The organism is Mycolicibacterium gadium (genome assembly GCF_010728925.1).
Lineage (GTDB): Bacteria > Actinomycetota > Actinomycetes > Mycobacteriales > Mycobacteriaceae > Mycobacterium > Mycobacterium gadium.
The window spans coordinates 1,027,307-1,141,107 of the sequence record NZ_AP022608.1 but is presented as its reverse complement, the minus strand read 5'-3'; the positions used below and the strand labels follow the sequence as shown (position 1 = coordinate 1,141,107).

Annotated in this window: 115 protein-coding genes and 1 tRNA gene (2 of these 116 running past the window's edge); 78 read left to right on the top strand and 38 right to left on the bottom strand. The window is 66.4% G+C overall.

The features are described from left to right. Both G6N36_RS05550 and G6N36_RS05545 read right to left on the bottom strand, forming a co-directional pair. Positions 1–627, bottom strand: partial view of a lipase family protein gene (locus G6N36_RS05550; protein ID WP_163685582.1) — the 5' end (the start) only. 711 nt of this gene lie to the left of the window's left edge; only the first 627 of its 1,338 coding nucleotides appear in the window; its start codon is at positions 625–627; its stop codon lies off the left edge, out of view. A 42-nt stretch (positions 628–669) separates the two neighbouring features. Beyond that, positions 670–1,362, bottom strand: coding sequence for an NUDIX hydrolase (locus tag G6N36_RS05545; RefSeq protein ID WP_163685581.1), 693 nt, complete (start codon positions 1,360–1,362; stop codon positions 670–672). Positions 1,363–1,409: 47 nt separating this feature from the next. Here G6N36_RS05545 and nadA point away from each other — a divergent pair, with 47 nt between their 5' ends. From nadA to G6N36_RS05525, 4 genes are read left to right on the top strand one after another with little or no spacing between them, the layout of a single operon-like run. After that, a complete protein-coding gene (nadA, locus tag G6N36_RS05540; protein ID WP_163685580.1) occupies positions 1,410–2,453 on the top strand; it encodes a quinolinate synthase NadA in 1,044 nt (347 codons plus the stop codon). Continuing rightward, entirely contained in the window at positions 2,450–4,018 is a 1,569-nt protein-coding gene (locus G6N36_RS05535) for an L-aspartate oxidase (RefSeq protein ID WP_163685579.1), read from the top strand. The genes nadA and G6N36_RS05535 overlap by 4 nt, the downstream gene beginning before the upstream one ends. Next, a complete protein-coding gene (gene nadC, locus G6N36_RS05530) occupies positions 4,018–4,884 on the top strand; it encodes a carboxylating nicotinate-nucleotide diphosphorylase (RefSeq protein WP_163685578.1) in 867 nt (288 codons plus the stop codon). The genes G6N36_RS05535 and nadC overlap by 1 nt, the downstream gene beginning before the upstream one ends. 28 nt (positions 4,885–4,912) lie before the next feature. Beyond that, positions 4,913–5,392, top strand: coding sequence for a hypothetical protein (locus tag G6N36_RS05525; protein ID WP_163685577.1), 480 nt, complete (start codon positions 4,913–4,915; stop codon positions 5,390–5,392). Here G6N36_RS05525 and G6N36_RS05520 read toward each other — a convergent pair whose 3' ends face one another. Beyond that, the gene (locus tag G6N36_RS05520) at positions 5,393–5,959 is read right to left on the bottom strand and encodes a TetR/AcrR family transcriptional regulator (protein ID WP_163685576.1); all 567 of its coding nucleotides are present in this window, start codon (positions 5,957–5,959) and stop codon (positions 5,393–5,395) included. Positions 5,960–6,022: 63 nt separating this feature from the next. Between G6N36_RS05520 and G6N36_RS05515 the strand changes: the two genes are divergently transcribed. Then, positions 6,023–7,048: an alcohol dehydrogenase catalytic domain-containing protein gene (locus G6N36_RS05515; protein ID WP_163685575.1), complete on the top strand. Its 1,026-nt coding sequence runs from the start codon at positions 6,023–6,025 to the stop codon at positions 7,046–7,048. A 1-nt stretch (position 7,049) separates the two neighbouring features. Here G6N36_RS05515 and G6N36_RS05510 read toward each other — a convergent pair whose 3' ends face one another. Beyond that, the gene (locus tag G6N36_RS05510) at positions 7,050–7,463 is read right to left on the bottom strand and encodes a nitroreductase family deazaflavin-dependent oxidoreductase (RefSeq protein ID WP_163685574.1); all 414 of its coding nucleotides are present in this window, start codon (positions 7,461–7,463) and stop codon (positions 7,050–7,052) included. A gap of 104 nt (positions 7,464–7,567) precedes the next feature. Here G6N36_RS05510 and G6N36_RS05505 point away from each other — a divergent pair, with 104 nt between their 5' ends. The 12 genes from G6N36_RS05505 to G6N36_RS05450 all read left to right on the top strand — a co-directional run bounded on the left by G6N36_RS05505 (position 7,568) and on the right by G6N36_RS05450 (position 16,869). After that, the gene (locus G6N36_RS05505) at positions 7,568–8,044 is read left to right on the top strand and encodes a hypothetical protein (RefSeq protein WP_308205918.1); all 477 of its coding nucleotides are present in this window, start codon (positions 7,568–7,570) and stop codon (positions 8,042–8,044) included. 66 nt (positions 8,045–8,110) lie between these two features. Then, positions 8,111–9,454, top strand: coding sequence for a histidinol dehydrogenase (hisD, locus tag G6N36_RS05500; protein WP_163685572.1), 1,344 nt, complete (start codon positions 8,111–8,113; stop codon positions 9,452–9,454). Continuing rightward, positions 9,451–10,581, top strand: coding sequence for a histidinol-phosphate transaminase (locus G6N36_RS05495; protein ID WP_163685571.1), 1,131 nt, complete (start codon positions 9,451–9,453; stop codon positions 10,579–10,581). Before hisD ends, G6N36_RS05495 begins: the two co-directional genes overlap by 4 nt. Beyond that, on the top strand, positions 10,578–11,192 hold the full coding sequence (gene hisB, locus G6N36_RS05490; protein ID WP_163685570.1) for an imidazoleglycerol-phosphate dehydratase HisB: 615 nt from the start codon (positions 10,578–10,580) through the stop codon (positions 11,190–11,192). The genes G6N36_RS05495 and hisB overlap by 4 nt, the downstream gene beginning before the upstream one ends. Then, positions 11,189–11,806, top strand: a complete 618-nt coding sequence (gene hisH / locus G6N36_RS05485; RefSeq protein WP_163685569.1) for an imidazole glycerol phosphate synthase subunit HisH — start codon at positions 11,189–11,191, stop codon at positions 11,804–11,806. Before hisB ends, hisH begins: the two co-directional genes overlap by 4 nt. A 1-nt stretch (position 11,807) precedes the next feature. Further along, on the top strand, positions 11,808–12,551 hold the full coding sequence (priA, locus tag G6N36_RS05480; protein ID WP_163685568.1) for a bifunctional 1-(5-phosphoribosyl)-5-((5-phosphoribosylamino)methylideneamino)imidazole-4-carboxamide isomerase/phosphoribosylanthranilate isomerase PriA: 744 nt from the start codon (positions 11,808–11,810) through the stop codon (positions 12,549–12,551). Further along, entirely contained in the window at positions 12,552–13,367 is an 816-nt protein-coding gene (locus tag G6N36_RS05475) for an inositol monophosphatase family protein (RefSeq protein WP_163685567.1), read from the top strand. It begins immediately after the preceding gene. Next, on the top strand, positions 13,368–14,141 hold the full coding sequence (gene hisF, locus G6N36_RS05470; protein WP_163685566.1) for an imidazole glycerol phosphate synthase subunit HisF: 774 nt from the start codon (positions 13,368–13,370) through the stop codon (positions 14,139–14,141). Beyond that, complete coding sequence (gene hisI, locus G6N36_RS05465; protein WP_163685565.1) at positions 14,138–14,488, top strand: phosphoribosyl-AMP cyclohydrolase; 351 nt, start codon at positions 14,138–14,140, stop codon at positions 14,486–14,488. Before hisF ends, hisI begins: the two co-directional genes overlap by 4 nt. A gap of 9 nt (positions 14,489–14,497) precedes the next feature. Next, complete coding sequence (locus G6N36_RS05460; protein WP_235689975.1) at positions 14,498–15,505, top strand: alpha/beta hydrolase; 1,008 nt, start codon at positions 14,498–14,500, stop codon at positions 15,503–15,505. Further along, a complete protein-coding gene (locus G6N36_RS05455) occupies positions 15,502–16,500 on the top strand; it encodes an alpha/beta hydrolase (protein WP_163685564.1) in 999 nt (332 codons plus the stop codon). The genes G6N36_RS05460 and G6N36_RS05455 overlap by 4 nt, the downstream gene beginning before the upstream one ends. Next, positions 16,501–16,869 (top strand): hypothetical protein, encoded by a 369-nt coding sequence (locus tag G6N36_RS05450; protein WP_163685563.1) that lies wholly within the window; start codon positions 16,501–16,503, stop codon positions 16,867–16,869. 21 nt (positions 16,870–16,890) lie between these two features. Here the strand turns inward: G6N36_RS05450 and G6N36_RS05445 are convergent, their stop codons facing one another. Further along, the gene (locus G6N36_RS05445; RefSeq protein ID WP_163685562.1) at positions 16,891–17,691 is read right to left on the bottom strand and encodes an ABC transporter ATP-binding protein; all 801 of its coding nucleotides are present in this window, start codon (positions 17,689–17,691) and stop codon (positions 16,891–16,893) included. Further along, the gene (locus tag G6N36_RS05440; RefSeq protein ID WP_163685561.1) at positions 17,688–18,152 is read right to left on the bottom strand and encodes a peroxiredoxin; all 465 of its coding nucleotides are present in this window, start codon (positions 18,150–18,152) and stop codon (positions 17,688–17,690) included. Before G6N36_RS05440 ends, G6N36_RS05445 begins: the two co-directional genes overlap by 4 nt. Before the next feature lie 67 nt (positions 18,153–18,219). Here G6N36_RS05440 and G6N36_RS05435 point away from each other — a divergent pair, with 67 nt between their 5' ends. From G6N36_RS05435 to lgt, 7 genes are all read left to right on the top strand, one after another. After that, a complete protein-coding gene (locus G6N36_RS05435) occupies positions 18,220–18,939 on the top strand; it encodes a phytanoyl-CoA dioxygenase family protein (protein ID WP_163685560.1) in 720 nt (239 codons plus the stop codon). Between the two features lie 3 nt (positions 18,940–18,942). After that, the gene (locus tag G6N36_RS05430) at positions 18,943–20,469 is read left to right on the top strand and encodes an anthranilate synthase component I (RefSeq protein ID WP_163685559.1); all 1,527 of its coding nucleotides are present in this window, start codon (positions 18,943–18,945) and stop codon (positions 20,467–20,469) included. After that, on the top strand, positions 20,466–21,044 hold the full coding sequence (locus G6N36_RS05425; protein WP_163685558.1) for a TIGR02234 family membrane protein: 579 nt from the start codon (positions 20,466–20,468) through the stop codon (positions 21,042–21,044). The genes G6N36_RS05430 and G6N36_RS05425 overlap by 4 nt, the downstream gene beginning before the upstream one ends. A 71-nt stretch (positions 21,045–21,115) precedes the next feature. Continuing rightward, positions 21,116–21,934 carry an indole-3-glycerol phosphate synthase TrpC gene (gene trpC, locus G6N36_RS05420; protein WP_083123320.1) on the top strand — a complete coding sequence of 273 codons (819 nt, stop codon included), beginning with the start codon at positions 21,116–21,118 and terminating at the stop codon, positions 21,932–21,934. Positions 21,935–21,970: 36 nt separating this feature from the next. Next, positions 21,971–23,230: a tryptophan synthase subunit beta gene (gene trpB / locus G6N36_RS05415; RefSeq protein WP_163685557.1), complete on the top strand. Its 1,260-nt coding sequence runs from the start codon at positions 21,971–21,973 to the stop codon at positions 23,228–23,230. Then, positions 23,227–24,015, top strand: a complete 789-nt coding sequence (trpA, locus tag G6N36_RS05410) for a tryptophan synthase subunit alpha (RefSeq protein ID WP_163685556.1) — start codon at positions 23,227–23,229, stop codon at positions 24,013–24,015. Before trpB ends, trpA begins: the two co-directional genes overlap by 4 nt. Beyond that, on the top strand, positions 24,012–26,153 hold the full coding sequence (lgt, locus tag G6N36_RS05405; RefSeq protein WP_163685555.1) for a prolipoprotein diacylglyceryl transferase: 2,142 nt from the start codon (positions 24,012–24,014) through the stop codon (positions 26,151–26,153). Before trpA ends, lgt begins: the two co-directional genes overlap by 4 nt. 178 nt (positions 26,154–26,331) lie before the next feature. On the opposite strand, the gene G6N36_RS05400 is transcribed toward lgt, so the two are convergent. Then, a complete protein-coding gene (locus tag G6N36_RS05400; RefSeq protein WP_235689974.1) occupies positions 26,332–27,414 on the bottom strand; it encodes a transposase in 1,083 nt (360 codons plus the stop codon). Positions 27,415–27,708: 294 nt separating this feature from the next. On the opposite strand from G6N36_RS05400, the gene G6N36_RS05395 reads away from it, so the two are divergent. Then, positions 27,709–28,995, top strand: a complete 1,287-nt coding sequence (locus G6N36_RS05395) for an HNH endonuclease (protein WP_163685554.1) — start codon at positions 27,709–27,711, stop codon at positions 28,993–28,995. Here G6N36_RS05395 and G6N36_RS05390 read toward each other — a convergent pair. Beyond that, positions 28,981–29,646, bottom strand: a complete 666-nt coding sequence (locus G6N36_RS05390; RefSeq protein ID WP_163685553.1) for a response regulator — start codon at positions 29,644–29,646, stop codon at positions 28,981–28,983. The genes G6N36_RS05395 and G6N36_RS05390 overlap by 15 nt on opposite strands. Then, a complete protein-coding gene (locus tag G6N36_RS05385; protein ID WP_163685552.1) occupies positions 29,639–31,294 on the bottom strand; it encodes a sensor histidine kinase in 1,656 nt (551 codons plus the stop codon). The genes G6N36_RS05390 and G6N36_RS05385 overlap by 8 nt, the downstream gene beginning before the upstream one ends. A gap of 89 nt (positions 31,295–31,383) precedes the next feature. Between G6N36_RS05385 and G6N36_RS05380 the strand changes: the two genes are divergently transcribed. The 6 genes from G6N36_RS05380 (at position 31,384) to G6N36_RS05355 (ending at position 40,184) form a co-directional block, all read left to right on the top strand. Further along, positions 31,384–32,343 carry a Bug family tripartite tricarboxylate transporter substrate binding protein gene (locus G6N36_RS05380; RefSeq protein ID WP_163690461.1) on the top strand — a complete coding sequence of 320 codons (960 nt, stop codon included), beginning with the start codon at positions 31,384–31,386 and terminating at the stop codon, positions 32,341–32,343. After that, positions 32,340–32,864 carry a tripartite tricarboxylate transporter TctB family protein gene (locus G6N36_RS05375; RefSeq protein WP_163685551.1) on the top strand — a complete coding sequence of 175 codons (525 nt, stop codon included), beginning with the start codon at positions 32,340–32,342 and terminating at the stop codon, positions 32,862–32,864. The genes G6N36_RS05380 and G6N36_RS05375 overlap by 4 nt, the downstream gene beginning before the upstream one ends. A gap of 1 nt (position 32,865) precedes the next feature. Then, entirely contained in the window at positions 32,866–34,407 is a 1,542-nt protein-coding gene (locus G6N36_RS05370; RefSeq protein WP_163690459.1) for a tripartite tricarboxylate transporter permease, read from the top strand. Continuing rightward, complete coding sequence (locus G6N36_RS05365) at positions 34,404–34,796, top strand: universal stress protein (RefSeq protein ID WP_163685550.1); 393 nt, start codon at positions 34,404–34,406, stop codon at positions 34,794–34,796. The genes G6N36_RS05370 and G6N36_RS05365 overlap by 4 nt, the downstream gene beginning before the upstream one ends. Positions 34,797–35,005: 209 nt before the next feature. Continuing rightward, positions 35,006–36,394 carry a NarK family nitrate/nitrite MFS transporter gene (locus G6N36_RS05360; RefSeq protein WP_163685549.1) on the top strand — a complete coding sequence of 463 codons (1,389 nt, stop codon included), beginning with the start codon at positions 35,006–35,008 and terminating at the stop codon, positions 36,392–36,394. Positions 36,395–36,419: 25 nt separating this feature from the next. Further along, the gene (locus G6N36_RS05355; protein WP_163685548.1) at positions 36,420–40,184 is read left to right on the top strand and encodes a bifunctional nitrate reductase/sulfite reductase flavoprotein subunit alpha; all 3,765 of its coding nucleotides are present in this window, start codon (positions 36,420–36,422) and stop codon (positions 40,182–40,184) included. Here the strand turns inward: G6N36_RS05355 and G6N36_RS05350 are convergent. Next, a complete protein-coding gene (locus G6N36_RS05350; RefSeq protein ID WP_163685547.1) occupies positions 40,181–40,801 on the bottom strand; it encodes an FMN-binding negative transcriptional regulator in 621 nt (206 codons plus the stop codon). The genes G6N36_RS05355 and G6N36_RS05350 overlap by 4 nt on opposite strands. Positions 40,802–40,805: 4 nt before the next feature. Beyond that, positions 40,806–40,891, bottom strand: a tRNA-Leu gene (locus G6N36_RS05345). 107 nt (positions 40,892–40,998) lie between these two features. Here G6N36_RS05345 and G6N36_RS05340 point away from each other — a divergent pair. Both G6N36_RS05340 and G6N36_RS05335 read left to right on the top strand, forming a co-directional pair. Then, positions 40,999–42,342, top strand: coding sequence for a M20/M25/M40 family metallo-hydrolase (locus tag G6N36_RS05340; RefSeq protein WP_163685546.1), 1,344 nt, complete (start codon positions 40,999–41,001; stop codon positions 42,340–42,342). Positions 42,343–42,383: 41 nt separating this feature from the next. Beyond that, on the top strand, positions 42,384–42,914 hold the full coding sequence (locus G6N36_RS05335; protein ID WP_163685545.1) for a YbhB/YbcL family Raf kinase inhibitor-like protein: 531 nt from the start codon (positions 42,384–42,386) through the stop codon (positions 42,912–42,914). On the opposite strand, the gene G6N36_RS05330 is transcribed toward G6N36_RS05335, so the two are convergent. The 3 genes from G6N36_RS05330 to G6N36_RS05320 are packed head-to-tail and all read right to left on the bottom strand — an operon-like array spanning position 42,911 to position 45,274. Next, a complete protein-coding gene (locus G6N36_RS05330; protein ID WP_179964901.1) occupies positions 42,911–43,978 on the bottom strand; it encodes a quinone-dependent dihydroorotate dehydrogenase in 1,068 nt (355 codons plus the stop codon). The two genes, G6N36_RS05335 and G6N36_RS05330, sit on opposite strands and share 4 nt — an antisense overlap. Before the next feature lie 7 nt (positions 43,979–43,985). Further along, positions 43,986–44,234, bottom strand: a complete 249-nt coding sequence (locus G6N36_RS05325; protein WP_179964902.1) for a DUF5703 family protein — start codon at positions 44,232–44,234, stop codon at positions 43,986–43,988. A gap of 5 nt (positions 44,235–44,239) precedes the next feature. Continuing rightward, positions 44,240–45,274, bottom strand: a complete 1,035-nt coding sequence (locus tag G6N36_RS05320; RefSeq protein WP_163685542.1) for a YncE family protein — start codon at positions 45,272–45,274, stop codon at positions 44,240–44,242. Positions 45,275–45,406: 132 nt separating this feature from the next. Here G6N36_RS05320 and G6N36_RS05315 point away from each other — a divergent pair, with 132 nt between their 5' ends. Genes G6N36_RS05315 through G6N36_RS05275 form a run of 9 tightly spaced genes read left to right on the top strand, consistent with a single transcriptional unit; the run spans position 45,407 to position 53,219 of the window. Continuing rightward, positions 45,407–45,715, top strand: coding sequence for a hypothetical protein (locus G6N36_RS05315; RefSeq protein WP_179964724.1), 309 nt, complete (start codon positions 45,407–45,409; stop codon positions 45,713–45,715). A 44-nt stretch (positions 45,716–45,759) separates the two neighbouring features. Then, entirely contained in the window at positions 45,760–46,590 is an 831-nt protein-coding gene (locus G6N36_RS05310) for an undecaprenyl-diphosphate phosphatase (RefSeq protein ID WP_163690456.1), read from the top strand. After that, positions 46,587–47,303 carry a histidine phosphatase family protein gene (locus G6N36_RS05305; RefSeq protein ID WP_163685541.1) on the top strand — a complete coding sequence of 239 codons (717 nt, stop codon included), beginning with the start codon at positions 46,587–46,589 and terminating at the stop codon, positions 47,301–47,303. Before G6N36_RS05310 ends, G6N36_RS05305 begins: the two co-directional genes overlap by 4 nt. 57 nt (positions 47,304–47,360) lie before the next feature. Further along, on the top strand, positions 47,361–47,948 hold the full coding sequence (locus G6N36_RS05300; RefSeq protein ID WP_083123296.1) for an Rv2134c family protein: 588 nt from the start codon (positions 47,361–47,363) through the stop codon (positions 47,946–47,948). Beyond that, positions 47,932–48,777 (top strand): Rv2133c family protein, encoded by an 846-nt coding sequence (locus tag G6N36_RS05295; protein WP_179964723.1) that lies wholly within the window; start codon positions 47,932–47,934, stop codon positions 48,775–48,777. The genes G6N36_RS05300 and G6N36_RS05295 overlap by 17 nt, the downstream gene beginning before the upstream one ends. Before the next feature lie 14 nt (positions 48,778–48,791). Beyond that, positions 48,792–49,565, top strand: coding sequence for a 3'(2'),5'-bisphosphate nucleotidase CysQ (locus G6N36_RS05290; RefSeq protein WP_163685540.1), 774 nt, complete (start codon positions 48,792–48,794; stop codon positions 49,563–49,565). 58 nt (positions 49,566–49,623) lie between these two features. After that, a complete protein-coding gene (mshC, locus tag G6N36_RS05285; protein ID WP_163685539.1) occupies positions 49,624–50,862 on the top strand; it encodes a cysteine--1-D-myo-inosityl 2-amino-2-deoxy-alpha-D-glucopyranoside ligase in 1,239 nt (412 codons plus the stop codon). Positions 50,863–50,904: 42 nt separating this feature from the next. Continuing rightward, positions 50,905–51,783, top strand: a complete 879-nt coding sequence (locus G6N36_RS05280; RefSeq protein WP_163685538.1) for an SDR family oxidoreductase — start codon at positions 50,905–50,907, stop codon at positions 51,781–51,783. Then, complete coding sequence (locus G6N36_RS05275; RefSeq protein WP_163685537.1) at positions 51,783–53,219, top strand: DUF1254 domain-containing protein; 1,437 nt, start codon at positions 51,783–51,785, stop codon at positions 53,217–53,219. The genes G6N36_RS05280 and G6N36_RS05275 overlap by 1 nt, the downstream gene beginning before the upstream one ends. Before the next feature lie 13 nt (positions 53,220–53,232). Here the strand turns inward: G6N36_RS05275 and G6N36_RS05270 are convergent, their stop codons facing one another. Continuing rightward, positions 53,233–54,096 (bottom strand): PAC2 family protein, encoded by an 864-nt coding sequence (locus G6N36_RS05270; RefSeq protein ID WP_179964722.1) that lies wholly within the window; start codon positions 54,094–54,096, stop codon positions 53,233–53,235. 395 nt (positions 54,097–54,491) lie between these two features. Here G6N36_RS05270 and metH point away from each other — a divergent pair, with 395 nt between their 5' ends. The 3 genes from metH (at position 54,492) to G6N36_RS05255 (ending at position 60,447) form a co-directional block, all read left to right on the top strand. Then, positions 54,492–58,160 carry a methionine synthase gene (metH, locus tag G6N36_RS05265; RefSeq protein ID WP_235690236.1) on the top strand — a complete coding sequence of 1,223 codons (3,669 nt, stop codon included), beginning with the start codon at positions 54,492–54,494 and terminating at the stop codon, positions 58,158–58,160. A gap of 45 nt (positions 58,161–58,205) precedes the next feature. Continuing rightward, a complete protein-coding gene (locus G6N36_RS05260) occupies positions 58,206–58,889 on the top strand; it encodes an HAD family hydrolase (RefSeq protein ID WP_163685535.1) in 684 nt (227 codons plus the stop codon). Positions 58,890–58,971: 82 nt separating this feature from the next. Further along, positions 58,972–60,447 (top strand): sugar porter family MFS transporter, encoded by a 1,476-nt coding sequence (locus tag G6N36_RS05255; protein WP_163685534.1) that lies wholly within the window; start codon positions 58,972–58,974, stop codon positions 60,445–60,447. A gap of 103 nt (positions 60,448–60,550) precedes the next feature. Here the strand turns inward: G6N36_RS05255 and G6N36_RS05250 are convergent, their stop codons facing one another. Next, positions 60,551–60,922: a hypothetical protein gene (locus G6N36_RS05250; protein WP_163685533.1), complete on the bottom strand. Its 372-nt coding sequence runs from the start codon at positions 60,920–60,922 to the stop codon at positions 60,551–60,553. A 74-nt stretch (positions 60,923–60,996) separates the two neighbouring features. Here G6N36_RS05250 and G6N36_RS05245 point away from each other — a divergent pair, with 74 nt between their 5' ends. The 4 genes from G6N36_RS05245 to G6N36_RS05230 all read left to right on the top strand — a co-directional run bounded on the left by G6N36_RS05245 (position 60,997) and on the right by G6N36_RS05230 (position 64,061). Beyond that, on the top strand, positions 60,997–61,278 hold the full coding sequence (locus G6N36_RS05245) for a phosphoribosyl-ATP diphosphatase (RefSeq protein WP_163690449.1): 282 nt from the start codon (positions 60,997–60,999) through the stop codon (positions 61,276–61,278). Positions 61,279–61,283: 5 nt separating this feature from the next. After that, on the top strand, positions 61,284–62,129 hold the full coding sequence (hisG, locus tag G6N36_RS05240) for an ATP phosphoribosyltransferase (protein WP_163690447.1): 846 nt from the start codon (positions 61,284–61,286) through the stop codon (positions 62,127–62,129). A gap of 68 nt (positions 62,130–62,197) precedes the next feature. Further along, positions 62,198–62,680, top strand: a complete 483-nt coding sequence (locus G6N36_RS05235) for a DUF4126 family protein (RefSeq protein ID WP_163685532.1) — start codon at positions 62,198–62,200, stop codon at positions 62,678–62,680. Positions 62,681–62,690: 10 nt separating this feature from the next. Continuing rightward, positions 62,691–64,061 carry an FAD-containing oxidoreductase gene (locus G6N36_RS05230; protein ID WP_163685531.1) on the top strand — a complete coding sequence of 457 codons (1,371 nt, stop codon included), beginning with the start codon at positions 62,691–62,693 and terminating at the stop codon, positions 64,059–64,061. Here G6N36_RS05230 and G6N36_RS05225 read toward each other — a convergent pair. The 5 genes from G6N36_RS05225 to G6N36_RS05205 all read right to left on the bottom strand — a co-directional run bounded on the left by G6N36_RS05225 (position 64,012) and on the right by G6N36_RS05205 (position 67,241). After that, positions 64,012–64,659, bottom strand: a complete 648-nt coding sequence (locus tag G6N36_RS05225; RefSeq protein WP_179964721.1) for a flavodoxin family protein — start codon at positions 64,657–64,659, stop codon at positions 64,012–64,014. The two genes, G6N36_RS05230 and G6N36_RS05225, sit on opposite strands and share 50 nt — an antisense overlap. 2 nt (positions 64,660–64,661) lie before the next feature. Further along, the gene (locus tag G6N36_RS05220; protein WP_163685530.1) at positions 64,662–65,159 is read right to left on the bottom strand and encodes an SRPBCC family protein; all 498 of its coding nucleotides are present in this window, start codon (positions 65,157–65,159) and stop codon (positions 64,662–64,664) included. Next, positions 65,156–65,473, bottom strand: a complete 318-nt coding sequence (locus G6N36_RS05215) for an ArsR/SmtB family transcription factor (protein ID WP_163685529.1) — start codon at positions 65,471–65,473, stop codon at positions 65,156–65,158. Before G6N36_RS05215 ends, G6N36_RS05220 begins: the two co-directional genes overlap by 4 nt. Positions 65,474–65,565: 92 nt before the next feature. Further along, the gene (locus tag G6N36_RS05210) at positions 65,566–66,363 is read right to left on the bottom strand and encodes a thioesterase family protein (protein ID WP_163685528.1); all 798 of its coding nucleotides are present in this window, start codon (positions 66,361–66,363) and stop codon (positions 65,566–65,568) included. Continuing rightward, positions 66,360–67,241 carry a RecB family exonuclease gene (locus G6N36_RS05205; RefSeq protein ID WP_163685527.1) on the bottom strand — a complete coding sequence of 294 codons (882 nt, stop codon included), beginning with the start codon at positions 67,239–67,241 and terminating at the stop codon, positions 66,360–66,362. Before G6N36_RS05205 ends, G6N36_RS05210 begins: the two co-directional genes overlap by 4 nt. 84 nt (positions 67,242–67,325) lie before the next feature. On the opposite strand from G6N36_RS05205, the gene G6N36_RS05200 reads away from it, so the two are divergent. Further along, positions 67,326–68,165 carry a tRNA (adenine-N1)-methyltransferase gene (locus G6N36_RS05200; RefSeq protein WP_179964720.1) on the top strand — a complete coding sequence of 280 codons (840 nt, stop codon included), beginning with the start codon at positions 67,326–67,328 and terminating at the stop codon, positions 68,163–68,165. 20 nt (positions 68,166–68,185) lie between these two features. On the opposite strand, the gene G6N36_RS05195 is transcribed toward G6N36_RS05200, so the two are convergent. From G6N36_RS05195 to G6N36_RS05185, 3 genes are read right to left on the bottom strand one after another with little or no spacing between them, the layout of a single operon-like run. Then, the gene (locus G6N36_RS05195) at positions 68,186–68,482 is read right to left on the bottom strand and encodes a DUF503 domain-containing protein (protein ID WP_163685526.1); all 297 of its coding nucleotides are present in this window, start codon (positions 68,480–68,482) and stop codon (positions 68,186–68,188) included. 10 nt (positions 68,483–68,492) lie between these two features. Beyond that, on the bottom strand, positions 68,493–69,035 hold the full coding sequence (locus G6N36_RS05190) for a lipoprotein LppK (protein WP_163685525.1): 543 nt from the start codon (positions 69,033–69,035) through the stop codon (positions 68,493–68,495). 28 nt (positions 69,036–69,063) lie between these two features. Beyond that, positions 69,064–69,555: an MTB12 family secreted protein gene (locus tag G6N36_RS05185; protein ID WP_163685524.1), complete on the bottom strand. Its 492-nt coding sequence runs from the start codon at positions 69,553–69,555 to the stop codon at positions 69,064–69,066. A 145-nt stretch (positions 69,556–69,700) separates the two neighbouring features. Here G6N36_RS05185 and arc point away from each other — a divergent pair, with 145 nt between their 5' ends. Next, a complete protein-coding gene (gene arc / locus G6N36_RS05180; RefSeq protein WP_163685523.1) occupies positions 69,701–71,533 on the top strand; it encodes a proteasome ATPase in 1,833 nt (610 codons plus the stop codon). 29 nt (positions 71,534–71,562) lie between these two features. Here arc and G6N36_RS05175 read toward each other — a convergent pair whose 3' ends face one another. Continuing rightward, positions 71,563–71,847, bottom strand: coding sequence for a DUF732 domain-containing protein (locus G6N36_RS05175; protein ID WP_163685522.1), 285 nt, complete (start codon positions 71,845–71,847; stop codon positions 71,563–71,565). Between the two features lie 199 nt (positions 71,848–72,046). On the opposite strand from G6N36_RS05175, the gene G6N36_RS05170 reads away from it, so the two are divergent. Next, positions 72,047–72,679: a hypothetical protein gene (locus tag G6N36_RS05170; protein ID WP_163685521.1), complete on the top strand. Its 633-nt coding sequence runs from the start codon at positions 72,047–72,049 to the stop codon at positions 72,677–72,679. Here G6N36_RS05170 and G6N36_RS05165 read toward each other — a convergent pair. Further along, complete coding sequence (locus tag G6N36_RS05165) at positions 72,676–73,830, bottom strand: hypothetical protein (RefSeq protein WP_163685520.1); 1,155 nt, start codon at positions 73,828–73,830, stop codon at positions 72,676–72,678. The two genes, G6N36_RS05170 and G6N36_RS05165, sit on opposite strands and share 4 nt — an antisense overlap. A gap of 30 nt (positions 73,831–73,860) precedes the next feature. Continuing rightward, the gene (locus tag G6N36_RS05160; protein WP_163685519.1) at positions 73,861–75,006 is read right to left on the bottom strand and encodes a hypothetical protein; all 1,146 of its coding nucleotides are present in this window, start codon (positions 75,004–75,006) and stop codon (positions 73,861–73,863) included. Between the two features lie 144 nt (positions 75,007–75,150). Here G6N36_RS05160 and dop point away from each other — a divergent pair, with 144 nt between their 5' ends. The 4 genes from dop (at position 75,151) to prcA (ending at position 78,567) form a co-directional block, all read left to right on the top strand. Next, a complete protein-coding gene (gene dop / locus G6N36_RS05155) occupies positions 75,151–76,647 on the top strand; it encodes a pup deamidase/depupylase (protein WP_163685518.1) in 1,497 nt (498 codons plus the stop codon). Between the two features lie 104 nt (positions 76,648–76,751). Then, entirely contained in the window at positions 76,752–76,946 is a 195-nt protein-coding gene (locus G6N36_RS05150) for a ubiquitin-like protein Pup (protein WP_014213325.1), read from the top strand. Beyond that, a complete protein-coding gene (gene prcB, locus G6N36_RS05145; RefSeq protein WP_163685517.1) occupies positions 76,943–77,839 on the top strand; it encodes a proteasome subunit beta in 897 nt (298 codons plus the stop codon). The genes G6N36_RS05150 and prcB overlap by 4 nt, the downstream gene beginning before the upstream one ends. Then, entirely contained in the window at positions 77,836–78,567 is a 732-nt protein-coding gene (gene prcA / locus G6N36_RS05140) for a proteasome subunit alpha (protein WP_163685516.1), read from the top strand. The genes prcB and prcA overlap by 4 nt, the downstream gene beginning before the upstream one ends. A 4-nt stretch (positions 78,568–78,571) precedes the next feature. On the opposite strand, the gene G6N36_RS05135 is transcribed toward prcA, so the two are convergent. Both G6N36_RS05135 and G6N36_RS05130 read right to left on the bottom strand, forming a co-directional pair. Beyond that, a complete protein-coding gene (locus G6N36_RS05135; RefSeq protein ID WP_163685515.1) occupies positions 78,572–79,456 on the bottom strand; it encodes an alpha/beta fold hydrolase in 885 nt (294 codons plus the stop codon). 48 nt (positions 79,457–79,504) lie between these two features. After that, positions 79,505–81,106: an alpha/beta hydrolase gene (locus G6N36_RS05130; protein WP_163685512.1), complete on the bottom strand. Its 1,602-nt coding sequence runs from the start codon at positions 81,104–81,106 to the stop codon at positions 79,505–79,507. A gap of 152 nt (positions 81,107–81,258) precedes the next feature. Here G6N36_RS05130 and pafA point away from each other — a divergent pair, with 152 nt between their 5' ends. Continuing rightward, entirely contained in the window at positions 81,259–82,617 is a 1,359-nt protein-coding gene (gene pafA, locus G6N36_RS05125) for a Pup--protein ligase (RefSeq protein WP_179964719.1), read from the top strand. Here pafA and G6N36_RS05120 read toward each other — a convergent pair. After that, on the bottom strand, positions 82,610–83,200 hold the full coding sequence (locus G6N36_RS05120; protein WP_163685510.1) for a class I SAM-dependent DNA methyltransferase: 591 nt from the start codon (positions 83,198–83,200) through the stop codon (positions 82,610–82,612). The genes pafA and G6N36_RS05120 overlap by 8 nt on opposite strands. A 22-nt stretch (positions 83,201–83,222) precedes the next feature. On the opposite strand from G6N36_RS05120, the gene G6N36_RS05115 reads away from it, so the two are divergent. The 6 genes from G6N36_RS05115 to G6N36_RS05090 are packed head-to-tail and all read left to right on the top strand — an operon-like array spanning position 83,223 to position 90,141. After that, complete coding sequence (locus G6N36_RS05115) at positions 83,223–84,227, top strand: helix-turn-helix transcriptional regulator (RefSeq protein WP_179964718.1); 1,005 nt, start codon at positions 83,223–83,225, stop codon at positions 84,225–84,227. After that, a complete protein-coding gene (locus tag G6N36_RS05110; protein WP_163685508.1) occupies positions 84,224–85,192 on the top strand; it encodes a helix-turn-helix transcriptional regulator in 969 nt (322 codons plus the stop codon). The genes G6N36_RS05115 and G6N36_RS05110 overlap by 4 nt, the downstream gene beginning before the upstream one ends. Positions 85,193–85,222: 30 nt before the next feature. Further along, the gene (tatA, locus tag G6N36_RS05105; RefSeq protein ID WP_163690437.1) at positions 85,223–85,501 is read left to right on the top strand and encodes a Sec-independent protein translocase subunit TatA; all 279 of its coding nucleotides are present in this window, start codon (positions 85,223–85,225) and stop codon (positions 85,499–85,501) included. A 50-nt stretch (positions 85,502–85,551) separates the two neighbouring features. Then, complete coding sequence (gene tatC / locus G6N36_RS05100; RefSeq protein ID WP_163685506.1) at positions 85,552–86,502, top strand: twin-arginine translocase subunit TatC; 951 nt, start codon at positions 85,552–85,554, stop codon at positions 86,500–86,502. Then, a complete protein-coding gene (locus G6N36_RS05095; RefSeq protein ID WP_163685503.1) occupies positions 86,486–89,275 on the top strand; it encodes a DEAD/DEAH box helicase in 2,790 nt (929 codons plus the stop codon). Before tatC ends, G6N36_RS05095 begins: the two co-directional genes overlap by 17 nt. 38 nt (positions 89,276–89,313) lie before the next feature. Next, positions 89,314–90,141 carry a DUF4333 domain-containing protein gene (locus G6N36_RS05090; protein ID WP_163685501.1) on the top strand — a complete coding sequence of 276 codons (828 nt, stop codon included), beginning with the start codon at positions 89,314–89,316 and terminating at the stop codon, positions 90,139–90,141. On the opposite strand, the gene G6N36_RS05085 is transcribed toward G6N36_RS05090, so the two are convergent. Further along, a complete protein-coding gene (locus G6N36_RS05085) occupies positions 90,142–91,113 on the bottom strand; it encodes a 5'-3' exonuclease (protein ID WP_163685499.1) in 972 nt (323 codons plus the stop codon). Positions 91,114–91,203: 90 nt separating this feature from the next. Here G6N36_RS05085 and G6N36_RS05080 point away from each other — a divergent pair, with 90 nt between their 5' ends. Further along, entirely contained in the window at positions 91,204–92,379 is a 1,176-nt protein-coding gene (locus G6N36_RS05080; protein ID WP_163685497.1) for a M24 family metallopeptidase, read from the top strand. On the opposite strand, the gene G6N36_RS05075 is transcribed toward G6N36_RS05080, so the two are convergent. After that, the gene (locus G6N36_RS05075; RefSeq protein ID WP_163685494.1) at positions 92,376–92,801 is read right to left on the bottom strand and encodes a F420-dependent biliverdin reductase; all 426 of its coding nucleotides are present in this window, start codon (positions 92,799–92,801) and stop codon (positions 92,376–92,378) included. The genes G6N36_RS05080 and G6N36_RS05075 overlap by 4 nt on opposite strands. Before the next feature lie 35 nt (positions 92,802–92,836). Between G6N36_RS05075 and G6N36_RS05070 the strand changes: the two genes are divergently transcribed. The 4 genes from G6N36_RS05070 to G6N36_RS05055 are packed head-to-tail and all read left to right on the top strand — an operon-like array spanning position 92,837 to position 96,247. Beyond that, positions 92,837–93,589 carry a decaprenylphospho-beta-D-erythro-pentofuranosid-2-ulose 2-reductase gene (locus G6N36_RS05070; RefSeq protein WP_163685492.1) on the top strand — a complete coding sequence of 251 codons (753 nt, stop codon included), beginning with the start codon at positions 92,837–92,839 and terminating at the stop codon, positions 93,587–93,589. Further along, a complete protein-coding gene (gene cbiE, locus G6N36_RS05065) occupies positions 93,586–94,764 on the top strand; it encodes a precorrin-6y C5,15-methyltransferase (decarboxylating) subunit CbiE (RefSeq protein WP_163685490.1) in 1,179 nt (392 codons plus the stop codon). The genes G6N36_RS05070 and cbiE overlap by 4 nt, the downstream gene beginning before the upstream one ends. After that, a complete protein-coding gene (gene cobM / locus G6N36_RS05060) occupies positions 94,761–95,516 on the top strand; it encodes a precorrin-4 C(11)-methyltransferase (RefSeq protein WP_163685488.1) in 756 nt (251 codons plus the stop codon). Before cbiE ends, cobM begins: the two co-directional genes overlap by 4 nt. Continuing rightward, a complete protein-coding gene (locus tag G6N36_RS05055; RefSeq protein ID WP_163685486.1) occupies positions 95,516–96,247 on the top strand; it encodes a cobalt-precorrin-6A reductase in 732 nt (243 codons plus the stop codon). The genes cobM and G6N36_RS05055 overlap by 1 nt, the downstream gene beginning before the upstream one ends. Here the strand turns inward: G6N36_RS05055 and G6N36_RS05050 are convergent. From G6N36_RS05050 to cobG, 4 genes are read right to left on the bottom strand one after another with little or no spacing between them, the layout of a single operon-like run. Beyond that, on the bottom strand, positions 96,225–97,292 hold the full coding sequence (locus tag G6N36_RS05050) for a phosphotransferase family protein (protein WP_163685484.1): 1,068 nt from the start codon (positions 97,290–97,292) through the stop codon (positions 96,225–96,227). The two genes, G6N36_RS05055 and G6N36_RS05050, sit on opposite strands and share 23 nt — an antisense overlap. Positions 97,293–97,304: 12 nt before the next feature. Continuing rightward, entirely contained in the window at positions 97,305–98,780 is a 1,476-nt protein-coding gene (locus tag G6N36_RS05045) for a precorrin-2 C(20)-methyltransferase (RefSeq protein WP_163685482.1), read from the bottom strand. Then, a complete protein-coding gene (locus G6N36_RS05040; RefSeq protein WP_163685480.1) occupies positions 98,777–99,403 on the bottom strand; it encodes a precorrin-8X methylmutase in 627 nt (208 codons plus the stop codon). Before G6N36_RS05040 ends, G6N36_RS05045 begins: the two co-directional genes overlap by 4 nt. 9 nt (positions 99,404–99,412) lie before the next feature. After that, a complete protein-coding gene (cobG, locus tag G6N36_RS05035) occupies positions 99,413–100,534 on the bottom strand; it encodes a precorrin-3B synthase (RefSeq protein WP_163685478.1) in 1,122 nt (373 codons plus the stop codon). 138 nt (positions 100,535–100,672) lie between these two features. Here cobG and G6N36_RS05030 point away from each other — a divergent pair, with 138 nt between their 5' ends. After that, entirely contained in the window at positions 100,673–100,966 is a 294-nt protein-coding gene (locus G6N36_RS05030) for a hypothetical protein (RefSeq protein ID WP_163685476.1), read from the top strand. A 122-nt stretch (positions 100,967–101,088) separates the two neighbouring features. After that, on the top strand, positions 101,089–102,546 hold the full coding sequence (locus G6N36_RS05025) for a flavin-containing monooxygenase (protein WP_163685474.1): 1,458 nt from the start codon (positions 101,089–101,091) through the stop codon (positions 102,544–102,546). Between the two features lie 230 nt (positions 102,547–102,776). Here the strand turns inward: G6N36_RS05025 and G6N36_RS05020 are convergent, their stop codons facing one another. Both G6N36_RS05020 and G6N36_RS05015 read right to left on the bottom strand, forming a co-directional pair. Next, entirely contained in the window at positions 102,777–103,178 is a 402-nt protein-coding gene (locus G6N36_RS05020) for a VOC family protein (protein ID WP_163685473.1), read from the bottom strand. Between the two features lie 10 nt (positions 103,179–103,188). Further along, on the bottom strand, positions 103,189–104,007 hold the full coding sequence (locus tag G6N36_RS05015) for a helix-turn-helix domain-containing protein (protein ID WP_235690235.1): 819 nt from the start codon (positions 104,005–104,007) through the stop codon (positions 103,189–103,191). Between the two features lie 60 nt (positions 104,008–104,067). On the opposite strand from G6N36_RS05015, the gene cobN reads away from it, so the two are divergent. The 8 genes from cobN to G6N36_RS04975 form a co-directional block, all read left to right on the top strand. Further along, positions 104,068–107,652 carry a cobaltochelatase subunit CobN gene (gene cobN / locus G6N36_RS05010; protein WP_163685469.1) on the top strand — a complete coding sequence of 1,195 codons (3,585 nt, stop codon included), beginning with the start codon at positions 104,068–104,070 and terminating at the stop codon, positions 107,650–107,652. Positions 107,653–107,669: 17 nt separating this feature from the next. Further along, positions 107,670–108,050: a PPOX class F420-dependent oxidoreductase gene (locus G6N36_RS05005; RefSeq protein WP_163685467.1), complete on the top strand. Its 381-nt coding sequence runs from the start codon at positions 107,670–107,672 to the stop codon at positions 108,048–108,050. Between the two features lie 72 nt (positions 108,051–108,122). Continuing rightward, positions 108,123–108,509 carry a PPOX class F420-dependent oxidoreductase gene (locus G6N36_RS05000; RefSeq protein ID WP_163685465.1) on the top strand — a complete coding sequence of 129 codons (387 nt, stop codon included), beginning with the start codon at positions 108,123–108,125 and terminating at the stop codon, positions 108,507–108,509. Between the two features lie 40 nt (positions 108,510–108,549). Beyond that, positions 108,550–109,017, top strand: coding sequence for an FxsA family protein (locus G6N36_RS04995; protein WP_163685464.1), 468 nt, complete (start codon positions 108,550–108,552; stop codon positions 109,015–109,017). Then, positions 109,018–110,604 carry an amidohydrolase gene (locus G6N36_RS04990; RefSeq protein WP_163685462.1) on the top strand — a complete coding sequence of 529 codons (1,587 nt, stop codon included), beginning with the start codon at positions 109,018–109,020 and terminating at the stop codon, positions 110,602–110,604. Continuing rightward, positions 110,597–112,294, top strand: a complete 1,698-nt coding sequence (gene lnt / locus G6N36_RS04985; protein ID WP_163685459.1) for an apolipoprotein N-acyltransferase — start codon at positions 110,597–110,599, stop codon at positions 112,292–112,294. Before G6N36_RS04990 ends, lnt begins: the two co-directional genes overlap by 8 nt. After that, positions 112,291–113,067, top strand: a complete 777-nt coding sequence (locus G6N36_RS04980; protein ID WP_163685457.1) for a polyprenol monophosphomannose synthase — start codon at positions 112,291–112,293, stop codon at positions 113,065–113,067. Before lnt ends, G6N36_RS04980 begins: the two co-directional genes overlap by 4 nt. A gap of 125 nt (positions 113,068–113,192) precedes the next feature. Further along, positions 113,193–113,801 carry the 5' portion of an IS481 family transposase gene (locus G6N36_RS04975; RefSeq protein WP_163685455.1) on the top strand. Its footprint extends 384 nt past the window's final position, so 609 of the gene's 993 nt are visible here — the first part of the coding sequence; the start codon lies at positions 113,193–113,195; its stop codon lies off the right edge, out of view.

Sequence of the window (113,801 nt, the reverse complement as noted above, 5' to 3'; positions counted from 1 at the left end):
GGCCAGTCCGCCGCCGGAGTAGCCCCACAGGCCGATCGGCGCATCGGCTGACAGCCCCAGCCGTTTGGAGCTGACGGCGGCGCGCACGCCGTCGAGCACGTGATAGCCGGGTTCGTACGGGGCGCCCCACATGCCCAGGCGGCCCTCGTGGTCCGGCACCGACACCGCCCAGCCCTCAGCGAGGCAGGCGGCGACCAGGAGGAACTCGAATTGTGCGACGGCCCCGGTGGCGTGCGCGTGGCGCCGCAGCGCGTACGACGGGAAGCAGCGTGAGGTCACGGCGTCGATGGCGCACTGGTAGGAGATCACCGGCGTGACGGCCGACGGCGCGCGCTCTGCCGGCACGATCACGGTGGTCGCGGCCGCGTCGGCGTTGCCGTGCATGTCAGTGGTGCGATACAGCAGCTGGGTGGCCCGTGCGCGCTGCGGAATCAGGCCCATGAACGCCAACTCGACGTCCCTGCTGCGCAGGACGGTGCCCGGAGTGGCGTGCTGGAAACCTGTGGGCGGTTCGTAGAAAGGGTCATCGGACGGCAATTGCGGCCGGGCACCGCCTACCAGCTCCTCGTGGGGGACGTGCCCGATCCACTCTGCACCAGCTGCTGGCGCGACGCTGCCCAGATCCATCCGGCCATTCTTGCTTAAGAGAGCACTAAGAAGCCAGCCGACTCACCCGGGCGGGCGTAATGCAGCGAATTCGTCGGTCACTCGGTAGCGCGAGTCGGTGAACCGGTACAGCGCGGCGGGACGACCGCCGCTGCGGCCCGATCGAGCCGTCGTACCGGTGCGGGTGATCACGTTGCGTCGTTCCAGCACGCGTTGCAGATTGGTCGCGTCTACTGGGTGGCCCAGCGCAGCGCTGTAGATGTCGCGCAGTGTCGACACGGCGAATTCAGTTGGCGCCAAGGCGAACCCGATGTTGGTATACGACAGCTTGGCGACCAGGCGCGCAACGGCGTGCTCGACCATCGGGCCGTGGTCGAACGCCATCGGCGGGAGATTGTCGACCGGGTGCCATCGAGTGTCCGGCGGCAATTCCGGGGTAGCGGGGGAGGGCACCAACCCGAGGAATGTCGATGCGATGGTGCGGGTGGCCGGCACGCGGCTCGGATCGGAGAAAACCGCGAGCTGTTCGAGGTGGGCAACCTCACGCAGGTCGACTTTTTCGGCCAGCTGGCGCCGAACGGAGCTGGTCAGATCCTCGTCGTGACGCAGGCTGCCGCCCGGCAGAGCCCATTTTCCGGCCTCCGGCTCCAGTGCACGCTGCCACAACAGCACGTGAAGTGCGGGTTTCGGGGAACCGACAGCTCGAACCTGGAACACGGCGGCCAGCACCTCATGCTCGGTGCTACTATGGGACATGTTTTCGATTGTAAGTCGAAAACCTCGACGGAGGTAAGGAGGCGGCTATGACGGTTTTGGATCGCATGCCCGCTAACGATCTGGTGGACCACATAGTCGCAGGTCCCAACGGATATTCTGGCGTCGACGGCGATCAGGAATGGGCCGCCGAGGTGCGCCGCCTGGCCGGTCTACGCGGTGCGACGCTGCTGGCGCACAACTATCAGCTGCCGGCGATCCAGGACGTCGCAGACCACGTCGGCGACTCCCTGGCGTTGTCGCGCATCGCCGCCGAAGTCCCCGAGGACACCATCGTGTTCTGCGGCGTGCACTTCATGGCCGAGACCGCGAAGATCCTGTCTCCGGGCAAGACGGTGCTGATACCCGATCAGCGGGCGGGATGCTCCCTGGCCGACTCGATCACCGCGGACGAACTGCGCGCCTGGAAAGCCGAACACCCGGGTGCTGTGGTCGTGTCCTACGTCAACACCACCGCCGCGGTGAAAGCCGAGACCGACATCTGCTGCACGTCGTCGAACGCGGTCGAGGTCGTTGCCTCGATCCCCGCCGACCGCGAGGTGCTGTTCTGCCCGGACCAGTTCCTCGGCGCTCACGTGCGCCGCGTCACCGGCCGCGAGAACCTGCATGTGTGGGCTGGTGAATGCCACGTGCACGCAGGGATCAACGGCGACGAACTCGCCGCCCAGGCCCGCGCGCATCCGGACGCCGAACTGTACGTACATCCCGAATGTGGTTGCGCCACTTCGGCTCTGTACTTGGCCGGGGAGGGCGCGTTCCCTGAGGACAGGGTCAAGATCTTGTCGACCGGCGGCATGCTGGACGCGGCCCGCGACACCCGGGCACGCCAGGTGCTGGTCGCGACCGAGGTCGGGATGCTGCACCAGTTGCGCCGCGCCGCACCGGAAGTCGACTTCCAAGCGGTCAATGACCGGGCGTCGTGCAAATTCATGAAGATGATCACCCCGGCCGCGCTGTTGCGCTGCCTCGTGGAAGGCAAGGACGAAGTCGACGTCGATCCCGAGACCGCCCGTCTGGCCCGTGCCAGCGTGCTGCGGATGATCGAGATCGGACAACCCGGCGGCGGCGAGTGACGCGCCAGGCCGCTTGCGGCGGCTCAGGCCGCTTAGCCGGCTACTGGCAACTGCGTGCCGACGTCGTCGTCATCGGCACCGGCGTGGCGGGTCTGTGCGCGGCGCTCGCCGCACACCGTCGGGGCCAGAAGGTGATGGTCCTGAGCAAGGCCGGCGACACCGCCACGTTCTACGCGCAGGGTGGCATCGCTGTCGTGTTACCGGAAGTCCTTCGGGAAGAAGGCGATTCGGTCGACGCCCATGTCGCCGACACGTTGGCGGCGGGGGCCGGATTGTGTGACCCGGAAGCGGTGCGTTCGATCGTCGCCGATGGCTACCGCGCGGTGCGTGATCTGGTCGAAGACGGTGCGCGCTTCGACGAAGCGGGACCCGGACAGTGGTCCCTGACCCGCGAGGGTGGTCATTCGCGCAGGCGGATCATCCACGCTGGAGGTGATGCGACCGGTGCGGAAGTGCAGCGTGCCCTCGACGTCGCCGCGGCTCGGTTGGACATCCGTCGCAACCACGTCGCGCTGGAGATCCTGCACGACGACGGCGCGGTCACCGGTGTCCTGACGCTCAACGACGATGGTCCAGGAATCATCCACACCCGATCCGTGATCTTGGCGACCGGCGGATTGGGGCACCTGTACTCGGCGACCACGAATCCCGACGGTTCGACCGGTGACGGCGTGGCGCTGGCGATGTGGGCCGGCCTGCCGGTGTCCGACCTCGAGTTCATCCAGTTCCACCCGACGATGCTGTTCGACGGGCATGCGGGCGGGAGACGGCCGCTGATCACCGAGGCGGTACGTGGCGAAGGTGCGGTTCTGGTTGACTCCCAGGGCCGTTCGGTGACCGAGGGAGTGCACCCGATGGGCGACCTCGCGCCGCGCGATATCGTCGCTGCCGCCATCGACGCCCGGATGACCGAGACCGGCGATCCCTGTGTCTACCTCGACGCACGCGGCATCAAGAGCTTCAGGAAGCGCTTTCCCACCGTCACGGCGGCGTGCCGCGAGGCGGGTATCGATCCGACGCGTCAAGCCATCCCCGTCGTCCCGGGTGCGCACTACAGCTGCGGCGGAGTGGTGACGGATGTGCATGGGCGCACCGAAGTGGCGGGTCTGTTCGCGGCGGGGGAGGTGGCCCGCACCGGGATGCACGGCGCGAACCGGTTGGCCTCCAACAGCCTGCTCGAAGGCCTCGTCGTCGGCCGCCGGGCCGGAACGGCGGCAGCGGCCCACGCTTCGGATGCCGGAATCGCCACCGCGGCAGCGCCGGAGTCCACGACTCGGCGCGCACTGCCGAGGGCCGAGCTGCAGCGGGCGATGACGCGGTACGCGGCGGTGGTCAGAGACGATGCCGGCCTGCGCTCGCTGGGGCAGGTCTTGGAGACCGCGGCCTCACGGAAGCTCAACTCGCGCAGGGATTTCGAAGATGTGGCGCTGACATGCGCGGCGGGTGCGGTGATGACGGCCGCGTTGGAGCGCACCGAATCGCGGGGTTGTCACCACCGCGCCGACTATCCGACTGCCGACCCGACGATGGCCCGCAGCCTGGTGCCCGCGGTGGTGTGCGTCTGATGGAACTGACTGCCGATGAGCTGACCGAGGCTCGCCGGGTGATCGCCCGCGGACTCGAGGAGGACCTGCGGTACGGCCCCGATGTCACCACGCTGGCGACAGTCAGCGCGGATGCCACGACGACCGCGTCGATGGTCGCCAGGCAACCCGGCGTCATCGCCGGTGTGGACATCGCGCTGCTGGTACTCGACGAGGTGATCGGTGCCGGCGGGTACGTCGTCAAGCATCGTGTCGACGACGGTGAGCGGCTCGACGCCGGCGGGGTGGTGCTGGCCGTCGAAGCGCCGACGCAGGGCTTGCTGACTGCCGAACGGACCACGCTGAACCTGGTGTGTCACCTGTCGGGTATCGCCACCACGACCGCGGACTGGGTGGCCGCCGTTGCGGGTACCGAAGCCAAGATCCGGGACACCCGCAAGACGTTGCCCGGACTGCGGGCTCTGCAGAAGTACGCGGTCCGGGTCGGAGGCGGTGTGAACCACCGGATGGGGCTGGGTGACGCCACGCTGATCAAGGACAACCACGTCGCGGCCGCCGGCTCGGTGGTGGCCGCGCTGCGTGCCGTGCGGGCGGCCGCGCCGGATCTGCCGTGCGAGGTGGAGGTCGACTCGCTGGAGCAACTCGACGAGGTTTTCGCCGAGAACCTGGGGGATCAGGCACTCGTGCTGCTCGACAATTTTCCGGTGTGGCAGACGCAGATTGCGGTGCAGCGCCGTGATGCGCGCTCGCCTGCAACCGAGCTGGAGTCCTCGGGCGGCCTGTCACTCGAGACGGCGGCGGAGTACGCCGGAACGGGTGTGGACTACCTGGCAGTCGGTGCGCTCACCCACTCGGTGACGGTGCTCGACATCGGCCTGGATCTCTAAACAGCACAGGTCATTACGATGGCGCATCGTGAACGCCGTTTCGCGCCGCCTCGTGGTGCTGACCGTCATCAGTCTGGTTGTCGCGGTCGCCGCGCTCGGACTGGCCGCCTTTTCGCTGTATCGGTCGGACCCCGCTAACAGGGACTATGACGCGGCACAGGTCGCCGATGCCAAGGCCAGGGCCTGCGCTTCCGTCGACATCGTGCGACGGGGGGTTTCGCTCAATACCAACCTGATGCCGGCGGGCGGGGCGGGTGACGTCACCGGCGCGCAGGCGGTGGCTGCCAATGCGCGGGTTTCGCTGTACGACGGCGGCCAGTACCTCCTCGCGCGGCTGGACCCCGCGACTCCGGAGGATCTGGCTGCCAAGGTCCGCGAGTTCGCCGAGAACCTGATGGACATCGGCGCCAACGCGACGGCCGGCGTCACGAACGACGATCCCGCGCAGGCGCAGCGACTGAAGAACGCGGACGACGTGAACGCCAGCCTCGAAGAGCTGTGCAAATAGCTATCTGGTGAGCAGCGTGCGCGCGCCCACCTTCGCCGCGTCGAGCGCGGCACTGTCACCCGCGATACGCGACAGGATGAGGGCCCCTTCGAGCAGCGCGATGACGGCGAGCGCCGTCTCATTCGCGTCGGGCTCGGCCCACCCGTCGTCGCGCAGCCGGTCCGCGATGGCCATGCGCCACGCGCGGAATGCCCGAGACGATGCTTCACGAACGAGCGGGCTCGCGTTCACTGATTCGGTCGCGATCGGTTCGATGGGGCAGCCGTCGCGCCGGTCGATCGCCAGCCCCGAGGACATCAGATCGATCCAGCCGTCCACGATGTCGGACACCGGCAACCCGCTGCTGAGGAACTGCCGCAGTCGCGTCTCGATGTCGGTTCCTGCGCTGTCCACCACGGCGGCGGCCAGTTGCTGTTTGCCGTCGGGAAAGTGGTGGTACAGCGATCCGGCCTTGACGTCAGCGGTCTCCAGAATCTGGTTCACACCGGTTGCCGCATAGCCCTGCCTGCGAAAGAGCAGGGCGGCGGCGTCGACGAGTGCGGCGCGGCTCCGATCGGGGCGGGGCATCCCTTGACTTTACTTGAAAGGTCACTCAAGAATACTTGAACGGTCGCTAAAGAAGGGACGCCGATGCAACAGCTGGTATTCGAGGAGATGGGCACCTACGCCTGGCGTGAAACCGCCGAGCCCGTGATCCAAGCCCCCGAGCAGGCCATAGTTCGTCCGACGGTGGTGGCATGTTGCGACCTCGACGTGGCCGTCGCCGAGGGCAGGCTCCCGATGCCGCCCGGACACGCCGTCGGACACGAGGGCATCGGTGAGGTCGTCGCCGTGGGGGATGCCGTGCAGAGTGTGGTGCCCGGCGACCAGGTGGTGATTCCGTTCCAGATCAGCTGCGGGCAATGCCGCGAATGCCGCAGGGGAGTGACGGGATCGTGCGGCGCGCTGCCGCTGATGGCCATGTACGGAATGGCGCCGCTCGCCGGGTTCGACGGTGGTGGATTCATGGCCGATCTGGTGCACGTGCCGTACGCCGACGCGATGCTGGTGCCCATACCGCGCGAGGTGGATCCCATCGGCATCGCCTCGCTTTCGGACAACATCGTCGACGGGTGGCGCGGCGTCGGACCCTACCGGGCCGAACTCGACGCGCTCGATGACGTCGATCGACGTGTCCTCGTCGTCGGCAGGCAATCCATCGGCCTGTACGCGGCGGGACTCGGCGTCACGCTCGGCTACCGCGTCGACTATGTCGACATCGATCGACACCGGCTGGCCGCGGCCGAAAAGCTGGGGGCCACAGTGCATGACATACCCAAGCCGGACAAGTCGCTGGGCAGCTACCCGGTCACCGTCCACACCTCAGCCGACCCCGACGCGCTGGCGGCGACGCTACGCGTGACGTGGCCCGATGGCGCGTGTACCGACACCGGCATCTATTACCAGGGCGCGGTTGAGATGCCGTTGCTCTCGATGTACACGCGCGGGGTCAGGTTGGTCACGGGGCGGGTCAACGCCCGCGCCTTCATTCCCCAGGTCATCGAACTACTCCAGGCGGGCTGCGATGTCACTCCCGCGGTCGACCGCGTGGCGCCGTGGGATGCGGCGGCCGACGTCTGGCCCGCGATGACGGGCAAGACGGTCTTCATGCGTTAGCTCAAGCGATATCGGCGACGAGGATCGCCATCTTCTTCGCTTGTGTGCGCGCCATGAACGGCAGGTCCTGGGCGCCGCCGCTACCGGCGGGCAGGATGCGCGGGTTGACGATGTGGACCATGCGCGAGCCGAAGATCACGTCGGCCTCGTTGGCGGCGAGCACATTCTTGACCCAGTCGGTCTTCCCATGGCCGAGCGTGATCGCGAGGGTGTTGCCCTTACGGAAGGGGGTGACGACGGTTTCGTAGCTCTTGCCCGACTTGCGGCCGCGATGCTGGATCTTCGCGACGCCGGGCATGAACCGCGCGATCCGCTTGACCATCGGGTTCATGTACTTGATCTGCAGGCGCTCGAACGCGGGCGGATAGATCATCGGGACGCCCGGCGCGTTGTTGGGGTGATCCTTGGCGGACATGAATCTGGACACTACGTGACGATGAGAATCGAATCGACGGCCCCGAAGGTGGAGCTAGTGTCGGCCGCATGTCTGAGACAGCGGAGTCTGCCAAGAGCTCTATCGTGTCCGTCTTGGCCCTCATCGTCGCGCTGATCGCGGTGGGCCTGGCCGCCTGGGTATTGATCAAGGACTCGAAGTCGTCCCAGGCAGCTCAGTCCGAAGAGTCGCCTTCCGTCTTCACCGGCTATACTGCCGACAACCCCAAGGCCATGGTCTGCGAGGCGTTCAACATCGTTCGGGCGGGCGTCCAGACGAATACCAACCTGCAAGCCCCGGGCGGCCCCGAGGACGTCACCGGCTCGATGGCCGTCGCCGCCAACGCGCGTCTGTCGCTCGTCGAAGGCGGTCAGTACCTGCTGGCTCGTCTACCGCCGGATACGTCGCCTGATCTGACGGACGCCATCCGCACGTTCGCCAACCGATTGATGGATATCGGGGCTTACTCGATCGCGGGCATCCCGAACTCCGATCCGGCCCAGTCAGCGAGGCTGAAGGAAGCCGACGCTTCCAGCGCCGAGATCGCCGATCTCTGCAAGTAAGCGCGCTGGCGCGACGCTGCGTGGCTCAGCCGATAACGATTTGGCCTGTTCTGGGACAATGGCTACGTGAGTGATTCGTCAGCCCTGCTCGCCCGCATCGATCTGCGGGGCACCGAGCTTTCGGCTGCGCGCCTGAGGTCGGCCCTGCCGCGCGGTGGCGTCGACGTCGATGCGGTGCTGCCGAAGGTTCGGCCCATCGTGAGCGCGGTCGCCGAGCGCGGCGCTGAAGCTGCCCTCGAATTCGGTGAATCGTTCGACGGCGTGCGACCCGCGCAGGTTCGGGTGCCCGCGGCTCATCTGCAGAGCGCGCTCGACGAACTGCCCTCCGACGTCCGTGCCGCGCTCGAAGTGGCGATCGACCGCGCCCGTGCTGTGCACGCCGACCAGCGCCGTACCGACACCACGACGACGCTCGCTCCCGGCGCCACCGTGACCGAACGGTGGGTGCCGGTCGAGCGCGTCGGCCTCTACGTCCCGGGCGGCAACGCCGTTTATCCGTCCAGCGTGGTCATGAACGTCGTGCCCGCCCAGATGGCCGGTGTCGATTCGTTGGTGATCACCAGCCCGCCGCAGGCACAGCCGGGTCCCTTCCACGGCCTGCCGCACCCCACGATCCTGGCTGCCGCGCGGCTCCTGGGCGTCGACGAGGTGTGGGCCGTCGGCGGCGCGCAGGCCGTCGCGCTGCTGGCGTTCGGTGGCATCGACACGGACGGGGCCGAGCTGGCCCCGGTCGACATGGTCACCGGGCCGGGCAACATCTGGGTCACCGCGGCCAAACGAATCTGCCGTTCACAGGTCGGAATCGACGCAGAGGCCGGCCCGACCGAGATCGCGATCCTCGCCGACCACACAGCGGACCCCGTGCACGTGGCCGCCGACCTGATCAGCCAGGCCGAGCACGACGAGATGGCATCCAGCGTGCTGGTCACCACCAGCACCGAGCTGGCCGACGCCACCGATAGGGAGCTGGCGAACCAGCTCGAGACCACGGTCCACCGCGAGCGGGTGGCAGCGGCGCTGAGCGGTAAGCAGTCTGCGATCGTTTTGGTCGACGACCTCGAGGCGGGCATACGTGCAGTCAACGCCTACGCGGCGGAGCACCTGGAGATCCAGACCGTCGACGCCCGCGACGTGGCGGGCCGAATCCGTTCGGCCGGTGCGATATTCGTCGGTGCGTACGCGCCGGTGAGCCTCGGCGACTACTGCGCGGGATCGAACCACGTGCTGCCCACCGCCGGCTGCGCCAGACACTCCAGTGGGCTCTCCGTGCAGACGTTCCTGCGCGGCATCCACGTCGTCGACTACGACGAGGCCGCGCTCAAGGACGTGTCCGGGCACGTCATCACGCTCGCCGAGGCCGAGAACCTGCCGTCCCACGGCGAGGCGGTCCGGCGGAGGTTCGAACGGTGACCGTTGGCAAGAAGGTCACCCTGGACGACCTGCCTTTACGCGAAGACCTGCGCGGTAAGTCGCCGTACGGTGCGCCGCAGTTGCAGGCGCCGGTGCGACTGAACACCAACGAGAATCCGCACCCCCCGACGAAGGCTCTCGTCGACGACGTGACCGAATCGGTCCGGGCAGTCGCGGGGGAGTTGCACCGCTACCCGGATCGTGACGCGGTGGCGTTGCGCGCCGATCTCGCCGCGTACCTCAGTGCGCAGACCGGTGTCGCCCTCGATGTCGAGAACCTCTGGGCGGCAAACGGTTCCAACGAGATCCTGCAGCAGCTTCTACAGGCGTTCGGCGGCCCCGGACGTAGCGCCATCGGGTTCGTGCCGTCGTACTCGATGCACCCCATCATCTCCGACGGGACGCAGACGAGGTGGCTCGTCGCGAACCGTGCCGACGACTTCAGCCTCGACGTCGACGTCGCGGTCGGGGCCATCAAGGAGCACACCCCGGACATCGTCTTTCTCGCCAGCCCCAACAACCCTTCGGGACAAAGCGTTTCGCTGGAGCACCTGCGGCACCTCCTGGAAGCGATGTCCACCGGAATGCTCATCGTCGACGAAGCCTACGGCGAGTTCTCCAGCCAACCCAGCGCGGTCAACCTGATCGACGAGTACCCGAGCAGGCTCGTCGTCACCCGCACCATGAGCAAGGCGTTCGCGTTCGCCGGCGGACGGCTCGGCTATCTCATCGCCGCCCCCGCGGTGATTGATGCAATACTGCTGGTCCGGCTGCCTTACCACCTGTCGGTGGTTACCCAGGCGGCCGCCCGCGCAGCGCTGCGCCACGCCGACGACACTCTGGGCAGTGTGGCCACGCTGATTGCCGAGCGCAATCGGGTCGCGGAGGCGTTGAGCGGCATGGGTTTTCGTGTCATCGACAGCGATGCGAACTTCGTGTTGTTCGGTGAATTCGCCGACGCCTCCGCCACCTGGCAGCGTTATCTGGCTGCCGGGGTCCTCATCCGGGACGTCGGCATTGCCGGCTACCTGCGCGCCACCACCGGACTTGCCGACGAGAACGATGCGCTGCTCGAGGTCAGCGGTCGACTGGCGGCTACCGAACTCGCATCCATAGGAGCACAGTGACCACGTCCCGTATCGCGAAGATCGAACGCAAGACCAAGGAATCGGACATCGTGGTCGAACTCGACCTCGACGGCACCGGCAACGTCAGCGTTGAAACCGGTGTGCCGTTCTTCGACCACATGCTGACCGCACTGGGCAGCCACGCCAGCTTCGACCTGACCGTGCGCGCGAAGGGCGATGTCGAGATCGACGGCCACCACACCATCGAGGACACCGCGATCGTGCTCGGCCAGGCGCTCGGGCAAGCGTTGGGCGACAAAAAGGGAATCCGCCGCTTCGGCGACGCTTGGATCCCGATGGACGAATCACTGGCGCACGCTGCGGTTGACGTCTCCGGCAGGCCCTACTGTGTGCACACCGGCGAGCCGGATCACATGCTGCACTTCACCATTGCCGGATCCGAGGCGCCGTACCACACCGTGGTCAACCGGCACGTGTTCGAAACCATCGCGATGAACGCCCGCATCGCGCTGCACGTGCGGGTGCTGTACGGCCGCGACCCGCACCACATCACCGAGGCGGAGTACAAGGCTGTCGCGCGGGCGCTACGTCAGGCCGTCGAGTTCGATCCGCGTGTCACGGGAGTGCCGTCGACGAAAGGCGCACTGTGACAGCTAAAGTCGTTGTCCTCGACTACGGCTCCGGCAACCTCCGATCGGCTCAGCGAGCGCTGGAGCGGACGGGCGCAGCCGTCGAGGTGACCGCCGATGCCGATGCGGCGATGAACGCCGACGGTCTGGTGGTGCCGGGTGTCGGCGCCTTCGAAGCCTGCATGACCGGTCTGCGGCAGATCGGTGGGGAGAAGATCATCGCCGAGCGGGTGGCCCTGGGACGTCCTGTGCTCGGAGTCTGCGTCGGGATGCAGATCCTTTTCGCGCGCGGGGTCGAGTTCGGCGTGGAGAGCACCGGCTGCGGTCAGTGGCCCGGTGCGGTCATCCGGCTGGATGCGCCGGTGATCCCGCACATGGGCTGGAACGTCGTGGACGCGCCTGCGGGCACCCGCCTGTTCAAGGGTCTGGATCCCGACACCCGGTTCTACTTCGTGCACTCCTATGCCGCGCAGCAGTGGGAGGGCAGCCCGGATGCGAAATTGACGTGGGCCACCCACACCGTCCCGTTCCTGGCCGCGGTTGAGGACGGACCGCTCGCTGCGACACAGTTCCACCCGGAGAAGAGTGGCGACGCCGGGGCTTTGCTTTTGGGCAATTGGGTTGAGGGGCTCTAGGTTGTCGGCCGTGACATTGATACTGCTTCCCGCCGTTGACGTGGTCGAGGGCCGCGCCGTTCGCCTCATGCAGGGAAAGGCCGGCAGCGAGACCGAATACGGCTCGGCGCTCGACGCCGCGATGAACTGGCAGCGTGACGGCGCGGAGTGGATCCATCTGGTCGACCTCGACGCCGCATTCGGCAGGGGCAACAACCGTGAACTGCTCGCCGAGGTGGTCGGACGGCTCGACGTCGCGGTGGAACTGTCGGGGGGGATCCGCGACGACGACTCGCTGGAGGCGGCCCTGGCCACCGGATGCGCCCGTGTGAACCTCGGCACCGCCGCGCTGGAGAATCCGCAGTGGTGCGCGAAGGTCGTCGCCGAGCACGGCGACAAGGTGGCCGTCGGGCTAGACGTGAAGATCTCCGGCGACGACCACCGATTGCGGGGTCGCGGGTGGGAGACCGACGGCGGTGACCTGTGGGACGTGCTGGAACGCCTTGACCGCGAGGGATGTACGCGCTTCGTCGTCACCGACGTGACCAAGGATGGCACGCTCAACGGGCCGAACCTCGACCTGCTGGGCAAGGTCACCGATCGCACCGACGCACCGGTGATCGCGTCGGGCGGGGTGTCCAGCCTCGACGATCTGCGGGCGATCGCGACCTTGACCGACCGTGGCGTAGAAGGCGCGATCGTCGGAAAGGCGCTGTATGCCGGGCGGTTCACGCTTCCCGAGGCGCTCGCGGCGGTGGCACCGTAGATGGCCCTCGATACGGCGGACCTCGATGCGTTGGTCGCCGTGGCCACCACGATCCTCGACGATGCGGCCAAGCCGTTCGTCGAGGGTCACCGCGCCGATTCGGCAGTTCAGAAGAAGGGTAACGACTTCGCCACCGAAGTAGACCTGGCGATCGAACGCCAGGTGGTCGAGGCGCTGCGGCGGGAGACCGGCATCGAGGTGCACGGCGAGGAGTTCGGCGGCGCCGATGTCGATTCGCCGCTCGTATGGGTGCTCGATCCGATCGACGGGACGTTCAACTATGCGGCCGGATCTCCGATGGCGGCCATCCTGCTCGGACTGTTGCGCAATGGCGAGCCCGTCGCCGGCCTGACCTGGATTCCGTTCACGGGTGAACGATTCACCGGCGTCGTCGGTAAACCGTTTCGCAGCAACGATGTTCAGCAGCCGGCCTTGCAGCCGATGAAGTTGTCCGAATCCATCGTCGGGGTGAGCACTTTCAACGTCGATTCGCGCGGCAAGGTACCCGGGCGCTATCGGCTCGCGGTGATCGAGGAACTGAGCCGCAAGTGCTCGCGCATGCGGATGCACGGCGCCACCGGGGTCGACTTCGCCTACACCGCCTCCGGGATCCTCGGCGGTGCTATCAGTTTCGGCGCGCACGTGTGGGACCACGCTGCGGGTGTCGCGCTGGTGCGGGCGGCGGGCGGCGTCGTCACGAACCTGGACGGCAGCGATTGGACCACCGAATCGCGCTCAGCGTTGGTCGGGGCGCCGGGCGTGCACGGGGAACTACTCGAACTGTTGCAATCGGTCGGCACACCGGAGGATTACTAGATGGACCTCGCGGTTCGCATCATTCCCTGCCTTGATGTCGATGATGGCCGGGTGGTGAAGGGCGTGAATTTCGAGAACCTGCGCGACGCCGGGGATCCCGTAGAACTGGCTGCCGCATATGACGCCGAGGGCGCCGACGAGCTCACGTTCCTGGACGTCACCGCATCGTCGGCCGGACGGGCGACCATGCTCGAGGTCGTCAAGCGTACGGCGGAGCAGGTGTTCATTCCGCTGACGGTCGGCGGTGGTGTGCGGTCGGTGGCCGATGTCGATATGTTGTTGCGCGCAGGTGCCGACAAGGTCGCGGTCAACACGGCCGCCATCGCCAGACCAGAACTGCTGGCCGAGTTGTCGCGCCAGTTCGGTTCGCAGTGCATCGTGCTTTCGGTCGACGCACGCACGGTGCCGCAGGACCAGGAACCGACACCGTCGGGCTGGGAGGTCACCACCCACGGTGGGCGACGCGGGACCGGCATCGACGCCGTCGAATGGGCGACCAGGGGAGCCGAACTCGGTGTCGGTGAGATCCTGTTGAACTCGATGGACTTCGACGGCACCAAGGCCGGGTTCGACCTGCCGATGATCACGGCGGTGCGCGGGGCGGTCAACGTCCCGGTGATCGCCAGCGGTGGCGCAGGGGCGCCGGAACATTTCGCACCCGCGGTCGTTGCAGGTGCTGACGCGGTGCTGGCTGCTAGCGTGTTCCATTTTCGGGAGCTGACGATCTACCAGGTCAAGGCGGCCATGGCGGCAGAAGGGATCGTCGTGAGATGAGTGCACTGGACTCCGACGTCGCCGCCCGGCTCAAGCGCGACGCTCGCGGATTGTTCGCCGCGGTGGTGCAGGAGCGGGGTACCGGCCAGGTGCTGATGGTCGCGTGGATGGACGACGACGCGTTGGCTCGGACATTGGAAACCCGTGAGGCGACCTACTATTCGCGGTCGCGCGATGAACAGTGGGTCAAGGGCGCCACGTCGGGACACACCCAGTATGTGCACTCGGTGCGACTGGATTGCGATGGTGACACGGTGCTGCTGGAAGTCGACCAGGTCGGCGCTGCGTGCCACACCGGCGACCACAGTTGCTTCGATGCGGACGTGCTGCTCGCCCAAGAGTCCTAAGCTTCCGGTGTGAAGCGACGCCTGGTCGCCGGCATAGCGGCAACCGCGGCTGCGTTGACTGCGCGCCGCTATCTGGCCAATCGTGCGGCTATGGGCGACGTCGCACCCGAGTTACGCAGCCCGCTGCTGTGGATGCTGTCCCCGCCGTCCAACATGGGCATGCTACCCATGACTCGCTTCAACTCTCGGTTGCGCACGCCGTCCGGCGATGGCGTGACGGTGACCGAACACCGATCCAGTGAGCCCGGCGTCCGAATGCTCGTCACGGCGCCGAAAAACAGCGATCAGCGCCGTGCCGCGGTGTTATGGATCCACAGCGGCGGGTTCGTGGTGGGATCACCGCAATTCGAAGCGTTCGTGACGGGTCAGATCGCGCGCGAGATCGGTGCCGTGGTCGTCGCGCCGGCGTACCGGCTCGCGCCCGAACATCCGTTTCCCGCCGCGCTGGACGACTGCATGGCCGCCCTTTCGTGGGTGGGCGCGAATGCCGATGCGATCGGTGTCGACGCGAACCGGATCGCCGTAGCTGGTGCCAGCGCCGGTGGTGGTCTGGCGGCTTCGATGGCGCAGCGCTGCCATGACGAAGGAATCCCGCTTGCAGCACAGGTACTCGTGTATCCGATGCTCGACGACCGCACCGCGCTCGTGCCCGACCACGGCCCGCGTGGACATTTCATGTGGACGCCCGCATCGACTCGCTTCGGGTGGGCGTCGTACCTTGGGTGCCGGCCGGGCGCCTCAGGCGTCCCCGAATATGCGGTACCCGCACGCCGGTCGGACCTCACCGGCCTTGCGCCTGCCTGGATCGGCGTCGGCGACCTCGATCTGCTTCACGACGAGAGCGTGGTTTACGCAGAACGGTTGCGGGAAGCCGGCGTTGATTGCGAGTTGATCATCGTTCCAGGGATGTACCACGCCGCGGACGGTATCGCGCGAAATGCGCCGTCGATGATGAGGTTTCGCGCCGGCATGCTCGACCATCTGCGAACGCATCTGACTGCTGAGGAGGGAGGATGAAGCGAGTCGCGGCGGTTCTCGGCTTGGCGATCGTGGCCGCGATCGTGCGCAGCCACCTTCGAATCCAAGATGCATTGGTTCACGTCGCACCCGAGTTACGCAGTCCCATCCTGCCGTACGTCGCCACCCCGCTGACCGCTAATAAGCTTGGCGCGTTTCGGCTGATCTTCAAGTTCCGCACCAAGCCGGGATCCGAGGTGTCCGTCACGCAGCACTGTGTCGGCGAGTCCTCTGTACGCGCTTTGCTTTTCACGCCGTTTCAGCGCGATACACCGAGTCCGGCGGTGCTGTGGATCCACGGCGGAGGCTACGTCGTCGGCACGCCAGAGTTCGAGGCGGCCGGCACCGGCCGCCTGGTGAGCGACCTCGGGGTGGTCGCGGTCTCACCTGACTACCGTTTGGCGCCCGAGCATCCCTACCCCGCGGGGTTGGACGACTGCATGACGACACTGCGCTGGATGCTCTCCCACGCCACCGATTTGGGCATCGATGCTGGACGGGTCGCCGTGATCGGCGCCAGCGCCGGCGGCGGACTAGCGGCCGCGGTGGCCCAGCGTTGCCACGACGAAGGCATCGCTTTGCGGGCGCAAGTACTGGTGTATCCGATGCTGGACGACAGATGTGCGCTGCGTGGCGACCATGGGAGGCAGGGACGTTTCGCGTGGACGCCGGAATCGAACACGTTCGGCTGGACGGCCTATCTCGGTCGCGCCCCGCGGATGTCGGATGCCCCCGAATATGCTGCTCCCGCACGCCGAGTCGACGTGTCGGGGCTCGCACCCGCCTGGGTCGGGGTTGGCGAGCTCGATGTGTTCCACGATGAGGACGTCGACTACGCAGAGCGCCTCCGGGAGGCTGGCGTGCCGTGCGAGTTGGTCACTGTCCCGGGGATGTACCACGGAGCCGACGGCATCAAGTCGAAAGCGCCATCTATGCGGGAGTTTCGCGCAAGCCTGCTCGAGCACCTGCGAACCCATCTACTGGCGGACGGGTAGATGGGCTGGTTCGATCGGGTTGTCAGGATCAATGCCGGCGCCCGGGTCACCCGTGCGAGCAAGCGCGAGGCACTGTCCGCATTCGACGAACTCAACACGTTGGGCGTCGAGCGTGATCGCTTGATTCGTGAAGGCCTGCCCGAGGTTGCCACAATCGTCGGATTCGAACAGAACGTCGCTGCCACGACAGTTGGTGCCTGGCATGAGCTCTCGTTAGACGTCGAGCTTGCAGGTGGCGAGCCCTACCGGGCCACGCGGCGGGTGGCGCTGGAACTGTCGACGGCACCGCACATCGCGGTGGGTGCGCGGGTGCCGGTTCGCGTCGACCCGAAGGACCGCTCAACGGTTCTCGTCGTCACGCAGCCCTAGCGACTAGCCCACCTTTGACGGTCACCGGTCGATGATGCGGGTGACCTTGGCGCGGGCGGTCCATCGGCCTTCGTCGTAGCCGACGACCACGGGATGGTCGAACGCGGCGCTGACGTTGTCGGTCGTCACCGTTGTCCGCGCGGGACCGACGGCAACGGTGTGCCCTTCGGCGATCAGCAAGGCGTGCGTCGTGGTGGTCGGCAGCTCTTCGAGATGGTGGGTGACCAGGATCGACGCGACCTCGGGATGCGTCTCGTCGAGCGAATCGATGGTTTCCAACAGCTGTTCTCGTGCGGCGACGTCGAGGCCCGTTGTCGGCTCGTCGAGCAACAGCAGTCGCGGTTCGGACACCAGCGCGCGGGCGATGAGGGTGCGACCCCGTTCCCCCTGCGAGAGGTTCGGCCACACGTCAGTCGCCTTGTGCGACAAGCCGACCGCATCGATCATCGCGTTCGCCCGACCGAGTTCCTCGGGATCGGGCGTCCAACGCATCGGGAGGTCGATGGTCGCCGTGATACCCGTCAGCACCACCTCGCGCACCGTCAACGAATACTGCAGCCGGTGACGGGGATTGACGTGACCGATGGAGTGACGCAATCGCGCGAGGTCCACGCGCCCCATCTGCTCGCCGAGAATGCGCACGGTGCCCGAGCTCGGAAACGTGACCGCCGCGCAGAATCCCAGCAGTGTGCTCTTGCCGGCACCGTTCGGACCGAGCGACGCCCAGTGCTCACCGGCGTTCACGGTGAGTGAGATGCCGTCAATGATCTGCTTGCCGTCGCGACGGAACGTCACGTCGGCGAGTTCGAGATCCGGTGTCACGCCGACTGACGTTGGCGCAGCACCTCCAGCGCCTTGTCTGCGTGGGTGTCCATGTTCACCTCGCTGGCTATCACCTCGAGGACCGTGCGATCGGTGTCGATCACAAACGTTGTCCGCTTGACCGGCGACAGCTTGCCCAACAGCCCGCGCTTCACCCCGAACTGTGCGGCGACGGCTCCGCCGGTGTCCGACAGCAAGGGATAGTCGAAACTCTGCTTGTCGGCGAATTTCGCCTGTTTCTCGACGGCATCGGTGCTGATGCCGACGCGGCTGGCACCGACCGCGGCGAACTCCGCGCCGAGATCGCGGAAATGGCACGCTTCTTTCGTGCATCCCGGCGTCATTGCGGCGGGGTAGAAGAACAGCGCGATCGGTCCACTCGCAAGCAACTCTGTAAGGCTTCGCACAGTGCCTGTCTGGTCCGGTAATTCGAACTCTGCAACCTGGTCGCCACGTTTCATGATCGCCACGCTACGCCCACCGAAATTCGTTGGCGCGGGTTGCCATGGCCATGAGAGCGTACGTCCGATGCTGGATGTCGACGGGTTATTGTCCAACGGCTACGCGAAGATCGAGCAGGTGGCTTCCCGCAGTGTCGCCGATGCGGCGCGTGCCGTGCTGTGGCAGCAGCTGGAGCTATCTCCCGATGATCCCGCCGGTTGGTCGGAGCCCGTTCGCTGGGCGGCCGATCTGACGGGGCAAGGGCCGTTCGGTGAGTTGGTGCGCAGTCCGGCGCTTGCGCAGGCGCTGGACGTTGTCTGCGGTGTAGGAGGGTGGTTGCCGCGAGGCGCGCTGGGCAACATCCCTGTGCGGTTCCCCGTTGCGCCGCCCAACGACGACCGCGGCTGGCACATCGATGCCAATACGCCGCAACCCGACGGGTCGTGGGCGGTGACCGGACGTCCGCACACCGTGCTGATGCTCACCCTGCTTTCGGAGGTCGGTCCGGACGACGCACCCACTCGCATCCGCGCCGGATCACACCGCGACTTGGCGCGCGTGCTGGGTCCCGATCCGGTTACGTTCGCCGAGATGGGTCGGCTGGTCGACGAGGTGAGTGCGCACCGTCCGGTGGTGCACGCCACGGGACGACCCGGCGACATGTTCCTCGTTCACCCGTTCACGGTGCATGCCGCCGACGAGCACCGCGGCCGCACCCCGCGGTTCATGGCGCAGGGGCCGGTCGTGCTGACCAGCCCGCTGACCCCTGCGTCGTCGTCGCCGCTGGCACGCGTCTGGGAGGATTGATGAGTGCAAACGACCGCCAACCTCGCCCTCACCACCTCACGCGAGGACTTCCGGGCGCTGGCCGCCGAGCATCGAGTGGTGCCGGTGACTCGCAAGGTGCTGGCTGACAGTGAGACTCCGCTCTCGGCCTACCGCAAGCTGGCCGCCAACCGGCCAGGGACGTTCTTGCTCGAGTCGGCCGAGAACGGCCGGTCGTGGTCGCGTTGGTCGTTCATCGGCGCCGGTGCGCCGTCGGCGCTGACGGTCCGTGACGGCGAGGCCGTCTGGCTGGGCACCACCCCGCAGGATGCACCCACCGGCGGTGAGCCGCTCGCGGCCCTGCGCGCGACGCTGGAGCTGCTGAAGACCGAGCCGGTGACGGGCCTGCCCCCGCTTTCGTCGGGTCTGGTGGGGTTCTTCGCCTACGACATGGTGCGACGTTTGGAGAGGCTGCCGTCGCGTGCGGTGGACGATCTGGGACTGCCGGACATGTTGCTTCTGCTGGCCACTGACGTTGCCGCCGTCGACCACCATGAGGGCACGATCACGCTGATCGCCAACGCGGTGAACTGGAACGGCACCGACGAGCGGGTGGACTGGGCCTATGACGACGCGGTCAGCCGGCTCGATGTGATGACCGCGGCCCTCGGTGAGCCGCTGGCGTCGACCGTCGCGACGTTCAGCAGGCCCGAGCCGCTGCACCGTGCACAGCGCACTGTGGAGGAATACACGGCGATCGTCGAGAAACTCGTCGGCGACATCGAGGCCGGCGAGGCGTTCCAGGTGGTGCCGTCACAGCGGTTCGAGATGGACACCGACGCCGATCCGTTCGACGTGTACCGGATGCTGCGGGTGAGCAACCCGAGTCCGTATATGTATCTGCTCAATGTGCCCAACGATGCTGGCGGACTGGACTTTTCGATCGTTGGATCAAGCCCGGAAGCGCTGGTGACGGTCAAGGATGGCCGGGCGTCGACGCACCCGATCGCCGGCACGCGGTGGCGCGGGCAGACCGAGGAAGAGGATCTGCTGCTCGAGAAGGAGCTGCTGCACGACGACAAGGAGCGCGCCGAGCACCTGATGCTGGTCGATCTGGGCCGCAACGACCTCGGTCGGGTCTGCCGGCCCGGCACCGTGCGGGTCGAGGACTACAGCCACATCGAGCGTTACAGCCACGTCATGCACATTGTGTCGACGGTGCACGGCGAGCTGGCCGACGACAAGACCGCGCTGGACGCGGTCACGGCGTGCTTCCCGGCAGGCACGCTGTCCGGGGCGCCGAAGGTGCGTGCCATGGAGCTGATCGAGGAGGTCGAGAAGACCCGTCGCGGGCTGTACGGCGGCGTGCTCGGCTATCTGGACTTCGCGGGCAACGCCGATTTCGCGATCGCGATTCGCACGGCGCTGATGCGCGCGGGCACGGCGTATGTGCAGGCCGGTGGTGGAGTCGTGGCCGACTCCAACGGGCCGTACGAGTACACCGAGGCGGCGAACAAGGCCCGCGCGGTGCTGAACGCCATCGCGGCCGCAGAAACGCTGACCGAACCGTGATTCGGATCGCGCAACTGGGGCTGGTACTGGCCGCGGCGGGGCTGTGGGGGGCGTCGCGGATGGCGTGGGTCGATGTGACGTCGTTCGACGGGCTGGGGCAGCCCAGGACTATCGCGCTGTCTGGTGGGGCGTGGTCGACCGCACTGGTGCCGCTGGCCGTTCTGCTGCTGGCCACCGCCGTCGCCGCGCTGGCGGTGCGGGGCTGGCCCTTGCGGGCGTTGGCCGTACTCGCAGCGATCGCCAGCGCCGGTATGGCGTACCTGGCGATCAGCCTGTGGGTGATGCGTGACGTCGGCGTCAGGGCGTCGGATCTGGCCGATGCACCAGTTGCCGACCTGGTTGGGACTCAGCGGCATTACGGGGGTGCAGTGATCACCGCGCTGGCAGCGGTCGTCACACTCGTGTGCGCAGTGCTGCTGCTGCGCTCGGCATCCAGGAACAACTCAGGCATGGCTCGCTACGCACGCCGTACGGCTGTTCCGGCGGACAAAACGGACGACGCGATGTCGGAGCGACAGCTGTGGGAAGCACTCGACGAGGGCCGTGACCCGACCGACCCGGACAAGGGGCGGTGACACCGGAGGGTGTGGCGACCGTTACCCTTCGTTAGAGATCTGTGGGCATCATCCGAGAGGAATCAACACCCATGAGTTCGGCAACCGTGCTCGACACCATCATTGAGGGTGTTCGCGCTGATGTTGCAGCTCGCGAGGCTGTTCTGCCATTCGCAGACATCAAGGAAGCGGCCAAGGCCGCACCGTCTCCGCTGGACGTGTTGGCGGCTCTGCGCGAACCCGGCATCGGTGTCATCGCGGAAGTGAAGCGCGCCAGCCCGTCACGTGGAGAGCTGGCGTCGATCTCGGATCCTGCGGCGCTCGCTCGCGCATACGAGGACGGCGGCGCACGCATCATCAGTGTGCTGACCGAACAGCGCCGGTTCAACGGCTCGCTGGACGATCTCGACGCGGTGCGCGCAGCGGTGTCAATCCCGGTGCTGCGCAAGGACTTCATCGTCGGCCCGTATCAGATTCACGAGGCGCGCGCGCACGGCGCCGACATGCTGCTGCTGATCGTCGCCGCGCTCGAACAACAGGCGCTGGAGTCCATGCTCGACCGCACCGAATCGCTTGGAATGACAGCGCTTGTCGAGGTGCACACCGAAGAAGAAGCCGATCGAGCCCTGCAGGCCGGCGCGAAGGTCATCGGAGTCAACGCACGCGATCTGAAGACACTGAACGTCGACCGGGACTGCTTCGCGCGCATCGCCCCTGGCCTGCCGAGCGGGGTCATCCGCATCGCCGAGTCGGGAGTCCGGGGCACTGCCGATCTACTCGCATACGCCGGGGCAGGCGCCGATGCCGTACTCGTCGGCGAGGGACTGGTCACCAGTGGTGACCCCCGCGGCGCCGTTGCCGATCTGGTCACCGCAGGTACGCACCCGTCCTGCCCGAAACCCTCACGCTGACACGGCGATGAGCCGCTTGCGCGAAGAGCATCGTTGATGGCCGACCTCGCCGGGCCGGAGTTGCCGCGTTCCAGCGCAGCGGTGGCCGAACCCACCGTTCACGACCCCGATGCGCGTGGTCATTTCGGTGTCTACGGTGGACGATTCGTCCCCGAGGCGCTGATGACGGTGATCGAAGAGGTGACCTCGGCCTACGAGAAGGCTCGTGGCGATCAGGCGTTCCTCGACGAACTGGATCGGCTGCAGCGCCACTACACCGGCAGGCCGTCGCCGATCTACGAGGCGACCAGGCTCTCTGAACATGCGGGCGGGGCACGACTGTTCCTGAAGCGAGAAGACCTCAACCACACCGGATCTCACAAGATCAACAATGTGCTCGGTCAGGCGCTGCTGGCCAAGCAGATGGGCAAGTCGCGGGTGATCGCCGAGACGGGCGCCGGCCAGCACGGGGTGGCGACCGCTACCGCCTGTGCACTATTGGGTCTGGAGTGCATCATCTACATGGGTGCCGTCGACACGGCACGTCAGGCGCTGAACGTCGCGCGGATGCGCCTGCTCGGCGCGGAAGTGGTGTCCGTCGAGGCCGGTTCGAAGACACTCAAGGATGCGATCAACGAAGCCTTTCGCGATTGGGTCACCAACGCCGACAACACCTATTACTGCTTCGGCACTGCGGCGGGACCTCACCCGTTCCCCACCATGGTGCGTGACTTCCAGCGGGTGATCGGGCTCGAGGCGCGTGCGCAGATCCAGTCGCAGGCCGGCCGGCTGCCCGATGCGGTGACGGCGTGTGTGGGTGGCGGGTCGAATGCGATCGGAATCTTCCACGCGTTCATCGACGACCCCGGGACGCGGCTTGTCGGATTCGAAGCGGCGGGCGACGGCGTCGAAACCGGTCGTCACGCAGCGACATTCGCGGGTGGGACACCCGGGGCATTCCAGGGTTCGTTCTCGTACCTGCTTCAGGACGAAGATGGTCAGACCATCGAATCCCACTCGATTTCGGCTGGTTTGGACTATCCGGGTGTAGGTCCCGAGCATGCCTTCTTGAAGGACATCGGCCGTGCCGAGTACCGGCCGATCACCGACACCGAGGCGATGGACGCGTTCGCGCTGTTGTGCCGCACCGAGGGAATCATCCCGGCCATCGAATCGGCGCACGCCGTCGCGGGAGCGCTGAAGCTGGGCGAGGAGCTGGGTAGCGGCGCCATCGTCCTGGTCAACCTGTCGGGACGCGGCGACAAAGATGTCGAGACGGCGGCGAAATGGTTTGGCCTGATGGACGGTGAATCGTGAGCCGGTTGGCCGCTATGTTCGACACGTGCCGGGCCGAAGACCGCGCCGCGCTGATCGGTTACCTGCCGACCGGCTTTCCCGATGTGCCGAAGTCGATCTCGGCGATGACTGCGCTGGTCGAATCCGGCTGCGATCTCGTCGAGGTGGGCATCGCGTATTCGGATCCGGGTATGGACGGGCCGACGATCGCGGCGGCCACCGAAGTTGCGCTGCGCGGCGGTGTGCGGGTGCGCGACACGTTGGCAGCCGTCGAGCAGATTAGCAACGCGGGCGGTCGGGCCGTGGTGATGACGTACTGGAATGTGGTGCTGCGCTGGGGTGTCGACGCGTTTGCGCGCGACCTGGCCGCAGCCGGCGGACTGGGGATGATCACGCCCGATCTGATTCCCGACGAGGCGTCGGAGTGGATCGAGGTATCGGAAGCCCACCACCTGGACCGCATTTTTCTGGTGGCGCCTTCGTCGACGCCGGAGCGGTTGACGGCGACGGTCGAGGCTTCACGCGGATTCGTCTATGCCGCATCGACGATGGGTGTGACCGGCGCGCGCGACGCCGTATCCAATGCTGCGCCCGCGTTGGTTAGCCGCGTGAAAGCGGTGTCGGATATCCCGGTCGGCGTAGGCCTCGGTGTGCGGTCACGCGAGCAGGCGGCAGAGATCGGTGCCTATGCGGACGGGGTGATCGTGGGTTCGGCGCTGGTGTCGGCCTTGCAGGACGGGGAGGACGCGGTGCGGACACTGACCACTGAGCTCGCCGAAGGAGTACGGCAGAAGGTTACCGCGTGACGACGACTGTGCTCGCCTACATTCCGAGTCCGTCGCAGGGCGTTTGGCATATCGGTCCGGTTCCGATTCGTGCGTATGCGTTGTTCATCATCGTCGGGATCGTGGTGGCGTTGGTCATCGGCGACCGGCGGTGGGAAGCCAGGGGCGGTGAGCGCGGCGTCATCTACGACATCGCGCTGTGGGCGGTGCCGTTCGGTCTGATCGGCGGCCGGCTCTATCACGTCATCACCGACTGGTCGAAGTACTTCGGTGAGGGCAAGCCTGGGATTCTCGGGGCGCTGCGAATCTGGGACGGTGGCCTGGGAATCTGGGGTGCGGTAGCACTTGGTGGCGTCGGAGCATGGATCGCGTGCCGGCATCGTGGCATTCCGCTGTCCGCATTCGGCGATGCGATTGCGCCGGGAATCATTCTGGCGCAGGCGATCGGCCGATTGGGCAATTACTTCAACCAGGAGTTGTACGGGCGACCGACGACGGTGCCGTGGGGTCTGGAGATCTACGAGCGCGAGGGCGCCAACGGCGTGGTGAGCCCGGACCTGGCCAACGGTGTATCGACGGGCCAGCTGTATGAGGTCGTACATCCGACATTCCTGTACGAATTGTTGTGGAATGTCCTGATTTTCGCGCTGTTGATCTGGGTCGATCGACGGTTCAAGATCGGTCACGGCCGGTTGTTCGCGCTGTATGTCGCGGGCTACTGCTTGGGTCGCTTCTGGATCGAACTGTTGCGTAGCGACCAGGCCACGCTGATCGCCGATATCAGGGTCAACTCGTTCACGTCGACGTTCGTGTTCATCGGTGCGATGGTGTACTTCATGGTGGCGCCGAAGGGGCGCGAGGACCCGGCGACGCTGAAAGGGAAGCCGCACGATGAGTCCCTCGTCAGCGAGGTGGCCGACGAACTGGTCGCTGTCGCGGCGACTTCGGGCGTGGTAGCGGCGGCCAAGGCGGCTGGGCAGGATGAGGACGAAGATGCTCGGGTCGAAGCGGATGAGCACTTCGATGTGGAAGATGTCGAGCCTGACGATTCCGTCGATGAAGAGACTGCCGCCGAAGCCAAACTGCTTGCGGCGGCGGTAGCGGCCGAGGCTGAGGAATCCGCAGCCGGTGAGGAGGCTTCGGTCGAAAGTGCCGACGAGGCCGAAGAAGTCGCCGAAGCGGTGGCGGCCGAAGAAGCTGACGGCACGGACGACGACGCCGAAGAAGCCGAGGCCGACGAACTCGCGGTCGAACTGGCTGAGGCCGCAGAACACGTCGAGGACGAGACCGACGAACCACCCGAGGAGGCCGAGGACAGCACCGACGACGAGTTGGAGTCCGTCGGTGGGGTCGGTGCTGTCGAGGGTGAGGACGCGGTCGCGGCGCAGGAGGCCGCGGATGAGGTTCATGAGACCGCGGTCGAAAGTGCCGACGAGGCCGAAGAAGTCGCCGAAGCGGTAGCCGCCGACGGCGGAGATGCCGATGCCGACGAACTCGCGGTCGAGTCGGCTGAGGCCGAGGACAGCACCGACGACGAGTCGGAGTCCGTCGGCGGGGTCGGCGCTGTCGAGGGTGAGGACGCGGTCCAAGCGCAAGAGGCCGCACCCGAGGTCCACGACGCCGCGGTCGAAAGTGCCGATGAGGCCGAAGAAGTTGCCGAAGCAGTGGCGACCGAAGAAGCTGACGGCACGGACGACGACGCTGAAGCTGAAGATGCCGGAGCCGACGAACTCGCGGTCGAGCTGGCTGAGGCCGCAGAACACGTCGAGGACGAGACCGACGAATCACCCGAGGAGGCCGAGGACAGCGACGACGACGAGTCGGAGTCCGTCGGCGGGGTCGGCGCTGTCGAGGGTGCGGACGCGGTCCAAGCGCAAGAGGCCGCACCCGAGGTCCACGACGCCGCGGTCGAAAGTGCCGATGAGGCCGAAGAAGTGGCCGCCGACGTGGCCGCCGAGGATTCAGCAGCCGACGATGCCGAGGCGGAGGAATCCGACGGCTCCGAGGCTGAACAGGATCCTGGCGAACAGACGTCTGACTCGCTGGTTTCGGATACTGCGGCCACAGTGGTACGGCCGAAGGCCGAACCAACACCACCGGTCGCCCGGCCCCAAGAGCGCGGCGGTCGACTCCGCCGGATTCTCCGTCGCAGCCGCTGACTGTTACAGCCCAAGGGCCGAATGGATGCTCCTATCTCTGTTATGGGTCAAGCAGCGTCGATGATCAGGGTGTTTAGCCATTGGCGGTAGTTGGTTGCGAGGGTGTCGTCGCGTTTGAGGCCGCGTTCGAGTCGGGAGATCGTGATTGGCCAGACGTTGAAGTGTGCTGCCGCGGCGGTCAACGTGATGTTGCGGGCTTGGCGGGCTGGACGTAGGTCGCTGTAGTCGTCGATGGGGCAGGGCTGGGTGAGGTGTCGGAACATCTCGCGAGCGATGGCCCGTTTGAGTAGACGTAGGACGTCTTTCTGCTGCGCCCGGCGGCCAGTTGGCGGGCGACGTAGTCGCGGGTTCGTCGGTCGTGAGACCAGCGGACCAAAGCGATGCGGTGCAGGGCGTTGTTGGCGGCGCGGTCTCCGCCGCGGGAAAGCCGATGCCGGTTGGTTTTTCCCGATGAGGCCGGGATCGGTGCGACCCCAGTCAGCATGGCGAACGCTGCTTCGCTGCGTAGTCGGTGACTGTTGGTGCCGGCGGTGATGAGCAGTTGGGCGGCGGTGTCGGGGCCCACTCCGTAGGCCGCCCGCAAAGCGGGGTTGAGCGCGGCGGTCAAGGCGTCGAGCTCAGCGGTCAGCTCACGGTCTTGGCGCTCGAGGTACCCGATGCGCTGCGCGAGCGCTTTGCAGGCGATCAGCACCGACACCGTTGTGGGGTTCTCGTGTGCGCTGGGGCGGCAGCCGGCCAGCGCTTCGACCAGACGCAGGGTGGTGGGGTAACGGCGGTAGCGTTCCCGAAGGTCGGCCGGGGCGGTCACGAGCAGGTCCTGATCTGCTGGATAGCCGCGGTGCGGGCTTTGATCGCGCCGCGACGAGCGATCAGCAGCGCTTTGAGGGCCCCGGTGTGGGGTCTTTGGCACGGCAAGGCCGTGGCCGGCCAACACCGCACGAGCAGCGCTATAAGCATCGAGAGGGTCGGATTTGCCTTGGCGGCGCCGCGCCGAGCGGTCGGGACGGTTGACCTCGACGACGTGAATGTCGTTGATCTGCAATGCTTGTGTCAAGCCTGCACCGTAGGAGCTGGTGCCCTCAACACCGACAGCGACGACCTCGCCGAAACTACGCGCCCAGCAGATCGCGGCCCAGTAGCCGCTCGGGTTGGTACGGAATTCGGCATCGCCAAGCAGTCCGCCGGTATCGGTGATCGCAGCCACGTGGATGGTGTCGAGGTGGGTGTCAGCGCCGATGACGACGCGGCGTGGGGATGTCACGATGGTGGTGTCCTCTCCGTGCAATGAACCGTGCGGCCGAGTGACAACCCGGTAGGGCGGGCAGACAAGACATTGATGAGGCAGCGGACAGGCTCCTGATTAAGTCATGTCCGCCCTACCAGGGCTGTTGTGGTACTTGCCCGCACGTCGCCGGTGAGACAAATCAATTGGAAGACAACCCAGCAGGGCGCCAGTCAGAGGCCGAGTCATCACCGGCGGCGAACGAGCAAGACCATCCTCACCCGAACCCGTTTAACGGAATCAATGTCACAGTGACCGAGTAGTGTCGAACACATGTTCGATATCACTGCGTTGACCTCGGTCGATCCGCTCGCGGATGAGGCTGAGTTGATCGCTGAGATCGCGGACTTTGAGCGGTTGAAGGCGGCTGCTGCGGCCGGTCAGGCCCGCGCAACTGCTGCACTGGATAAGCGTCGTCGTGGGGAGGAGGCCGCGGCGGGGGTGCCGGCGAAACAACGAGGCAGAGGCCTGTGCAGCGAAGTCGCGTTAGCGCGGCGCGATTCCCCGTCGTGCGGGAACCGGCATCTTGGCTTCGCCAAAGCTCTGGTGGGCGAAATGCCGTGCACGCTGGCCGCCTTGGAATGCGGCGCGCTATCAGAATGGCGCGCGACGCTGATTGTTCGCGAGTCCGCATGCCTCAGCATTGAGGACCGTCGGACGCTGGATGCCGAAATGTGCGCAGATATCAGCAATCTCGACGGGAAAGGCAACTCTCGCATCACCGCCGATGCCAAAGACATCGCCTGCCGGCTGAACGTCCAGGCGGTGGTGGACCGGGCAGCCAGAGCGGAGGCGGACCGCTTCGTGAGTATCCGTCCTGCGCCTGACGCCATGACGGTGGTGACCGCACTGTTGCCGGTCAAGCAGGGTGTGAGTGTCTACGCGGCACTAAAACGCGCCGCCGACACGACATTCGACGACCGGACCCGGGGCCAGGTCATGGCCGACACCCTGACGGAACGCGTCACCGGTCGATCGGCTGAGACTCCCGAGCCAGTTGCGGTCAACCTCGTGATGTCGGATCAAGCGTTGTTCGGTGATGACAACTGCGCAGCCGTGGTCGAAGGCTACGGGCCTATACCCGCCGAGATCGCTCGCAAGCTGGTCGACGATGCAGTCGGCGATGATCGGTCGAAGGCCACCTTGCGACGGCTCTACCGCCATCCCAAGTCTGGATCGCTGGTGGCGATGGAATCGCGGTCACGATGCTTCCCGAAGGGATTGGCGAAATTCATCGCGTTGCGAGATCGAACCTGTCGAACGCCGTATTGCGATGCCCCGATTCGGCATCGGGATCACGCCGTGCCCAAGAGTCGCGGGGGACCAACTCATGCACTCAATGGCCTGGGCATGTGCGCACACTGCAACTACGTCAAGGAGTCACCCGGCTGGGAGGTGAACACCTGTGAGGCAGACGGAGTCCATACGGCCGAATTCGTGACGCCCACCGGTGCGCACTACCGCTCGACGGCGCCACCACTGCCAGGATCTCGATTGGTCACCGTGAGCGAAGTCGAAGTCAGAATCGGCATCGAGCTCGCTGATCTACACGCCGCGTAAGTGATACCGCCGCTCGGGTCTGCCTGCGCCATACTGCAATCGCAACTCCAGTACCTCCGTGCTCAGATAATGCTCGAGATAGCGCCGCGCGCTAACTCGCGAAATCCCGACCAGATCCGCGCACTCGGCCGCAGAGACCTCGCCGGCGCTGCGGACCGCGTCCAGCACCAGCCGGCCCGTCTCGGCGCCCAGGCCCTTCGGCAGGGCCTGTGTCGTCCCTCCGGGCCGACCAAACAAGGAGTCGACCAGCGACTGGTCGATCCCACCGGCGGACTCCAGGGTGTCCGCCCGTGCCGCGAACGCCTCCAACTTCGCCCTGAATTGCGGAAACTCGAACGGCTTGATCAGGAAATCGGCGGCCCCACCGTCCAAGGCACCTTTGACGGTGTCCAACTCCCGCGCCGCGGTGATCATGATGACGCCGACCAGGTTTCGATCCGACCGCAATCGCTGCAGCACCTCCAGGCCCGTCATATCCGGCAGATACACGTCCAGTAGCACCAGGTCGGGCTGCAAGTCGTTTACCGCGGTCAGCGCTTCCGTCCCCGTTCGCGTTACCCCGGTCGCCCGAAAGCCATCTACCTGTTCGACAAATCGCCGATGGATCTCGGCCACCATGAAGTCGTCGTCGACGATCAGCACGTCACGCATGGGCGGCCTTCTCGGCAACGACGCTCGCCGGCAGCCTCACTACGAAAAGTGCGCCACCCACCGGGTCGTCGGTCACCTGCACCGTTCCGCCGTGCTGCGACGTCACGATCCGCACCAGTGCCAGCCCGATACCCCGCCCGCCGGGGACCTCAGACTTGGAGGTCACGCCCCGCGCAAAGATCGACTCCCGAAGATGCTCGGGCACACCCGGCCCCGAGTCCGCGACAGAGATCGTCAACCCCGCACGGTCACCGATGCTGACCGTGACCCGAGCCGAGTTCGACCCCACCGACACATCGACCGCATTGTCGATGAGATTGCCCAGCAATGTGATCACGTCGGTCGCCAGCGCGGGCGGCAACGCCGCCAGATGCGACTCCGGGCCGATCTCGAGCGACACCCCGCTCTCGGCCGCCAGCGTCGTCTTCGCGATCAACAAAGCCGCCACGGCGGGATCGGAAATACGTTGCGTCACTGCATCGCTGATTTCTGCGCGCCGTCGTGTCAAAGTGCCCACCAGATCACGCACCGAATCGTATTCACCCAGCTGGACCAAGCCAGAGATGGTGTGCAGCTGGTTCGCGAATTCGTGCGTCTGAGCGCGCAACGTGTCCGTCACGCTTTTGTGCGACGACAGCTGCCCCTGCAGAGCCGCGAGCTCGGTACTGTCACGCATCGTCGTGACCGTGCCGATTTGCTGACCCTGGCTCGTCGCCGCCCTCCGGTTCAACGCCAGCACCCTTGTCCGCGTGACGATCACAGTATCGCCTGCGGACTGGCCGTCCTCACCCGACAGCAAGAAGTCGACGACGGCGGGATCCAGCCCCACGCTGTCCACCGGACGCCCCACCGCATCGTCGGTCACCCCCAGCAGATCCTGCGCGCTGTCGTTGAGCAGCGTGATGTCGCCCTCGTTGTTCACCGCGACGACGCCCTCGCGAATGCTGTGCAACAACGCTTCCCGATGATCCGCAAGCCCGGCGATCTCAGCAATCTCCAACCCACGGGTGTGCCGTTTGATCCGCCTCGACAGCAGCCACGATGCGAGCAGGCCCAGCGCTGCGCCCAAGCCGAGATAGAACAGCACGCGCTCCCCGGACGCGCCCATCAACTCCCACACCGACGGATAACGCTCGCTGACCGACGCCACCGACACCACGTCGCCGGTGTCGGCGAGGATGGGCACCTCGCCCACGAGGCTGTGCACCCCGTCGATCGTCAGATCGCCGAACCAGGCCCGCCCTTCGTCCGCCCTCGTCGGCCCCAGGTCGACCTGCGTGCCGATGCGCGACGGATCCGACGACACCCGCACCGTGCCACCCGGGTCGATGATCTCTGCGAGCCCCGCACCCGACAGCGCCACCGCACGGTCTACCTCCGGCGCCAGCATCGTGGCGGCTCCAGGGTCGGCATACCTGTCGCGCACGATCGGCGTGGACGCCATGTTCTCGGCGACAGCGATCATCCGAGCGCCACGCACCTCTCGGAACTCCCGCGTCGACTGCGCCAACGACACCGCCGCCACCGCGATCAGCACGATGGCGACGACCAGCAATTGAAAGACCAGGAACTGGCCCGCCAGGCTGCGGAAGCCTCGCGTCGGTGAGCGGAGAAGTTTCACAACGACCAAAACGTCCTTTGCGTCCATATCAGTGACTCAGGTCACTGTTGGGGTCCAGTATTGCTGAGCATCACAAGAGACTGGGGAACGACGTGAAGACCAAGCACACCCGGCCGATGATCGTCATCGTCCTGATCGCCGCACTTTTGGTGACAGCCTGCGGCGTCACCCGCGACAGCGGCGAACTCGGCCTGCACCGGCTGCGCATGATGGTGCCCAACAGCCCCGGCGGCGGCTACGACCTGACCGCGCGGACCGCGGTGAAGATCATGCAGGACGACGACATCACCGGTCGGGTCGAAGTCTTCAATGTGCTCGGCGCCGGTGGCACCGTGGCGATGGCCCGGCTGATGAACGAAAAGGGCAACGACGACCTCATGATGACGATGGGCCTGGGTGTCGTCGGCGCCACGTACACCAATGGATCGAAGATCAAGGCGTCCGATGCGACCGCGCTCGCGAAGTTGATCGAGGATCCCGGAGCGATTTTCGTTCCCGCCGATTCACCCTTCAAAACCGTGCAGGACTTCGTCGCAGCCTGGAAAGCCGATCCCGCCAAAGTCACGATCGGCGGCGGTTCGTCGCCGGGTGGACCGGACCATCTGTTCCCCATGGAACTCGCGAAAACGGTCGGCATCGACCCGAAATCGGTGAACTTCGTCACCTATGACGGCGGCGGCGATCTGCTGACCGCACTGCTCGGCAAGAAGATCACGGTCGGTTCGTCGAGTCCCGGCGAGCTCATCGATCAGATCGACGCCGGCCAATTGCGCGTGCTCGCCGTGTCCAGCGATGAGCGGGTCGAAGGCATCGACGCCCCGACCCTCAAGGAGTCGGGCATCGACATGACCTTCGCCAACTGGCGCGGAGTCCTTGCGCCGCCGGGCATTTCCGACGACGCCAGGAGATCGATGATCAAGGCGCTCGAAGACCTCCACGCCACCCAGGGGTGGAAAGACGCGCTGGTGAAGAACGGCTGGACCGACGCGTTCATGACAGGCGAAGCGTTCGAAGAGTTTCTCGTAGAACAAGACAACCGGGTCTCCACGACCCTGACCGAGCTGGGGCTGCTATGACGACGACCGACGATGCAGTGACCGCATCGCCCGAGAAACGAACAGACAAAGCGCAGTACCTCGTCTGTGCCGTGCTCGTCGCGGTCGGCGCATTCGTGATCTACGACGCGCTCACCCTCGAGGCGGGCTTTGCGAAGGTCGACCCTGTAGGCCCGAAGATGTTCCCCGTCGTCATCGGCGTCGTATTGATCGCTCTGGCAATCGTGTTGGCCATCGCGATCCCGCGCGGGTCGGTGGGGGAGGCGGACGCCGGTGAGGACGTCGACCCTGACGCTCCGGCTGACTGGCGTACCGTGGGCCTGCTCGTCGGTATCTTCGTCGCCACGATCCTGCTCGTGACGCCGCTGGGCTGGGCGATCACCGGCGCTCTGCTGTTCGCGGGGACCGCGACAGTCCTGGGCAGTAAGCATTACGTCCGCAACATCGTCATCGGCGCGGTGCTCTCAGTCGGCAGTTTCTACGCGTTCTATTCCGGGCTTGGAATCCCTTTGCCCGCAGGCATTCTGGATGGAATCCTCTGACATGGACAATCTTGACTGGCTGATCCAGGGGTTCGAGCAGGCCGCGACCCCGATGAATCTGCTGTACGCCGTCATCGGTGTGCTGCTGGGCACCGCGGTCGGCGTCCTGCCCGGCATCGGGCCGGCGATGACCGTCGCGCTGCTGTTGCCCATCACCTACAACGTCAGCCCGAGTGCGGCCTTCATCATGTTCGCAGGCATCTTCTACGGCGGAATGTACGGCGGTTCCACGACCTCGATCTTGTTGAACACACCGGGGGAGTCCTCATCGGTCATCACGGCGATCGAGGGCAACAAGATGGCGAAGGCTGGGCGTGCCGCCCAAGCGTTGGCCACCGCCGCCATCGGATCATTCGTGGCCGGCACGATCGGCACCGCACTACTGGCTGCCTTCGCGCCGCCGATCTCCCGTTTCGCGGTGACTCTTGGCGCTCCGTCGTATCTGGCGATAATGCTGTTCGCTCTCGTCGCCGTCACCGCGGTGCTGGGATCCTCTAAGCTGCGCGGCGCCATCTCGCTGTTCCTCGGCTTGGCGATCGGCGTGGTCGGCATCGACTTCCTCACCGGGCAGCCGCGTGCCACATTCGGCATCCCGCTGCTGTCCGACGGCATCGACATCGTGATCATCGCGGTCGCCATCTTCGCGGTCGGCGAAGCTCTATGGGTCGCAGCACATCTGCGTCGCCGGCCCGCGGACGTCATCCCCGTCGGCAGGCCCTGGATGGGCAAGAGCGACTGGCAGCGGTCCTGGAAACCGTGGTTGCGCGGCACCGCCTACGGCTTCCCGTTCGGCGCGCTGCCCGCCGGTGGCGCGGAACTGCCGACATTCCTGTCCTACATCACGGAGAAAAGACTCTCGAAGCACAAAGAGGAGTTCGGCAAGGGCGCCATCGAGGGTGTCGCGGGCCCAGAGGCTGCCAACAATGCCTCGGCCGCAGGCACTCTCGTGCCGATGCTGTCGCTCGGTCTGCCCACCAACGCCACCGCTGCGGTCATTCTGACGGCGTTCGTCTCGTACGGAATCCAGCCCGGCCCCACGTTGTTCGAGAAGGAGCCGCTGCTGATCTGGACGCTGATCGCCAGTCTCTTCATCGGCAACCTGCTCCTGCTGCTACTCAACCTTCCGTTGGCGCCGCTGTGGGCCAAGCTCTTACGCACACCGCGGCCCTACCTCTACGCCGGCATCCTGTTCTTCGCCTGCCTCGGTGCACTCGCGGTGAACGTACAGCCGCTGGATCTCGCGCTGCTGTTGGTGTTCGGACTCCTCGGCCTGATGATGCGCAGGTTCGGGCTACCGGTGCTCCCGCTCATCATCGGCGTCATCCTCGGCCCGCGCATCGAACGTCAACTCCGGCAGAGCCTGCAGCTCGGCGGCGGCGACTGGACCAGCCTGTTCACCGAGCCCGTCGCGATCGTCGTGTACGTGCTGATGGTGATCCTGCTGCTCATGCCACTGATACTCAAACTTTTGCACCGTAGCGAGGAAACCCTGCTCATCGTCGAGGACGACAAGGACCAACGCGAGAAGGCGGCCCAGTCATGATCGTCGTCGGATACAGCGCGGACGCGTTCGGCCGTGCCGCGCTCGAACACGGAATCGCCGAGGCGAAACTCCGCGGCACCACGCTGCTGGTCATCAATTCGACATCGGGGGAGGCTTACTCCGACCCTCGATTCGCGCAGTCCGACGAAGTGCACGACGTCGAGCGGCACCTCAGCGAGTGCGGGGTCCAATTCGAGCTCACCCAGCCCGTCGGGGTGGACACCGCCGAGGAACTGCTTACAGCCATGCGCCGCGATGACGCCGAACTGCTGGTCATCGGCATCCGGCACCGCAGTCCGGTAGGAAAGCTACTACTGGGCAGCGTGTCGCAGCACGTGCTGCTCGAATGCCCGAAACCGGTGCTGGCGGTCAAACCGGAGGGACTGTGATCTGCACCGCACTTGTTGCGGGTTTATTTCCATCTGAAGTCAGTCATGAGTCTCACTACTGACATTGCTCGCTGTGAGCCGATGAGGACAACTTTCCCGCGGCGTAACAGCGACCGACAAGACCCGTAACAGGCGATTCATACGGTCAGGGCGACCGAAGTTCATGAGCGATACCTATCGCTGACCTTCACGTTCTGACAGGAGTTTTGATGACTGTTACGGGTACCGAACCCAGCACAGTTGCCGCGCCGCCACGCCCTTCGCGGCCGCATTTAATCGACGACTGGCGGCCCGAGGACCCGGCTTTCTGGAACACGACCGGCAAGCCGATCGCGCGTCGCAATCTGATCTTTTCGATCTTCGCCGAACACATCGGCTTCTCCGTGTGGCTGTTGTGGAGCATCGTGGTGGTCCAGATGACAGCCGGGGGCGACGGCAGCCCTGCCGCGTCCGGATTCGCCCTCACTGCAACCGAAGCCTTGTGGCTTGTCGCCGTGCCCAGCGGTGTCGGCGCCTTTCTACGGCTTCCGTACACCTTCGCGGTCCCCGTGTTCGGAGGTCGCAACTGGACAGTGGTATCCGCTCTGCTCCTGGTGATCCCATGTCTGGGACTCGCGTGGGCGGTGTCGAACCCTGACATCTCGTTCGCAATCCTGCTGTTGATAGCCGCCACCGCCGGCTTCGGCGGCGGAAACTTCGCATCATCGATGGCGAACATCTCTTTCTTCTACCCCGAGAAGGAGAAAGGCTGGGCACTGGGACTTAACGCCGCGGGCGGAAACATCGGGGTCGCGGTGGTGCAGAAGGTTATTCCGATGGTGATCATCGTCGGAGGTGGAGTCGCGCTTTCGTACGCCGGTCTCTTCTACGTGCCCTTCGCCGTGGCCGCCGCCGTCTGCGCATATCTGTTCATGGACAATCTTTCCGAAGCAAAGGCAGATGTCCGACCCGTTTGGCAGTCGCTGCGTCACACCGACACATGGGTGATGTCGTTTCTGTACGTCGGCACGTTCGGATCGTTCATCGGCTATTCCGCGGCATTTCCGACATTGCTGAAGACGGTGTTCGACCGCGGTGACATCGCCTTGGCGTGGGCCTTCCTCGGTGCTGGAATCGGCTCGGTCGCCAGGCCTTTCGGAGGCTGGCTTTCCGACCGAGTGGGAGGCGCTCGGATCACTGCGGTCGCCTTCATGGCATTGGCTGTCGGCGCTGCCGCAGGGTTGTGGTCGGTACAGGCGAAGAACATGCCGATGTTCTTCGTCAGTTTCATGCTTCTCTTCATCGCCACCGGCGTAGGCAACGGCTCTACATACCGGATGATCTCGAAGATCTTCCGGGTGAAAGGCGAGGACGCCGGCGGCGCTCCCGAGACGATGGTTCAGATGCGCCGGCAGGCCGCAGGTGCGTTGGGAATCATTTCTTCGGTCGGCGCATTCGGAGGATTTGTCGTTCCGCTGGCCTACGCATGGTCGAAGTCACAGTTCGGCACCATCGAGCCGGCCCTCCAGTTTTACGTCGCGGTCTTTGTCGTGATGCTCCTGGTCACTTGGTACTTCTATCTTCGGAAGAGCACCCGGATGGCGCAGGCAGGGGTGTAGATGGGTGACGGTCGGCGTTGAGCCCATGACGACCCGGACGGCGTGCTCCTATTGCGGAGTCGGCTGCGGTATCGAAGTCCACACCACGACGGACTCCGATACCGGCCGGCCCGTGATAGCGCGGGTCTCTGGAGACAAGCTGCACCCCACCAACTTCGGCCGGCTCTGCACCAAGGGGTCGACGCATGCCGAGATGATGGCCGCGACCGACGGCCGGCTGACCTCGGCGCTGCTGCGGCCCGCTCGAGGCGAGGAGGCAGTCCCCGTACCGGTCGACGACGCGGTCGCCGAGGCGGGACAGCGGCTGCGCGGCATCGTCGACGAGCACGGACCCGACGCGGTCGCGCTCTACGTATCGGGCCAGATGTCGATCGAAGCGCAGTATCTGGCCACCAAACTGGCCAAGGGCTTTCTGCGCACCGTGCACATCGAGTCGAACTCGCGGCTGTGCATGGCAAGTGCGGGAACCGGTTACAAGCAGTCGCTCGGCGCCGACGGCCCACCGGGGTCGTACACCGACTTCGACTGTGCCGATCTGTTCTTCGTCACCGGCTCCAACATGGCCGACTGCCACCCGATCCTGTACCTGCGGATGGTGGATCGGCTGAAGTCCGGCGCCAAGCTGATCGTCGTCGACCCGCGGCGCACCGCCACGGCCGAACGCGCCGACCTCTTCCTGCAAATCAGACCCGGCACCGACCTCGCACTGCTCAACGGTCTGCTGAACCTGCTCGTCGAAAACGACGACGTCGACGCCGATTTCATCGCCGACCACACCGAGGGCTGGGACACCATGCCCGCCTTCCTTGCCGACTACACACCCGAGGTGGTCGCCCAGATCACCGGCCTCGCCGAAGACGACATCCGCACCGCCGCGAAGATGATCGGCGAGGCAGGTGAATGGATGAGCTGCTGGACGATGGGGCTCAACCAGAGCACCCACGGCACGTGGAACACCAACGCGATCTGCAACCTGCACCTGGCCACCGGCGCGATCTGCCGACCCGGTAGCGGCCCGATGTCGCTGACGGGGCAGCCCAATGCGATGGGTGGCCGCGAAATGGGTTACATGGGGCCCGGTTTGCCCGGCCAGCGTTCTGTCCTCTCGGCTGCCGACCGGGCCTTCGTCGAGCGGCAATGGGGACTGGAGCCGGGTACCATCCGGACCGACGTCGGACCCGGCACTATCGACATGTTCGGCCAGCTCGCCGACGGCAGCATCAAGGCGTGCTGGATCGTCTGCACCAATCCCGTTGCCACTGTGGCTAATCGCGCGACGGTGATCGCCGGGCTGGAAGCCGCTGACCTCGTCATCACGCAGGACACCTATCGCGAGACCGCCACCAACCGATACGCCGACATCGTGCTGCCCGCCTCGTTGTGGGCCGAGTCCGACGCCGTGATGGTGAACTCCGAGCGCAACTTCACATTATTGGCGCAGTCACTGCCGCCGCGCGGGGAGGCACGGCCGGATTGGCAGTTGATTTGCCAGGTCGCAACGCATCTGGGATTCGGCGAGTATTTTGCCTACGAGTCCAGCGAGCAGATCTTCGAGGAGATCCGCCACTTCTCGAATCCGAAGACCGGCTATGACCTTCGCGGTGTGAGCTATGCGCGACTGCGCGAGACGTCGTTGCAATGGCCGTGCCCACCCGGTGACGACAACGACCGCCACCCGATCCGCTACCTCAACGACGGCATCAGCCAGGACTACTTCGTCGACGAGAACGGCCACGCACCACAGTTGGCCTTTCCGACGCCGTCGCGACGTGCGGTCTTTCACGCCCGACCGCACATGAATCCGCGCGAGTTGCCGGACGACGACTTCCCGATGGTGCTCAATACCGGCCGCCTGCAGCATCAGTGGCACACCATGACCAAGACCGGCAAGGTCGACACCCTCAACAAACTGAACAGCGGACCGTTCGTGGAGATCCACCCAGCGGATGCGGTTGCGCTTGACATCGTCGGCGATCAACCCGTCGAACTCAGCACGCGGCGCGGTCGCGCCGTCCTCCCCGCAATCGTCACCGATCGAGTACGTCAGGGCACGTGTTTCGTGCCGTTCCACTGGAACGATGAGCACGGTGAATATCTGACGGTCAACGCACTCACCAACGACGCCGTCGACCCCGACTCGCTGCAGCCCGAATTCAAGGCCTGCGCCGTCAGCCTGCGACCGTTCGCCGCCCCGCTGCGCAAGACCAAGCCGTTGACGCCTCCGGAACTGACCGAGGGACCGCTCGTGCTATGGGCGTCGCAGACCGGCACCGCCGAGGAGTTTGCGGGCAAGGTGGCCGCCGCCATCGGCGCGACGAACCTGGTCAACATGAACGACATTGCCCTCGCCGACCTCGCCACGCGCGACGTTCTCATGATCACCAGCACTTTCGGCGACGGCGGACCGCCCGACAACGGTGCCGAGTTCTGGACCCGGCTCAACTCCCCGGACGCTCCCACGCTGACGGGCGTGCGCTACGCGGTTCTCGGCCTCGGTGACCGCGCGTACGACAACTTCTGCGGCTACGCCAAGGCCGTCGACACACGGTTGGTCGCGCTGGGTGCCGCACGGTTGCTCGAACGTGTCGAATGCGAGGCTTACGACGACGAACCGATGAGCCGATGGGTGGATCAGGTCGCCGCCCTGCTGGGACGCTCGGTGTCCTCGACGCACGCCACCGTCGCCGAACCGTTCACCCGCGCGAATCCGATCGTCGCTCCGTTGTGCAGGAACATTTTGCTGAGCTCACCGTCGGCGCTAAAAGAGGTGCGCCAGTTCGGCTTTGACATCTCCGGGTTCGATGTCAGCTACGCGGCGGGTGACTCACTCGGCGTGTACCCGACGAACGATCCGGCCTCCGTCGATGACTGGCTGGCCGCCACCGGTATGCACGGCGAGCACACCGTCGTCGTCGACGGCGCCGAGCAGTCGATGCGCGAGGCGCTGACATCACGTTACGACTTCTGCCGCGTGACACCGGACCTGCTGCGGTTCATCACGGAGAACTGTCGCGACGCGAAGGCGCTACGCGCCCGCAAGGACAAGCTCGACAAGTGGCTCGTCGGCCGCAACGGACTCGATCTCGTACAGGAATTCGTCGTGCACGCCGACCCTGACCAGTGGCTCGAGGTGCTCGTGCGGTTGACCCCGCGCAACTACTCGATATCCTCGAGCCCATTGGTGAGCCCGCACGAGGTGCAGCTGACGGTCTCGGTGGTGCGTTACCGGGGCGCCGACGGCGGCCGGCGTGGGGGAGTGTGCTCGACCTTCCTCGCCGACCGTGCGACGACGGCTCCGGTGTTCCTGCAACGATCCCCGCACTTCCGGCCACCGGAAGACAGTGGAACACCAATGATCATGGTGGGTCCGGGAACGGGTATCGCGCCGTTTCGCGGGTTCCTGCAGGAACGTCGCGCGCTCGGCCACGCAGGCCGCAACTGGCTGTTCTTCGGCGATCAACATCGCAGCGAAAACTTCTATTACCGAGACGATTTGGAGGACATGGCCCGCGACGGCTTCCTCAGCCGCCTCGATGTCGCGTTCAGCCGGGACCAGGCCAAGAGGGTCTATGTCCAGCACAAGATGCTCGATCGCGGCGCCGATGTGTGGCGCTGGCTCGACGACGGCGGACACTTCTACGTGTGCGGCGACGCGTCCCGGATGGCCAGCGACGTCGATGCGGCGTTGACGACGATCATCGAAAGACACGGCGGCATGTCGCGCGAGCGGGCCCACGACTACAAACGCGAACTCGTGGCCGCGAAACGATACGTGCGGGACGTGTACTAGAGATCCGGCTCCATCGCGGCCGCGACTTCGGCCGCGTCGTAACGACTTTCAGCGAGCAAACCGGCCACCACACCACGACGGTCGGCCTCTGAGCGGTTCTGGCTCAGCTTCACCTTGCCCTCGACGCGGGTGACGGCGATCTCGAGCCCCACGATTCCGCCGAGTTGGCCGTCGATGTAGTGCTCGGGTGCGTCGCTGACGTGCCACGGCTCCCTACGCACGTTCTCGTGCACACCGGTCAATCGGGTGACGACGTCGCGCAGCCACTCCCTGTCCTCGTGCACCCGCACCCTCCCCGACAGGTGGACGGCGCTGTAGTTCCACGTTGGGACCACCCGGCCGTGCTCGGCCTTGGAGGCGTACCAGGACGGGCTGACGTAGGCCTGCGCCCCCGTAGCAATCAGCAGCGCCGGGCTGCCGGAAGCGATGGACTTCCACTGCGGGTTGGCCTTCGCCATGTGCGCCAACACGACGTCGCCCTCCCACATGATCGGCAGCAGGGTGGCGACAGGAACCCCGTCAGGATCGACCGTGACGAACTCGGCCGATCTCGCCGCCGCTACGAAGCGCCGAATCTCGCCGTCGTCATCGATCCGGTTGAAAGACGGGATATACATCTTGTGTCCGAGGGGGGACTTGAACCCCCACGCCCGTTAATAGGGCACTAGCACCTCAAGCTAGCGCGTCTGCCATTCCGCCACTCGGACCAGTTCGAAGGCAGCTTAGGTTATCGGATCACCCAGGCCGGACCCAAACCAAGGGAGACACGACCTTAGGGCGGGGCGCAGCCCGTGGGGAAAGCCGAGTGGTACGAATGGTGACTGTGAGCCCTCCGTCTGCAGCCGAAGCCGAGGTCGTTGATCTCGTCAGCGCGCTCATCCGCTTCGACACGTCGAACACCGGCGAGCCCGAAACCACCAAAGGCGAGGCCGAATGCGCCGCCTGGGTGGCCGCACAACTGCAGGAAGTCGGCTACGAGACCGAAACGATCGAGGCCGGTGCGCCCGGACGCGCCAACGTGTTCGCGCGTCTGGAAGGGGCTGATCGCCGGCGCGGCGCCCTGATGCTGCACGGGCACCTCGACGTGGTGCCCGCCGAAGCCGCCGACTGGAGCGTCCATCCGTTCTCGGGCGCGGTCGAGGACGGCTACGTCTGGGGTCGCGGTGCGGTCGACATGAAAGACATGGTCGGGATGATGATCGCGGTCGCCCGCCACTTCAAAGGCTCGGGCACCGTCCCCCCACGTGACCTCGTCTTCGCCTTCGTCTCCGACGAGGAGGCGGGCGGCAACTACGGCTGCAAATGGCTGGTCGACAACCGTCCCGACCTCTTCGAGGGCATCACCGAGGCGATCGGCGAGGTCGGCGGTTTCTCCCTGACGATCCCGCGCCGTGACGGCGGTGAGCGGACGTTGTATCTGATCGAGACCGCCGAGAAGGCGATGCTGTGGATGCGGCTGACGGCGCGCGGGCGTGCCGGCCACGGGTCGATGATTCACGACAACAACGCCGTCACCGCGGTCGCCGAAGCAGTCGCAAGGCTCGGCAGGCACCAGTTTCCGGTGGTCCTCACCGAGTCGGTGGAGCAGTTCCTGACCGCCGTCGCCGACGAGACCGGCTACACGTTCGACGTCGACTCACCCGATCTCGAGGGCGCCATCGCCAAACTCGGGCCGATCGCCCGCATCGTCGGCGCGACGCTGCGCGACACCGCCAACCCGACGATGCTCAAGGCGGGATACAAGGCCAACGTCATCCCGGCCACGGCCGAGGCGGTGGTCGACTGCCGCGTACTGCCCGGTCGACTGGCCGCCTTCGAACGCGAGGTCGACGAGATCATCGGCCCCGACGTCGCCCGCGAATGGATCACCAACCTGCCGTCCTACGAGACCGGCTTCGACGGGGAGCTGCTCGACGCGATGAACGCCGCGATCCTGTCCGCGGATCCCGACGCCCGCACAGTTCCGTACATGCTGTCCGGCGGTACCGACGCGAAACACTTTGCGCGCCTAGGTATTCGCTGCTTCGGCTTCGCTCCGCTCAAACTGCCGCCGGACCTCGACTTCGCCGCGCTGTTCCACGGCGTGGACGAACGGGTACCCGTTGACGCATTGACGTTCGGCACCCGGGTTCTCGAACATTTCCTGCTGAACTGCTGAACTGCTGAAACCGTACGACTGACCACTCGAAAGGATCGAAAATGGCGTTCGACTACAACCCCTACGACTTCCTGCCGCAGCTTCCAACATTCAAGGTGACGTCGCAGTCGTTCGAAGACGGCCAGCCGTGGTCCAACGACCAGGTCAGCGGCATCATGGGGGCCGGCGGATCCGACATCTCACCGCAGCTGTCATGGTCCGGCTTCCCCGAGGAGACCCGCAGCTTCGCGGTCACCGTCTATGACCCAGATGCGCCGACGGCGTCGGGATTCTGGCATTGGGCCGTCGCGAACCTACCCGCGACCGTGACCGATCTGCCCGCCGGTGCCGGCGATGGAAGCAGTTTGCCCGGTGATGCGCTCACGTTGGCCAACGACGCCGGCGCGAAGCGGTTCATCGGCGCCGCCCCGCCCGCCGGCCACGGTCACCACCGCTACATCGTCGCCGTACACGCCGTCGGTGTGGAGAAGCTCGACCTTCCAGCGGAGGCCACCCCGGCTTATCTGGGCTTCAACCTGTTCGGGAACGCGATCGCGCGCGCCATCATCACCGGGACCTACGAGCAGAACTAGTTCTCGCGAACGGCCGAGCCCACCGCATCCGCCAACGACGCGAAACCTCCGTCGTGCAGGCGGTCAGCCAGGCCGTCGTGAATGCGCTTGGCCCACAACCCGCCGCCGTAGATGAAGCCGGTGTAGCCCTGCAGCAGTGATGCGCCCGAAACGATACGGTCCCAGGCATCCTCTGCGGTTTCGATGCCGCCGACGCTGATGAGCACCAGCCGGCCGCCCACACGCCGGTACAGCCGCCGCAGCACCTCCGCGGACCGCTGCGCGAGGGGTGCTCCGGAGATACCGCCCGAACCCAGCTCGTCGACCCCCGGCGTCTTCAGTCCCGCTCGTGACACCGTGGTGTTGGTGGCGACGATACCGGCCAATCCCAATTCGACTGCAAGATCAGCGATCTCGTCGATCTCCTCGTCGGTCAGATCGGGCGAGATCTTCACCAGCACGGGAGTCGTCGTCTCCGCCTGGACCGCCGCGAGAATGGGCCGCAGCGATTCGACCGCCTGCAGATTGCGCAGACCCGGCGTGTTCGGCGAGCTGACGTTCACCACCATGAACGACGCCAACGGCCCGAGCAGGCGGGCACTTTCGGCGTAGTCCTCGACCGCCGACTCGGCCGGGGTGGTCTTGGTCTTGCCGATGTTGACGCCGATCGGCACCTCGGGGCTTTGGCGTGCGAGCTGAATGGCCAACTCACCGGCCCCGTGGTTGTTGAATCCCATCCGGTTGAGCAGGGCCCGGTCCTCGGGCAGCCGGAACATCCGCGGCTGCGGGTTGCCCGGCTGCGCCACCGCGGTCACGGTGCCGACTTCGGCGTAACCGAAACCCAGTGCGCCCCAGGTCTTCAACCCCAGGCCATCCTTGTCGAATCCGGCGGCCAGGCCAAGCGGGGCCGGGAACGTCACCCCGAACACCGTGCTCGCCAATACCGGGTCGCGGGGCGCCAGCCATCGCGCCAGCGGACGGCGCGTCACCGCCGAGGCGGTGACGGCCCGCAACAGCGCGAAGATCCAAGTGTGAATGCGTTCGGGCGCAACCAGAAACATCATCCGCTGCAGCGCGCGGTACATCATGAGCTCACAGCGCAGGCTGCTCCGGGACAACGGTTTCTCGGGCCGCAGACTTCTTGCGACGCAGCAGCACCCGCCGCGACCCATCGGTGTACAGCCGCACGCGGGTCAGCTCCCATCCGCGGTATTCCGCCTCGATCGACAACCGGGTCGAGGCGTTGATCCGCGTCAGATCGGGCGGCAGCCGCAACGGAATCCATTCGTAATCGTCGGACAGATCGTTGTCCCAGCCCTCGGGCATCCGACCGCGCTGCATCGTCGTCACGAGCCCACCGCAGCACCCGGGATCAACTGCACGCCCGCCCCTGAGCCCGACACCACGTAGAGGGTGCCGGAGGATTCATCGAATACCAAGGAGTTCGGCTGTTGCACGGTTCGATAGCGCACCTTCTCGACGGGGATGCCGGTTGACAAATCGTAGCCAACCACGGAGTTCGATGCAGTTTGCGACACCCAGGCCAGCGTCGGAGTTCCGGCCAGACCATACGGCGAGTCCCGCACCGGATATGCCTGGCGAAGGATCAGCGGATCGACGCCGTACACCAGCAGCTGGCCGCCGCGAGTGTCGGCCACCAAGACCCTGCCCGCGTCGTCCGCCGCCATCGTGGTCGCGCCCTCGCCGGCGCGCAGTGCGTGTTCGCCCTTGGCGCCGTCTTCTGACAGTGCGGTCACGGAGGTCTGCCCACGGTCCAGCACCACGGCGGTGTTTCCTTGTGTGACAAGATCATCCACTCGGGCGAAGATCTTCAGCTGCGCGCCGACAGCAGTGTCGGAGCTCAACGTGAAGACGGTGCCGTCGGCGCTGCCGAGCACCAACCTGCCGTCCTCGCGGCGCGCTATCGCGGTGAAGTCGGTGTCCTGCTGCCCCTCGACATCGACCAGCGTCGCGGTGTCCTCGACGAGGTCGACCCGGAAATAGCCTCCGCGCGTCGACGCGTACAGCAGACCTTCGTCGTCTCCGGTCATCGCGGTGGCGTTTCCCGGTAGGGGTATCACGCGGGAGCCGTCGACCTCGCCGAGGACTGTGACCACAGACTCCTCGGCGGATTTTGGGCTGAGCACGGCCAACGACGCGGTTTTCGCGTCGAATATCGCGGCGATCGCATGGTCGGGCAGCGGTTCCACCGAACCGTCCGGTTTTCCCGTCGCCGCCGGCGAAACCGCGGCCTGAGCAGGGGTGATCGTCGGTGGCGGCGCATCGACAGGGGTCGATGTGCACGCCGAAACGCCGCCGATTGCCAATGCGATGGCCAAAAAGCGAAAAACCGGACGTCTGCTGTTTACGCGAATCGGCAAGGGGTAACTCTCGGACGTGCGAATTGGATCTTGTCTCGACCTGCAGTCTAGGCAGACCCCGAACCGAGATATCGCGTGCAGCTTCTCGCGCCCGCCTGTCTCAGCGGCATGAGTCGAGTTATGGTCGATGTCATGACCCTTGCCGCAGACCGTGAACTGGGAAGCCAAGAGTTTGCTATAGAAGACATTTCCACTGGTGTACACGCTAGTGGATTTGGCCAAGTTGGCGATGGCCGGAGCTTCTCATTTCACATCGAACGCCAGTCACTGATGATTGAGGTGTACCGCCCACGGCTGACCGGGCCGGTTCCGCAAAGCGAGGACATTGTCGCGGTCGGCACCCGCAAGCTGATCGACATCGACCTCTCCGACAGGCGGAGCCTGGCCGCGGCGGTACGTGACGCGGTCGCCGACGCGCACCCGGTGCGACCCATCCGCTGACGCAGCATCCCGGTACGGTCGTCGTCGTGACGGACGTGGCGGCGATGGCGTGGGTCCAGGTGATCGTTCTCGCGATCCTGCAGGGTCTGACGGAGTTCCTGCCGGTGTCGTCGTCCGGACACCTGGCGATCGCGTCGCGGGTCTTCTTCACCGACGACGCCGGCGCTTCTTTCACCGCGGTCACCCAGCTCGGCACCGAGGTGGCGGTGCTCATCTACTTCGCGCGTGACATCGCCCGCATCATCAAGGCCTGGTTCAACGGCCTGTTCGTGACCGCCCACCGCACCGCCGACTACTGGCTGGGCTGGTGGGTCATCATCGGAACGATCCCGATCAGCGTGCTCGGTCTATTGTTCAAAGATCAAATCCGAACGGGCGCACGCAATCTGTGGTTGATCGCGATTGCGTTGATCGTGTTCTCGGCGGTCATCGCCGCGGCCGAGTACTACGGCCGCCAAGCAAGACGAGTCGAACAGCTCACGTGGAAGGACAGCATCATCGTCGGTCTCGCGCAATGCCTTGCGTTGATACCGGGTGTGTCGAGATCCGGCGCGACGATCAGCGCCGGCCTGTTCCTCGGCATGGACCGTGAGCTAGCCGCGCGTTTCGGCTTCCTGCTCGCCATCCCAGCGGTGTTCGCATCGGGCCTGTATTCGCTGCCCGATGCGTTTCATCCGGTCGGCGAGGGAATGAGTGCCACCGGTCCGCAGCTGTTGGTCGCAACGCTGATCGCGTTGGCCGTCGGCTATGCCGCCGTCGCCTGGTTCCTGCGCTTCCTGATCCGACACAGCATGTACTGGTTCGTCGGATACCGCGTGCTGCTCGGCACCGTGGTGCTGATCCTGCTCGGCACCGGGGTGGTGTCGGCGGTATGACGGTCATCCTGCTGCGTCACGGCCGGTCGACGTCGAACACCGCCCACACACTCGCAGGCCGCAGCGAGGGTGTCGACCTGGACGACAAGGGCCAGGAACAGGCTCAGGGGCTGATTGCCCGCATCGGCACTCTGCCGGTCCGCGCGATCGTGCGATCACCGCTGCTGCGGTGCGAACGCACTGTCGCGCCGCTGGCTGCCGCGCTCGGCCTCGATCCCGTCGTCGACGAGCGCATCTCCGAGGTCGACTACGGCGCGTGGACCGGGCGCAAGATCGGCGAACTGGTCAAGGAGCCGCTGTGGGCGGTTGTGCAGCAGCAGCCCAGCGCGGCGGTGTTCCCAGACGGGGAAGGGCTCGCCGCGGTCCAGGCGCGCGCTGTGGGCGCGGTGCGTGAGCACGACCGTCGGCTGGCCGAACAGCACGACGGTGACGTGTTGTGGATCGCCTGTACGCACGGCGACGTGATCAAGGCCGTCGTCGCCGATGCGCTCGGAACGCATCTCGACAGCTTCCAGCGGATCACCGCGGACCCCGCCTCGATGAGTGTGATCCGTTACACGGCGATGCGGCCGTTCGTCATCCACGTCAACCACACCGGTGAGCAACTGACCGCCGGCCTACTGGCAAAACCGCCGAAGGATGCGTCCGCGGACGCGTCCGAGGACAGGGGCGTGCCACCCGAAGACGCGGTCGTGGGTGGCTCGACCGACTGACCGGTGAACCCCCGGGATTGCGGCTGACGCGGCCGTTACCGGTATTTTGGAGATGCCATGGCCCGCGCTATTCACGTCTTCCGAACACCCGACCGCTTCGTGGCCGGGACCGTCGGGCAACCGGGAAACCGGACCTTCTACCTGCAGGCCGTTCATGACAAGCGGGTGGTGTCGGTGATCTTGGAGAAGCAGCAGGTTGCGGTGCTCGCCGAACGTATCGCCGCATTGCTGCTCGAGATCAACCGGCGATTCGGCACGCCGGTGCCGCCCGAAACCGGCGAGGTGGACGACCTGAGTCCGCTGATCACGCCGGTGGACGCCGAGTTCCGGGTCGGAACCATGGGGCTCGGCTGGGACTCCGAGGCGCAGACCGTCGTCGTCGAACTGCTCGCGGTGTCCGAGACCGAGTTCGACGCGTCCGTGGTGCTCGACGACGCGGAAGACGGCCCCGACGCGGTGCGGGTCTTTCTGACGCCGGAATCCGCGCGTCAGTTCGCGACGCGCTCCAACCGGGTCATCTCGGCGGGCCGTCCGCCATGTCCGCTGTGCGACGAACCGCTCGATCCCGAGGGCCACATCTGCGTACGCACCAACGGCTATCTGCGTGGCGCCATCACCGGTTCCGACGATGACGCCGTCGAATAGCGGATCGGACTGCGCTCGTGAAGCCAACGAGGTGCTGCGGCGCGGTGAGCTGACCGTCATCGGACGGATCCGCTCCGCAAGCAACGCCACCTTCCTGTGCGAGGCGCATCTCGGTGAGCGGCAAGCGCATTGCGTCTACAAGCCGGTCAAGGGCGAGGCGCCCCTGTGGGACTTCCCCGACGGGACGCTGGCCGGGCGTGAACTGAGTGCGTACCTCGTGTCGGACGCGCTGGGGTGGAACATCGTGCCGTACACCATGATTCGGGATGGCCCCGCCGGCCCCGGCATGTTGCAGCTTTGGGTCGACCAGCCAGGCGAGAGCCTAGGAGAGGTCGGTGATGAACCCGAAGCGGGACCGGACCTCGTCGACCTGTTGCCCGCCGGGCAGATTCCGCCGGGTTTTCTGCCGATCCTGCAGGCCTACGACTACGCAGGCGACGAGGTGACGCTGGTGCACGCCGACGATGTCCGGCTACGCCGGATGGCCGTCTTCGACGTGCTGATCAACAACGCCGACCGCAAGGGCGGCCACATCCTGTCCGGAGTCGACGGGCATGTGTACGGCGTCGACCACGGCGTCAGCCTGCATGTCGAGGACAAGCTCAGAACGGTGCTGTGGGGCTGGGCGGGCAAGCCGGTGGACGAGGAGAGCCTGGAAGCCGTCGCCGCCCTGCGCGACCAGCTGGCCAACGGCTTGGCGGACACGCTCTGTGCGCACATAACCGAGCGTGAGATCGCCGCCCTGAAGGCGAGAACCGTTGCACTGATTGATGATCCGGTGATGCCCACCCCGGACCGACGCCGCCCGATACCGTGGCCGGCGTTCTAGGCGATACTGACTCGATGACTCTCACCGATGCGGCGCTGGCCGCCGATGTGGCACGCGAGGCCGGTGAGATGCTCCTCGGCGTGCGCGAGGAGATCGGCTTTTACGATCCCTACGAACTCGGCGACGAGGGCGACAGGCGCGCCAACACCCTGATCCTCAACCGGCTGCGGGCCGAGCGTCCCGACGACGCGGTGCTGTCCGAAGAGGCGGCCGACGACATTTCCCGTGTGCACGCCGATCGCGTCTGGATCGTCGACCCCGTCGACGGCACCCACGAGTTCTCGGTGCCCGGCCGAACCGACTGGGCGGTGCACATCGCACTGTGGCAACGCAACGACGGTCCGAACGGCGGCGGCATCACCGACGCCGCGGTGGCCCTGCCGGCCCGCGGCGAGGTGTACCGAACCGACACGGTTGTCCCTCCGCAGCCCCGTGCCGAAGGACCGATCCTCATCACGGCCAGCGCCAACCGTCCACCACCGGTGCTGTGGTGGCTACGGGACCGGCTCGACATCAGGCTGGTGCGCATCGGGTCGGCGGGCGCCAAGGCCATGGCCGTGGTCCGCGGCGACGTCGACGCATACCTGCACGCCGGCGGTCAGTGGGAGTGGGATTCGGCGGCCCCCGCCGGTGTGGTGGCGGCGGCCGGCATGCACGCGACCCGCCTCGACGGCTCGCCGCTGATCTACAACCGGGCCGACCCGTACCTGCCTGACCTGCTGATGTGCCGGGCCGAGCTGGCCGATGTGCTGCTCGAAGGCATCCTGTCGGCCTACCGGAACCGCTGAGGCAGGAATGAATCGGCCGCACGCGGTGTCCAATTCCCTGATGCCTAAAGTCGACGCTATGAAATCGTGGCCCGCGCCGACCGTCCCGGCCCTTGACGGCCGCGGTCCGCAGCTACGCCTCTACGACAGCGCCGACCGACAGGTGCGCCCCGTCACCGCCGGCGAGGTCGCCACCATGTACGTCTGCGGCATCACCCCGTACGACGCCACTCACCTGGGCCACGCCGCCACATATCTGACTTTCGACCTCGTCCACCGGGTGTGGCTGGATTCGGGTCATCAGGTGCACTACGTGCAGAACATCACCGACATCGATGACCCGCTGTTCGAGCGGGCCGACCGCGACGGCATCGGCTGGCGCGAGCTGGCCGACCGCGAGACCGAGCTGTTCCGCGAGGACATGGCGGCCCTGCGAGTACTACCGCCACACGACTATGTGGCCGCCACGGAAGCGATCGCCGAGGTCATCGAAGTGGTCGAGAAGCTGTTGGCCGCGGGCACGGCCTACGTCGCCGATGACGCCGAGCACCCCGACGTCTACTTCCGCGCCGACGCCACGCCGCAGTTCGGCTACGAGTCGGGATACGACCGCGACACCATGATGCGGTTGTTCGCCGAACGCGGCGGCGACCCGGATCGCGCGGGGAAGGGCGATGCGCTGGACGCACTGCTGTGGCGGGCGCAGCGGCCCGGCGAGCCGAGCTGGCCGTCGCCGTTCGGAGCCGGGCGGCCAGGCTGGCACGTTGAATGCGCCGCGATCGCGCTCAGCCGCATCGGCACCGACCTGGACATCCAGGGTGGCGGCTCCGATCTGATCTTCCCTCACCACGAATTCTCCGCCGCGCACGCCGAATCCGTCACGGGGGAGCGGCGTTTCGCCCGTCACTACGTGCACGCGGGCATGATCGGGTGGGATGGGCACAAGATGAGCAAGAGCCGGGGCAACCTGGTGCTGGTGTCCGAGTTGCGCGCAGACGGTGTCGATCCGGGGGCGATCCGGCTTGGGCTGTTCGCGGGTCACTACCGCACCGATCGCTTCTGGAGCCCTGCGGTGCTCGACGAGGCGAATGACCGGTTACAGCGTTGGCGACGCGGGGTGGCCCAGCCGGCGGGACCCGACGCCGCCGACGTGGTGGCCCGGGTCCGGCGCTATCTGGCTGACGATCTCGACACCCCGAAAGCGCTTGCCGCACTTGACGGCTGGACGACCGATGCGCTCACCTACGGCGGCCACGACCCGGAAGCGCCGCAGATCGTGGCCGGTGCCGTCGACACGTTGCTCGGTATCAAGCTGTAGGCCTGCCGTGGGCGGACCGCGCGCAGAGTACGTTGGACCGACATGAGTTCAGTCAGCGGAAAAGTCGTCCTCATCACCGGTGGCGCCAACGGCATCGGCGCGGAAGTGGCCCGGCGCCTGCACGCGAAAGGCGCCAAGCTGGTACTGACCGATCTGGACGGAGGTCTCCTCGAAGACGTGGCGGCCCGGTTGGGCGGCGATCGGGTGATGACGGTCGTCGCCGACGTCCGCGACCTGGCAGCCATGCAAGCCGCTGTCGACCAAGCGGTCGAGCGGTTCGGCGGTATCGACATCGTCATGGCCAACGCCGGCATCGCGACCACCGGATCCATCCTCGCCGTCGATCCGGTTGCGTTCAAAACGCTGATCGATGTGAACGTCAACGGGGTGTTCCACACCGTGCGCGCGGCGTTGCCGTCGGTGATAGAGCGCCAGGGCTACGTGCTGATCGTGTCGTCGGCGGCCGCCTACGCCGCGGCCGCGGGCATGGTGCCGTACGACACCGCGAAGGCCGGTGTGGAGCACTTCGCAAACTCGCTGCGTCTCGAGCTCGCGCATCGTGGCGTGGCCGTCGGGTCGGCGCACATGCTGTGGATCGACACGCCGATGGTCCGCGAGGGTAAGGCCGACTCGGCGGCGTTTCGGGAAATGCTGCGCAGGCTCCCCGGGCCGTTGGGCAAGACGACATCGGTCGAAAAATGCGGTGAGATCTTCGTGGCCGGTATCGAAGCCCGTAAACGTCAGATCAACTGCCCACGTTTCGTGGGTCTGCTGCGCTGGTTGAAACCGCTGCTGTCGTCCCGGCTCGGCGAATCGTTCACAGGCAAGGACGTGCCCCAGTTGCTGCCGAGGATGGACGCCGAAGTCGCGGCACTCGGCCGAAGTGTCAGCGTCCGCACCGAGGAGTTGGAGAACAAGTAGTGCATCGGATCATCGCGATCGTCGTCACATCGCTGGTACTGCTCGCGGGTTGCAGCACCCAAACGGGCGAGGAGGACGCGGTGTCGACGCCACCGCCCCCGGTTCCAGCCGCCGTGACTCCGGAAGAGACCCGCGCCATCGCCAAAGAGGCCTACATCTACGGCTTCCCGATGGTCGACAACTACCGGGTCATGTACTCGTATTTCGTCAACAAAGAAGATCCTGAGTACAAGGGCGGTTGGAACGAAGTCCTCAGCACCGCACAGGTTTACACACCGGAGGACAAAGCGGTCCAGACGCCGAATTCCGACACGCCGTATTCCGCCGTCGGCGCGGATCTGCGTGCAGAGCCGCTTGTGCTGACCGTTCCGCCGATCGAGCAGGACCGCTATTACTCGTTGCAGTTCGTGGACCTCTACACCTACAACATGGCCTACGTGGGAAGTCGTACAACCGGCAATGGAGGCGGTAAATACCTTCTGGCGGGGCCAAATTGGCAGGGCGAGAAGCCAGCGGGCATCAACGAGGTCATCAGGTCCGACACCGATCTCGCGATGGTGCTCTACCGTACCCAGCTGCTCGGTCCCTCCGATATCGACCAGGTCAAGAAGATCCAGGCCGGTTACCAGGCAACGCCGCTATCGGTGTATCTGAACCAGCCGGCGCCGCCGCCCGCCCCGCCGATCGACTTCGTGCCACCGCTGACTCGCGATCAGCAGAAAACCTCGCCCCAATTCTTCGAGATCCTGAGTTTCGCGCTGCGGTTCGCGCCCACGCTGCCGTCCGAGAAGGATCTGCGCGCCCGATTCGCCACCATCGGAGTCGGACCCGACGGCAGTTTCGACGCCGACGAGCTGAGCCCGCCGATACGCGCCGCCATCGAGGGCGGGATGACCGACGCATGGACGGAGTTCGACGCGTTCAAGAAGGAGAAGGTCGACACCGGCGAGGTGGGTTCGGCCCAATTCTTCGGCACGGCAGAGGATCTCAAGGACAACTACTTGTACCGCATGGCCGGAGCCGTCTTTGGCATCTACGGCAATACCGCCGCGGAGGCGCTGTATCCGGGCATCGTCAACGACAGCACGGGTGCACCGCTGACAGGCGCCGACAAATACGTCGTGAAGTTCCCCGCCGGTCAGCTGCCGCCGGTGAACGCATTCTGGTCACTGACCATGTACGAGCTTCCGCAGAGTCTGCTGGTCGCGAATCCGATGCAGCGCTATCTGATCAACTCGCCGATGCTGCCCAGCCTCCTACGAGATCCCGACGGCGGCTACACGATCTATGTCCAGAACGCATCGCCTGGCATCGAGAAGGAGGCCAACTGGCTGCCCGCGCCAAAGGGTCCATTCCAGATGGTGCTGCGGCTGTACTGGCCCAAGCCCGATGCGCTGAACGGAACCTGGAAACCGCCACAAGCGGTGAAGACCTGATCTCGCCGGGCGATCAGCCCCGAAAACCCGGCCCGCGGCGGCGTAGATAGCGCTCGAACTCGGCGGCCAGGGCATCGCCGTCGATCTTGCCGATCGCCTCGTGCATATCGACTTCTGCGTCGCCGCGTTCTTCCAGCGACTGCACGTATTCGGCGATGTCGTCATCCTCGGAGGTCATCTCGGTCACCGCCAGTTCCCATTCCTCGGCTTGCGTCGGCAGGTCGGCGAGTGGCACCTCGATGTCTAGGACGTCCTCGACGCGACGCAACAACGCGACGGTGGCCTTGGGGTTCGGCGGCTGCGACACATAATGCGGTACGGCGGCCCAGAACGTCACCGCGGGAATGCCGGCCTGCACACAGGCGTCCTGGAACACCCCGGCGATGCCCGTCGGCCCCTCATAGCGCGTCTCCTCGAGGCCGAAGGTCTTCGCCGAGTCGGGGGAGTAGGCCGCTCCCGACACCGGAACCGGGCGCGTGTGCGGGGTGTCGGCAAGCAGCGCGCCGAGGATGACGACTGTCTGCACGTTGAGCTTGTCGGCGATCGCCAACAACTCGGCGCAGAACGTGCGCCACCGCATGTTGGGCTCGACGCCGTGCATCAGCACGATGTCGCGATCCGAGCCGGGCGGACGGCAGTGCGAAATTCGCATCGACGGCCACACCAGCTCGCGCGTCACCCCATCGACCTGCCGAATCACCGGCCGGTTGACCTGGTAGTCGTAGTACGCCTCGTCGTCGATCTCCACGATCGGCTCGGCTTCCCAGATGGCGTCCAGGTGCTCCAGCGCATCGCTGGCAGCATCCCCGGCATCGTTCCAGCCCTCGAAGGCCGCGACGACGATCGTGTCGCTCAAGTCGGGCAGGTTCGGCGTCACCAGGCCAGCGTAAGCCCTGTGTGGTGGCTTGGAGCGGCATCGCCACACGGGTTGAATCGGTGGCGGCCCGTCGAGACGAAATACCCTGGACGGCAATCTGGTTAATGTTGATACTTAGGCCATCGCCATAGCTCCAGGAGCTGCCGATCATGGCGATGAGTGGGCGTCCAGACGTCGACGGGGTGACAGCGTAGACTTTTCTGGTCGAGAGGCGTTGCAACGGTTCTCCGGTCATCGCCGGATTCCGCCACGCTCGGCGAAGTCAAGGACGCCTTCCGTTACGGAAGGAGTGCATTGTGGCCGCCCCGGAAAGCGTCTCCGAGTCGAAGACCTTGACGCCGAACGTCCGCCCCGACTGCACCGAAGAACTCACGGCTGCTCTGCACCAGCGGATCATGGTCATCGACGGCGCGATGGGGACGGCGATCCAGCGGGACCGGCCCGACGAGGCCGGCTACCGCGGCGACCGGTTCACGGAGTGGCCGACTGCTCTTCAGGGCAACAACGACCTGCTCAACCTGACGCAGCCGCAGATCATCGAGGGAATTCACCGCGAGTACCTCGAAGCGGGCGCCGACATCCTCGAGACCAACACGTTCAATGCGAACGCAATCTCGCTCGCCGACTACGACATGGCCGACCTGAGCTATGAGCTGAACTACGCTGGCGCCGCCCTGGCCCGCAAGGCCGCCGACGAGTTCAGCACCCCGGAAAAGCCACGCTATGTCGCGGGCGCCCTCGGGCCTACGACGCGCACGGCGTCGATCTCACCGGACGTCAACGATCCGGGAGCCCGCAACGTCTCCTACGACCAGCTGGTCGCGGCCTACCTCGAAGCTGCCAACGGCCTGGTGGACGGCGGTGTCGACATCCTCATCATCGAGACGATCTTCGACTCGCTGAATTCCAAGGCGGCGGTGTTCGCCGTCGAGACGCTGTTCGAGGAGCGCGGGCGCCGTTGGCCGGTGATCATCTCGGGCACCATCACCGACGCGTCAGGGCGGACGTTGTCCGGTCAGGTGACCGAAGCATTCTGGAACGCGATCAGACACGCGAAGCCCATCGCGGTCGGCCTCAACTGTGCCCTGGGCGCACCGGAGATGAGGCCTTACATCGCCGAGATGTCGCGAATCGCGGACACCTTCGTCTCCTGCTACCCGAACGCGGGACTGCCCAACGCATTCGGCGAGTACGACGAGTCTCCGGAGCGGCAGGCCGGCTACATCGCGGACTTCGCCGAGGCCGGTCTTGTCAACCTGGTCGGTGGTTGCTGCGGAACAGCGCCGCCGCACATCGCCGAGATCGCCAAGGTCGTCGAGGGCAAGCCGCCCCGCGAGTTGCCCGAGATCCCGGCGGCTACCCGGCTCTCGGGACTCGAACCGCTCAACATCACCGAAGACTCCCTGTTCGTGAACATCGGCGAGCGCACCAACATCACCGGCTCCGCCCGGTTCCGCAACTTGATCAAGGCCGAGGACTACGACACCGCGCTATCGGTCGCCCTGCAGCAGGTCGAGGTCGGTGCACAGGTCATCGACATCAACATGGACGAGGGCATGATCGACGGCGTCGCCGCGATGGATCGGTTCACCAAGCTGATTGCGGCCGAGCCGGACATCAGCCGGGTCCCGGTGATGATCGACTCCTCCAAGTGGGAGGTCATCGAGGCGGGCCTGAAGAACGTGCAGGGCAAGCCGATCGTCAACTCGATCTCCATGAAGGAGGGCGAGGAGAAGTTCATCCGCGAGGCACGGCTGTGCCGCAAGTACGGCGCCGCCGTCGTCGTGATGGCCTTCGACGAGCAGGGTCAGGCCGACAACCTGGAGCGCCGCAAGGAGATCTGCGGGCGCGCCTACCGGATCCTGACCGAGGAGGTCGGGTTTCCGCCCGAGGACATCATCTTCGACCCGAACTGCTTCGCGCTGGCGACCGGCATCGAGGAGCACGCGACCTACGGGATCGACTTCATCGAGGCCTGCGCCTGGATCAAGGAGAACCTTCCCGGGGTGCACATCTCCGGCGGCATCTCGAACGTGTCGTTCTCGTTTCGGGGCAACAACCCCGTTCGCGAGGCCATTCACGCGGTGTTCCTGTTCCACGCCATCAAGGCCGGCCTGGACATGGGCATCGTCAACGCGGGCGCGCTGGTGCCCTACGACTCGATCGACCCCGAACTGCGGGACCGTATCGAGGACGTCGTCCTGAACCGTCGCGAGGACGCGGCCGAGCGGCTGCTCGAGATCGCCGAGAGGTTCAACACGAAGAACTCGGGCGAAGTCGACGACAAAGTGGCAGCCGAGTGGCGCAGTCTGCCGGTCCGCGAACGCATCACGCACGCTCTGGTCAAGGGCATCGACGCCCACGTCGACGACGACACCGAGGAGTTGCGCGCCGAGATCGCCACCGCGGGTGGCCGTCCTATCGAGGTGATCGAGGGCCCGCTGATGGACGGCATGAACGTCGTGGGTGACCTTTTCGGCTCGGGCAAGATGTTCCTGCCGCAGGTCGTGAAGTCGGCCCGGGTGATGAAGAAGGCCGTCGCGTACCTATTGCCGTTCATCGAGGCGGAGAAGGTGGAATCAGGTACCACTGCCGCGAAGGACACCAACGGGACGATCATCATGGCGACCGTCAAGGGCGACGTCCACGACATTGGCAAGAACATCGTCGGAGTCGTGCTGCAGTGCAACAACTTCGAGGTGATCGATCTCGGGGTGATGGTGCCTGCCCAGAAGATCCTGGATGCGGCGAAGGAGCACGACGCCGACATCATCGGGTTGTCCGGCCTGATCACCCCGTCGTTGGACGAGATGGTCAACTTCGCCGTGGAGATGGAACGCGAGGGGCTGGAGATCCCGCTGCTGATCGGCGGCGCGACCACCTCCCGCGCCCATACGGCGGTGAAGGTGGCGCCGCGTCGCAACGGCCCGGTGGTCTGGGTCAAGGACGCGTCCCGCTCGGTGCCGGTCGCCGCTGCCCTCCTTGACGACAAGCAGCGTCCAGCTCTGCTGGAGGCGACCGAGGCCGACTATGCCTCCCTGCGCGAACGGCACGCCCAGAAGAACGAGCGGCCGATGCTGACGCTGGAGAAGGCCCGGGCAAACCGGACGCCGATCGAGTGGGACGGCTACACGCCGCCGGTGCCCGCTCAGGGCCTCGGCGTTCGGGAATTCTGCGACTACGACCTCGCCGAGCTACGCGAGTTGATCGACTGGCAGCCGTTCTTCAACGCCTGGGAGATGAAGGGCAGGTTCCCCGACATCCTCAACAACCCGGCATCGGGCGAGACCGCCCGCAAGCTCTACGACGACGCCCAGCAGATGCTCGACACCCTGATCAAGGAGAAGTGGCTGACCGCCAACGGGGTGATCGGGTTCTTTCCGGCGAACGCCGTGGGCGACGACATCGAGGTGTACACCGACGAAACCCGCACCGAGGTGCGCACCACGTTGCGCAACCTTCGCCAGCAGGGCGCGCATCGCGACGGCGTCCCGAACAAATCGCTGGGGGACTTCATCGCCCCCAAAGAAACGGGCCTGGCGGACTACATTGGTGCCTTCGCCGTCACCTCGGGGCTCGGCGGCCAGGAGAAGATCGCGGAGTTCAAGGCGGCCCTCGACGACTACAGCGCGATCCTGCTGGAGTCGCTTGCCGACCGCCTGGCAGAGGCCTTCGCCGAACGCATGCACCAGCGCGTCCGTAAGGAGTTCTGGGGGTACCAGCCGGAAGAGCAGCTGGACAACGACGCACTCATCGCTGAGAAATACGTGGGAATCCGCCCCGCCCCCGGCTATCCCGCCTGCCCGGAACACACCGAGAAGGCGACGCTGTGGGAGCTGATGGACGTGCAGAAACGGACGGGCATCGAGCTGACGGAGTCGATGGCGATGTGGCCCGGTGCCGCCGTCAGCGGCTGGTATTTCTCGCACCCGCAGTCGCAGTATTTCGTGGTCGGCCGGTTGGCTCAGGATCAGGTCGCCGACTACGCGAAACGCAAGGACTGGACCCTGAGGGAGGCCGAGCGTTGGCTGGCTCCCAACCTGGGCTACAACCCGGAGGACTGACCGGTCGAAACATATTGCGGTTCAGGGCATGACAGAATTCGGAACATGCGTGCGGTGCTGTTCGACATGGATGGAACCCTCGTCGACTCCGAAAAACTCTGGGACATCTCACTGACGGCGCTCTACAAACGCCACGGCGGCCTCATGACGCCCGAGGTGCGGGCATCGCTGGTGGGGGGCTCGGCGGAGGACACCATCCGGACGGTCTACACCGACCTTGGCCTCGCCCTTGATCCGGACGCGATGGCCGAATCCATCCGCTGGTTGCACGACTACACCGGAGAGTTGTTCGACGGGGGGCTGCCGTGGTGCGACGGTGCGCAGGAGTTGCTGGAAGCCCTTGCCGCCGAACGAACTCCGATGGCTCTGGTCACCAACACCCAGCGACAGCTGACCGAGCGCGCCCTCAACAGCATTGGTAAGCACTACTTTTCGGTGTCGGTCTGCGGCGACGAAGTGCCGAGGGGCAAGCCGGCGCCGGACGCCTATCGGCGGGCGGCCACGCTGCTCGGGCTGGAGCCGGCGGCGTGCCTTGCGGTCGAGGACTCGGTCACCGGCACTGCCGCTGCGGAGAGCGCAGGGTGCCCGGTGCTGGTGGTACCCAACGACGTCGAGGTGCCCGGAGGAAGGCGCCGGGCACATGTGAGTTCGCTGACCGGGGTCGGCGTCGCCGATCTTCGCCAGGTCTATGACTCTCTCAGCCGCGGCATCGGAGAACGCTCAGCGTAAGTCCCCACGCAGCGCGCTTGCCAGTGGTAAGACGGGGGTACTCACGTGACCCGGATCACGCCACGCTGCGAAAGGGACGCCCATGGCAGGCTCCAACGCTCCCGCTGGAGACGAATCCTCACTACCGATCGCCGACGATGACTTCTCATCGGGCGGCACCGCCGTCCGAATCGCCTCGGTCGCCGCGTTGGGCGGGTTGCTGTTCGGCTACGACAGCGCAGTGATCAACGGTGCGGTCGACTCGATCCAGGAGGACTTCGGCATCGGCAACGCCGAACTCGGTTTTGCCGTGGCCTCGGCGCTGCTCGGGGCCGCGGCGGGAGCCATGACCGCCGGGCGGATCGCCGACCGGATCGGCCGCATCGCGGTCATGAAGATCGCCGCGGTGCTATTCCTCGTCAGCGCCTTCGGAACGGGCTTCGCGCATGAAGTCTGGGCGGTCGTGCTGTTCCGCATCGTCGGTGGCATCGGCGTCGGCGTCGCTTCGGTCATTGCGCCTGCCTACATCGCCGAGACATCGCCGCCACGGATCCGTGGCCGACTGGGCTCATTGCAGCAGCTGGCCATCGTGCTGGGCATCTTTGCGTCCTTCGCGGTCAACTGGCTATTGCAGTGGGCGGCAGGTGGCCCCAACGAGGTGCTGTGGTTCGGTCTGGATGCATGGCGCTGGATGTTCCTCGCGATGGCCGTCCCTGCGGTCCTGTACGGGGTGCTGGCGTTCACCATTCCCGAGTCGCCGCGCTATCTCGTTGCCAGCCACAAGATTCCGGAAGCCCGCAGGGTGCTCAGCATGCTCCTCGGCGAGAAGAACTTGGAAATCACGATCGACCGCATCAGGGAGACGCTGGAGCGCGAGGACAAACCATCGTTGCGCGATCTGAAGAAGCCGACGGGCGGCATCTACGGCATCGTGTGGGTGGGCCTCGGGCTGTCGATCTTCCAGCAGTTCGTCGGCATCAACGTGATCTTCTATTACTCGAACGTGCTGTGGCAGGCGGTCGGGTTCAGTGCCGACGAGTCGGCGGTCTACACCGTGATCACCTCGGTCATCAACGTCCTGACCACGTTGATCGCCATCGCGCTGATCGACAAGATCGGGCGCAAACCGCTGCTGCTCATCGGGTCGTCGGGTATGGCGGTCACGCTCATCACGATGGCCGTCATCTTCGCCAACGCGACCATCGGCCCCGACGGCAACCCCAGCCTTCCAGGAGCCTCCGGAGTCATCGCGTTGATCGCGGCGAACCTGTTCGTGGTGGCGTTCGGCATGTCATGGGGCCCGGTGGTCTGGGTACTGCTCGGCGAGATGTTCCCCAACCGCATCCGTGCCGCCGCGCTGGGCCTCGCCGCGGCGGGTCAGTGGGCGGCCAACTGGCTCATCACGGTCACGTTCCCGGGTCTGCGCGAGCATCTCGGACTGGCCTATGGGTTCTATGGCCTGTGCGCTGTGCTGTCGGGCCTCTTCGTGTGGCGGTGGGTGATGGAGACCAAGGGCGTGTCGCTGGAGGACATGCACGGCGAGATCCTGCATCAGCACGCGCCAAAGGCGTCCACGTGACGGTCCAGGCCGCGGCGGTGTGACGGGCAGCGAGGTGACTGCTGAGACCGGCTCGAATGCGCAAGCGATCGTCTCGCGAAGTTCTGAGTAATCAAGCCAGTGTTCAGTAGTCGCTCGGAACACCGCCAGCAGCGAGTGCGAACGTGCCGACCAGAGCCAAACCGACCACACCTGCCCAGAAGAGCAGGAACAACTTCGTGGCCTGCTGCCACGGCCGGCCCTGATACAGATAAATCGCGTGCCCAATAGGCGGTAGGAAAAAGGTGAGGAGTCGTGCGACAGAACTACGGCGGACGCCGGATTGATTGGCATCCGCGATCTCCCAGAAGTACACGAAAAGCATGATTCCGAAAGATTGGATCACGGCATTCCACGTGGTAACCGGTGGTCCTGTGGCCCAGAGAAGGGCGTCGGCAACCAGACCGAGGGTGATGAAACCCATCAGTCCGAGATAGATCCAGTCGCGCCTTGCCATGAGTCCGAGTGTCGGCCATCCGCCGCGCCGCCCACCCCGAACCCGCAAACCCGCGTGACCGCATCGTGCGCGACGTGAAACAATCGCGTGCCGTGAAGACCTTCGACGCCCTGTTCGCCGAACTGAACGAGCGTGCGCGCACCCGGCCGGCGGGTAGCGGCACGGTCGCGGCCCTCGACGGTGGCGTACACGGGCTCGGCAAGAAGATTCTGGAAGAGGCCGGCGAGGTGTGGCTGGCCGCCGAGCACGAAAGCGACGAAGCGCTCGCCGACGAGATCAGCCAGCTTCTGTATTGGACGCAGGTGCTGATGATCTCCCGGGGTCTGTCCCTCGACGACGTCTACGCCAAGCTATGAGCGACATGTTGCGCGTCGCGGTGCCCAACAAGGGTGCCTTGAGCGAGTCCGCCGCCGAGATCCTGTCCGAGGCGGGCTATCGCAGGCGCCGGGACCAGAAGGACTTGACCGTCATCGACCGGGCGAACAACGTCGAGTTCTTCTTCTTGCGTCCCAAAGACATCGCGATCTACGTCGGTTCGGGTCAGCTGGACTTCGGGATCACCGGTCGTGACCTGGCCGCCGACTCCGACGCGCCGGTGCGGGAGCGATTGGCACTCGGCTTCGGCAATTCGACGTTCCGATACGCGGGCCCGATCGGCCGTGAGTGGACCGCCGCCGACCTCGCCGGCAAGCGGATCGCGACATCCTTTCCGAACCTGGTACGAAAAGACCTTGCCGCCAAGGGAATCGAGGCAACCGTAATTCGCCTCGACGGCGCTGTCGAGATCTCCGTCCAGCTCGGCGTTGCCGACGTCATCGCCGATGTCGTCGGATCCGGACGGACGCTCGCGCTACACGATCTGGTGGCGTTCGGTGATCCGCTGTGTGACTCCGAAGCCGTGCTGATCGAGGGCGCCGAAGCCGGGAACTCCGCGGCCCGTGACCAACTGGCGGCACGGGTACAGGGTGTGGTGTTCGGGCAGCAGTACCTCATGCTCGACTACGACTGCCCGCGTACGGTACTCGACGAGGCCGCCGCCGTCACCCCTGGACTGGAATCGCCCACGATCGCCCCGCTCGCCGATCCGGCGTGGGTGGCGGTGCGCGCACTCGTGCCGCGTCGCGACGTCAACGCGATCATGGACAAACTCGCCGCGATCGGTGCGAAGGCGATTCTGGCGTCTGACATACGGTTCTGCCGCTTCTGATTCAACAGGTCATCGCACTGCACGCGTGTTAGCGTCCGGGTGTCGTTTTCACCGGTACGGAGGTTGGCATGACGCAGGTCCTCGTCATATTGCTCGCGCTGCTGATCGGCGTGATCGCCGGATTGCGGGCGATGACCGCCCCGGCGGTGGTCGCTTGGGGGGCCATGCTCGGCTGGATCGACGTCGACGGCAAATGGTCGGAGTGGGTGGCCCATCCGATCACCGTCACCGTCCTGACGATCTTCCTGCTGGTGGAACTCGTCACCGATCAGCTACCGAAGACGCCGAGCCGCAGGACGGCGCCGCAGTTCGCCACCCGACTGATCATGGGCGCTTTCGCGGGGGCGGTGATCGGTAGCGCGTTCTTCCACACGTTCAGTGCCTTGGGCGCAGGCATCGTCGGTGCGGTGCTGGGCACGCTGGGCGGTGCCGCGGTCAGAACCAAGCTCTACGAGGCCAACAACGGTAAGGACCGACCGGGCGCGTTCATCGAGGACGTCGTGGCCGTCGGCGGTGGCTTCCTCGTCGCCTTCCTCATCAGCCTCGTCTGAAACTGGGCCGATGACTGAAAAGTTCGACGCGGTCATCGTCGGCGCGGGCCAGGCCGGACCACCGCTGGCAGGCAGGCTGACCCAAGCGGGTTACACGGTCGCCGTCATCGAACGCAAGCTCGTCGGCGGCACATGCGTCAACTCGGGCTGCATCCCGACCAAGACTCTGGTGGCCAGCGCGTACGCCGCCCGCATCGCCCGCCGCGGAGCCGAATACGGCATCGGCACAGGCGATATCAGCGTGGACATGGCCGCCGTCAAGGCGCGCAAGGACAAGATCGTGGTCGGTGACCGCGAAGGGGTCGAGTCCTGGATCGAGGGTATGGAGGGGGCGACGTTGATCCGCGGCCATGCCCGGTTCGAGGGCCCGCACACCATCCGGGTGGATGACCGCGTCCTAACAGCGGACCGGATCTTCCTCAACGTCGGCGGCCGCGCGGTGGCGCCCGACATGCCCGGGCTCGCCGACATCGACTACATGACGAACGTCGGAATTCTCGAGCTCGACACGGTGCCAGAGCATCTGGTGGTCATCGGTGGAAGTTACATCGCCCTGGAATTCGCGCAGATGTACCGTCGGTTCGGTGCCCGCGTGACGGTCGTCGAGAAGGGGCCGCGACTCACTTCCCGTGAGGACGAGGACGTCTCGGCGACCATCAAGGAGATCTTGGAGGCCGAGGGCATCGACGTCGTCGTCGACGCCAGCGACATTCGGTTCACCAAGCGCGACAACGGCTTCGAGGTCACACCGCGCGAGGGCGCCGAACCCATCGCAGGCACCCATCTGCTGATGGCGGTCGGGCGTCAGCCCAACACCGACGACCTGGGGCTCGAAGCGGCCGGCGTCGAGACCGACCGCCGAGGCTATATCGTCGTCGACGATCAGCTGCGCACCAACGTCGAACACATCTGGGCCATGGGGGACTGCAACGGACGCGGCGCCTTCACGCACACCTCGTACAACGATTTCGAGATCGTCGCGGCCAACCTGCTCGACGACGACCCGCGCCGGGTGAGCGACCGGATCACGACCTACGCCCTCTACATCGACCCGCCGCTGGGGCGCGCAGGAATGACGGTCGACGAGGTGCGTAAGTCAGGACGAAAAGCGTTGGTGGGCAAGCGGCCCATGACGCGCGTCGGCCGCGCCGTCGAGAAGGGCGAGACACAGGGATTCATGAAGGTCGTCGTCGACGCCGAGACCGAACAGATCCTCGGCGCCACCATCTTCGGGGTCGGCGGCGACGAGGTCATCCACTCGATTCTCGACATCATGACGGCAAAGAAACCCTATACCGCGATCTCGCGCACGATGCACATTCATCCCACCGTCAGTGAGTTGGTGCCGACGATGCTCCAGGACTTGCAGCCGCTGGACTAGCGGCACGGCCGACATTGAGCTGTCGCGTGACGTGCGCGACCCGCCAGCCGAGGTGGCGGCACGTGCGCACATCGGCGGGATGGACTTGATCGGAGTTCGCATCGACATCGGTCTGCGCGCCCGCGCCGAGAAAGAACGCCAGGCGGTTGAGATCGTGTTCACTGCCCGCCGAACTGTTCCAGCCAGGCCCCAAACCCAGGTTGACCCAGTGCATGTGATGCTGCGCGGCGAATACGGACAACGACACCAACGTATTCAGCTTGTCGCCGCTCTTGCCGCCTGAGTTGGTGAACCCGGCCGCGACCTTGTCCCGCCATGTGCCCTCGATGCAGCGGCGCCCGGTCTTTTCGGCGAACGTCTGGAAGGCAGCCGACACGTTGCCCATGTAGGTCGCCGAGCCGAAGACGATGCCGTCCGATGCGTCCAGAATGTTCCAGTCCGTTTCGCTCATCTGGTCGACCGGGATCACCGTGACGTCGGCGCCCGCCTCGGCGGCTCCGCCGGCGACGGCGACGGCCAGGGTGGCCGTGTGCCCATATCCGGAGTGGTAAGCGATCGCCAACGTAGGAGCGGCAATGTCAGAACCGTTGTGTGCCATGGCTATTGTTCCTTCACGGATACGGCCACCTCGCGGTAGCGCTGCGCCCAGCCGGGCAGGGGATCACCGGCCAGATGGGCCTCTAGCCGGTCCAGGTAGGCATGTGTGCCGGGGCGGAACCCCTCTGCGTTGCGGATGCCGAGTCCGCGATGGGTGAATCGCAGCAGCGTGCCGTCGCCGTCGACGCTCAGTTCGTAACGCACCACGCTGTCCTCGATGATCCGTTGACGCCATTCGTGTTCGAATACGTGCGGCGGGTCCCACACGCGGATGCGGCCGGTCATCTTCTTGTGTTCAGGTGGCGCCGGGGGACCGTCGGGCATCATCTCGATGACACCCCCTTCGCGTGCGTCGACGGTGGTCTGGCCCATCCAATGGTTTCGGTGTTCCGGATCGGTGATGGCGGCCCACACCGCTTCAATGGGAAACGACAGGCGGCGTTCGAACGTCAACATTGCCCGATCGCCGTCGATCGTCAGTCGTCCTTCACGGTCGGTCACTGCCCCTCCCGATGAGTCGCCTGCAGGTGTTGTTCGAGGGCATCGAGGTGATCGGCCCAGTAGCGGCGGTAGCGGTCGATCCATTCGTCGATCGCGACCAGCCCGTCGGCCCGCAAGGCGTAGATGCGGCGCTGCGCGTCGGGGCGGACTTCGACAAGGTCCACCTCGCGCAGCACCCGCAGATGGCGTGACACCGTCGGTTGGGTCAGGTTCGGCAGCCTCGCCACGAGCTCACCCGCGGTGCGCTCACCCGTGGTCAGCGCGTCGAGGAGCGCCCTACGGCTCGGCTCGGCGACAGCTTCGAAGACGTCCATGCGGCAAGTATGGCACTACATCTATATAGATACAAGCGTATGTAACCGAGTCAGGCCATACGTGCGATCGAACTGCCACAACAGTTCGGCGGTCATCTCCGACGCTGAACCAGCAGTGTCTGCGCGCAGGTGCCGATGAACCCTTGCTGGTCGAAGAGTTCCGCGGTGGTGACGCCGATCGCGTCGGGCCCGATCGAACCGCGGGCCCGAAGCGCGAAGTTCTCGCCGGAAGGCAGCCGGTGCAGGTGGACGACCGTGTCGGTATTCATGAACATGAACGCCTCCGGGTCCAGTGCGGCGCCCGCGCCATTCGCCGAGTCGACCACCATCGCGAGCCGCTGCAGTGCCGTCGTCGACTCCGAATCCACCAGCGGCACAAGGGGACTGAGCCACACCACGTTGCCCGTCTCGCCGTTCCAGGGCTGGCGTCGCCAGCTCACCGTCTCGAGATAGCCCTTCGCGCCGATCCAGCTGTGCGGCACCGCGACGGCTTCACCTTCGACAAGCGGGGGATAGCGGTCGGTAGCCACGTCGGTCGTGTCGCCTGGGGCCAGCAGCCATGCGGTAACCCGCGCGACCGCGCGATGAGCGCCGTCGGACCTGGCCGCCGACATCTCCGCCATCATCAGTGAGATCCGTTTGCCGGGGCGCTCCACCCAGGCCCGCACCTTCACCGCAGCGACGGGAATCGCGCCGAGAATGTCTAGGGTCAGACGTCCGATACGCAGCCCTGTATCGGCCGCCGACTCCTCGATCAACTTCGTCATCAGCGCGAGAGGCGGTGAGCCGTGCTGGATTTCGGGATCCCAATTGCTCCGGGTGCCGTCGGTCGATTCGAACACCGAGAAGTCCCCGTCGGCATCGAGCCGACGGTAGTGGCAATCAATCACGCTGCGGACTCCCGGGTGTGCAGCACCGTGTCATCATCGCCTTCGTCGGGGACCGTCGGCCAGCCGGGGTAAGGAGGTGGCGTGCCACCGAACACCGGGCAATGTGCGTGGTGCGCACACCAGTCACACATCCGGGATGGGTTGGGACGGAAATCACCTGTGATACCCGCAGATTGGATCGCCCGCCAGATAGCCATCAAGGTCTTCTCGAAGCGCAATAGCTCGTCGAGATCGGGCGTGTAATCGAGCACCTGACCATCGGCCAGATAAAGCAGCCGCAGCCGCGCGGGCAGAATGCCGCGGGACCGCAGCAGCGCCACGGCATAGAACTTCATCTGGAACATGGCCTTGAATTCGGCCAGCGCCCTGGCCTCTGGTGGTGCCTTACCGGTCTTGTAATCGACGACCCGTAGCTCGCCGGTGGGCGCGACATCGATGCGGTCGACGAAGCCGCGCAGCAGCGTGCCGTCCTCGAGTTCGACCTCGACCCGCTGTTCACAGCTTTGCGGATCGAAGCGCGTCGGATCCTCCAGCCGGTAGTAGCCCGACAGCAGTGCCCGTGCCTCCTCGAGCAATTCGGCGCGCAGCCCGGGTTCGAAATCGTCGGCGAGGTTGGGTCGCTCGGCGACCAGGCGCTCCCACGCCGGGTCAACGAGCGTCATCGCCGTATCGGGGACCCTCTCGGCCGCTGGCAGTCCGTATAACTGTTCCAGCGCGGCGTGTACCACCGAACCACGCACCTGCGCTGTGGACGACGGCTCGGGCAACCTGTCAATGGCGCGGAACCGGTAGAGCAGGGGGCACTGCTTGAAGTCCGCGGCCCGGGACGGCGAAAGCGCGGGGCGCCGAAAGGCTGTCTGCTCCTGCCCGTCGGTCATGAGTCAAGCGTATGGCGACACCCCGACAAAGCTCGGTAGACCCGCGCACCCGCGACGGCACGTTGACTGGCAGGCTGAACAGCTGTGAACAGGACCGGACCCTTCGCAATCGGTGATCGAGTGCAGCTCACCGACGCGAAGGGCAGGCACTACACCATGGTCTTGACTCCCGGCGGGGAGTTCCACACTCACCGGGGCATCATCGACCTCGACAGCGTGATCGGGCTGCCCGAAGGCAGCGTGATCAAGTCCACCAACGGTGATCAGTTCCTCGTGTTGCGGCCGCTGCTGGTCGACTATGTGATGTCGATGCCCCGCGGCGCACAGGTCGTCTACCCCAAGGATGCCGCCCAGATCGTGCACGAGGGGGACATCTTCCCCGGTGCACGCGTGCTGGAAGCGGGCGCGGGCTCGGGTGCGCTGACGTGCTCGCTGCTGCGCGCCGTCGGCCCCGAGGGAAAGGTCACGTCGTACGAGGTGCGTGAGGACCACGCCGAGCACGCGGTGCGCAATGTCACGACCTTCTTCGGGGGACGTCCCGATAACTGGGAGCTGGTGACCGCGGACATCGGCGACTACGCCGGGCCTGAAGTGGATCGCGTCGTGCTCGACATGCTGGCGCCCTGGGACGTGCTCGGCTCCGTCGCGAACGCGCTGATGGCCGGCGGGGTCCTGATGATCTACGTCGCAACGGTGACCCAATTGTCGCGAACGGTCGAGGCCCTGCGCGAGCAGAAGTGCTGGACCGAACCGCGAGCCTGGGAGAGCATGCAGCGCGGCTGGCACGTGGTCGGGCTGGCCGTGCGTCCGCAGCACACGATGCGGGGACACACCGCATTCCTGATCAACGTGCGCAAATTGGCGCCGGGTGCGATTGCGCCGATGCCGCTGCGACGCAAGCGCCAACTCGGTGGCGGAATCTGATCATCGGCTCGGCAACCTGTCTAGTCGTCGGTACTGCGACGCAGATCCCGCCGCACCGAGAGCAGTTCCAGCTCCGGGCGTGCCGCCACGAGTCGCTCGGCGGCGTCGAGCACCTCGACGATATGGCTGCGATCGGCCGACACCATAGCGATGCCCACGCCTGCCCGGCGATGCAGGTCCATCGAGCCGGTCTCCGCAGCCGACACCGCGAATCGGCGGTGCAGTTCGGCGATGAGCGGACGGATGACCGACCGCTTCTGCTTGAGCGAGTGCACATCCCCGAGTAAGAGGTCGAATTCGAGCCAGCCGATCCACATCCGCCGATTCCTAGCGCGGGGGTGACGGAGGCGCAGGCCCGCTGGGTGTCTGGGGCTCGCTCTCGCCCGGTTGCAGCAGCTCGTCGGCGGTCTTCCGGGCCAGCCGCCACGAATTGTCGACGAAGACGAACTCCATCGGGAAGCTGAAGTCGCCGGCCTGCGGATTGTCGGTCTTGAGGCTGATGAGAGCCGACACGGTGCCGGGAGGGTCCTGAACCCAGCGCAGATCCCGCGCCTCGAACGTGGCCGGTGCGTAGCCGTTCTGGGTCAGCGCCTGGCCGAATTTGTCCATCGCGGCGGCGTCAGCCTGCGTGCCGGATTCGACCAGCCCGGTCTTTTCCGTGCCCTGGATGTTGGCATCGGCTATGCGGTTCATCACATCGGAAAGCGCTTCCGGCGGCGGCAGCGGCGCACCGGGCGGGCCGGGCGGCTCCTGAACGGGGGTCGAGGTTGCCGATGTCGCGGTCGCCGCTTCCGGTTGATTCTGCTCGGTGTCCGCGCTACATGAGCCAAGCCCGAGCGCCGCCGCAATTGCGGCGGCGCTCAGGATCACGGCACCGTTCGTGCGGTGCGCAAACTGCCTAGCCGACAGCCGACATCAACGCCATGAGCGACTGCTTGGACATCTGCCAGCCGGTCGGGCTGGGTCCGGGAACGAATGTGATGTTCTGGCTCGCGACGCCACCGTTGGCGGCCGTTGCCGTCACGTCGGCGGTGAAGCCGGGACCGCTCGGGACGATATTGGCCAGGCTGAATGAAAGTGGGAACTTCCCTTCGGCCTGCGCCTCGCGCAATTTGGTGTCAGCGACGCGGCCTTCGATCCGCCCGATGCCGCCCTGGATGTACGGCGCCTTGGATGCGGAGAGACCGGGCGCCCCGAGCGCCTGAAGCGTCGCAAGCAGCGGGCCCTGCACGTCTGGCACGGGCTGCTGCGGCAGCGGGATGTCCCATACGACCTGCGCCACGCGTGGTGAAGCGATCACATCCGAGGATGCAATGGAAGTCACACCTGCCGCGGCACCGGCGATGACGGCGGCTGCTGCCGCGCCGCTAACGAGGGCTTTCAGGGTCACGTTTGTCCTTTCGATGGGCCCAACTCAGGAATGAGGTTAACAAGGAGCGATGGTGTGTCGATTGCTAGAGCGCACACAAAGGCTGAATCGCCGGTAGCTTTGAAGTTGTTACTGCACCAACATCCGGTGCGGGGAGGAGCGCAATATGAGCGAGTCCGAGCGTTCTGAAGGATTTGGAACACCCCACGAGTCCGGCATGTCCAGCGATGAGGCAGCCGAACTCGAAGAGCTGCGCCGCGAGGCCGCCCTGCTGCGTGAGCAGCTCGAGAGTGCTGTAGGACCGCAAAGCGGTCTGCGCAGCGCGCGCGATGTGCACCAACTCGAGGCCCGGATCGACTCGCTTGCCGCCCGAAACGCCAAGCTGATGGAAACCCTCAAGGAAGCGCGGCAGCAGTTGCTCGCGCTCCGCGAGGAAGTCGACCGACTGGGTCAGCCGCCCAGCGGATACGGTGTGCTGCTGTCGGTCCAGGACGACGAGACGGTGGACGTGTTCACCTCGGGCCGCAAGATGCGGCTGACGTGCTCGCCGAACATCGACATCGAGACCTTGAAACAGGGTCAGACGGTTCGACTCAACGAGGCGCTGACGGTGGTCGAGGCCGGCCACTTCGAAGCCGTCGGTGAGATCAGCACCCTGCGCGAGATCCTTGCCGACGGCCACCGCGCGCTCGTGGTGGGACATGCGGACGAGGAGCGGATCGTCTGGTTGGCTGAGCCGCTGGTCGCCGCCGAGTTCCTGCCCGACGAGGTCGACGCCGAAGACGGTGACGACGACCGTCCGCGCAGGCTGCGGCCTGGTGACTCACTGCTGGTCGACACCAAAGCCGGGTATGCGTTCGAGCGCATACCCAAGGCCGAGGTCGAGGATCTGGTCCTCGAAGAGGTCCCCGATGTGAGCTACAACGACATCGGCGGTCTTGGCCGGCAGATCGAACAGATCCGCGACGCCGTCGAGCTGCCGTTTCTGCACAAGGAGCTCTATCGCGAGTACTCGCTGCGGCCCCCGAAGGGTGTGCTGCTGTACGGCCCTCCGGGCTGCGGCAAGACGCTGATCGCCAAAGCGGTGGCGAACTCGCTGGCGAAGAAGATGGCCGAGGTTCGCGGTGACGATGCACGCGAGGCGAAGTCGTACTTCCTCAACATCAAGGGCCCCGAGCTGCTGAACAAGTTCGTCGGCGAGACCGAGCGTCATATCCGGTTGATCTTCCAGCGGGCTCGGGAGAAGGCGTCCGAGGGCACGCCGGTGATCGTGTTCTTCGACGAGATGGACTCGATCTTCCGTACCCGCGGCACCGGTGTGAGTTCCGACGTGGAGACCACCGTTGTTCCGCAGCTGCTATCGGAGATCGATGGTGTCGAGGGTCTGGAGAACGTGATCGTCATCGGTGCCTCCAACCGCGAGGACATGATCGATCCCGCGATCCTGCGGCCCGGCCGTCTGGATGTGAAGATCAAGATCGAGCGCCCGGACGCCGAAGCGGCGCAGGACATCTTCTCGAAGTATCTGGTCGAGGAACTCCCTGTGCACGCCGACGACCTCGCCGAGTTCGGTGGCGACCGAGCGGCGTGCCTGAAGGCGATGATCGAGAAGGTCGTCGACCGGATGTACGCCGAGATCGACGACAACCGGTTCCTCGAAGTCACCTACGCCAACGGCGACAAGGAAGTCATGTACTTCAAGGACTTCAACTCCGGCGCCATGATCCAGAACGTTGTCGACCGCGCGAAGAAGAACGCGATCAAGTCCGTGCTGGAAACGGGGCAGCCTGGTCTCCGCATACAGCATCTGCTCGACTCGATCGTCGACGAATTCGCCGAGAACGAAGACCTGCCCAACACCACCAATCCTGATGACTGGGCACGGATTTCGGGCAAGAAGGGCGAGCGGATCGTTTACATCCGCACGCTGGTCACCGGCAAGTCGTCGAGCGCTTCCCGCGCGATCGACACCGAGTCGAATCTGGGCCAGTACCTCTAACTGCACCGGCCCAGATCGAACGTCTCGGCCTACTCGCAGAGGTTGGCGGCGGCCGCGTCGTAGAGCACCTGTGCGTGCTCGGCGGTGATGTCGTTGCCGGTGTTCGTGTAGATCGAGACAACCGTGGTGCCCTCCGGGATGCCCGCTGCGATCTCGTTGCATACCGCCTGGCCCATCTGCAGGGCAGCATCGTTGGGTTCGATGCCGCCCGCCTGTACTGCGTCTAAAAAGGCTGCGTCATCCGCATAGGCCGGCGCCGCGAGTGCGAGGCCAAGTGCCAGCGCTCCGATTGACGAGACTACGAGCTTCTTCATAGTCGAATTCCCTCCACCCTTTTGTTGCGCAGCGTTTTCCGAGCCCGGGTGTGATCAAGGCGATCACTCGGCACGTTGCATCGGCGCAGTTTATGGCGAAATCTGCGTTACCGTCAATTTATTGCATTGTTATCGTCCTTTTATTGCCATGGCTACGGTTGACCTGCGCGGACGCCCGACAGTTCGGTAATTTCGCGGTATGTCTGACGACGGTGTCACGCTGATAGGCGACGTATTCGGGAAGCGTTATGGCGAGGTGCTGCTGGTCCGGAACGCCGATTCGGGACCCGAGGCCACCGTGTACAACACTTTTCCGCTCAACGACTGTCCGGCCGAATTGTGGGACAAGTTGGACGCCAACGCCATCGCGGCGGAAAACGACGCGGTCGCCGCACTTCTCAACGGACCTCGCTATTGGCTGATGAGTAGCATTGGCAAGCGCGATCGAGATCACCTGGAGCACGAGAGCTTCGGCGGGCTCGAGATGATCCGACAAGCGACTGTGAAGCTCTCGTCGATGAATCCCGCGCCCTATCAAACGAACCGGGTCAACCGAAAAGCACTGTTCACGTTCGACGCAGGTCGCGAGATCTACGAACTCGTCGATCCCGATGGCAGGCGTTGGGTGATGCAGACGTTCAGCCAGACTGTCGATCCCAACTTGTCGCTCGCCGATCTACCCGGCCTCGCCGGTCGCCTGTCCCTGCCGGACGGCTGGCGCTACGAAGCGCGCACACCCACGTCAACGCTGTTTGTCGACACCACGAACACCGACGCCAGTGTGACGCAGGACGACTTGGCGAACAGTTATTCGCTTCAAGCGCAGTCCTAGCTCGTGTCCATCGCGAGATAGGCGTCGCGGCCTGCCAGGCTCACCGCCACGTCGGAAATCAGCGGGTCGAAGAACCGCTCCCGGTAGATCGGGTCGACACTGGTGCTGACGGTGAAGTACAGGCCCGACAGCACCGCCACAAACAGCGAGACGTGCACGATGGTTTGCGCCACCGGCACATGAACGCCGAACCACGTTCCCGCGCAGGGCGGTTCGCCGATCGGGCACGACTCCTCGGCTGACCACAACACCGCGACATCGTCGGGCACCGCGACGATCCCGAGCGCCACGAAGAACACGAACAGGCCCGTGGTAAAGAGCACCACCTGGATCGCCTGTGCCACCACCATCACCGCGACGACGTTGACCTGTTCGGCGAACGACAGCGCGGTACGCGGGGGCGCCTGACCATCGGGGGTGTCGAGCGGGGTCCCTTCGAGCAGTTTGGCCGGGTCCCCTTGACCGGCCCGATCTTCACGCAGCGCCTTCACTTCGTCGCGAATGGTCGCGACCATGAACAGGATCGCCACGACGGCGAGGAATCCGATGGTCTGCCAGAGCCGTTCGCGGGACATCCGGGCCGCCAGCTGCCACAGCTCACCGGTGAAATACACCACCACCGTCAACATGAGAAGCGGTAGCGCACGGCTCATCAACGTACCGAGCGCACCCACCTGCAACCATGCGAACCTGAATGCCCACAGCGCAATTGCACCGATGCCGAGGTAGGTCAGCCAGATCGCAAGCACCGCAACGACGGCGAATCCGACGATCTCGGCCATGGCGATCCCGGAGAAGCCGTTGTCGGCGAACGGCAGTCCGAGCACGAACAGCGCCATCACGAGCAGGGCAGCCGTTCGGCGGCCCGCCTCGCCACGCGTGGTGCCGGAGCGGTGCAGCAGGTAGAGCGCAAACGGGGCGACGATCAACGCCAAGGTGAGTACGCCGAGGCGGATCGCGTAGCCGTAGTCGGGGTCGCCATCGGTCAGCTCGGTCAGCGTCATCGTCAGCGCGATGAGCGCACCAATACCGCTGACCATCGGCGCTGACCGGTCAATCAGCGCGCGCGACCGGACCCGCCGCGTCAAGACCAGTGGCAGCCCGCGATGGAGAAACCATTCGTGGACGCCCCGCATGTCGGACACGCGCATATTGTGCGGGAAACCGAGGCCCGGTAACGGTCAGCGCGCCGGAACTGCCGCCCGGTAGCGGTTGCGGGCCACCAAGGTGAGCCTGAGTTCATCGCTCAGCGGGTCGAGGAACTGCTTTCGGTATTCGCCGTCGCCCGCGGATTTTGCGCTGACGTACATGAACGTCAGCGCGCCGAGGAACAACGTGACCTGGATGAGGGACTGCGGCACCGGGATCGTCATCCCGAGGAATGTTCCATCGCTGGACCCCTCACCCCGCGTCCACGCCGACAGCACCTCGGGCGACAGCAAGATCAGACCGAGAATCAGGAAGATCAACGCCGTGACGATGGCAACCACGAAGATGTGGGCGAGTTGCGAAACCGCAAGCACGAACATCACATTGAGCCGTTCGGCGCGATTGAGCGTCTGCGTCCCGGACGGATCCGGCATCGCCGAAAACGGAGTGTCGGCGAGTTCGGCGCCACGATCGACGGCAGCATCCGGAGCCTCTATCACCGGGCGGAAACGGTCGATAGTGACGGCCACGACGAAGGCCGCGGCGATGAGCGAGAGGAACATCAGGGCCAGCCACAACCGGCTGCGCGAGATGCTGGCCGCCATCAGCCACACCGGTGAATTGAAGAACACCAGAAACGTCAGGAGCAGCACCGGCAGCGCACGAATCATCAGCCTGCCCACCGCGGCCAAGCGGGAGAAGGTCTTTCGCGCGGTCCACGACAGGATGGAGCCGAGGCCGGTCGCGGTCATCGCCAAGATGGCGGCGATGACCACGGCTTCGAAGATCAGATCTGCCAGCACCCGGGGGCTCGGACCGCCGATGATGCCGCCCGCGATCCCGAACACCAGCGCGGCGGTCGCCGCGACCGTGCGGCCCCGCACGGTTGAGATTCTGGACACCAGCCAGCCCACCAGCGACGCAAGGGGCAGTACGAGGACAACCAAACCCAGTACGAACCATTCTGTGCGGGTCGGCCCACCCTCGATGTCGATCGTGTGCTTACCGGTTACTTCCACGACGACGGCGGAATTGACCATGAACACCGCGAATGCCGCCAGCGCCGGCGCCGATCGCGGCCAGAGGCGGCGCACCAGCCGTCCTGGGCGCAGCACCGCGGGAAGCCCTTGGGCGAGGAACCAGGCGTCCGCCGCCCGCCGTTGTTGAACGTCAATCATGGAGCGCCCGCCGCTGCGGGTTGTCGGTCAATTGGATCGCGGCACGCCACGGACCGACTCGCGGCGCGTAGTGCTCAGTGGCGGAGGCGTCCCAGTCAGACGGCACGGTCGCAGGCTACTCGGACCGTCCCCTAGGCTGGGCAGATGCAACGGATTATCGGAACAGAGGTCGAGTACGGCATCTCGTCGCCGTCCGATCCCACCGCGAATCCGATATTGACCTCCACCCAGGCGGTGCTGGCGTACGCGGCGGCCGCGGGCATCCAGCGGGCCAAACGCACGCGCTGGGACTACGAGGTCGAATCGCCCCTTCGCGATGCCCGCGGGTTCGATCTGAGCCGGTCAGCAGGTCCGCCGCCGGTGGTGGACGCCGACGAGGTCGGCGCGGCCAACATGATCCTGACCAATGGCGCCCGGTTGTACGTCGACCACGCACATCCGGAGTACTCCGCGCCGGAGTGCACCGACCCGCTCGACGCGGTGGTCTGGGACAAGGCCGGCGAGCGGGTGATGGAGGCCGCAGCGCGCCACGTCGCGAGCGTGCCTGGGGCCGCCAAGCTGCAGCTGTACAAGAACAACATCGACAACAAGGGCGCCTCCTACGGGTCCCACGAGAACTACCTCATGAGCCGCCAGACACCGTTCTCGGCGGTGATTGCCGGGTTGACGCCGTTCCTGGTGTCGCGTCAGGTGATGACGGGATCGGGCCGCGTCGGAATAGGGCCGTCGGGCGACGAGCCGGGCTTCCAGCTGTCACAGCGCTCGGACTACATCGAGGTCGAGGTCGGGCTCGAGACGACGCTCAAGCGCGGCATCATCAACACCCGCGACGAGCCGCACGCCGACGCCGACAAATACCGCAGGCTCCACGTCATCATCGGCGACGCCAACCTTTCCGAGACGTCGACCTATCTCAAGCTCGGCACCACCGCGTTGGTGCTGGACCTGATCGAAGAGGGCATGGACCTCACCGATCTGGCCTTGGCCCGGCCCGTGCACGCCGTGCACGTCGTCAGTCGCGACCCGTCGCTGCGGGCCACCGTCGCACTCGCCGACGGCCGTGAGCTGACTGCCCTTGCGCTGCAACGGATCTATCTGGACCGGGTGGCCAAACTGGTGGACAGCCGCGACCCCGACCCACGGGCCGCGCATGTCGTCGAAACGTGGGCCAACGTGCTCGACCTATTGGAGCGAGATCCGATGGAGTGCGCGGAGATCCTGGACTGGCCCGCCAAGCTGCGGCTGCTGGAAGGCTTTCGTAACCGGGAGAACCTCGGCTGGTCGGCACCGCGTCTGCACCTCGTCGATCTGCAGTACTCCGACGTTCGGCTGGACAAAGGCCTGTACAACCGGCTCGTCGCCCGCGGCTCGATGAAGCGACTGGTCACCGAACAGCAGGTGATCGACGCCGTCGACAACCCACCCACCGACACGCGGGCGTACTTCCGCGGCGAATGTCTTCGGCGGTTCGGCGCGGACATCGCCGCGGCCAGCTGGGACTCGGTGATCTTCGACCTCGGTGGAGATTCGCTCGTCCGGATTCCCACCCTCGAGCCGCTACGCGGCAGCAAGGCCCACGTCGGCGCCCTACTGGATTCCGTGGACAGCGCCGTCGAACTGGTGGAACAGCTCACCAACTGAGCCTCGAGGTGGCGCACTATCCACGGCATCCTGTGCGCTGACCGGTAGGGTGGAGTCACGGCGGGCTGCGATAGGCCCGCCGCAGACATACGCAGGAGGCGGCGATGGCGCAGGAGCAGACGAAGCGTGGTGGCGGCGGCGGCGATGACGACGACCCCACCGGTAGCGCAGGCGCAGGCCAGGAACGTCGCGAGAAGCTCGCCGAAGAGACGGACGACCTGCTTGACGAGATCGATGACGTGCTGGAAGAGAACGCTGAGGACTTCGTTCGCGCGTACGTCCAGAAGGGTGGCCAGTGACCTGGCCGAACCGCGAACAGCTGGCCTTTCCCTCTCCACTCCCAGGCGTGCCGTCCGTTCCCGTGGACCTGTCGTCCTTCTCTGAACTGCTGCGGCGCCAGGCACCTGAATTGCTTCCGGTGAACAAGCACGGCACCGTGCCCACGGATGCGGTTCCGCACGGGACGACGATCGTGGCGCTGAAGTACCCGGGCGGCGTGGTGATGGCAGGTGACCGCCGCTCGACGCAGGGCAACATGATCGCGGGCCGCGACGTGCAGAAGGTCTACATCACCGACGACTACACCGCGACGGGCATCGCAGGCACCGCGGCCATCGCGGTGGAATTCGCCCGGCTGTACGCCGTCGAGCTCGAGCACTACGAGAAGCTCGAGGGCGTCGCACTGACGTTCGCCGGCAAGGTGAACCGGCTGGCCACCATGGTCCGGGGCAATCTCGGTGCGGCCCTTCAGGGCTTCGTCGCGTTGCCGTTGCTCGCCGGCTACGACCTCGACGACCCCAATCCGGTGGCCGCGGGCCGCATCGTGTCGTTCGACGCGGCGGGTGGATGGAACTTCGAAGACGAGGGTTACCAGTCGGTGGGCTCGGGTTCGATCTTCGCCAAGTCGTCGATGAAGAAGCTCTATGCGCAGGTCTCCGACGCCGACTCCGCACTTCGGGTCGCCGTCGAGGCGCTCTATGACGCCGCCGACGACGACTCCGCGACAGGCGGGCCGGATCTGGTGCGCGGCATCTACCCGACCGCGGTCGCCATCGGCGCGGACGGAGCCGAGGAGGTTCCGGAGGAACGCATCGCGCAGTTTGCCCGACAGATCATCGAAAGTCGATCCAGGGCAGACACATTCGGCCCGGATGCGACGCATCGATCCACGGACGCCCGGGGAGAGTCGTGAGCTTTCCGTATTTCATCTCGCCCGAGCAGGCGATGCGCGAGCGTTCGGAGCTCGCGCGTAAAGGCATTTCCCGCGGACGCAGCGTCGTCGTACTGGCGTATGCCGACGGTGTCCTGTTCGTGGCCGAGAACCCGTCGCGCTCGCTGCAGAAGGTCAGCGAGCTGTACGACCGGGTCGGCTTCGCGGCCGTCGGTCGATTCAACGAGTTCGACAACCTGCGCCGCGGCGGAATTCAGTACGCCGACACTCGGGGCTACGCGTACGCCCGTCGCGATGTCACCGGGCGTCAGCTGGCCAACGTATACGCCCAGACGCTCGGCACGATCTTCACCGAGCAGGCCAAGCCGTACGAAGTCGAGCTCTGCGTGGCCGAGGTGGCACATTTCGGTGAATCGAAAGCTCCTGAGCTGTATCGGATCACGTACGACGGATCGATTGCCGACGAACCGCATTTCGTGGTCATGGGCGGCACTACCGAACCGATCGCCGAGAAGCTCAACGAGTCTTACACCGAGAACGCCGGGCTGGCGGACGCCGCGAAGATCGCGATCGAGGCGTTGAAGGCCGGCGGCAACGGTGAGCCGCGCACGCTCGGGGCGGCGACGCTCGAGGTGGCCGTCCTGGACGTGAACCGGCCGCGTCGCGCCTTCCGGCGGATCACCGGCTCGGCGCTGGAGGCGCTGCTGCCCGTAGCGGACGCCGGGAAAGGCGAACCGGAGGCCAAGTAGTCCGTCACGCGGCGTCGCTCGGGCGCGCCCGGATGAGGACGAGCTCGGCGAACTGCTCGGGGCATTCGAGTGGCGTGAAATGCCCGGCATCGAACGCGACGTGCAGCTCCACATCGCTGAAGTAGGAGTCGAGGCGGTCGGACCACTCACGCGGGAACAGCGGATCATGCTGGGGCCACAGCACATCGGTGGGCACATGAATCTTTATGGCGCGATCCGGCGGTAATTCGGTGAGTGACTGGGCGATCATTCCCGCACCCGCGCGGTACCACGCGATCGACGCGGTGAATGCTCCCGGCAGCGCATAATCCGATACCAACCGTTCCAGATCATCCTCGGGGACAGCGAAATTCGGTGCGGACCAATGCGACCAGAAGTGCCGAAGGTATTCCCGGACGGCCTCGGGATTGCCATCGATCAGCTGCGCGGCGAGCGGCAGCTGGTGGAACGCCTGATACCAGAACTCGCTCTGCGCCCGGGCGGTCAGCACCCGGTCACCGGCACCGGGCAGTGGGGGAGAGAGCACCAACGCCGACACCAGATCGGGTTCCATCCGGGCGACGCTCTGAGCGACCCGGCTGCCGACGTCGTACCCCGCGAGCACCACCTGGGAAAGCCTGAGTTCTCTGATGAGCCCGATGATGCTGGCCGCCTGCGCGGTGGCGCTGTAGAAGTGGCGGACGGCGACAGCGTGCTTGTCGGATCCGCCGAATCCGCGCAGGTCGGGGACGATGACATCAGTGGCCCCGGACAGTAGCGGCGCAACCCGTCGATAGTCGTGGCGGTTGCCGGGCCAGCCGTGCAGCAACACCACCGGCGGCGCACCCCTGACGCCGAATCGGTCAAATGCGAGCCGGAAACCGTCCACCGGGGCGCTGCGCGACCACATCGGCCCATTCTGGCCGTCGTTCGACGGTAATGGCTGGTTTTGCCACCGTTAACCGGTCATCTGGATTCGCTCACGGTCGCCCGTGATCACCGCCAGGATGTTGCGCCAGGAGTCTGAGGGCGAATTCAACACATCGGAGTGCGCGTCGAATCCGGCCATGAGGCGGCCGTCGTCGTAATAGCCTGTCGCCAAATGGATTACGCCCGGCATCTCATCCGGGTCGGCGCCGTGCGGACCCCGCGGCAGGCCCTGCACGACCTGAATGAGGTCACCCGGCGCTGTGATCGAGTAGCGCACCACGTCGGGATTACGGTTGTGCCATTCACTCGGATCCTGAACTCCGACACCTGCGCCCGCGGCCGCGACATACATCGTCTGGTCGGCGGTCAGGCCCAACGCTTCGGCGGTGCCCAGGATCGAACCGCCGTAGGAGTGGCCGATGTAGGTGACCGGCACGGGCGCCCGGCCCACCGCCTGTGTGTCGACGGTGCGGTCGACGTCCTCGCTGAACGCCACCAGCCGAGGTGCCATGTCCAGCGCGTATCGCGGGCTGGCGGCCTCGACGACACCGGAAACGAGGTTGCCTCGGGGAAACGGTCCACCCAGGTACGTCAGAACCGCCACATCGCCACCGCCGGCAGCGACAAACCGGCGTGCCGTCGCAGTGTTGGCGGCCGACCCCTCGATCGTCGTGTTCATGCCCGGTACCAGCACCGCGACGCTGCGGGCCGCCGCCAGATCGCCGTTGAGCTCGACGAGCGAGGCTCTCGCCGGGTCAAACGCCACGATCTGCCGGTCGACCCGACGCCCGCCACCTGCCGGATCGTCGACCTCACCGAGCAGCGTGCGGTAGAAGGCGGCGCGGTGCGGATCGGGTTCGTCGAGAATCGCCTGGGCGATGTTGGTGCGATTCGCCGCGATGCGCATCTCCCATGGCACGCCATCGGTGTTGCCGACCTGGCGCGGGAACTCGGCGACGAGCTTGCTCCGCTGTTCGGGTGTCATGGCCGCGATCTGGGCAGCGATCCGATCCTGGCCCATCACGGGCCAGCCGGCCACGACGTCGCCGGGCGCCGCGCCGGCGGGCATCGTCGCGGTGGGCACCGAAAGCGGGGTGGCGAGCGCCTCCTCGATGTCGCGGGCGGCGTCCGCGTCCGCGGCTCCGAGCCGGTCGAGCGCGTCGATCAACCGCCGGGTCAGCTCTTGAGCCCGGACGAGGAGCAACTCGTCGGCCACCCCGCCGTGCCCGCCCGACAGTGCGATCAGCAACGACGAGGGCGCATCGTGGACGGATACCGTGCCGTCGTCGGAGACCGCGAAGCCGTCGGACTCGGCGATCCCCACCAGAGCCAGCACTGCGGAGCGGGCGATCGCGATCTGTTCGGCAGCGTCATGGGCGGCGATCGCGGCAAGCACCATCGCCCGGGCCAGCGCATCGGAGGCCCGCCCGACCGTGAGGGCTTCGTCACGGGCGGCCTCGGCCGCCGAGCCCGTCCACACCTGCTGCGCGCCGATGACCCCCTGGATCACGCCGTCGACACCGGCGTGCACGTCGGTCACCGCGGCCTGCCAGCTGGCTGCGGCCTCACGCAGCGAGTTCGGTTGCCACGCTTGCGCATCGGACACAGTCGGACGCGTTCGGCCCCCCATGCCTCATGCTGACAGATCAGTCGAAAGGCGCGCTCGAGTTATCCACAGGGGCGGCGACCCGCGGCGCCCCTCCCAAACCAGCGACACCGTCAACAGTGTCGTTCGGCGCGGCAGCACTCCGCGTCCGACCAGCAACCAGTAGTCTCGAACAGGTGCAGCGACGAATCATGGGCATCGAGACCGAGTTCGGTGTCACCTGCACGTTCCACGGCCATCGTCGGCTCAGCCCCGACGAAGTCGCCCGGTACCTTTTCCGGCGCGTGGTGTCGTGGGGCCGCAGCTCCAACGTATTTCTGCGCAACGGCGCCCGGCTCTATCTCGATGTGGGCTCCCACCCTGAGTACGCCACCGCCGAATGCGACAGCCTCGTCCAACTGGTCACCCATGACCGCGCCGGTGAGCGCGTGCTGGAAGACCTGCTGATCGACGCCGAGCAGCGACTTGCCGACGAGGGCATCGGTGGCGACATCTACCTGTTCAAGAACAACACCGACTCGGCGGGCAACTCGTACGGCTGCCACGAGAACTACCTCATCGTGCGTGCCGGCGAGTTCTCCCGCATCTCCGACGTGCTGTTGCCGTTCCTGGTGACCCGCCAGCTGATCTGCGGCGCGGGCAAGGTGCTGCAGACACCGAAGGCGGCGACGTTCTGCCTGTCCCAGCGTGCCGAGCACATCTGGGAAGGCGTCTCCTCGGCGACGACGCGGTCCCGGCCGATCATCAACACTCGCGACGAGCCGCACGCCGACGCCGAGAAATACCGGAGGCTGCACGTCATCGTCGGCGACTCCAACATGTGCGAGTCGACCACCATGCTCAAGGTGGGTACGGCGTCGTTGGTGCTCGAGATGATCGAGGCCGGCGTCGCCTTCCGCGACTTCTCGCTGGACAACCCCATCCGGGCGATCCGTGAGGTCAGCCACGACCTCACCGGACGGCGTCCCGTCAGGCTGGCGGGTGGCAGGCAGGCCAGCGCGCTGGACATCCAGCGCGAGTACTACGCCCGCGCCGTCGAGTATCTGCAGAGCCGCGAGCCCAACACTCAGATCCAGCAGGTGGTCGACCTGTGGGGTCGTCAGCTGGATGCGGTCGAAAGCCAAGACTTCGCGAAGGTCGACACCGAGATCGACTGGGTCATCAAGCGCAAGCTGTTCCAGCGCTACCAGGACCGCTACAAAATGGAGCTGTCCGATCCGAAGATCAGCCAGCTGGACCTGGCGTATCACGACATCAAGCGGGGCAGGGGCGTGTTCGACCTGCTGCAGCGCAAGGGGCTGGCCGCGCGGATCACCACGGACGAGGAAATCGAGGCCGCGGTGAACACCCCGCCCCAGACCACCAGGGCCAAGCTGCGCGGCGAGTTCATCTACGCCGCACAGGAGGCGGGTCGCGATTTCACCGTCGACTGGGTCCACCTCAAGCTGAACGATCAGGCGCAGCGCACCGTGCTGTGCAAGGACCCGTTCCGTTCGGTCGACGAACGCGTCAAGCGGTTGATCGCCTCTATGTGAGGCGGCGGTGCAGCGACACCGCATAGTCGCCGCCGTGGAACGGTTCGCGATCCCAGGTCGCCCAGCGATCGACCAACTCCAGGCCCGCGGCGGCGCAGGCCGTGTCGTAGTGGTCGAGTGTCAGCCGGCCCGTGGTGAGCTGGAATCCCGCGACGAACAATCCGCCGGGCGCCAGAAGGGATGCGAGCTGGGAGATGACCGTCGCCTCGGTTCCGCGGGCGACGAAGATCATCACGTTGCCCGCCAACGCGACGACGTCGAACTCCGAGTCAAGATGCGCGCTCGCCTCGCTCAGGTCCGCCAAAATCCATCGCAGTTCAGGTGCCTTGGCGCGGGCCGCGGAGAGCATGCCCTCGTCGAGGTCCATGCCGGTCACCGAGAATCCACGAGCCGCCAGCTCGATCGCCACCCGGCCGGTCCCGCATCCCGCGTCGAGCACGCGACTTCCACCCGTCTCGCGGAGCAGCGACTCGATCAGATCGGCCTCGCCGTGGATACTCTGACCTGCGGCGGCCAGTTGACGCCACCGCTCGTCGTACGCGTCGCCACGGGGTGCGTCGGTGTCCTGCCAACGACTGCCCACAACTCACCCTAAGCTCATAGGAGTGGCGATTTCCAAAGTCGAACGGTTGATGAACCTCGTCATCGCCTTGCTGTCGACGCGCACCTTCATCACCGCCGAGCGAATCCGCGAAACGGTGTCCGGCTACTCCGACAGCGCCAGTGACGAGGCGTTCTCCCGCATGTTCGAACGCGACAAGAACGAGCTGCGTGACCTGGGCATCCCGCTCGAGACGGGTCGTGTCTCCCAGTTCGACCCGACCGAGGGATATCGGATCAATCGCGAGGCGTACGCGCTGCCCGCGGTCGAGCTGACCGCGGACGAAGCCGCGGCCGTCGCCGTGGCGACGCAGCTGTGGGAGTCTCCCGAGCTCATCACCGCCACCCAGGGCGCGCTGCTCAAGTTGAGGGCCGCGGGGGTCGACGTCGATGCGCCGCACTCCGATGTAGCGATCACGTCGACCGCGGCGCTGCCGAGTATGCGAGGTTCGGAGGAAGTGCTGGGAATTCTGTTGTCCGCCATAGATTCTCGACAGACAGTGCAGTTTCCGCACCGGCCGTCGCGCGGCGAGCCCTATGTGACACGGACCGTCGAGCCGTGGGGCGTGATCACCAACAGGGGACGCTGGTACCTGGTCGGACACGATCGCGACCGTGACGACACCCGCACGTTCCGGCTCTCCCGCATCGGAGCCGAGGTGACGACGATCGGCCCGCCGGGAGCGGTGCAACGTCCCGAGGGGACCGATCTACGCCAGATCGTCGAGCGTGCGGTTGGCGAGTTCCCGAGCAGCGGGCACGCGAGGGTGTGGGTCGCCGACGGCCGCGCGACCGCGCTGCGGCGCCGAGCGACCGTCATCGGTCCCCGCACTTTAAACGGCCGGGCCGGCGAGGAGATCGAGCTGGACATCGGGATGATCGACAGGCTGGCACGAGAGGTCGCGAGTTACGGTCCCGACGCCGTCGCGTTGGAACCCGAGGCGCTGCGGGCGGATGTGCTGGATCGGCTGCGCGCACAGGCACGTCAGACGGACGAGGTGCGGGCATGACCGCGATATCGACACGGCTGGTGCGGCTGCTGAACATGGTCCCGTACTTCCAGGCCAACCCGAGGATCACCTACACCGAAGCGGCATCCGATCTCGGCGTGAGCGTCAAGCAATTGCGTGACGACCTCAACCAGCTGTGGATGTGCGGGCTGCCCGGTTACGGTCCCGGAGACCTCATTGATTTCGAATTCTCCGGTGACACAATCGAAGTCACGTTCAGCGCGGGTATCGACCACCCGTTGCGGCTGACATCGCCCGAGGCGACGGGAGTGCTGGTGGCGTTGCGTGCGCTGGCCGAAGTGCCGGGCATGGTCGATCCGGAGGCCGCCCGCAGCGCCATCGCGAAGATCGAATCGGCCGCGGGTGTGGTCGGACATGGTGAGGGCACGACGGCGGCGGCGGTCGACGAGCGCGCGCCGATCGAAAGTGAGGCCGCCGCGGCGGTACGGGCAGCCGCGCGCGACGGGCGAGCCCTGGCGATCGAGTACTACTCGGCATCGCACGACATGCTCTCGAGCCGCGTCGTCGACCCGATTCGCGTCGTGCTGGTCGCCGACCACAGCTATCTGGAGGCGTGGTGTCGATCGGCTGAGGGCGTGCGGTTGTTCCGCTTCGACCGCATCGTCGACGCGCATGTCCTCGACGAGCCCTCCGCGCCGCCACCACCGGCCGTGCAGGCCGGACCCGACACGTCGCTGTTCGACGCGGACCCGTCGTTGCCCTCCGCACTTCTGCTCATCGATCGTTCGGCCTCGTGGATGTTCGATTACTACCCGCTGCGGGAGATCCGTGAGCTGCCCGACGGCGGCTGGGAGGCGGCGATGACCTACGCCTCCGAGGACTGGATGACCCGGTTCGTGCTCGGCTTCGGTTCGGCGGTACGGGTCCTGGAACCCCAGTCGCTGGCCGACCGGGTCAGGGAATCCGCCGCCACGGCGCTCAGCGCCTACGGCGTCGCCGGGTAGACTCGTCCCCGTCGTCTGGAGGTGACCAAATTGGGCGGTCTACAACCCTGGCATTGGGTAATCGTCATCGCAGTATTCGTCCTGCTCTTCGGTGCCAAGAAGCTCCCGGACGCGGCGCGATCGCTCGGCAAGTCGATGCGGATCTTCAAGTCCGAGATCAAGGAGATGCAGTCCGACTCCAAGCCGGACACTCCGTCATCGGAGGCCGGCCGGCCTGTTGCGTCGCCGACCCCGATCGCCTCGGAACGCGCCGACTCGAGCGCCGCCCCGGCCCCGGAGAACGCGCCGCCGGACCAGCGACCGGCCTGACCGACGCAGACCCACCGCACGCGGCGTAACGCCGCGTCATAGGCATCGCCGTGCAGACCCCCGGAATCTTCAAGAAGCTCGACCCTCGCCGGCGCCGTTCGCAGGTCAACCCCGACGGCACCATGTCGCTTGTCGAGCATCTCCACGAACTGCGGACACGCCTGCTGCTCTCCGTCGCCGCGATTGTGCTGACGACGATCCTCGGGTTCCTGTGGTACAGCCACGGCGCCTTCGGACTGCCCAGTCTGGGCGACTGGCTGCGCGGCCCCTACTGTGCGCTGCCCGCCTCCGACCGCGCGACGATCGCACCCGACGGGGCGTGCCGCCTGCTCGCCACCGCGCCATTCGACCAGTTCATGCTGCGCCTCAAGGTCTCGCTGACCGCGGGGATCGTGATGGCCTGTCCCGTCTGGCTGTATCACCTATGGGCGTTCATCACCCCTGGCCTGTACAAGAAGGAACGGCGCTTCGCCGTCGCGTTCGTCGCCATCGGCGCCATCCTGTTCATCGCGGGAGCGGTGCTGGCCTACGTGGTGCTGTCCACCGCCCTCGGTTTCCTGCTGACCGTCGGCAACGACGTCCAGGTGACGGCGCTGTCCGGCGACCAGTACTTCGGATTCCTGATCAACCTGCTGCTCGTGTTCGGCTTCAGCTTCGAATTCCCGCTGCTGATCGTGATGCTGAACTTCGTCGGGGTGCTGCCGTACGCGAAGCTCAAGACCTGGCGACGCGGCCTCATCTTCGCCCTGTTCGTGTTCGCGGCGTTCTTCACGCCGGGCTCGGATCCCTTCTCGATGCTGGCACTGGCCTTGGCCTTGACAGTGCTGCTGGAGTTCGCGATCCAGATCGCCCGCCTCCACGACAGGCGCAAAGCCCGTCGCGAGGCCCTCGACGAGGTTCCCGACGAACAGGCGGCGCCGATCGGCGGTGTCGAGCAGATCGACGCGCCCACCGCCGTGCCGACGGCCTCGCGGCTCGTGGTCGATGACGACGCCACCTGACGGGCCCCTGCTGGCGGGCTTCACCGAAGGGCTGGCATTCAGTCTCGACCCCTTCCAGCGGACCGCGTGCGAGGCGCTGGAGAACGGCCATGGCGTGCTGGTCTGCGCGCCGACGGGTGCAGGCAAGACCGTGGTGGGCGAGTTCGCCGTCCACCTGGCGCTGGCAGCGGGCCGGAAGTGCTTCTACACCACCCCCATCAAGGCGCTGAGCAACCAGAAGCACAACGACCTGGCCCGCCGATACGGCCCCGAGAAGATCGGTCTGCTGACCGGCGATCAGTCGATCAACGGCGACGCAGACATCGTTGTCATGACGACCGAAGTGCTGCGAAACATGCTGTATGCGAATTCGCCTGCGCTACAAGGCCTCTCTCACGTCGTCATGGACGAGGTCCACTTCCTGGCAGATCGGATGCGCGGTGCGGTCTGGGAGGAGGTGATCCTCCACCTGCCCGACGACGTCCTGCTGGTGAGTCTGTCGGCGACAGTGAGCAACGCCGAAGAGTTCGGCGGCTGGATCCAGACGGTGCGCGGCGACACCACGGTGGTTGTCGACGAACACCGACCCGTCCCGCTGTGGCAGCACGTCATGGTCGGCAAGCGGGTGTTCGACCTGTTCGACTATCGCGCGACGGGCGCGAAACATGCTTCGCGGCGGCCTGGGCGCGAGTTGCTGGTCGATCCGGAGTTGTTGCGGCACATCTCACATCGGCTTGAAGCCGACCGGCTCGCCGACTGGCAGCCGCGCGGCCGGGGTCGTAATCGTGACCGCCCGAGCATCTACCGGGGCCCGAGCCGGCCCGACGTGATCGGCACCCTGGAGCGGGAGAACCTGCTGCCCGCGATCACGTTCATCTTCTCGCGGGCCGGCTGCGACGCCGCCGTCAAGCAGTGCCTGCGCTCGTCGCTGCGGCTCACGACGAACGAAGAGCGCGCCCGCATTGCCGAGGTGATCGACCGCCGGTGCGCTGACCTGCCCGAAGCCGACCTGATCATCCTCGACTACCACGAATGGCGCGAGGGGCTGCTGCGCGGCCTCGCGGCCCACCACGCCGGCATGCTGCCGGTGTTCCGTCACACCGTGGAAGAGTTGTTCGTCGCAGGGCTGGTGAAGGCTGTCTTCGCCACGGAGACACTGGCTTTGGGAATCAACATGCCAGCGCGGACAGTGGTGCTCGAACGCCTGGTGAAGTTCAACGGCGAACAGCACATGCCGTTGACGCCGGGGGAGTACACGCAATTGACCGGCCGCGCCGGACGCCGGGGCATCGACGTGGAGGGCCACGCGGTCGTGCTGTGGACTCCCGATGTCGATCCCGCCGAGGTCGCCGGTCTCGCGTCCACCCGTACCTTCCCGCTGCGCAGTTCCTTCGCGCCGTCGTACAACATGACCATCAACCTCGTGCACCAGATGGGTCCCGCGCAGGCGCACAAGCTGCTGGAGAGTTCGTTTGCGCAGTACCAGGCGGACCGGTCGGTCGTGGGTTTGGTGCGCGGCATCGAACGTGGCGAAAAGATGCTCGAGGAGATCGCGGCCGAACTCGCCGACGGCGAGCCGATAAAGGGTCGAGAGCTTCCGATTCTGAACTATGTGCGGCTGCGGCTGCAGATCTCCGAACGCGAGCGGGCACAGTCCAGGGCGTCACGGCTGCAACGGCGCAAAGCTGCCAACGACGCACTCGAGTCGCTGCGCCGCGGTGACATCATCACCATCACCCAGGGCAGGCGAGGCGGCCTGGCCGTGGTTTTGGAACCCGCCCGCGACAGCGAAGATCCACGACCGCTCGTGCTGACCGAACACCGCTGGGCCGGACGGATCTCCTCCGCGGACTACTCAGGGGCATCGGCGCCGCTGGGGTCCATGACGCTGCCGAAGCGGGTGGAACACCGTAACCCCCGAGCCCGACGCGACCTCGCGTCGGCGTTGCGCTCGGCCGCCGCCGGACTCGACGCTCCCTCGGGCAAGCGCAAGCGCAGCGGCGAGCCCGCCGAACGCGACGTCGATCCCGAATTGGCGTCGCTGCGTGAGCAGGTTCGTCGCCATCCCGCACATCAACTGGCCGATCGAGAGGAAAAGGCGCGGCTTGCCGAGCGGTATCTGCGCGTCGAGCGGGACAACGAACAGATCCGGCAGAAGGTCGCGGCGGCGACGAATTCACTGGCGCGTACGTTCGACAAGATCGTGACGCTGCTGACCGAGCGGGGCTTCATCGAGGCCGGCGCGGGTGCGGCCGATCCGAAGGTCACCGACGACGGCCGGCTGCTGGCCAGGATCTACAGCGAGAGCGATCTACTGGTCGCCGAATCCCTGCGCAGCGGCATCTGGGAGGGCCTGGATGCCGCGGAGTTGGCGGCTGTGCTGTCGGCGGTGCTCTACGAGTCGCGCGGTGACACGCCGACCGCACCGGGTGGCGCCGATGTCGCGACCGGCAAGATGCGGCGCGCGCTGAATCAGACCCGCCGGCTGTGGACCGAACTGCGCGCCGACGAACAGCGCCACCGGATCAGTCACAGCCGCGAACCTGACGAAGGGTTCGTCGCCGCCATTCATCGCTGGGCCTCGACCGGCGACCTCACCAGAGCACTGGCGGCATCGGACGCCGGCGGCACCGGGTCCCCGCTGTCGGCGGGGGATTTCGTACGCTGGTGCCGCCAAGTTCTGGACCTACTCGATCAGGTGCGCAACGCAGCGCCCGACCCAGCGCTGCGGGCGACCGCGAAACGCGCGATCAACGACGTTCGGCGCGGCGTCGTAGCTGTTGATGCGGGGTAGGGTGTGGCAAGCACAGCACCGGGTGATCAAGGAGTGAGATGAGCGGACCGCAGGGATCTGACCCGACGCAGCACTGGACCGGCGGCCAGCAGCCGGACCAGCCCGCGGAGCAGCCGGCGAGCGATCCGACCAACCAGTGGCAGCAGCAGCCCGCGGCCAGCGAGCCGACCACGGCCGCGCCGCAGTGGCAGCCGCCGGCGTATGACCCGTCGCAACAACAGCCGCAACCGGCGTATGACCCGTCGCAACAGCAGCAGTACGGCCAGTACCCGCAGCAGCCGGCATACCAGCCGCCGCAGGAGTACCAGCAGCCCACCGAGTACGGCCAGCAGGCCTACCCGCAGCAGGGTCAGTACGGCCAGCAGCCCGGCTATGACCCGTCCAGCCAGTACGCGACGCAGTACGGCCAGCCCGGCCAGTACGGCCAGCAACCGACGCAGTACGGCCAGCCCGCGCAGTACGGCCAGCAACCCGGTCAGTTCGGGCAGCCCGGGCAGTACGGAGCGCCCGGCACCGAGGAGGGGTCGAAGCGCTCACTGGCGGTCATCGGCGGTGTGATCGGCCTGCTCGCGGCGGCCATCGTGGCCGTGGTGCTCGTGTTGGGCTTCTGGAAGCCCGGGTTCTTCGTCACCACCAAGCTCGATATCGATGCAGCGCAGACCGGCGTACAGCGGGTACTGACCGATGAGGCCAATGGCTACGGCGCCAAGAACGTATCCAACGTCAAGTGCAACGACGGCCAGAACCCGACGGTCGAGAAGGGTGGCACCTTCGACTGCGAGGTCAGCATCGACGGCACCAAGCGTCAGGTGACGGTGACCTTCCAGGACGACAGCGGCACCTACGAGGTCGGCCGCCCCAAGTAACTAGCGGTTCGGCAGGCCGTCCAAAGCTTTCTGCAGCCGGGCGATCGACGACGTGACGCCATACTGCTCGGCGAGTTCGGCGACCTTGCGCGGATGTTCGGCGGCCAGCGGCAGCGCGTCCGACGCCGTGGACCAGTCGAGTTCGGCGTCGGGAGCCAGGTTGCTCGCAACCTTCACCACGGGCCCCGCCTTCTCGATGTAGTCGGCAGCCGCCAGCAGTTTCGTCCGATACGCCTTGGGCATCTTGAATTTCGGATCGTGTGCGGCGGCCAGGATGTTCTCCAGCGAGCCGTGCTGCGCCAGTAGCGTCGCGGCCGTCTTGTCCCCGACACCCGGCACACCGGGCAGGCCGTCGGACGGATCACCGCGCAGCAATGCGAGTTCGGCGTAGGCGGCGCCGGCCCGGTGCACCGGCACCCCGTAGGTGTCGGCCACTTCGTCGGGCCCCCATTTGGTCGCCTTCGCCAGGCCACGGCCCAGGTATAGCACCCGGACCGGCACCGGCTCGTCGCGGACGAGCTGCAAGAGGTCCCGGTCGCCGCTGACGACGACCACAGGGTCGCGTCGCTCGTGGATGGTCAACGCGCCCAGGATGTCGTCGGCCTCGCATTCCGGTGCGCCCGCGGTCGCGATGCCGAACGCGTCCAGCATCTGCATGATCATGTCCACCTGCGGCGTCAGGTCGTCGGGCACCTCCTCGACGTCAGGCTCGTCGCCGGGGTTCTCCTCCACCACGCGGTGCGCCTTGTACGACGGGATCAGGTCGACCCGCCACTGGGGTCGCCAGTCGTCGTCGCGGCACACCACGAGGCGACTCGGGCGTTCACGGGTGATGACCGTCGCGACGGCGTCCAGGAAGCCGCGCAGCGCATTGACCGGACGCCCGTCGGGCGCCGTGATCGACGAGGGCACACCGAAGTACGAGCGAAACCACATGCTGGCGCCGTCCAGCAAGACCAGGGGAGCGGACACGGTTTAAGACAGTAGCGTGGGTTACGGCCTTCGCCCTCGACGGCAACCTGATCGAGGTCGCCAGCTATCGAGTCGATTAGCCTGAAACTCATGCCCGCCAGTAGCACTGCGCGATTCGACACCGAGGTATACGCACAACGCCTGCGGGCGGCCGCCGCCGCGGCAGCCGAGGCGGGCCTGGCCGGCCTGGTCATCACGCCGGGCTACGATCTGCGATATCTGGTCGGCTCCCGTGCGCAGACCTTCGAACGCCTGACGGCGCTGGTGCTGCCCACGTCCGGCGAGGCCACCGTGGTGGTACCGCGGCTGGAGTTGGCGTCGCTGAGAGACTCGGCGATCACCGAATTGCCTGTGGCGGTAAGAGATTGGGTCGACGGCGACGATCCGTACGCGTTGGTGGCCGATGCGCTCGGCGGGGCGCCGGCGGAGTCGTCTGGACGGACCGCCGTCGCTGTCGCGGTCACGGACGCGATGCCGGCGTTGCACCTCCTTCCGCTGGCCGAGGTGCTCGGGGTGGTGCCCGTGCTGGCCACCGACGTGCTGCGCCGGTTGCGAATGATCAAGGATCCCGCCGAGATCGACGCACTGCGCAAGGCGGGGGCGGCGATCGACCGGGTGCACGCTCGCGTCCCTGAGTTCCTGGTGCCCGGCCGCACCGAGGCCGACGTGGCGGTCGATATCGCGGAAGCGATTGTCGCCGAGGGGCATTCGGAGGTCGCATTCATCATCGTCGGCTCCGGGCCGCATGGTGCCGACCCGCACCACGAATGCTCTGACCGTGAACTGCGGGCAGGCGACATCGTCGTCGTGGACATCGGCGGCCCGTACGAGCCCGGCTACAACTCCGACTCCACCCGGACGTACAGCATCGGTGAGCCCCATCCCGAGGTCGCCCGGCGCTACGCCGTTCTCCAGCGCGCCCAGCAGGCCGCGGTGGACGCCGTGCGGCCCGGCGTCACCGCAGAGCAGGTCGACGCCACCGCCCGCGACCTGCTGGCCGCCGAAGGACTGGCCGACGCGTTCGTCCACCGCACCGGCCACGGCATCGGGTTGTCGGTACACGAGGAGCCCTACATCGTCGCGGGCAACGATCTGCCCCTCGAGGAGGGCATGGCGTTCTCCGTCGAGCCAGGCGTCTATTTCCCTGGCCAGTGGGGTGCGCGGATCGAGGACATCGTGATCGTCACGGCTGACGGCGCCCTCTCGGTCAACAACCGCCCCCACGACCTGGTCGTGGTTCCCGCGGGCCCGGCCGCCTCCGGCTAGTCCGGAGCACGATCGAGCAGGTCCGAGGACCCCAGCACACGCTCGACTCGGACCTCGATCACCACGCGCTTGGGGTTGGGCCGTGGCGTGCGGTAGCGCTGCGCGTACCGCAATTCGGCATCACGCACGGCGTCCGCGTCAGGGTTGACCGTCGCCTTGCCTTCCAGGGACAGCCACCGCGCGCCGTCGACCTGGCTCAGGACCGCGACACCCTGCTTCTCGGCGTTGACCGCCTTTTGGGAGCCGCCCGAGGTGATCACCCGGGCGATGTGCGTCTTGGGATCGAAGGTGAAGCCCACGGCCACCACGTGCGGCGAATTGTCCGACCGGAGCGTAGCCAGCATGGCCAAGTGGCGTTCGGAGAGGAACGCGATCGCGTCGTTGGTGAGTCGGGTTGTCGCCCGACGACTTGACTGGGCCATCAGGGCCCAACTTAGCGCAGGCCATAATCGCAACCGTGGATGACACGGCCGATACCGACTTCGTCGTGATCTTCGGCGGACGCAGCGAGATCGGATTGGAGGTGGCGAAGCGGTTGGCGCCCGGCTCGACCGTGCTGCTGGCGGCGCGCCGCTGCGGCGATCTCGATCACCAGGTTGCGGCCGTGCGGGCCGCCGGCGCCGCCGCGGTGGCGGTGCGTGAATTCGATGCCGACGCGCTGGAAACGCACCGCCCGCTCGTCGACTCCATCGTCGCCGACTTCGGTCCGATCGACACCGCGGTGCTCGCCTTCGGGATTCTCGGCGACCAGGCCCGCGCCGAGCGGGACCCCGCGCATGCGGCGGCGATCCTGCACACCGACTTCGTGGCACAGGCCAGCCTCTTGACAGTGCTGACCGCGACGATGTCAGCCGTGGGTGCTGGCCGCATCGTGGCGTTCTCGTCGATCGCGGGCGCCCGCGTGCGGCGGGCCAACTACGTCTACGGTTCGGCCAAAGCGGGACTCGAAGGCTTCTGCAGCGGGCTGGCCGACGCGCTGCACGGATCCGGGGTGCGGCTACTGGTGGTGCGGCCAGGGTTCGTGATCGGACGGATGACCGAGGGCATGAAGCCCGCGCCACTGTCGAGCACCCCGCAGCAGGTGGCGGACGCGGTAGTGCGGGCACTGCGCAAGGGCCGCGGCGCGGTATGGGTTCCCGGGGCGATCGCAGTACTGGCGTTCGCCTTCCGAATGACGCCGCGGTTCGTGTGGCGAAGGATGCCCAGATGATCATCGTCGTCGGAATCGGCGCCGACGGCATGTCCGGGCTGGCGCAGGCGTCGCGGGCCGAATTGGCCCGGGCCACAGCCGTTCACGGGTCACGACGTCAGCTGGATCTGCTCGACGACAGTGTCACCGCTGTGCGCCGGGCGTGGCCGGCACCGATGTTGCCGGCGCTGCGCACGATCCTCGACGGGGCCACCGGCGATGTGCACGTGGTGGCGAGCGGCGACCCGCTGCTGCACGGCGTGGGCAGCTCGCTGATCCGGTTGCACGGCGCCGACAATGTCGTCGTGCTGCCGCACGTCTCGTCGGTGACGCTGGCGTGTTCGCGGGTCGGGTGGGCGGTGCAGGACACCGAGATCATCAGCCTCGTCACCAGCGAGCCACACACCGCGGTGCGGCGCGGCGGGCAGGCCGTCGTGCTGTCCCGGGACGCCACCAGCCCGGCGGCGTTGGCAAGCTTGCTCACCGACACCGGGCGCGGCGACTCGGAGCTCACGGTGCTCGAGCAGCTCGGCGGGCCTGCGGAGCGCCGCCGCTCGGCCACCGCCCGCGAGTGGGCGACCCGCCCGCCGGGCGATGTCGACGATCTCAACGTGATCGCCGTGCGGTACCTGCCCGATGAGCGACGGTTCGCGATCATGCCGGACGAGGTATACGCCAACGACGGTCAGATCACCAAGCAGCCGGTGCGCGCGTTGACCCTGGCCGCGCTCGCACCGAGGCCGGGCGAACTGCTGTGGGACGTCGGGGCCGGGTCGGGAAGCATCGCGATCGAGTGGTGCCGCAGCGGACCCGGTTGCCATGCGGTCGCATTCGAACGCGACGAAGAGCGACGCAAGCGCATCACCGAGAACGCGATTGCCTTCGGCGCCCGCGTCGAGGTTCAGTTCGACGCACCCGGAGCATTCGATTCCGTGCCGCCGCCCGCTGCGATCTTCATCGGCGGGGGTCTGACGCAGCCGGGCCTGCTCGAGGCTTGCTACGACCGGCTGACGGTGGGCGGACGCCTGGTCGTGAACACCGTGACCGTCGAGTCGGAAGCGGTTGTCGCTGCTTGGTATTCGCGATACGGCGGGGATCTTGTCCGATTCGAGTATCAACGGGGCGAGCCGCTGGGCGGGTTCACCGGGTGGCGGCCGGCGATGCCCATCACGCAGTGGTCGGTGACCAAACGATGACCGTGTACTTCATCGGGGCAGGCCCGGGCGCGGCTGATCTCATCACCGTGCGCGGCCAACGGCTGCTCAATCGCTGCCCCGTCTGCCTTTATGCCGGCTCGATCATGCCCGAAGACCTGCTCGCACTGTGCCCACCCGAGGCGAGGGTGATCGACACCGGCCACCTGGCATTGGACGCGATCATCGCCGAGATCGCCGACGCCGACGCCGCGGGCCATGATGTGGCCCGGCTGCATTCCGGCGATCCGTCGATCTACAGCGCGGTCGCTGAGCAGTGCCGCCGCCTCGACGCGCTTGGCATCGACTACGAAATCGTGCCCGGTGTACCGGCTTTCGCGGCGGCCGCCGCAGCACTCGGACGAGAGCTCACCGTGCCGGGAGTGGCGCAGACCGTCACGCTCACGCGGGTGGCGACACTGTCGACGGCGATGCCGCCGGGCGAGGATCTGGCGACGCTGTCGGCCACCGGCGGCACCCTGGTTCTCCACCTCGCCGCCGCACAGATCGATGCGATCGTTCCGCAGTTGCTGGCGGGCGGATACCGGGCCGAAACGCCGTGTGCCGTCGTGGCGTTCGCCAGTTGGCCCCAACAACAGATCGTCCGGTGCGCGCTCGCCGATCTCGCCGAGCAGATGCAGTCGGCCGAGATCACCCGGACCGCAGTGATCGTCGTCGGCGAGGTGCTCGCCGACGAGGGCTTCGCCGACAGTTATCTCTATTCCGCCGGTCGGGCCCGCGGGGAACGGCATTGATGCGGATCCTGTTGCTGGGCGGTACGTCTGAGGCCCGTGCGCTGGCGGCCCGGTTGCATCCTGATGTCGAGGTCATCAGTTCCTTGGCCGGCCGGGTGCCCGACCCGGCGCTGCCGGTGGGTGAGGTGCGAATCGGCGGGTTCGGCGGTGTCGGCGGTCTGCGGAACTGGTTGGGTGAACACGTTGTCGACGCGGTCGTCGACGCCACCCATCCGTTCGCGGCGACCATCACGGCCAATGCCGCGGCGGCCTGCGCGGAACTCGGGGTGCCGCATCTGCTCCTGGCCCGGCCCGCCTGGCCCCCCGGTGACGCCATCGTGGTGATGTCCGACGTGCAGGCCGCAGAAGCGGTTGCCGAACAAGGATTTTCGCGGGTCCTCCTGACGACGGGACGTACCGGCACAGCCGCATTCAAAGATTCCGATGCCTGGTTTCTGATCCGCGCGGTGACCGCGCCGGATGCCGAGAGCCTGCCGGCGCTCCATCAGATCCTGTTGTCACGCGGCCCCTACCGCTACGAGGGTGAGCTGGAGTTGTTGCGTGCACACCGCATCGACGCGTTGGTGACCAAGAACAGCGGCGGCGCGATGACCCGACCCAAGCTCGACGCCGCGGCCGCGCTGAGCATTCCCGTTGTCATGGTCGAGCGGCCGGCGCTGCCGCCGGACGTCCTCACGGTGAGCACGGTCGACGACGCGGTCGCGTGGGTCAGGACGACTGGTAGGAGTTGATCAGTTCGAGCGTTTCCAGATCGCGGATGGCCTGACAGCCGCGGCTGAGCATGGCCAGCATCATGTCGTCGCCGCGGTCGGTGGTGGCCGCGAAGGCGGTACCGAGTGCGACGAGCAGCGGAACCTGTACGGCGCCGAGGCGGTAGTCGCGCCAACAGGTTTCGGCGTCGTAATCCGAGATTCCGTACCCGAGCAGCGCTTGGTGGTAGGCCTCGACGAGGCCGCGCTCGACGTCGGCGCGCAACCCCGGTTCCAGGCTCGTCCCGGTGAAGTAGGCGAGGTCGCGCCCCGGCAGTCCGATTCCGACGGTCTGCCAGTCGACGACGGTGATGCGGGTGCGGTCCGGGTCGAACAGCATGTTGTCGAGCCGGTAGTCGCCATGCATGAGCGCGAATCGTTTCGGCTCGGCCCTCAGCCACGCGGTGACGGAAGCCATTGAAGCGACCAGGGTTTCCTGATCCTCGGGGCTGATGCGCGCGCCGAGCCTGTCGAGCACGATGTCGGCGGCCATCTTCGAGATGTCGCCGAGTCCCTTGGCGGCGTCGTCGTCACCGGGTTTCGGCATGGCGATGGCGGCCAGATCCATCCACTCCGGATCACACCAGCTTGGGCCGTGCAGGCCGGCCAGCGCTTTCACCGCCAGCGTGGCCTCCTGTACAGAGCACCCGGCGATCTGATCGCCCTGCACCGCAGGCGCCATGTCGCCGAGCAGCAACACGACATCGGCGCCGTCGGAGGAGATGTCGCAGTAGAAACTCTGGGGTACCGGGATTCGCATCCGGTCGGCGATCCGCGAGTAGAACTCGACCTCCGACCGGTATCCGAGCGCCACGCGTTCGCGGACCGCGTCGTCTTGCGCGGACAGCTTGACCGCAAACGAGTTCGGCAGGCCCGCCCGCGGAGTGGCATACGTCGCCGAAACCCGATACGTCGCACCTGTCTGGCCGGTACCGATCGCGGTGACGTCGACGTCGCTCACGTCCGCGTCGAGCACCGACCCCAGCCATGCCGCCGTTACATCTTCGGGTCCGTGTGGAATGCCCATGGTCGTCAGATCCTAGGTGGGGTAGCGCCGGGGCGTGAAGACGGTGTCCCCGGCGTCGCTCAGGTACCACTGCGTCTGTGACGAACCGACGATCAGCAGGGTGCGCATGTCGACGTCGGCCGGATCGAGATCGGCCAGCCGCACGACCCGCACCTCTTCGGCGGGACCCGAGACGTCGCGGCCGATCACCACGGGCGTTCCCGGATCGCGGTGTTCGAGCAACACGTCGCGCATTGCCCCGACCTGCCAGGTTCTGCTCTTGGATGCGGGATTGTAGATGGCCAGCACCAGGTCGGCCGTCGCGGCGGCGGTCAGTCGCGCCGCGATCACCTCCCACGGCTTGAGCCGGTCGGACAGCGAGATGACGGCGTAGTCGTGGCCCAGCGGCGCCCCGACCCGGCTCGCGACAGCCTGCGCCGCGGTCATCGCGGGGATGACCCGCACCTCCACTCCGGGCCATTCCTTGGCCTCCTCGAGCACCGCGGTCGCCATCGCGAACACTCCAGGGTCCCCGGAGGACACCACCGCGACGGCGCGGCCCTGTTCGGCCAGCGTGCATGCCAAGCGGGCCCGGGCAGGTTCATCGGTGTTGTCGCTGGGGTGGCGGCGCTGACCGTCGCGAGTGCCGACGCGGTCCAGGTATGGGCCGTACCCGATGAGGTCGGTGGCCAACGCGAGCTCCCGTCGGCTCTGCGGGGTCATCCACTCGATATCACCCGGCCCGAGTCCGACCACCGCGACGCTGCCGCGCTGCGTCTCGGGCCGGGGGGTGCCCGGCAGCATCGCCAGCGAGAAGTAAGGCACTGATGTCTCGTCGACGTCCGCGGCGGCCAGCACTCGTTGCGCCGGTGTGCTCGCGCGCTCGACGTAGAAGGTCTCATCGAGGCGACCAGCCGACGAAAGCGCTTCGCGCACTGCCGGATACGAACGGCCGAGCTTGAGGACGACCGCCGCGTCGGTGTCGGCCAGCCTGCGTTTGAGTTCGTCGACCGGAAGGGTCCCCGGCAGGATCGTCAGCACCTCCTCGCCCTGGACCAGGGGAGTGCCGGTCGCCGCCGACGCGGCGCTCACCGACGTGACGCCGGGGACAATCACCGCGTCGAACCGCTCGGTCAGCCGGGTGTGCATGTGCATATAGGAGCTGTAGAACAGCGGATCGCCCTCCGCGAGCAGGGCGACGTCGCGGCCCGCCTCGAGATGTACCGCGATCCGGTCGGCGGACTCGCGGTAGAAGTCCTCCATTGCTCCGGCATAGCCGCCGGGATGTTCCGTGGTCTCGGTGGTCACCGGGTACACCAGGTGCTCTTCGATCTGGCCGGCACGTAGGTAAGGCTCGGCGATGCCGCGCGCGATGCTCTTCCCGTGCCGGGCGCTGTGGTAGGCGACGACGTCGGCCGCACGGATGACCCGCGCCGCCTTGACCGTCACCAGCTCAGGGTCGCCGGGACCGAGCCCGACGCCCCAGAGGGTTCCTCGATGACCTGTCATTCGCGTTCTTGCGCAATCGAATTCACGGCGGCCGCGGCCATCGCGCTGCCGCCGCGGCGGCCCTTGACCACCAGATACGACATCCCACGCGGCCGCTCGATCAACTCCTGTTTGGACTGTGCGGAGCCGACGAACCCGACCGGTCCGCCGAGCAGCGCGGCGGGCGTGGGAGCGCCGTCGTCGACGAGTTCGAGGAGGCGGAACAACGCGGTCGGCGCGTTGCCGATGGCGACCACCGCACCACCGAGCCGGTCGGCCCACAGGTCGACGCCCGCGGCGGACCGTGTGGTCCCGAGTCGCTCGGCCAGCTCGGGCGCCCGCTCGTCGGAGACAAGCGAGACGACCTCGTTACCGGCCGGCAGCCGAGATTTCGTGATGCCGGCGGCCACCATCGACGAATCGCACAGCACCGGGGCTCCGGCGACGAGTGCGGCGTGGGTCTTCGCGACGACGCGGTCGCTGTAGGCGACGTGATCGGCGACGTCGACTTGCCCGCAGGTGTGGATCAGCCGGACCACGACGCGTGCGACGTCATCGGGAAACCGCGACAGGTCCGCTTCGTCGCGGATGGTCGCGAACGACTGCCGGTAGATTTCGGCGGCGTCGCGGATGTAGTCGAGCACCCGATCACCCTACGGGTGAGTGTCTCGCGGTCGGTATCCGTCTCCGGTCGCGACCAGCACGTCACCTATCGCAGGGCTGCCGCAGGCGCGGTCGCATCCGACGAAGTGCCGATGACCGGCGGCGCGCTCAGACGCGGCCACGGCAGCGGCCGCGTCGGCCCGGACGTCGGCAGCGGAGCGCTCACAGCCCGGGCTTCCGGTGCAGGCACTGACCGACAACCACGGTGAGTTCTCGTCGAACACCAGACCCATGGGCGCCAGTACCCGCAGCGCAACGTCGGCGACATCTTCGGTGAGGTCGAAGACGAGCACCGAACGCCAGGGCGTGATTACCATCGGCGCGTTGATGGCCGCAAGGTACTCGGCGACGCGCGCGTTGAGGACGCCCAGCGGAACAGCGGCGCCCAGCGCGACGCGGCCGTCGTTCTGCTCGATCCAGCCGACCGGTGGCCGACTCACCCGGGACCACGTCGCACCGGGTTCGGCGGTCAACGCAAATCCCGTCAGCAGTTGCTCTGTGTCGTCGAGCTCGCTTATGCGCCAGTGCGTTCCGCGACTGACGGCGAACCGGTCCGCCACGGCCACGAGCGTCGGGACCGCGTCGCCGGCCGGTACCCGGACGCCGGTATCGCGGCCGGCCAGCAGCAGCGCCGCCGAATCGCCGGTGATCTGGACCCCGGCGTCAGCCCCCAGTCCGCTCACGTCGCCTCGTCCGTCGTCGATGCCGAACAGGAACCTGCCGGGCAGCCCGGCCAGCGTCGGCTGCCCCTGGATCGCACGGTCCAGCGCGCCGACCATGGCGCGGATATCCGCATCCGCGCCGACGCGCCCGGACAGCGGTGAGGCGACGATGTTGCGCACCCGCTCGTGCGTCTCCGAGGGCAGCAGACCCGACGCCGCCAACACCTCGGTGACAGCGGCGGTGTCGCTGACGGCGCGGATCTGGACGTTGCCGCGCGAGGTCAGTTCCATTGCCGGGGAGGCCCACTGCGTCGCCGCGAGTGCCAGGGATTCGAGCTGCGCAGCGGTGATCATCCCGCCCGGAAGCCGCACCCTGGCCAAGGCCCCGTCCGCGGCCTGGTGAACCTGCAACGCCCCCGGGCAGGCATCCTGGTCGCGGGTTCTGGCCATCAGTTCACGGTACGCCCGAGTGCCGGCGGATCGACCATCCATTGGGGTAGTCGCCTACGCATGTGCGACCCGCACGACGCTCGTAATTTTTCCTGGTAGGAGCCCGGGCAGCGCGGGCGCACACGGTGGGAGAGAGCCATGATCGATTTGACGACCATTCGTCCGACCTTCCGTCGAACGCCCGTCGCGATCCCGGCCCCCTCGGCCGAGGGAACGACGCTGATCACTGAACAGCAGGTGCTGTTCGCCACAGCGGCGGCGGTGACGCTGCCCAGCGTGCGACCGAGCCGGTGGTCGGTGGCGATGAAGTCGCTGTCTCAGGCGATGAGCGGGCTGGTCCCCGACTCCCGACCACCTGCGCAGCGTTACCGGGCGAGGCGGCTCGCCTATCTGGAGGACGGGCTGATGTCGCGGGAGATGGGCCGGCTGTAGAAGCGCTCGCCGGCCGCACCGGGCGGCCGCCCGGGAAGGTTTCGTCCCCGCCGTCCAACGCGCGATTTCGGAAATATCTGCGCTCGTCGGGCGTACCGTCCGTGCAGCGGGAGGGGTTGATCATGTCGACACCACGAGCCCTCAGGGTTGCGATAATCGGCGCGGGCATGTCCGGCATCTGCATGGGGGTCAAGCTGCAGGACGCCGGCATCGACGACTTCGTGATCTACGAGTCCGCCGAGGACGTCGGCGGAACCTGGCGCGACAACACCTATCCCGGGTTGAGTTGCGATGTACCGTCGCGTTTCTACTCGTACTCTTTCCGGCCCAATCCCGATTGGTCGCGATTCATGTCGCCGGGTCCGGAGATTCACCGCTACTTCCGACAGGTCGCCGACGAGCGTGGCATCACCGGTCATATCAGGTTCGGCACGGAAGTGGCCGCCGCGCGATACCGCGACGGCCGGTGGACGGTCTGTACTCCCACCGGCGAGGAGCAGTTCGACGTCGTCGTGACAGCGACCGGTGTGCTGCGCATACCGCGGTATCCGGATATTCCCGGACTGGACAGCTTCGCAGGCGAGACGTTCCATTCGGCGCGATGGAATCATTCGGTTTCACTGTCCAACAAGAGAATTGGATTGATCGGCACGGGATCAACGGGTGTACAGATCACCGCCGAACTCGGCGGCAAGGTGCGAGGCCTCACGATCTTCCAGCGCACGCCCCAATGGGTCCTTCCGATGCCGAACCCGCGCTACGCGCGGCGCACCAGCGCGGCGATGCGCCGCTGGCCGGCCCTGAACCGAGCGAGCTACCGGTTCTGGCAGTACTTCTTTGAGAACGGCTTGGCCCCTGCGGTCGTCGCACCGGGTTGGCAGCGTCGCTTCGTGTCCGCGCTGTGCCGTTGGAATCTGCGCTTTTCGGTGCGCGACCCCCAGATGCGCCGGCGACTGACGCCCGACCACCAGGCGATGTGCAAGCGGCTGGCGATGTCCTCGCACTACTACCGGGCGATCCAGAAGCCAGGTGTCGAGCTGGTCACCGCGGCCATCGATCACGTCGAGGCCGGCGGAGTCGTGACCACGGACGGCGTGTTACACGAACTCGATGTGCTCGTGCTCGCCACGGGTTTCGACGCCCACGCATACGTTCATCCGATCGAAGTCGTCGGAGAGAACGGACTCACGCTCGAGGAGGCGTGGGCAGACGGACCGCAGGCTTATCGGTCGGTCGCGGTGCCTGGCTTTCCGAACCTGTTCATGCTGATCGGACCGCATTCGCCGATCGGGAACCAGTCGCTGGTGATCATCGCGGAAAGCCAGGCCGATTATGCGATGTGGTGGATCGATCAGATCCGGTCCGGGTGCGTTGCAACAGCAGCGCCGACCGAGGTTGCCACCAAGGATTACAACGAGCAGATGAAAGCCGTTATGCCGCAGACGGTTTGGGTGACTGGCTGCAAGAGCTGGTATCTCGGGAAGGACGGTCTGCCGGAGCTCTTCCCGTGGCGGCCGATGCGTCACCGCGAACTGTTGGCTTCGCCCGAGCTCAGCGATTTCGATGTCCGAACCGCCTGAATGTGACGGCCGCCATACCGGCCGGTCTAGTGATCCGTGCCACACAACCTCCCCTATTTGTCCGACTTGAGCAGTACGTTCCAGGTAACTGCACGCGTGTGCAGTAAGCGATGTCAGGAAGGAACGACGATGTTCGAGTTCATCGTTTTCGGCGCTCTGATGCTCGTGCTGGTGGGCGCTCTCGGGCTGCTCCCGTACTCAGAGAGCACCTACGACCGCTGGAACCGCCGCTAAGCCTGCCCGGGCCGGTAGGTCCCGAAGCACCACACGTTGCCGTGTGGGTCGCGTGCGGCGAATTCCCTTGAGCCGTAGTCCTGGTCGGTGAGCCCCATGACGATCTCGGCACCCCCGGCAACCGCGCGGTCGTGTAGCACGTCGGGGTCATCCACCACGACGTAGAGCACGACAGGGCCCGGCAGCGCGAATGGGCTGTCGGTGCGGTCCGCGTCGTCGATCATCACCAGGCCGTTGCCTACCTTCAGCTCCGCATGCTTGAGCGGTTCGTCGGATTCGGGCGGAACCACGAGGGTTGCGACGGCGCCGAACGTCCGTTCGAGCCAAGCGATCCCGGCGCGCGGGTCGCGGAAGGGGACAATCGGCACGGCGCCGTTGGTGGTCAGGGTTTCAGTCATGACGCCGACGCTAGGCCGACGCCGTCGCCTCGTCTTGGACGAAATTTACGCTGAGCGCCCGCAGCTCGGTCGGCGTGATGTCGGCAAATTCCCGAACCTCGCGCGCCAGGTGGGCCTGATCGAAGTACCCGCACTCGAGCGCGACACCGGCCCAATCGACCGCCGGCTCGGAGGTTACGAGGGCCGCGAGCCGCTCGAATCGCACGATCCTCGCGACGAGCTTCGGCGGCAGCCCGACCGAGTCACGGTAGCGGGCGATCAATCGCCTGTGACTCCAGCCCAACTCCGCGGCCAGGTCTGAGATCGTGGCGGCACCGTAGCTCTCCGTGATACGGCTCAGCGACCACGCCACTCCCGCGTCGACGGGTTCGGTGTCGGCCAGGCGGGCCCGGATGACCGCATCGATCAATGCGAATCGTGTCGGCCAGTCCGGGGCGTCGCCGACGCGCTGCACGAGTTCTCGCCCGAACCGGCCGAAGACATCGTCGATGGGCACGGTCCGGTTGGCCAACTCGCTCATCGGCATCGCGATCAGCCGGCGGGCGCCCAGCGGCGTCAGGTCGATCTGCAGACAGCGCGCATACCCGCCGTGGCCCACCAGCACCGGTCCGTCGGTGATGCCCGCGACGAACGAATCGAGCCGAAGCGGTGCGGTACGTGCATGCTCCCGGTGAGCGACGGTCCAGCCCTCGTCGAGGTCGATGATGATCGGCACGAACGTGCACGGCAGCTCGCGGAACGTGGCGGGACTGCCCCCGCGTTCCGCGAAGCCCTCGTAGCGCAACACGACGCCGCGCAGCGACGGATGAGGTGCGCCTGCCGCCGACATCGCGCTCACCCCGCCCACGGTAGTCGGCGCCTGCTCGACCGCGTGGGGTACTAATGACGGGTGACTCAGCCGGCTCGATCCCCGAAAGTCCTGCTGTTGTCGACGTCTGACACCGACCTCATCACGGCCCGCGCCTGTGGCGCCGGCTACCGGTGGGCCAATCCGTCGCGGCTGATCGACGGCGAACTCGACGAACTCGCCGGTGGCGCCGACATCGTGGTGGTCCGCATTCTGGGCGGCTACCGCGCCTGGCAGGACGGCATCGACACGCTGGAGGCCAGCGGTGTGCCGACGATCGTGGTCAGCGGTGAGCAGTCCCCGGACGCCGAGCTGATGGGCCATTCCACGACGCCGGCCGGTGTCGCGCTGCAGTCCCACGTCTACCTGGCCAACGGCGGTGTCGACAACATGCGGCAACTTCATGCGTTCCTCTGCGACACGCTGTTGATGACCGGGTACGGCTTCGCACCGCCGGTCACCACACCCAACTGGGGCGTCCTCGAGCATCCGTCCGACGGTGCCGAGGGCCCCATCGTCGCGGTGCTGTACTACCGCGCCCAGCATCTCGCCGGAAACACCGGCTATGTCGAGGCGCTGTGCCGGGCGATCGACGACGCAGGCGGACGGCCACTGCCCGTGTTCTGCGCGTCATTGCGCACCGCTGACACCGAGTTGCTGGAGTTGCTCGGCACCGCCGACGCATTGGTGACCACTGTGCTGGCCGCCGGCGGGTCGACCCCGGCCAGCGTCTCGGCCGGTGGCAACGACGACACCTGGAATGTCGCGCATCTGGCCGCGCTCGACGTCCCGATCCTGCAAGGGCTGTGTCTTACCAGTTCGCGCTCGCAATGGCAGGACAACGACGACGGTTTGTCGCCACTCGACGTCGCGACCCAGGTCGCCGTCCCGGAGTTCGACGGCCGCATCATCACGGTCCCGTTCTCGTTCAAGGAGATTGACGACGAGGGCCTCATCTCCTATGTCGCCGACCCGGAACGCTGTGCCCGGGTCGCGGGTCTTGCGGTGCGCCACGCGCGGCTACGCGGAATCGCAGCTCCTCAGAAAAAGGTGGCACTGGTGTTTTCGGCCTATCCCACCAAACACGCGCGCATCGGCAATGCCGTCGGCCTCGACACGCCGGCCAGTGCGATCGCGTTATTGCGTGCGATGCGCGAACGCGGTTACCGGATCGACGACATTCCCGGCTTGGACGCGAGCGATGGGGACGCCTTGATCCACGCGTTGATCGAGCGCGGCGGTCAGGACGCCGACTGGCTGACCGACGGTCAGCTCGCCGGCAATCCGATCCGCTTGCCCGCCAAGGAGTATCGGGAGTGGTTTGCCACGCTGCCCGCCGAACTCACCGACGCGATGGTCGAACACTGGGGCCCGCCGCCCGGCGAGTTGTTCGTCGACCGCAGTCACGATCCCGACGGCGAGATCGTGATCGCGGCGATGCAGGCGGGCAACGTGGTGCTGATGGTCCAGCCGCCACGGGGTTTCGGAGAGAACCCGGTCGCGATCTACCACGATCCCGATCTACCGCCCAGTCACCACTATCTGGCCGCCTACCGCTGGCTCGACGTCATGTTCGGCGCGGACGCTGTCGTGCACCTCGGCAAGCACGGCAACCTCGAATGGCTGCCGGGTAAGACGCTGGGCATGTCGTCGTCATGCGGCACCGACGCCGCGCTCGGAGATCTGCCGCTGATCTACCCCTTCCTGGTCAACGATCCGGGGGAGGGCACGCAGGCCAAACGCCGCGCCCACGCCACGCTCGTGGACCACCTGATTCCGCCGATGGCCAGGGCCGAAACCTATGGCGACATCGCGCGTCTGGAACAACTGCTCGACGAGCACGCCAACATCGCGGCGCTCGACCCCGGCAAGCTGCCCGCCATCCGGCAGCAGATCTGGACGCTCATGCGGGCCGCCAAGATGGATCACGACCTCGGGCTCGAGGACCGGCCCGACGAGGACTCGTTCGACGACATGCTGCTCCACGTCGACGGCTGGCTGTGCGAGATCAAGGACGTCCAGATCCGCGACGGACTGCACATCCTGGGTGAAAAGCCCACGGGTGAGGCTGAAATCGACCTGGTGCTCGCGATCCTGCGCGCGCGCCAGCTGTTCGGCGGCGAACAGAGCGTGCCCGGACTTCGACAGGCCCTCGGCCTGGCCGAGGACGGCCACGACGAACGCGCCGCGGTCGACAGCGCCGAGGCGCAGGCCCGTGCACTCGTTGTGGCACTTGCGGACTCGGGATGGAATCCCGGCGCCGTTGACGCCATCACCGACAACGCCGACGTCGCGGCGATCCTGCGCTTCGCGGCCACCGAGGTGGTGCCACGGCTGGCGGGCACCGAGGCCGAGATCCCGCAGATCCTGCGCGCGCTCGACGGTCGCTTCACCCCGGCCGGTCCTTCGGGTTCACCACTGCGCGGCCTGGTCAACGTGCTGCCCACCGGCCGCAACTTCTACTCGGTCGACCCGAAGGCGGTGCCGTCGCGGCTGGCGTGGGAAACCGGTGTGGCTATGGCAGATTCGCTGCTGACCCGCTACCGAGAGGACCACGGCGACTGGCCTCGCTCGGTCGGGTTGTCGGTGTGGGGCACGTCGGCCATGCGCACTGCGGGCGACGACATCGCCGAAGTGCTGGCGCTGCTGGGGGTCCGGCCGGTATGGGACGACGCGTCGCGGCGCGTGGTGAACCTGGAACCGATCGGGCTGGATGAACTCGGCCGTCCGCGCATCGATGTCACCGTGCGTATCTCGGGCTTCTTCCGCGACGCCTTCCCGCATGTCGTCACGATGCTCGACGACGCGGTGCAACTCGTCGCGGGTCTCGACGAGGCCGCCGAGGACAACTACGTCCGCGCCCACTCGCAGGCGGATCTGGCTGAGCATGGCGACCAGAGACGTTCCACCACAAGAATATTCGGCTCCAAGCCGGGTACCTATGGCGCCGGTCTGCTGCAACTGATCGACAGCCGCAACTGGCGCGACGACGCGGACCTGGCGGAGGTCTACACCGCATGGGGCGGTTTCGCCTACGGCCGCGGTTTGGACGGCAAGGCGGCGACCGACGACATGAACCAGAACTACCGTCGCATCGCGGTCGCAGCCAAGAACACCGACACCCGCGAGCACGACATCGCCGACTCCGACGACTACTTCCAGTACCACGGTGGCATGGTCGCGACGGTCCGCGCGTTGACCGGAAAGGCGCCCGCCGCCTACATCGGCGACAACACCCGGCCCGACGCCGTTCGCACCCGGACCCTTTCGGAGGAGACCGCCCGCGTGTTCCGCGCCCGCGTCGTCAACCCCCGGTGGATCAACGCGATGCGGCGACACGGGTACAAGGGCGCCTTCGAGATGGCTGCGACCGTCGACTATCTGTTCGGCTACGACGCGACCGCCGGCGTGATGGCCGACTGGATGTACGAGCGGCTGTCGGCCGAGTACGTCCTCGACGACGACAACCGCAAGTTCATGGCGGAGTCGAATCCGTGGGCCCTACACGGCATGGCCGAACGGCTGCTGGAGGCGGCGGGCCGCGGCATGTGGGCGCAGCCGGATCAGGCCACGCTCGACGGGCTGCGGCAGGTGCTACTGGAGACCGAAGGCGACCTCGAGGGCTGACGGCTACCTTTGGTCTCATGCCTACGACCTTTGCCGACATTGCGAAATCGGAATACGTCCTGCTGACCACGTTCACCAAAGACGGTCGACCCAAGCCCACCGCGGTCTGGGCGCCCCCGGACGGCGATCGTCTCCTCGTCATCACGCAGGAGAAGTCGTGGAAGGTCAAGCGCATTCGGAACACCCCGCGCGTGACGATCGCGGAATGCGACCGCAGCGGCAACCCGAAGGGTGAAGCGGTCGAGGCCGTGGCGAGGATCCTCGACAAATCGGCCAACGCCACCACCTACGACTTGATCGCAAAGCGCTACGGACTGCTGGGCAAGACGTTCAACGTCTTCTCGAAGCTGCGCGGTGGCATGAAGAACAACGTGACCATCGAACTGAAGGCGCCGTAGCCGGCGCATCGTTTCCACGGCACCGCCGGTGGGTATCCTTGTGCATCGTTTGGGCATCGAAGAACGGACCCCATGGCAGACACCTTTGAAGACATCGCACGGTCGAAGTACATGCTGCTGACCACCTACACCAAGGACGGCCGGCCGAAGCCGACGACCGTATGGGGCGTGTACGACGACGGCAAACTGCTCATATCGACCGACGACGGCTCGTGGAAGACCAAGCGCATCAACAACACGCCGCGGGTCACCATTCAGCGGGCCTACGCAATCGGCAACAAGCCGAAGGGCGAGCCGGTCGAGGCAGTGGCGCGGAATCTGCCCAAGTCCGAGAATCGACGCGTCTTCGACATGGTCACCAAGAAGTACTGGTGGCACGCGTGGTGGTGGATCCCGCAGGCGATCGTCCGCGGGGGCATCGACAAGGTGCACAGCGCCATCGAGGTGAAGCCCGTCTAGGGCCGGAACCCGGGGCGGTGTCCCGTACGTTGTCCAATGCATGGCGATGCGGCTGCTTGTTCTGTACTGGGTCATCGAGCTGGCGGTGATCGTCGCGCTGGTGTCGACGATCGGCTTCGGCTGGACGATGTTGCTGCTGCTCGGCACCTTCGTGGTCGGCATTGCACTGGCCGGATCCCAGGTCAAACGGCATTTCCGACGGCTGCGCTCCGGGATCGACCCGGCATCGATGCACGGGGCGGCGGCCGACAGCGTGCTGGTCGCGCTGGGCACCGTGCTCGTCGTCATCCCGGGTTTGGCCAGCTCCGTCATCGGCGCCCTCCTCCTGCTGCCGCCGACGCGGGCGGTCGCCCGTCCCATGGTGTCGGCCATGGCCGCGCGTCGCATGCCGCTGATCACCGTTCCGAGTGCTGCCGGTTACAGAGCACCGCGCGGTGATTACATTGACGGCGAGGTCATCGATGTCACCGACATCGAGCCTGCTGCCGTGGAGCGCAAACCCGACTAAGTGACGACCCTCCTCCTCAACGGCCGGGTGCACAGCCCGGCGATGCCCGACGCGTCCGCACTGGCGGTGCGCGACGGTGTCGTGGCATGGCTGGGCAGTGACGACGTGGGCCGCGCGCAGTATCCCGACGCGCGGATCGCCGATCTGGAAGGCGCCTTCGTCGCGCCGGCGTTCGTCGACAGCCACGTCCACCTCACCGCGACCGGACTGACCCTGATCGGGCTGGACCTGCGGCGCGCGACCTCGCTGGGGCACTGCCTGCAATTGCTCGGTGACTACGCCCGCGCCCACCCGACAGGTGCGGTGTGGGGGCATGGCTGGGATGAATCCCGCTGGCCCGAGCGAACCCCGCCGAGCACCGCCGATATCGATGAAGCGGTCGGCGACAGGTCGGCATACCTGGCCCGGGTCGACGTCCACTCCGCCGCCGCCTCGACCGCACTGCGCCGACTCGCCCCCGGTCTGGCCGGCGCGCGCGGTTTTTCTCGAGAACAGCCGCTGACCGCCGACGCACACCATGTGGTCCGCGCGGCCGCACGCGACGGGCTGACCACCGAGCAACGGCGGCGCGCGCAGCTGGCTGCCCTGGATGCCGCCGCCGCACTCGGCATCGTCGCGGTACACGAATGCGCGGGCCCGGAAATCGGTGGCCTCGACGACTGGAACGAGGTGCGTGGCATCGAGCACGGTGTCGAGGTCGTCGGCTACTGGGGTGAAGCGGTGCGCAGTGCCGCCGAAGCGCGAGATCTGATCGCGCGCACCGGCGCCCAGGGACTGGCCGGCGACCTGTTCGTCGACGGTGCGCTCGGCTCACGCACCGCGTGGCTGCACAGCCCCTACCGCGACGCGCCAGACTGCTGCGGCAACGCGTATCTGGATACCGACGCGATTGCGGCACACCTGCGCGCCTGCACGGAAGCGCGGATCACCGCGGGGTTCCACGTGATCGGCGACGCGGCCGTCGGCGCCGTGGTCGATGCGTTCGAGCGCGTCGTGGAACTCTTCGGCGCACCCGCGGTCGCCGCTTGCGGACACCGCCTCGAACACCTCGAAATGGTGACCGAGGATCAGGCGCACCGGCTCGGAGTGTGGGGCGTGCTCGCCAGCATGCAGCCCAATTTCGATGCGTTGTGGGGTGGCGAACACGGCATGTACGCCCAGCGCCTCGGGCCCGAGCGGTCAAGATCTCTGAACCCGTTTGCGCTGCTAGCATCCCAAGGCGTGCCACTCGCCTTCGGCTCCGACAGCCCCGTCACCAGCATGAATCCGTGGGCGACGATACGAGCGGCAACACAGCACCAGACTCCGGGTAGCGCACTGTCGGCGCGAGCCGCGTTTGCCGCGGCCACCCGCGGCGCATGGCGCGCCGCCGGCGTGCGGGACGGCGCGACCGGCACTCTGGTGCCCGGCGCCCCGGCAAGCTACGCCGTGTGGGATGCCGACGAGCTCGAGGTCAGCGCGCCCGCCGACGCGGTGCAGCGCTGGTCGACCGATGCACGCTCGCGCGTACCCGCGCTGCCTCGACTCGACGACGCAATGCCGCACTGCCGCCAAACCGTGCACCGAGGTGTCGTCATCCATGGCTGACGACGTGCGTCCCGCCGCCCTCGAGGACGATGTCGACGACGTGGCCGACGAACCGGTCGAGCGTCGTTCGCGCGCAAAGCGGTTCGGTCACGGTGTGATCGACCGCCTGCCCCAGCTCGGCGTCGTGATCGTCGGCGGTCTGGCGCTGTGCCTGAGCTTCCCGCCGTTCGGCTGGTGGTACCTGGCTTTCGTGGCGTTCGCGTTGCTGTCATGGGTGCTGACCCGCGAAACAACCACTGTCGCAGGTGGATTCGGCTACGGATTTCTTTTCGGGTTGACCTTCTACCTGCCGTTGCTGCCGTGGATCAGCGGGTTCGTCGGTCCGGTTCCGTGGCTGGCGCTGTGCATGCTCGAGGCACTTTTCCCCGCTCTGTTCGGCGCGCTGGCGGTCGCTGTCCGGCGGCTGCCGGGGTGGCCACTGTGGTTCGCGGGGCTGTGGGCCGCGCAGGAGTGGCTCAAGTCGACGGTGCCCTTCGGCGGGTTCCCGTGGGGCGTCGTGGCCTACAGCCAGACCGATGGGCCGCAGGTGTCACTCGCACAGGTGGGCGGCGCGCCGTTGCTGTCGTTCGCCGTCGTGCTGATCGGATTCAGCGTGGCCGCAATCACTCTCGAGATCGTGAAGTGGTGGCGGTCAGGCAGTACCAGGACCGCAAGGCCGCCTGCGGTGGTGATCCCCGGGGCATGCGTCACCGTCGTCCTGTTACTGACCGCGCTCACCTGGCCGCAAGTGCGGCACTCGGGCATGGGCGCGGATGACGAACAGCCGGTCACGGTAGCCGCGGTTCAGGGGAACGTGCCCAGACTCGGCCTGGAATTCAACGCCCAGCGGCGCGCGGTCCTGGACAACCACGTCCGAGAGACGGAACGGCTGGCCGACGATGTGCGCGCGGGCCGGGCGCAACAGCCGATGTTCGTCATCTGGCCGGAAAACTCCTCAGACATCGACCCGCTGGCCAACCCAGACGCGAACGCGGAGATCTCGGCGGCGGCGGACGCCATCGACGCACCGATCCTGGTCGGAAGTGTGGTGGCGGCGCCGGGTTACACCCGGGACAACCCGGTCTCGAACAATTCGGTCATCGTGTGGAACCCCGAGACCGGTCCGGACGAACGTCACGACAAAAAGATCGTCCAGCCGTTCGGCGAATACCTGCCCTGGCGCAGCTTCTTCCGCCTGCTGTCGCCATACGCCGACCGAGCCGGCTATTTCATCCCCGGCAGCGGCGACGGTGTGGTGCACGCCGCGGGCGTACCCATCGGGGTCGCCACGTGCTGGGAGGTGATCTTCGACCGCGCCACCCGCGAGTCGGTGCGCAGTGGGGCGCAGATCCTCGCCGTCCCCACCAACAACGCCACCTTCGACGAGGCGATGAGCCGACAGCAGCTCGCCTTCGCGCGATTGCGCGCCGTCGAACACGACCGCTACGTCGTTGTCGCCGGAACGACCGGTATCAGCGCGGTCATCGCGCCCGACGGACGTGAAATTGCCCGCACTGAGTTCTTCGAGCCCGCCTACCTCGACGCCCAGGTCAGGCTGAAGACCCAGCTCACAGCGGCGACCCGGTGGGGTCCGCTGGTCGAGGGCGTGCTGGCCGCAATCGGCGTTGGGGCTCTGATCGCCGCGATGCTGCACAATGGGAGTTTCGTCCGTCGGCTAGGAATGTCGACGAAAGGTAGAGGAGCTAAATGACGACGGGCCCGGGCCCCGGGGATCGCCCAAGTCAGCGCACGCTGGTCATCATCCCCACGTACAACGAGCGGGAAAACCTGCCGTTGATCGTCAAGCGCGTACAGGACGCGTGTCCCGACGTGCACATCCTCGTCGTCGATGACGGCAGCCCAGATGGCACCGGCGAGCTGGCCAACGAGTTCGCGCTCGCCGATCCTGACCGAGTGCATGTGATGAACCGTGCCGGCAAGGGTGGCCTCGGCGCGGCGTATCTCGCCGGCTTCGAGTGGGGCCTCGGGCGCGGTTACGGCGTTTTGGTCGAGATGGATGCCGACGGCAGCCATCCGCCCGAACAGCTGCACCGACTGCTCGACCGCATCGACAGCGGCGCCGACCTGGTGATCGGCTCGCGGTACGTCAAGGGTGGGGAAGTCCGCAACTGGCCGCGAAAGCGACTGGTTCTGTCCCGAACCGCCAACGGCTACTCGCGAATCCTGCTCGGTGTCGACATCCACGACATCACCGCCGGGTACCGCGCATACCGGCGCGAGGTGCTGGAGAAAATCGACCTGTCAACGGTCGACTCGAAGGGCTATTGCTTCCAGATCGACCTGACCTGGCGCACCATCAACAACGGGTTCGTCGTCGTCGAGGTGCCGATCACCTTCACCGAACGCGAGTTCGGCCAATCGAAGATGAGCGGTTCCAACATCCGCGAGGCGCTGTTCAAGGTCGCGGAGTGGGGTTTCCGCGGGCGTCTCGATCGCGCCCGCGGCCGTGGCGTGACGCGCTAGCTGTACTGCCCAGGCAGGTTGGTTGAGGAATTGTGACGACACGCTGTAGCGGTCGTTGATAGGTGAAGGCCTCCCGTCGTGGAGTGGAGCTGCTACCACTTCACCGCAACGATCAGGAGGCCTTCGTGGTCCACGCTAATGCTGTTTTGACTCCTCGCGGGCGTCTAATGCTGGCCCGTCGTGTCGTCGAGGAGGGCTGGCCCATCGTGCGGGCCGCTGAGCACTTCCACGTGTCATGGCGTACCGCGCAGCGGTGGGCATCGCGCTATGCGGCGATGGGTGCTGCCGGGATGACTGATCTCTCCAGCCGGCCGCATCACTGCCCCAATCGGACACCGGCGCCGGTGGTGCGCCGCATTGTGGAGTTGCGGTGGCGGCATCGTCTCTCACCCATGGCGATCGCTTCGCGGCTGTCGATGCCGGCTTCGACCGTGCACGCGGTGCTGGTGCGGTGTCGGCTGAACCGGTTGTCTCACATCGATATCCGTACCGGCGAGCCGATCCGCCGCTACGAGCACGGCCACCCCGGCGCGATGCTGCATGTCGATGTCAAGAAACTGGGCAACATCCCCGACGGCGGGGGTTGGCGGTTCGTCGGTCGAGCACGCGGCAAACGCAATCGCCATGGGACTTCTGAGGTCCGGCGCAATCACCGCTACCAACCGATCCTCGGGCATGCCTACGTGCACACGGTGATCGATGATCATTCCCGGGTCGCCTACGCCGAGATCCAC

Coding starts and splice junctions, on each gene's coding strand:
- G6N36_RS05545 (WP_163685581.1), bottom strand. CDS start 1,362: ATGTCCCATAGTAGCACCGAGCATGAGGTGCTGGCCGCCGTGTTCCAG.
- nadA (WP_163685580.1), top strand. CDS start 1,410: ATGACGGTTTTGGATCGCATGCCCGCTAACGATCTGGTGGACCACATA.
- nadC (WP_163685578.1), top strand. CDS start 4,018: ATGGAACTGACTGCCGATGAGCTGACCGAGGCTCGCCGGGTGATCGCC.
- G6N36_RS05520 (WP_163685576.1), bottom strand. CDS start 5,959: ATGCCCCGCCCCGATCGGAGCCGCGCCGCACTCGTCGACGCCGCCGCC.
- G6N36_RS05515 (WP_163685575.1), top strand. CDS start 6,023: ATGCAACAGCTGGTATTCGAGGAGATGGGCACCTACGCCTGGCGTGAA.
- G6N36_RS05510 (WP_163685574.1), bottom strand. CDS start 7,463: ATGTCCGCCAAGGATCACCCCAACAACGCGCCGGGCGTCCCGATGATC.
- G6N36_RS05475 (WP_163685567.1), top strand. CDS start 12,552: ATGGCCCTCGATACGGCGGACCTCGATGCGTTGGTCGCCGTGGCCACC.
- hisF (WP_163685566.1), top strand. CDS start 13,368: ATGGACCTCGCGGTTCGCATCATTCCCTGCCTTGATGTCGATGATGGC.
- hisI (WP_163685565.1), top strand. CDS start 14,138: ATGAGTGCACTGGACTCCGACGTCGCCGCCCGGCTCAAGCGCGACGCT.
- G6N36_RS05455 (WP_163685564.1), top strand. CDS start 15,502: ATGAAGCGAGTCGCGGCGGTTCTCGGCTTGGCGATCGTGGCCGCGATC.
- G6N36_RS05450 (WP_163685563.1), top strand. CDS start 16,501: ATGGGCTGGTTCGATCGGGTTGTCAGGATCAATGCCGGCGCCCGGGTC.
- G6N36_RS05440 (WP_163685561.1), bottom strand. CDS start 18,152: ATGAAACGTGGCGACCAGGTTGCAGAGTTCGAATTACCGGACCAGACA.
- G6N36_RS05435 (WP_163685560.1), top strand. CDS start 18,220: ATGCTGGATGTCGACGGGTTATTGTCCAACGGCTACGCGAAGATCGAG.
- trpC (WP_083123320.1), top strand. CDS start 21,116: ATGAGTTCGGCAACCGTGCTCGACACCATCATTGAGGGTGTTCGCGCT.
- trpB (WP_163685557.1), top strand. CDS start 21,971: ATGGCCGACCTCGCCGGGCCGGAGTTGCCGCGTTCCAGCGCAGCGGTG.
- G6N36_RS05395 (WP_163685554.1), top strand. CDS start 27,709: ATGTTCGATATCACTGCGTTGACCTCGGTCGATCCGCTCGCGGATGAG.
- G6N36_RS05390 (WP_163685553.1), bottom strand. CDS start 29,646: ATGCGTGACGTGCTGATCGTCGACGACGACTTCATGGTGGCCGAGATC.
- G6N36_RS05385 (WP_163685552.1), bottom strand. CDS start 31,294: ATGGACGCAAAGGACGTTTTGGTCGTTGTGAAACTTCTCCGCTCACCG.
- G6N36_RS05380 (WP_163690461.1), top strand. CDS start 31,384: ATGATCGTCATCGTCCTGATCGCCGCACTTTTGGTGACAGCCTGCGGC.
- G6N36_RS05375 (WP_163685551.1), top strand. CDS start 32,340: ATGACGACGACCGACGATGCAGTGACCGCATCGCCCGAGAAACGAACA.
- G6N36_RS05370 (WP_163690459.1), top strand. CDS start 32,866: ATGGACAATCTTGACTGGCTGATCCAGGGGTTCGAGCAGGCCGCGACC.
- G6N36_RS05365 (WP_163685550.1), top strand. CDS start 34,404: ATGATCGTCGTCGGATACAGCGCGGACGCGTTCGGCCGTGCCGCGCTC.
- G6N36_RS05360 (WP_163685549.1), top strand. CDS start 35,006: ATGACTGTTACGGGTACCGAACCCAGCACAGTTGCCGCGCCGCCACGC.
- G6N36_RS05355 (WP_163685548.1), top strand. CDS start 36,420: ATGACGACCCGGACGGCGTGCTCCTATTGCGGAGTCGGCTGCGGTATC.
- G6N36_RS05350 (WP_163685547.1), bottom strand. CDS start 40,801: ATGTATATCCCGTCTTTCAACCGGATCGATGACGACGGCGAGATTCGG.
- G6N36_RS05340 (WP_163685546.1), top strand. CDS start 40,999: ATGGTGACTGTGAGCCCTCCGTCTGCAGCCGAAGCCGAGGTCGTTGAT.
- G6N36_RS05335 (WP_163685545.1), top strand. CDS start 42,384: ATGGCGTTCGACTACAACCCCTACGACTTCCTGCCGCAGCTTCCAACA.
- G6N36_RS05330 (WP_179964901.1), bottom strand. CDS start 43,978: ATGTACCGCGCGCTGCAGCGGATGATGTTTCTGGTTGCGCCCGAACGC.
- G6N36_RS05325 (WP_179964902.1), bottom strand. CDS start 44,234: ATGCAGCGCGGTCGGATGCCCGAGGGCTGGGACAACGATCTGTCCGAC.
- G6N36_RS05315 (WP_179964724.1), top strand. CDS start 45,407: ATGACCCTTGCCGCAGACCGTGAACTGGGAAGCCAAGAGTTTGCTATA.
- G6N36_RS05310 (WP_163690456.1), top strand. CDS start 45,760: ATGGCGTGGGTCCAGGTGATCGTTCTCGCGATCCTGCAGGGTCTGACG.
- G6N36_RS05305 (WP_163685541.1), top strand. CDS start 46,587: ATGACGGTCATCCTGCTGCGTCACGGCCGGTCGACGTCGAACACCGCC.
- G6N36_RS05300 (WP_083123296.1), top strand. CDS start 47,361: ATGGCCCGCGCTATTCACGTCTTCCGAACACCCGACCGCTTCGTGGCC.
- G6N36_RS05295 (WP_179964723.1), top strand. CDS start 47,932: ATGACGCCGTCGAATAGCGGATCGGACTGCGCTCGTGAAGCCAACGAG.
- G6N36_RS05290 (WP_163685540.1), top strand. CDS start 48,792: ATGACTCTCACCGATGCGGCGCTGGCCGCCGATGTGGCACGCGAGGCC.
- mshC (WP_163685539.1), top strand. CDS start 49,624: ATGAAATCGTGGCCCGCGCCGACCGTCCCGGCCCTTGACGGCCGCGGT.
- G6N36_RS05280 (WP_163685538.1), top strand. CDS start 50,905: ATGAGTTCAGTCAGCGGAAAAGTCGTCCTCATCACCGGTGGCGCCAAC.
- metH (WP_235690236.1), top strand. CDS start 54,492: ATGGTCATCGACGGCGCGATGGGGACGGCGATCCAGCGGGACCGGCCC.
- G6N36_RS05260 (WP_163685535.1), top strand. CDS start 58,206: ATGCGTGCGGTGCTGTTCGACATGGATGGAACCCTCGTCGACTCCGAA.
- G6N36_RS05255 (WP_163685534.1), top strand. CDS start 58,972: ATGGCAGGCTCCAACGCTCCCGCTGGAGACGAATCCTCACTACCGATC.
- G6N36_RS05250 (WP_163685533.1), bottom strand. CDS start 60,922: ATGGCAAGGCGCGACTGGATCTATCTCGGACTGATGGGTTTCATCACC.
- hisG (WP_163690447.1), top strand. CDS start 61,284: ATGTTGCGCGTCGCGGTGCCCAACAAGGGTGCCTTGAGCGAGTCCGCC.
- G6N36_RS05235 (WP_163685532.1), top strand. CDS start 62,198: ATGACGCAGGTCCTCGTCATATTGCTCGCGCTGCTGATCGGCGTGATC.
- G6N36_RS05230 (WP_163685531.1), top strand. CDS start 62,691: ATGACTGAAAAGTTCGACGCGGTCATCGTCGGCGCGGGCCAGGCCGGA.
- G6N36_RS05225 (WP_179964721.1), bottom strand. CDS start 64,659: ATGGCACACAACGGTTCTGACATTGCCGCTCCTACGTTGGCGATCGCT.
- G6N36_RS05215 (WP_163685529.1), bottom strand. CDS start 65,473: ATGGACGTCTTCGAAGCTGTCGCCGAGCCGAGCCGTAGGGCGCTCCTC.
- G6N36_RS05205 (WP_163685527.1), bottom strand. CDS start 67,241: ATGACCGACGGGCAGGAGCAGACAGCCTTTCGGCGCCCCGCGCTTTCG.
- G6N36_RS05195 (WP_163685526.1), bottom strand. CDS start 68,482: ATGTGGATCGGCTGGCTCGAATTCGACCTCTTACTCGGGGATGTGCAC.
- arc (WP_163685523.1), top strand. CDS start 69,701: ATGAGCGAGTCCGAGCGTTCTGAAGGATTTGGAACACCCCACGAGTCC.
- G6N36_RS05175 (WP_163685522.1), bottom strand. CDS start 71,847: ATGAAGAAGCTCGTAGTCTCGTCAATCGGAGCGCTGGCACTTGGCCTC.
- G6N36_RS05170 (WP_163685521.1), top strand. CDS start 72,047: ATGTCTGACGACGGTGTCACGCTGATAGGCGACGTATTCGGGAAGCGT.
- G6N36_RS05165 (WP_163685520.1), bottom strand. CDS start 73,830: ATGCGCGTGTCCGACATGCGGGGCGTCCACGAATGGTTTCTCCATCGC.
- G6N36_RS05160 (WP_163685519.1), bottom strand. CDS start 75,006: ATGATTGACGTTCAACAACGGCGGGCGGCGGACGCCTGGTTCCTCGCC.
- dop (WP_163685518.1), top strand. CDS start 75,151: ATGCAACGGATTATCGGAACAGAGGTCGAGTACGGCATCTCGTCGCCG.
- G6N36_RS05150 (WP_014213325.1), top strand. CDS start 76,752: ATGGCGCAGGAGCAGACGAAGCGTGGTGGCGGCGGCGGCGATGACGAC.
- G6N36_RS05135 (WP_163685515.1), bottom strand. CDS start 79,456: ATGTGGTCGCGCAGCGCCCCGGTGGACGGTTTCCGGCTCGCATTTGAC.
- G6N36_RS05130 (WP_163685512.1), bottom strand. CDS start 81,106: ATGGGGGGCCGAACGCGTCCGACTGTGTCCGATGCGCAAGCGTGGCAA.
- G6N36_RS05110 (WP_163685508.1), top strand. CDS start 84,224: ATGACCGCGATATCGACACGGCTGGTGCGGCTGCTGAACATGGTCCCG.
- G6N36_RS05095 (WP_163685503.1), top strand. CDS start 86,486: ATGACGACGCCACCTGACGGGCCCCTGCTGGCGGGCTTCACCGAAGGG.
- G6N36_RS05090 (WP_163685501.1), top strand. CDS start 89,314: ATGAGCGGACCGCAGGGATCTGACCCGACGCAGCACTGGACCGGCGGC.
- G6N36_RS05080 (WP_163685497.1), top strand. CDS start 91,204: ATGCCCGCCAGTAGCACTGCGCGATTCGACACCGAGGTATACGCACAA.
- G6N36_RS05075 (WP_163685494.1), bottom strand. CDS start 92,801: ATGGCCCAGTCAAGTCGTCGGGCGACAACCCGACTCACCAACGACGCG.
- cbiE (WP_163685490.1), top strand. CDS start 93,586: ATGATCATCGTCGTCGGAATCGGCGCCGACGGCATGTCCGGGCTGGCG.
- cobM (WP_163685488.1), top strand. CDS start 94,761: ATGACCGTGTACTTCATCGGGGCAGGCCCGGGCGCGGCTGATCTCATC.
- G6N36_RS05055 (WP_163685486.1), top strand. CDS start 95,516: ATGCGGATCCTGTTGCTGGGCGGTACGTCTGAGGCCCGTGCGCTGGCG.
- G6N36_RS05050 (WP_163685484.1), bottom strand. CDS start 97,292: ATGGGCATTCCACACGGACCCGAAGATGTAACGGCGGCATGGCTGGGG.
- G6N36_RS05045 (WP_163685482.1), bottom strand. CDS start 98,780: ATGACAGGTCATCGAGGAACCCTCTGGGGCGTCGGGCTCGGTCCCGGC.
- cobG (WP_163685478.1), bottom strand. CDS start 100,534: ATGGCCAGAACCCGCGACCAGGATGCCTGCCCGGGGGCGTTGCAGGTT.
- G6N36_RS05030 (WP_163685476.1), top strand. CDS start 100,673: ATGATCGATTTGACGACCATTCGTCCGACCTTCCGTCGAACGCCCGTC.
- G6N36_RS05025 (WP_163685474.1), top strand. CDS start 101,089: ATGTCGACACCACGAGCCCTCAGGGTTGCGATAATCGGCGCGGGCATG.
- G6N36_RS05020 (WP_163685473.1), bottom strand. CDS start 103,178: ATGACTGAAACCCTGACCACCAACGGCGCCGTGCCGATTGTCCCCTTC.
- G6N36_RS05015 (WP_235690235.1), bottom strand. CDS start 104,007: ATGTCGGCGGCAGGCGCACCTCATCCGTCGCTGCGCGGCGTCGTGTTG.
- G6N36_RS05005 (WP_163685467.1), top strand. CDS start 107,670: ATGCCTACGACCTTTGCCGACATTGCGAAATCGGAATACGTCCTGCTG.
- G6N36_RS05000 (WP_163685465.1), top strand. CDS start 108,123: ATGGCAGACACCTTTGAAGACATCGCACGGTCGAAGTACATGCTGCTG.
- G6N36_RS04995 (WP_163685464.1), top strand. CDS start 108,550: ATGGCGATGCGGCTGCTTGTTCTGTACTGGGTCATCGAGCTGGCGGTG.
- lnt (WP_163685459.1), top strand. CDS start 110,597: ATGGCTGACGACGTGCGTCCCGCCGCCCTCGAGGACGATGTCGACGAC.
- G6N36_RS04980 (WP_163685457.1), top strand. CDS start 112,291: ATGACGACGGGCCCGGGCCCCGGGGATCGCCCAAGTCAGCGCACGCTG.